This is a genomic window from Sulfitobacter sediminilitoris (assembly GCF_010667575.1).
In the GTDB taxonomy this organism is placed as follows: Bacteria; Pseudomonadota; Alphaproteobacteria; order Rhodobacterales; family Rhodobacteraceae; genus Sulfitobacter; species Sulfitobacter sediminilitoris.
In genome coordinates, this window is sequence record NZ_JAABNT010000001.1 from 112,360 (window position 1) to 226,219 (window position 113,860).

109 protein-coding genes, 2 tRNA genes and 1 pseudogene (2 of these 112 running past the window's edge) are annotated in these 113,860 nt (G+C 59.5%); 60 read left to right on the forward strand and 52 right to left on the reverse strand.

Going from position 1 to position 113,860, the window contains the following annotated elements; genetic code table 11:
- The 6 genes from plsX to GV827_RS00610 all read left to right on the forward strand — a co-directional run.
- Positions 1-280 carry the 3' end of a phosphate acyltransferase PlsX gene (plsX, locus tag GV827_RS00585; protein ID WP_164351754.1) on the forward strand. Its footprint begins 812 nt before the window's first position, so 280 of the gene's 1,092 nt are visible here — the last part of the coding sequence; the start codon falls outside the window, past its left edge; it ends in the stop codon at positions 278-280.
- Positions 277-1,248, forward strand: coding sequence for a beta-ketoacyl-ACP synthase III (locus GV827_RS00590; RefSeq protein ID WP_164351755.1), 972 nt, complete (start codon positions 277-279; stop codon positions 1,246-1,248). Before plsX ends, GV827_RS00590 begins: the two co-directional genes overlap by 4 nt.
- Positions 1,249-1,348: 100 nt before the next feature.
- Positions 1,349-1,651, forward strand: coding sequence for an integration host factor subunit alpha (gene ihfA / locus GV827_RS00595; protein ID WP_164351756.1), 303 nt, complete (start codon positions 1,349-1,351; stop codon positions 1,649-1,651).
- A gap of 4 nt (positions 1,652-1,655) precedes the next feature.
- Entirely contained in the window at positions 1,656-2,696 is a 1,041-nt protein-coding gene (locus GV827_RS00600) for a MerR family transcriptional regulator (protein ID WP_164351757.1), read from the forward strand.
- Between the two features lie 66 nt (positions 2,697-2,762).
- Positions 2,763-2,839: transfer RNA gene (locus GV827_RS00605), tRNA-Pro, on the forward strand.
- Positions 2,840-2,909: 70 nt separating this feature from the next.
- Positions 2,910-3,983: a 2'-deoxycytidine 5'-triphosphate deaminase gene (locus GV827_RS00610; protein WP_164351758.1), complete on the forward strand. Its 1,074-nt coding sequence runs from the start codon at positions 2,910-2,912 to the stop codon at positions 3,981-3,983.
- Positions 3,984-3,989: 6 nt separating this feature from the next.
- On the opposite strand, the gene GV827_RS00615 is transcribed toward GV827_RS00610, so the two are convergent.
- The 7 genes from GV827_RS00615 to GV827_RS00645 form a co-directional block, all read right to left on the reverse strand.
- Positions 3,990-4,253 (reverse strand): hypothetical protein, encoded by a 264-nt coding sequence (locus GV827_RS00615; RefSeq protein ID WP_164351759.1) that lies wholly within the window; start codon positions 4,251-4,253, stop codon positions 3,990-3,992.
- Between the two features lie 79 nt (positions 4,254-4,332).
- A complete protein-coding gene (gene scpB / locus GV827_RS00620) occupies positions 4,333-4,989 on the reverse strand; it encodes an SMC-Scp complex subunit ScpB (RefSeq protein ID WP_164351760.1) in 657 nt (218 codons plus the stop codon).
- Positions 4,982-5,776 (reverse strand): segregation and condensation protein A, encoded by a 795-nt coding sequence (locus tag GV827_RS00625; RefSeq protein WP_164351761.1) that lies wholly within the window; start codon positions 5,774-5,776, stop codon positions 4,982-4,984. Before GV827_RS00625 ends, scpB begins: the two co-directional genes overlap by 8 nt.
- On the reverse strand, positions 5,769-6,773 hold the full coding sequence (gene nagZ / locus GV827_RS00630) for a beta-N-acetylhexosaminidase (RefSeq protein WP_164351762.1): 1,005 nt from the start codon (positions 6,771-6,773) through the stop codon (positions 5,769-5,771). The genes GV827_RS00625 and nagZ overlap by 8 nt, the downstream gene beginning before the upstream one ends.
- Positions 6,773-7,840 carry an SPOR domain-containing protein gene (locus tag GV827_RS00635; protein WP_235929995.1) on the reverse strand — a complete coding sequence of 356 codons (1,068 nt, stop codon included), beginning with the start codon at positions 7,838-7,840 and terminating at the stop codon, positions 6,773-6,775. The genes nagZ and GV827_RS00635 overlap by 1 nt, the downstream gene beginning before the upstream one ends.
- Before the next feature lie 14 nt (positions 7,841-7,854).
- On the reverse strand, positions 7,855-9,600 hold the full coding sequence (gene argS / locus GV827_RS00640; RefSeq protein WP_164351764.1) for an arginine--tRNA ligase: 1,746 nt from the start codon (positions 9,598-9,600) through the stop codon (positions 7,855-7,857).
- Positions 9,601-9,703: 103 nt separating this feature from the next.
- Positions 9,704-10,843 carry a deoxyguanosinetriphosphate triphosphohydrolase gene (locus tag GV827_RS00645; RefSeq protein ID WP_164351765.1) on the reverse strand — a complete coding sequence of 380 codons (1,140 nt, stop codon included), beginning with the start codon at positions 10,841-10,843 and terminating at the stop codon, positions 9,704-9,706.
- An 83-nt stretch (positions 10,844-10,926) separates the two neighbouring features.
- Between GV827_RS00645 and GV827_RS00650 the strand changes: the two genes are divergently transcribed.
- Positions 10,927-11,250, forward strand: a complete 324-nt coding sequence (locus tag GV827_RS00650; protein WP_164351766.1) for a HesB/IscA family protein — start codon at positions 10,927-10,929, stop codon at positions 11,248-11,250.
- A gap of 30 nt (positions 11,251-11,280) precedes the next feature.
- Here GV827_RS00650 and GV827_RS00655 read toward each other — a convergent pair whose 3' ends face one another.
- Positions 11,281-12,345, reverse strand: coding sequence for a DUF6902 family protein (locus GV827_RS00655; protein ID WP_164351767.1), 1,065 nt, complete (start codon positions 12,343-12,345; stop codon positions 11,281-11,283).
- Between the two features lie 75 nt (positions 12,346-12,420).
- Complete coding sequence (locus GV827_RS00660; protein ID WP_164351768.1) at positions 12,421-12,708, reverse strand: DUF6749 family protein; 288 nt, start codon at positions 12,706-12,708, stop codon at positions 12,421-12,423.
- A gap of 352 nt (positions 12,709-13,060) precedes the next feature.
- Here GV827_RS00660 and xth point away from each other — a divergent pair, with 352 nt between their 5' ends.
- Positions 13,061-13,843, forward strand: coding sequence for an exodeoxyribonuclease III (gene xth / locus GV827_RS00665; protein ID WP_164351769.1), 783 nt, complete (start codon positions 13,061-13,063; stop codon positions 13,841-13,843).
- Positions 13,844-13,965: 122 nt separating this feature from the next.
- Here the strand turns inward: xth and GV827_RS00670 are convergent, their stop codons facing one another.
- From GV827_RS00670 to GV827_RS00685, 4 genes are all read right to left on the reverse strand, one after another.
- The gene (locus GV827_RS00670; RefSeq protein WP_164351770.1) at positions 13,966-14,550 is read right to left on the reverse strand and encodes an HNH endonuclease; all 585 of its coding nucleotides are present in this window, start codon (positions 14,548-14,550) and stop codon (positions 13,966-13,968) included.
- Positions 14,551-14,675: 125 nt separating this feature from the next.
- Positions 14,676-15,341, reverse strand: coding sequence for an alpha/beta hydrolase (locus GV827_RS00675; RefSeq protein ID WP_164351771.1), 666 nt, complete (start codon positions 15,339-15,341; stop codon positions 14,676-14,678).
- On the reverse strand, positions 15,338-15,973 hold the full coding sequence (locus GV827_RS00680) for a DNA-3-methyladenine glycosylase family protein (RefSeq protein WP_164352170.1): 636 nt from the start codon (positions 15,971-15,973) through the stop codon (positions 15,338-15,340). Before GV827_RS00680 ends, GV827_RS00675 begins: the two co-directional genes overlap by 4 nt.
- On the reverse strand, positions 15,970-16,707 hold the full coding sequence (locus tag GV827_RS00685; RefSeq protein WP_164351772.1) for a precorrin-6A/cobalt-precorrin-6A reductase: 738 nt from the start codon (positions 16,705-16,707) through the stop codon (positions 15,970-15,972). The genes GV827_RS00680 and GV827_RS00685 overlap by 4 nt, the downstream gene beginning before the upstream one ends.
- A gap of 102 nt (positions 16,708-16,809) precedes the next feature.
- Between GV827_RS00685 and GV827_RS00690 the strand changes: the two genes are divergently transcribed.
- Entirely contained in the window at positions 16,810-18,024 is a 1,215-nt protein-coding gene (locus tag GV827_RS00690) for an MFS transporter (RefSeq protein WP_164352171.1), read from the forward strand.
- Between the two features lie 7 nt (positions 18,025-18,031).
- Here the strand turns inward: GV827_RS00690 and GV827_RS00695 are convergent, their stop codons facing one another.
- The 4 genes from GV827_RS00695 to cysS form a co-directional block, all read right to left on the reverse strand.
- Positions 18,032-18,808 carry a squalene/phytoene synthase family protein gene (locus GV827_RS00695; RefSeq protein WP_164351773.1) on the reverse strand — a complete coding sequence of 259 codons (777 nt, stop codon included), beginning with the start codon at positions 18,806-18,808 and terminating at the stop codon, positions 18,032-18,034.
- Positions 18,805-19,539 carry a class I SAM-dependent methyltransferase gene (locus GV827_RS00700; RefSeq protein WP_235929996.1) on the reverse strand — a complete coding sequence of 245 codons (735 nt, stop codon included), beginning with the start codon at positions 19,537-19,539 and terminating at the stop codon, positions 18,805-18,807. Before GV827_RS00700 ends, GV827_RS00695 begins: the two co-directional genes overlap by 4 nt.
- Positions 19,536-21,161: a citramalate synthase gene (gene cimA / locus GV827_RS00705; RefSeq protein WP_164351774.1), complete on the reverse strand. Its 1,626-nt coding sequence runs from the start codon at positions 21,159-21,161 to the stop codon at positions 19,536-19,538. The genes GV827_RS00700 and cimA overlap by 4 nt, the downstream gene beginning before the upstream one ends.
- A 100-nt stretch (positions 21,162-21,261) precedes the next feature.
- Positions 21,262-22,647, reverse strand: a complete 1,386-nt coding sequence (gene cysS, locus GV827_RS00710; RefSeq protein ID WP_164351775.1) for a cysteine--tRNA ligase — start codon at positions 22,645-22,647, stop codon at positions 21,262-21,264.
- Between the two features lie 230 nt (positions 22,648-22,877).
- On the opposite strand from cysS, the gene GV827_RS00715 reads away from it, so the two are divergent.
- Positions 22,878-24,047, forward strand: a complete 1,170-nt coding sequence (locus GV827_RS00715) for a pyridoxal phosphate-dependent aminotransferase (protein ID WP_164351776.1) — start codon at positions 22,878-22,880, stop codon at positions 24,045-24,047.
- A gap of 74 nt (positions 24,048-24,121) precedes the next feature.
- Here the strand turns inward: GV827_RS00715 and GV827_RS00720 are convergent, their stop codons facing one another.
- Positions 24,122-24,715, reverse strand: a complete 594-nt coding sequence (locus tag GV827_RS00720) for an outer membrane protein (RefSeq protein WP_164351777.1) — start codon at positions 24,713-24,715, stop codon at positions 24,122-24,124.
- Between the two features lie 443 nt (positions 24,716-25,158).
- On the opposite strand from GV827_RS00720, the gene GV827_RS00725 reads away from it, so the two are divergent.
- A complete protein-coding gene (locus GV827_RS00725) occupies positions 25,159-26,697 on the forward strand; it encodes a trimethylamine methyltransferase family protein (RefSeq protein ID WP_164351778.1) in 1,539 nt (512 codons plus the stop codon).
- A gap of 105 nt (positions 26,698-26,802) precedes the next feature.
- Here the strand turns inward: GV827_RS00725 and GV827_RS00730 are convergent, their stop codons facing one another.
- Complete coding sequence (locus GV827_RS00730) at positions 26,803-27,060, reverse strand: EF-hand domain-containing protein (RefSeq protein ID WP_235929997.1); 258 nt, start codon at positions 27,058-27,060, stop codon at positions 26,803-26,805.
- A gap of 245 nt (positions 27,061-27,305) precedes the next feature.
- On the opposite strand from GV827_RS00730, the gene GV827_RS00735 reads away from it, so the two are divergent.
- Positions 27,306-27,797: an RNA polymerase sigma factor gene (locus GV827_RS00735; protein ID WP_164351779.1), complete on the forward strand. Its 492-nt coding sequence runs from the start codon at positions 27,306-27,308 to the stop codon at positions 27,795-27,797.
- A 300-nt stretch (positions 27,798-28,097) separates the two neighbouring features.
- Here GV827_RS00735 and GV827_RS00740 read toward each other — a convergent pair whose 3' ends face one another.
- From GV827_RS00740 to pdxH, 6 genes are all read right to left on the reverse strand, one after another.
- On the reverse strand, positions 28,098-29,048 hold the full coding sequence (locus tag GV827_RS00740) for a hypothetical protein (protein WP_164351780.1): 951 nt from the start codon (positions 29,046-29,048) through the stop codon (positions 28,098-28,100).
- Positions 29,049-29,063: 15 nt separating this feature from the next.
- Positions 29,064-32,705 carry a vitamin B12-dependent ribonucleotide reductase gene (locus GV827_RS00745; protein ID WP_164351781.1) on the reverse strand — a complete coding sequence of 1,214 codons (3,642 nt, stop codon included), beginning with the start codon at positions 32,703-32,705 and terminating at the stop codon, positions 29,064-29,066.
- A gap of 723 nt (positions 32,706-33,428) precedes the next feature.
- Positions 33,429-33,505, reverse strand: a tRNA-Pro gene (locus GV827_RS00750).
- Between the two features lie 57 nt (positions 33,506-33,562).
- Positions 33,563-34,066 carry a DUF192 domain-containing protein gene (locus tag GV827_RS00755; protein ID WP_164351782.1) on the reverse strand — a complete coding sequence of 168 codons (504 nt, stop codon included), beginning with the start codon at positions 34,064-34,066 and terminating at the stop codon, positions 33,563-33,565.
- The gene (locus tag GV827_RS00760; RefSeq protein WP_386332853.1) at positions 34,024-34,599 is read right to left on the reverse strand and encodes a cold-shock protein; all 576 of its coding nucleotides are present in this window, start codon (positions 34,597-34,599) and stop codon (positions 34,024-34,026) included. The genes GV827_RS00755 and GV827_RS00760 overlap by 43 nt, the downstream gene beginning before the upstream one ends.
- A 92-nt stretch (positions 34,600-34,691) precedes the next feature.
- Entirely contained in the window at positions 34,692-35,297 is a 606-nt protein-coding gene (pdxH, locus tag GV827_RS00765; protein WP_164351783.1) for a pyridoxamine 5'-phosphate oxidase, read from the reverse strand.
- Positions 35,298-35,530: 233 nt separating this feature from the next.
- Here pdxH and fabI point away from each other — a divergent pair, with 233 nt between their 5' ends.
- From fabI to GV827_RS00805, 8 genes are all read left to right on the forward strand, one after another.
- Positions 35,531-36,337 carry an enoyl-ACP reductase FabI gene (gene fabI, locus GV827_RS00770; protein ID WP_164351784.1) on the forward strand — a complete coding sequence of 269 codons (807 nt, stop codon included), beginning with the start codon at positions 35,531-35,533 and terminating at the stop codon, positions 36,335-36,337.
- Between the two features lie 10 nt (positions 36,338-36,347).
- Positions 36,348-36,950, forward strand: coding sequence for a LysE family translocator (locus tag GV827_RS00775; protein WP_164351785.1), 603 nt, complete (start codon positions 36,348-36,350; stop codon positions 36,948-36,950).
- 2 nt (positions 36,951-36,952) lie between these two features.
- Positions 36,953-37,471 carry a xanthine phosphoribosyltransferase gene (gene gpt / locus GV827_RS00780; RefSeq protein WP_164351786.1) on the forward strand — a complete coding sequence of 173 codons (519 nt, stop codon included), beginning with the start codon at positions 36,953-36,955 and terminating at the stop codon, positions 37,469-37,471.
- Positions 37,472-37,556: 85 nt separating this feature from the next.
- On the forward strand, positions 37,557-38,735 hold the full coding sequence (locus GV827_RS00785; RefSeq protein WP_164351787.1) for an aminotransferase: 1,179 nt from the start codon (positions 37,557-37,559) through the stop codon (positions 38,733-38,735).
- Between the two features lie 64 nt (positions 38,736-38,799).
- Complete coding sequence (locus GV827_RS00790) at positions 38,800-40,641, forward strand: peptidyl-prolyl cis-trans isomerase (protein WP_164351788.1); 1,842 nt, start codon at positions 38,800-38,802, stop codon at positions 40,639-40,641.
- Between the two features lie 9 nt (positions 40,642-40,650).
- Positions 40,651-42,162 (forward strand): anthranilate synthase component I, encoded by a 1,512-nt coding sequence (trpE, locus tag GV827_RS00795; protein WP_164351789.1) that lies wholly within the window; start codon positions 40,651-40,653, stop codon positions 42,160-42,162.
- A gap of 3 nt (positions 42,163-42,165) precedes the next feature.
- Positions 42,166-43,209, forward strand: coding sequence for a succinylglutamate desuccinylase/aspartoacylase family protein (locus GV827_RS00800; protein WP_164351790.1), 1,044 nt, complete (start codon positions 42,166-42,168; stop codon positions 43,207-43,209).
- 63 nt (positions 43,210-43,272) lie between these two features.
- Positions 43,273-43,773 (forward strand): aggregation factor core, encoded by a 501-nt coding sequence (locus tag GV827_RS00805; protein WP_164351791.1) that lies wholly within the window; start codon positions 43,273-43,275, stop codon positions 43,771-43,773.
- Positions 43,774-43,807: 34 nt separating this feature from the next.
- On the opposite strand, the gene GV827_RS00810 is transcribed toward GV827_RS00805, so the two are convergent.
- Positions 43,808-45,481, reverse strand: coding sequence for a divergent polysaccharide deacetylase family protein (locus tag GV827_RS00810; RefSeq protein ID WP_164351792.1), 1,674 nt, complete (start codon positions 45,479-45,481; stop codon positions 43,808-43,810).
- Positions 45,482-45,650: 169 nt separating this feature from the next.
- Here GV827_RS00810 and GV827_RS00815 point away from each other — a divergent pair, with 169 nt between their 5' ends.
- The 7 genes from GV827_RS00815 (at position 45,651) to lexA (ending at position 51,128) form a co-directional block, all read left to right on the forward strand.
- Positions 45,651-46,232, forward strand: a complete 582-nt coding sequence (locus GV827_RS00815) for an anthranilate synthase component II (RefSeq protein WP_164351793.1) — start codon at positions 45,651-45,653, stop codon at positions 46,230-46,232.
- On the forward strand, positions 46,229-47,245 hold the full coding sequence (gene trpD / locus GV827_RS00820; protein WP_164351794.1) for an anthranilate phosphoribosyltransferase: 1,017 nt from the start codon (positions 46,229-46,231) through the stop codon (positions 47,243-47,245). The genes GV827_RS00815 and trpD overlap by 4 nt, the downstream gene beginning before the upstream one ends.
- Complete coding sequence (locus GV827_RS00825; RefSeq protein WP_164351795.1) at positions 47,242-47,910, forward strand: uracil-DNA glycosylase; 669 nt, start codon at positions 47,242-47,244, stop codon at positions 47,908-47,910. The genes trpD and GV827_RS00825 overlap by 4 nt, the downstream gene beginning before the upstream one ends.
- Positions 47,907-48,719, forward strand: coding sequence for an indole-3-glycerol phosphate synthase TrpC (gene trpC / locus GV827_RS00830; RefSeq protein ID WP_164351796.1), 813 nt, complete (start codon positions 47,907-47,909; stop codon positions 48,717-48,719). Before GV827_RS00825 ends, trpC begins: the two co-directional genes overlap by 4 nt.
- The gene (gene moaC / locus GV827_RS00835) at positions 48,719-49,192 is read left to right on the forward strand and encodes a cyclic pyranopterin monophosphate synthase MoaC (RefSeq protein ID WP_164351797.1); all 474 of its coding nucleotides are present in this window, start codon (positions 48,719-48,721) and stop codon (positions 49,190-49,192) included. Before trpC ends, moaC begins: the two co-directional genes overlap by 1 nt.
- Positions 49,189-50,361 (forward strand): molybdopterin molybdotransferase MoeA, encoded by a 1,173-nt coding sequence (locus GV827_RS00840; RefSeq protein WP_164351798.1) that lies wholly within the window; start codon positions 49,189-49,191, stop codon positions 50,359-50,361. The genes moaC and GV827_RS00840 overlap by 4 nt, the downstream gene beginning before the upstream one ends.
- Before the next feature lie 65 nt (positions 50,362-50,426).
- The gene (lexA, locus tag GV827_RS00845; protein ID WP_164351799.1) at positions 50,427-51,128 is read left to right on the forward strand and encodes a transcriptional repressor LexA; all 702 of its coding nucleotides are present in this window, start codon (positions 50,427-50,429) and stop codon (positions 51,126-51,128) included.
- Here lexA and GV827_RS00850 read toward each other — a convergent pair.
- Entirely contained in the window at positions 51,092-53,182 is a 2,091-nt protein-coding gene (locus GV827_RS00850; RefSeq protein ID WP_164351800.1) for a ComEC/Rec2 family competence protein, read from the reverse strand. The genes lexA and GV827_RS00850 overlap by 37 nt on opposite strands.
- A 115-nt stretch (positions 53,183-53,297) precedes the next feature.
- On the opposite strand from GV827_RS00850, the gene gltX reads away from it, so the two are divergent.
- From gltX to GV827_RS00870, 4 genes are all read left to right on the forward strand, one after another.
- Complete coding sequence (gltX, locus tag GV827_RS00855) at positions 53,298-54,698, forward strand: glutamate--tRNA ligase (RefSeq protein WP_164351801.1); 1,401 nt, start codon at positions 53,298-53,300, stop codon at positions 54,696-54,698.
- Positions 54,699-54,818: 120 nt separating this feature from the next.
- On the forward strand, positions 54,819-56,114 hold the full coding sequence (gltA, locus tag GV827_RS00860) for a citrate synthase (protein ID WP_164351802.1): 1,296 nt from the start codon (positions 54,819-54,821) through the stop codon (positions 56,112-56,114).
- Positions 56,115-56,461: 347 nt separating this feature from the next.
- Positions 56,462-56,599, forward strand: a complete 138-nt coding sequence (locus tag GV827_RS00865; protein ID WP_164351803.1) for a hypothetical protein — start codon at positions 56,462-56,464, stop codon at positions 56,597-56,599.
- Entirely contained in the window at positions 56,596-56,895 is a 300-nt protein-coding gene (locus GV827_RS00870) for a hypothetical protein (RefSeq protein WP_164351804.1), read from the forward strand. The genes GV827_RS00865 and GV827_RS00870 overlap by 4 nt, the downstream gene beginning before the upstream one ends.
- A gap of 15 nt (positions 56,896-56,910) precedes the next feature.
- Here GV827_RS00870 and GV827_RS00875 read toward each other — a convergent pair whose 3' ends face one another.
- A complete protein-coding gene (locus GV827_RS00875; RefSeq protein WP_164351805.1) occupies positions 56,911-57,933 on the reverse strand; it encodes a hypothetical protein in 1,023 nt (340 codons plus the stop codon).
- A 73-nt stretch (positions 57,934-58,006) separates the two neighbouring features.
- Between GV827_RS00875 and GV827_RS00880 the strand changes: the two are divergent.
- Positions 58,007-58,764 (forward strand): annotated as a pseudogene (locus tag GV827_RS00880) (IS5 family transposase).
- 236 nt (positions 58,765-59,000) lie between these two features.
- On the opposite strand, the gene GV827_RS00885 reads toward GV827_RS00880, so the two are convergent.
- The 10 genes from GV827_RS00885 to GV827_RS00930 all read right to left on the reverse strand — a co-directional run bounded on the left by GV827_RS00885 (position 59,001) and on the right by GV827_RS00930 (position 70,285).
- Positions 59,001-59,777 (reverse strand): enoyl-CoA hydratase-related protein, encoded by a 777-nt coding sequence (locus GV827_RS00885; protein ID WP_164351807.1) that lies wholly within the window; start codon positions 59,775-59,777, stop codon positions 59,001-59,003.
- 75 nt (positions 59,778-59,852) lie between these two features.
- Positions 59,853-60,305, reverse strand: a complete 453-nt coding sequence (locus GV827_RS00890) for a cytochrome c-type biogenesis protein (protein ID WP_164351808.1) — start codon at positions 60,303-60,305, stop codon at positions 59,853-59,855.
- Complete coding sequence (locus GV827_RS00895) at positions 60,302-62,269, reverse strand: heme lyase CcmF/NrfE family subunit (RefSeq protein WP_164351809.1); 1,968 nt, start codon at positions 62,267-62,269, stop codon at positions 60,302-60,304. The genes GV827_RS00890 and GV827_RS00895 overlap by 4 nt, the downstream gene beginning before the upstream one ends.
- Before the next feature lie 73 nt (positions 62,270-62,342).
- Positions 62,343-62,918 (reverse strand): holin family protein, encoded by a 576-nt coding sequence (locus tag GV827_RS00900; RefSeq protein WP_164351810.1) that lies wholly within the window; start codon positions 62,916-62,918, stop codon positions 62,343-62,345.
- A complete protein-coding gene (locus GV827_RS00905) occupies positions 62,909-63,520 on the reverse strand; it encodes a holin-associated N-acetylmuramidase (protein ID WP_164351811.1) in 612 nt (203 codons plus the stop codon). Before GV827_RS00905 ends, GV827_RS00900 begins: the two co-directional genes overlap by 10 nt.
- A gap of 74 nt (positions 63,521-63,594) precedes the next feature.
- Positions 63,595-64,038 carry a cytochrome c maturation protein CcmE gene (gene ccmE / locus GV827_RS00910; protein ID WP_164351812.1) on the reverse strand — a complete coding sequence of 148 codons (444 nt, stop codon included), beginning with the start codon at positions 64,036-64,038 and terminating at the stop codon, positions 63,595-63,597.
- 16 nt (positions 64,039-64,054) lie between these two features.
- Positions 64,055-65,080 (reverse strand): N-acetyl-gamma-glutamyl-phosphate reductase, encoded by a 1,026-nt coding sequence (argC, locus tag GV827_RS00915; protein WP_164351813.1) that lies wholly within the window; start codon positions 65,078-65,080, stop codon positions 64,055-64,057.
- Positions 65,081-65,119: 39 nt separating this feature from the next.
- Positions 65,120-65,929 (reverse strand): glutamate racemase, encoded by an 810-nt coding sequence (murI, locus tag GV827_RS00920; protein ID WP_164351814.1) that lies wholly within the window; start codon positions 65,927-65,929, stop codon positions 65,120-65,122.
- A gap of 14 nt (positions 65,930-65,943) precedes the next feature.
- On the reverse strand, positions 65,944-66,822 hold the full coding sequence (locus tag GV827_RS00925) for a lysophospholipid acyltransferase family protein (protein WP_164351815.1): 879 nt from the start codon (positions 66,820-66,822) through the stop codon (positions 65,944-65,946).
- A 64-nt stretch (positions 66,823-66,886) separates the two neighbouring features.
- Positions 66,887-70,285, reverse strand: a complete 3,399-nt coding sequence (locus GV827_RS00930) for an indolepyruvate ferredoxin oxidoreductase family protein (RefSeq protein ID WP_164351816.1) — start codon at positions 70,283-70,285, stop codon at positions 66,887-66,889.
- Positions 70,286-70,455: 170 nt separating this feature from the next.
- Here GV827_RS00930 and GV827_RS00935 point away from each other — a divergent pair, with 170 nt between their 5' ends.
- Positions 70,456-71,355: a LysR family transcriptional regulator gene (locus GV827_RS00935; RefSeq protein WP_164352175.1), complete on the forward strand. Its 900-nt coding sequence runs from the start codon at positions 70,456-70,458 to the stop codon at positions 71,353-71,355.
- Positions 71,356-71,707: 352 nt separating this feature from the next.
- The gene (gene purL / locus GV827_RS00940) at positions 71,708-73,867 is read left to right on the forward strand and encodes a phosphoribosylformylglycinamidine synthase subunit PurL (RefSeq protein ID WP_164351817.1); all 2,160 of its coding nucleotides are present in this window, start codon (positions 71,708-71,710) and stop codon (positions 73,865-73,867) included.
- Between the two features lie 211 nt (positions 73,868-74,078).
- Here the strand turns inward: purL and GV827_RS00945 are convergent, their stop codons facing one another.
- Both GV827_RS00945 and GV827_RS00950 read right to left on the reverse strand, forming a co-directional pair.
- Positions 74,079-75,347, reverse strand: coding sequence for a vWA domain-containing protein (locus tag GV827_RS00945; protein WP_164351818.1), 1,269 nt, complete (start codon positions 75,345-75,347; stop codon positions 74,079-74,081).
- 60 nt (positions 75,348-75,407) lie between these two features.
- The gene (locus GV827_RS00950; protein ID WP_164351819.1) at positions 75,408-76,316 is read right to left on the reverse strand and encodes an AAA family ATPase; all 909 of its coding nucleotides are present in this window, start codon (positions 76,314-76,316) and stop codon (positions 75,408-75,410) included.
- 230 nt (positions 76,317-76,546) lie between these two features.
- On the opposite strand from GV827_RS00950, the gene GV827_RS00955 reads away from it, so the two are divergent.
- The 9 genes from GV827_RS00955 to GV827_RS00995 all read left to right on the forward strand — a co-directional run bounded on the left by GV827_RS00955 (position 76,547) and on the right by GV827_RS00995 (position 86,788).
- The gene (locus tag GV827_RS00955; protein ID WP_164351820.1) at positions 76,547-77,581 is read left to right on the forward strand and encodes a glycosyltransferase family 2 protein; all 1,035 of its coding nucleotides are present in this window, start codon (positions 76,547-76,549) and stop codon (positions 77,579-77,581) included.
- Positions 77,578-78,213, forward strand: coding sequence for a sulfotransferase (locus GV827_RS00960; protein WP_164351821.1), 636 nt, complete (start codon positions 77,578-77,580; stop codon positions 78,211-78,213). The genes GV827_RS00955 and GV827_RS00960 overlap by 4 nt, the downstream gene beginning before the upstream one ends.
- Positions 78,210-80,567 carry a glycosyltransferase family 2 protein gene (locus tag GV827_RS00965; RefSeq protein WP_164351822.1) on the forward strand — a complete coding sequence of 786 codons (2,358 nt, stop codon included), beginning with the start codon at positions 78,210-78,212 and terminating at the stop codon, positions 80,565-80,567. The genes GV827_RS00960 and GV827_RS00965 overlap by 4 nt, the downstream gene beginning before the upstream one ends.
- A 3-nt stretch (positions 80,568-80,570) precedes the next feature.
- Positions 80,571-81,266, forward strand: coding sequence for an FkbM family methyltransferase (locus tag GV827_RS00970; protein ID WP_235929999.1), 696 nt, complete (start codon positions 80,571-80,573; stop codon positions 81,264-81,266).
- Complete coding sequence (locus GV827_RS00975; RefSeq protein WP_164351823.1) at positions 81,267-82,316, forward strand: glycosyltransferase family 2 protein; 1,050 nt, start codon at positions 81,267-81,269, stop codon at positions 82,314-82,316.
- Positions 82,317-82,421: 105 nt separating this feature from the next.
- Positions 82,422-83,366 (forward strand): phosphoadenosine phosphosulfate reductase, encoded by a 945-nt coding sequence (locus GV827_RS00980; protein WP_164351824.1) that lies wholly within the window; start codon positions 82,422-82,424, stop codon positions 83,364-83,366.
- A gap of 32 nt (positions 83,367-83,398) precedes the next feature.
- Entirely contained in the window at positions 83,399-84,433 is a 1,035-nt protein-coding gene (gene pyrC, locus GV827_RS00985) for a dihydroorotase (RefSeq protein WP_164351825.1), read from the forward strand.
- 28 nt (positions 84,434-84,461) lie between these two features.
- Entirely contained in the window at positions 84,462-85,139 is a 678-nt protein-coding gene (locus GV827_RS00990; protein WP_164351826.1) for an orotate phosphoribosyltransferase, read from the forward strand.
- A 152-nt stretch (positions 85,140-85,291) separates the two neighbouring features.
- Positions 85,292-86,788, forward strand: coding sequence for a replicative DNA helicase (locus GV827_RS00995; RefSeq protein ID WP_164351827.1), 1,497 nt, complete (start codon positions 85,292-85,294; stop codon positions 86,786-86,788).
- Positions 86,789-86,944: 156 nt separating this feature from the next.
- On the opposite strand, the gene GV827_RS01000 is transcribed toward GV827_RS00995, so the two are convergent.
- Together GV827_RS01000 and GV827_RS01005 are read right to left on the reverse strand one after the other, a co-directional pair.
- Positions 86,945-88,240, reverse strand: coding sequence for an alpha/beta hydrolase family protein (locus GV827_RS01000; protein WP_164352177.1), 1,296 nt, complete (start codon positions 88,238-88,240; stop codon positions 86,945-86,947).
- 123 nt (positions 88,241-88,363) lie between these two features.
- Positions 88,364-89,080, reverse strand: coding sequence for a sterol desaturase family protein (locus tag GV827_RS01005; RefSeq protein ID WP_235930000.1), 717 nt, complete (start codon positions 89,078-89,080; stop codon positions 88,364-88,366).
- Positions 89,081-89,240: 160 nt separating this feature from the next.
- Here GV827_RS01005 and alr point away from each other — a divergent pair, with 160 nt between their 5' ends.
- From alr to GV827_RS01065, 12 genes are all read left to right on the forward strand, one after another.
- Positions 89,241-90,275, forward strand: a complete 1,035-nt coding sequence (gene alr, locus GV827_RS01010; RefSeq protein WP_164351829.1) for an alanine racemase — start codon at positions 89,241-89,243, stop codon at positions 90,273-90,275.
- Entirely contained in the window at positions 90,272-90,733 is a 462-nt protein-coding gene (locus tag GV827_RS01015) for a paraquat-inducible protein A (protein WP_164351830.1), read from the forward strand. Before alr ends, GV827_RS01015 begins: the two co-directional genes overlap by 4 nt.
- A gap of 154 nt (positions 90,734-90,887) precedes the next feature.
- Positions 90,888-92,255, forward strand: coding sequence for a DNA repair protein RadA (radA, locus tag GV827_RS01020; RefSeq protein ID WP_164351831.1), 1,368 nt, complete (start codon positions 90,888-90,890; stop codon positions 92,253-92,255).
- Between the two features lie 29 nt (positions 92,256-92,284).
- On the forward strand, positions 92,285-92,839 hold the full coding sequence (locus GV827_RS01025; protein ID WP_164351832.1) for a CvpA family protein: 555 nt from the start codon (positions 92,285-92,287) through the stop codon (positions 92,837-92,839).
- 85 nt (positions 92,840-92,924) lie between these two features.
- A complete protein-coding gene (locus tag GV827_RS01030; RefSeq protein ID WP_164351833.1) occupies positions 92,925-94,055 on the forward strand; it encodes a sensor histidine kinase in 1,131 nt (376 codons plus the stop codon).
- Between the two features lie 131 nt (positions 94,056-94,186).
- Complete coding sequence (gene purF, locus GV827_RS01035; protein WP_164352178.1) at positions 94,187-95,671, forward strand: amidophosphoribosyltransferase; 1,485 nt, start codon at positions 94,187-94,189, stop codon at positions 95,669-95,671.
- Between the two features lie 42 nt (positions 95,672-95,713).
- On the forward strand, positions 95,714-96,136 hold the full coding sequence (locus GV827_RS01040; protein ID WP_164351834.1) for a DUF1801 domain-containing protein: 423 nt from the start codon (positions 95,714-95,716) through the stop codon (positions 96,134-96,136).
- Between the two features lie 95 nt (positions 96,137-96,231).
- Positions 96,232-96,498, forward strand: coding sequence for a type II secretion system protein N (locus tag GV827_RS01045; protein WP_164351835.1), 267 nt, complete (start codon positions 96,232-96,234; stop codon positions 96,496-96,498).
- A 41-nt stretch (positions 96,499-96,539) separates the two neighbouring features.
- Positions 96,540-97,175 (forward strand): SDR family NAD(P)-dependent oxidoreductase, encoded by a 636-nt coding sequence (locus tag GV827_RS01050; RefSeq protein WP_164351836.1) that lies wholly within the window; start codon positions 96,540-96,542, stop codon positions 97,173-97,175.
- Positions 97,176-97,257: 82 nt separating this feature from the next.
- Positions 97,258-98,043: a 5'/3'-nucleotidase SurE gene (gene surE, locus GV827_RS01055; protein ID WP_164351837.1), complete on the forward strand. Its 786-nt coding sequence runs from the start codon at positions 97,258-97,260 to the stop codon at positions 98,041-98,043.
- A complete protein-coding gene (locus GV827_RS01060) occupies positions 98,040-98,696 on the forward strand; it encodes a protein-L-isoaspartate(D-aspartate) O-methyltransferase (RefSeq protein WP_164351838.1) in 657 nt (218 codons plus the stop codon). The genes surE and GV827_RS01060 overlap by 4 nt, the downstream gene beginning before the upstream one ends.
- A 61-nt stretch (positions 98,697-98,757) precedes the next feature.
- Positions 98,758-99,978 carry a LysM peptidoglycan-binding domain-containing M23 family metallopeptidase gene (locus tag GV827_RS01065; protein ID WP_164351839.1) on the forward strand — a complete coding sequence of 407 codons (1,221 nt, stop codon included), beginning with the start codon at positions 98,758-98,760 and terminating at the stop codon, positions 99,976-99,978.
- A gap of 342 nt (positions 99,979-100,320) precedes the next feature.
- Here GV827_RS01065 and GV827_RS01070 read toward each other — a convergent pair whose 3' ends face one another.
- The 4 genes from GV827_RS01070 to GV827_RS01085 are packed head-to-tail and all read right to left on the reverse strand — an operon-like array spanning position 100,321 to position 102,779.
- The gene (locus GV827_RS01070) at positions 100,321-101,163 is read right to left on the reverse strand and encodes an ATP-binding protein (RefSeq protein ID WP_164351840.1); all 843 of its coding nucleotides are present in this window, start codon (positions 101,161-101,163) and stop codon (positions 100,321-100,323) included.
- Positions 101,160-102,056, reverse strand: a complete 897-nt coding sequence (gene tatC / locus GV827_RS01075) for a twin-arginine translocase subunit TatC (protein WP_164351841.1) — start codon at positions 102,054-102,056, stop codon at positions 101,160-101,162. The genes GV827_RS01070 and tatC overlap by 4 nt, the downstream gene beginning before the upstream one ends.
- A 3-nt stretch (positions 102,057-102,059) precedes the next feature.
- The gene (gene tatB / locus GV827_RS01080) at positions 102,060-102,521 is read right to left on the reverse strand and encodes a Sec-independent protein translocase protein TatB (protein ID WP_164351842.1); all 462 of its coding nucleotides are present in this window, start codon (positions 102,519-102,521) and stop codon (positions 102,060-102,062) included.
- Positions 102,522-102,527: 6 nt separating this feature from the next.
- Positions 102,528-102,779, reverse strand: a complete 252-nt coding sequence (locus tag GV827_RS01085; RefSeq protein WP_164351843.1) for a twin-arginine translocase TatA/TatE family subunit — start codon at positions 102,777-102,779, stop codon at positions 102,528-102,530.
- A 188-nt stretch (positions 102,780-102,967) separates the two neighbouring features.
- On the opposite strand from GV827_RS01085, the gene GV827_RS01090 reads away from it, so the two are divergent.
- On the forward strand, positions 102,968-103,633 hold the full coding sequence (locus tag GV827_RS01090) for a helix-turn-helix transcriptional regulator (RefSeq protein WP_164351844.1): 666 nt from the start codon (positions 102,968-102,970) through the stop codon (positions 103,631-103,633).
- Between the two features lie 85 nt (positions 103,634-103,718).
- Here the strand turns inward: GV827_RS01090 and GV827_RS01095 are convergent, their stop codons facing one another.
- The 5 genes from GV827_RS01095 to GV827_RS01115 form a co-directional block, all read right to left on the reverse strand.
- The gene (locus GV827_RS01095) at positions 103,719-104,087 is read right to left on the reverse strand and encodes a Lin0512 family protein (protein WP_235930001.1); all 369 of its coding nucleotides are present in this window, start codon (positions 104,085-104,087) and stop codon (positions 103,719-103,721) included.
- On the reverse strand, positions 104,080-104,442 hold the full coding sequence (locus tag GV827_RS01100) for a Lin0512 family protein (RefSeq protein WP_164351845.1): 363 nt from the start codon (positions 104,440-104,442) through the stop codon (positions 104,080-104,082). The genes GV827_RS01095 and GV827_RS01100 overlap by 8 nt, the downstream gene beginning before the upstream one ends.
- 39 nt (positions 104,443-104,481) lie before the next feature.
- Positions 104,482-105,564 (reverse strand): ABC transporter ATP-binding protein, encoded by a 1,083-nt coding sequence (locus tag GV827_RS01105; protein ID WP_164351846.1) that lies wholly within the window; start codon positions 105,562-105,564, stop codon positions 104,482-104,484.
- 32 nt (positions 105,565-105,596) lie between these two features.
- On the reverse strand, positions 105,597-106,955 hold the full coding sequence (locus tag GV827_RS01110) for an SLC5/6 family protein (protein ID WP_164351847.1): 1,359 nt from the start codon (positions 106,953-106,955) through the stop codon (positions 105,597-105,599).
- Between the two features lie 175 nt (positions 106,956-107,130).
- Positions 107,131-107,910 carry an SDR family oxidoreductase gene (locus GV827_RS01115; protein WP_164351848.1) on the reverse strand — a complete coding sequence of 260 codons (780 nt, stop codon included), beginning with the start codon at positions 107,908-107,910 and terminating at the stop codon, positions 107,131-107,133.
- 141 nt (positions 107,911-108,051) lie between these two features.
- Between GV827_RS01115 and GV827_RS01120 the strand changes: the two genes are divergently transcribed.
- The gene (locus GV827_RS01120; RefSeq protein WP_164352180.1) at positions 108,052-109,065 is read left to right on the forward strand and encodes a Hint domain-containing protein; all 1,014 of its coding nucleotides are present in this window, start codon (positions 108,052-108,054) and stop codon (positions 109,063-109,065) included.
- Between the two features lie 107 nt (positions 109,066-109,172).
- Here the strand turns inward: GV827_RS01120 and GV827_RS01125 are convergent, their stop codons facing one another.
- Positions 109,173-109,670, reverse strand: coding sequence for a DinB family protein (locus GV827_RS01125; RefSeq protein WP_164351849.1), 498 nt, complete (start codon positions 109,668-109,670; stop codon positions 109,173-109,175).
- A 377-nt stretch (positions 109,671-110,047) separates the two neighbouring features.
- On the opposite strand from GV827_RS01125, the gene GV827_RS01130 reads away from it, so the two are divergent.
- From GV827_RS01130 to GV827_RS01140, 3 genes are all read left to right on the forward strand, one after another.
- A complete protein-coding gene (locus GV827_RS01130) occupies positions 110,048-111,667 on the forward strand; it encodes a peptide chain release factor 3 (protein ID WP_164351850.1) in 1,620 nt (539 codons plus the stop codon).
- On the forward strand, positions 111,667-112,593 hold the full coding sequence (locus GV827_RS01135) for a glycosyltransferase family 2 protein (protein ID WP_164351851.1): 927 nt from the start codon (positions 111,667-111,669) through the stop codon (positions 112,591-112,593). Before GV827_RS01130 ends, GV827_RS01135 begins: the two co-directional genes overlap by 1 nt.
- A 138-nt stretch (positions 112,594-112,731) precedes the next feature.
- Positions 112,732-113,860: the 5' portion of a DEAD/DEAH box helicase gene (locus tag GV827_RS01140; RefSeq protein ID WP_164351852.1), read on the forward strand. It continues 380 nt past the right edge of the window; 1,129 of the gene's 1,509 nt are visible here — the first part of the coding sequence; its start codon is at positions 112,732-112,734; its stop codon lies beyond the right edge, outside the window.

The following is a 113,860-nucleotide window of genomic DNA, read 5'->3' on the forward strand; positions in this document are numbered from 1 at the left end:
CCTGCGAGAGGCATTTGGCTATTCGCTCTGGTCGCGGATCGCATCCGCACTGGCCTACACGTCGCTGCAGCGGCTCAAGATGAAGATCGACCCGCGGCGCGTGAATGGCGGCGTTTTTCTGGGCCTGAACGGGACAGTCGTAAAGTCGCACGGCTCGGCCGATGCCACTGGCGTGTCCGCCGCCATCAAACTGGCCGCACAACTGTCGCAAAGCCAATTCAATGACAAACTGGCCGCCCGTGTCGCTGCCACACTGCCGGTAGAGGATAAATCAGAATGAGCACGCGCGCCGTTATCATAGGCTGCGGCCATTACTTGCCATCCCGCGTGGTGGAGAATGCTGAATTCGAGCGCACGCTTGATACGAACGACGAATGGATTCGCTCTCGATCCGGGATCGAACGCCGCCATTTCGCCAGCGAGGGAGAGACGACATCTTCGATGGCGACGGCCGCCGCCAATGCGGCCTTGAAGGATGCCGGGCTCACAGCCGATGATGTAGACGCGATCATACTCGCAACTTCGACGGCGGATTTCACCTTCCCCTCAGCGGCGACCATGGTGCAGGCCCAACTGGGCATGACACGTGGCTATGCCTTTGATGTACAAGCGGTTTGTGCAGGATTCATCTTTGCACTGAGCAACGCGAACGCCTTGATCGTGTCCGGTCAGGCCAAGCGCGTGCTGGTCATTGGCGCAGAGACCTTCAGCCGGATTATGGATTGGACTGACCGTTCGACCTGCGTGCTGTTTGGGGACGGTGCCGGCGCTGTGCTTCTTGAAGCGCAGGACGGCAAGGGCGGCTCGACGGATCGCGGCATCCTGTCCACTGACCTGAACTCGGACGGACGCTACCGCGATCTGCTGTATGTCGATGGCGGGGTCAGCACAGGCACAACCGGATATTTGCGGATGCAGGGCAATCAGGTCTTCCGGCATGCGGTTGGCAAATTGGCCGCAACGGCCACCACGGCGATGGAACGCGCCGGTGTCAGCCCTGCGGACGTGGATTGGATCGTGCCGCACCAGGCCAACATCCGCATCATTCAAGGCACGGCAAAGAAGCTTGATCTGCCGATGGAGAACGTGGTGGTCACCGTGCAGGATCACGGCAATACCTCAGCCGCGTCGATACCGCTGGCACTGTCGGTGGGACGCGAGCGTGGACAGATCAAGAAGGGCGATCTGATCGTGACCGAAGCCATCGGTGGTGGCCTTGCCTGGGGTGCTGTGGTCCTGCGTTGGTAGGCACTTTGCCCTTTGCATAAAGACGCCGGCCCAAGTCATTGATATTGACTCTGAAAATCCCCCGCGTCTAAGGTAGCTGAAAGAAAATCGGGGGACGGGGATGGCTGACAAAACACTTACGCGTATGGACCTGAGTGAAGCGGTGTTCCGCGAGGTCGGTCTGTCGCGCAACGAAAGCGCACAACTGGTCGAATCCGTTCTGGACCATATGTCCGACGCGCTGGTCGCCGGTGAGCAGGTCAAAATCTCGTCCTTCGGCACCTTCTCGGTCCGGGACAAGACAGCCCGTGTTGGCCGCAATCCCAAGACTGGCGAAGAGGTCCCGATCAACCCGCGCCGGGTGCTGACCTTCCGTCCGTCGCACCTGATGAAAGACCGGGTCGCCGACGGCAACAAGTCCTGAGCATATGGCCAAGTCGCCAGACGCTTTTCGCACCATATCCGAAGTCGCAGACTGGCTGGGCATTCAGGCCCACGTGCTGCGCTTCTGGGAAAGCAAATTCAGTCAGGTCAAACCAGTAAAGCGCGCTGGCGGACGTCGGTACTACCGGCCCAACGACATGTTGCTGCTCGGTGGCATCAAGCAATTGCTGCACGAGGACGGCCTGACGATCAAAGGCGTTCAGAAAATCCTGCGGGAAGAAGGGATTAGCCATGTGGCGTCCCTTTCCCCGCCGCTGGATGAGCTTACCCAGTCACAGATGGAAGACGCCGAGGAAACACCTTTTATCGAGGCTGTGCCAGACCCGTCAGAAGAAACCGGCGTCGTCCTGAGCTTTGACAGCGGCGCTGCACAGGCGGCCGAGCCGGAACAATCGGTGACTGCAGCCAAGGCGGCGACAAAAGTCGAAGCGCAGGATGAAGCGCCTGCCCCCGCAGAGCCGGAAACAAGCGACGCGTTGCCTGAAACCGCAGAAGAGGGAGTCCTTGCAGCCGAAGCGCAAGCAGACGCCAGCCCTGCCCCGCCACCGAAATCAGAAACGGAAACCCAAGTCGCGCCTGAACCGGCACCCGAACCGGAAAAGACCGCTTCTGGGACCGAGGAGCCTGCGGCACCGGGGCCCGAAGCAACACCAGCGCAAGAACCCGCCCAACAGCCAGCTGCTGCACTGCCTGCCTTTCTGCGCCGTCCAATGGCAGAACCGGCTGAACCCGCCAGCGATAATATCCCTGCTGAGGACACCGCGCCAGTTGAGGCGGCACCTTCTGAACCAGCCGCGCAAGAGGCCCCTCCTGCCCCGAAACCCCGCGTCATTGAGATGCCCGAGATCACCGCGATCAGTGACATCCCCGCAGCCCCTGCCGTGCTGTCTCACGCCTATCGCACGCGCCGCCTGAGCAAAGAACAGGCGCGACAGATCGCGCCGTTGCTGGAGCGGTTGACTGTGCTGCGCGATTCCATGGCCGCGCGCCGCCGTCCCGGCGCACATCCGGGACCAAACGACTAAACCCGTGCGCGCACTGGCACTTCCCTCTTGCACGCCTGCAAAGATCAGGTATGAACGCCCCCATGTCGGGCTATGGCGCAGCCTGGTAGCGCGTCCGTCTGGGGGACGGAAGGTCGCAGGTTCGAGTCCTGCTAGCCCGACCAACCGACATTTGACCAACGCCCGCCGCCCTTTGGGCCAGCGGGCGTTTGGCTTTTACGAAGGGCGCGATGCATGCAGGGCGTGATCCCCAATCAGTTGATCTCTCAGATGATCGAGACGGGCGAGATCACCGCATCGCCTGCGGTCATTCCTGAACAAATACAGCCCGCCAGCCTTGATCTGCGCCTCGGGACGGTTGCTTACCGTGTGCGGGCGTCCTTTCTGGCCGGTCATGGGGCAAAGGTGGCCGATCGGCTGGCCGAGTTTGAGATGCACCGCGTTGACCTCACCAATGGTGCAGTGCTGGAAAAGGGCTGCGTTTACGTCGTGCCCCTGATGGAAAGCCTCGCCCTGCCGGATGATATCTCTGCCGTGGCCAACGCCAAAAGCTCGACCGGGCGGCTGGACCTTTTGACCCGCGCCATCACGGACGGGGGCACCGAATTTGACCGCATTGCGCCCGGCTATGTCGGTCCCCTTTATGCTGAGATTTGCCCCCGCTCATTCTCCGTTCTGGTCCGGCCCGGCATGCGGCTTAATCAGATCCGTTTTGGCCGGGGTGACGCAGTTTTGGACGATGATGCTTTGCGTCAGTTGCACGAACACACCCCACTGGTCGATGGCCCCGCTGTAATCGACGAAGGGTTGGGCTTCTCTGTCGATCTCAAGCTGCCCAACACAACCTTAGTGGGATACCGCGCCAAGCCCCATACCGGTGTGATCGACCTTGATAATATCGGGTATTACGATCCGGCTGAATACTGGGAAGAAGTCCACAGCGCCAACGGCCAGATCATCCTTGACCCCGGCGCCTTCTACATTCTCGTCAGCCGCGAAGCAGTGACCATCCCGCCAAACTATGCTGCTGAAATGGCGCCCTACCTTGCCATGGTCGGCGAGTTCCGGGTGCATTACGCTGGTTTCTTCGATCCCGGCTTCGGCCATGCGTCTGCCGGGGGGGCAGGCTCTCGCGGTGTTCTTGAGGTGCGCTGTCACGAAGCGCCCTTCGTATTGGAGCATGGACAGGTGGTTGGACGGCTGGTGTATGAGCGCATGTGCGAAGCGCCAACGCAGCTTTACGGGGCCGATCTGGCATCAAACTATCAGGGCCAGGGCCTGAAACTGTCCAAGCATTTCAAAAGCTGAAGCCGATCAGAAACGGTTCATCTTGCGCAATGCCTTCATCTGCTGGCGTTGCTGGCGCGCCTGTTGACGTGCGTGGCGCTGCTGCCTGCGTTCCTCAGGCGTCAGCTGTGGCTGAACCGGATTGCCGTAATCGTCCAACGCATCGGGTGGCAGGTTCTGCTGCTGGCGGCGCTGGCCCATCTGTCCGGCCTTGTCAAAGCCTGCGTTGACGCCCCGGCGGATAAGCTGGTTCATCACCTGCCGGATAATCATGTTGATGATCTGGTTCATTGAACGATCCTTGTCTGCCTCACTTCGCACTATAGCATGGATTGAGGCGATTTTCAGGCTGATGCGGGTATTCTCCGCGTCAATCCTCGAAAAGCTCGGACTGGCCTTCGGTGCTCTCTTCCTCGTCTTCGCCGTCCCCCAGCAAAGGCATGGTCCCCGGTGGAGGCCGGTTTTCCAGCAGACCGGCAGCGCGCAATTCCTTCAACCCAGGCAAATCGCGGGCGTTCTCAAGTCCGAAGTGATCGAGGAACCCCTGCGTCACCACAAAGGTCACCGGCCGGCCCGGTGTCATCTTGCGGCGACCGAAACGTATCCATTCCAGCTCAAGCAGCTGGTCTACGGTCCCGCGCGACACAGAGACACCGCGAATTTCCTCGATCTCTGCACGGGTCACGGGCTGGTGATATGCGATGATCGCCAGTGTCTCGATCGCCGCCCGGCTCAGCTTGCGGACCTCGACGGTCTCTTTCTGCATCAAAAAACCCAGATCCGCAGCCGTCCGCATCGCATAGCCATCGCCAACGCGAACAACCTGCACGCCGCGCCCTTCATAGCGTTTGCGCAGATGCACCATCGCCTCACCTGCATCGCAGCCGTGCGGCATACGGGATTCCAGTTCCTTCAACGTGATCGGCTCAGACGTGGCAAACAAAACCGCCTCGATCATGCGTTCCTGCTCGGCCATGGGCGGTGCCTCGAACAGGCTCTCTTCTTGTTCTTCGATGTCTTCAGCCACGCGGCACATCCCTTTTTCGCAACTGGATCGGGGCGAACGTATCGCTTTGCCTGATCTCCAGATGGCCCTCTTTAACCAGTTCAAGCGAGGCCGCAAAGGTGGAGGCCGTGGCCGAGCGCCGCTTGGCCGGATCGGTCTCCCAGCCTTCCGGCAGAAAGCTCATCAGATCGCCCCAGTCGCCTGCGTATCCGATCAGGCCCCGCATCCGCTCCAGCGCCTGCTCCATCGTGAACACCGCATCGCGGTCCATCACGAAGGGACGGAATTCATCCCGCGTACGGATACGGGCATAGCCCTGCATCAGGTCCAGAAGCGTCGCGGTATAGGTCACCCGGCGGACCCGCTCGACCTCATTCGTTTGTCCACGGGCAAAGAAATCACGCCCAAGCTGATCCCGCGCCATCAGCCGTGCCGCAACATCGCGCATGGCCTGCAACCGCTCCAGCTGAAACGCCAGATGGGCAGCCAATTCCTCGCCGGATGGGCCTTCCTCTTCGGGGTCCGGCGGCAAAAGGAGACGCGATTTCAGAAACGCAAGCCACGCTGCCATCACCAGATAATCGGCGGCCAGTTCCAGACGCAACGCCTTGGCCTTCTCCACGAAGGTCAGATACTGCCGCGCCAGTTGCAAAACCGAGATCTTGCGCAGATCTACCTTTTGTGTCCGGCTGAGTGTCAGCAGAAGGTCCAGCGGGCCCTCAAACCCGTCCACATCGACAATCAGCGCCTCAGCCGCCAACCTTTCGGCGACAGAAACCGTGTCTTCCTCAAATGTGGTGTCAGCCATGCCCCGCCCCGCCCAAAAGCGCTTCAAGTTCGCGCTCAAGGGCCGGAATGTCAACGTCATCGGGGATGTTGCGCATGGCCAGCGCACGTTCCGCGCGGGTCTGCGCTGCCGGTGTCATGCGACCTGCGGCATCAGCCACCGCACGCCGGTCTTCCAGCGGAGCATTGCAGTAAAGGACAACATCACAGCCAGCAGCGATTGCCGCGCTGGCATTCTCGGCAGGTGTGCCCGACAGGGCCTTCATCGAAATGTCATCCGTCATGATCAGGTTATCAAATCCGATGTCCTTGCGGATAAGCTGCATCATGATCGAAGAAAGCGTCGCGGGGGCTTCATCAATCTGCGCATAAACCAGATGCGCAGTCATCCCCATGGGCAGATCGGTCAGCGCCCGGAACGGCAGAAAATCCGAAGCTTCAAGTTCAGCGCGGCTTGCATCGACGCGGGGCAGATCAAAGTGGCTGTCCATCGTGGCGCGGCCATGGCCGGGCATGTGTTTGACGACAGGCAACACACCACCCGCCAGCATCCCATCCGCCGCGGACCGGCCAAGGATCGCAACCCGCTCAGGATCACTGCTGTAGCATCTGTTGCGCAGAAACTGATGCGTTGCGGCCCCTGCCACATCAACCATCGGCGCGCAGTTGCTGTCTATCCCAACGCTGTGCAGCTCGTGCGCGATGATGCGGTACATCAGATACATCGCCCGCAGTGCATTTGGTCCTGCCAAAGCCACGAAATCAAGCGGTGGCAGCCATTCGCGCCATTGTGGGCTGCGCATGCGCTGCACGCGACCGCCTTCCTGATCTATCGTGATGACCGCCTCGCGCCCGACAGCCTCGCGCATCTCGGCACACAGCGCGCGGACCTGATCAGGGCTTTCGATGTTGCGCGCAAAGAGGATGAAACCAAAGGGATCAGCCTCGCGAAACAGCGCCTTTTCCTCTGCTGTCAGCCTCAGACCATCGGCATCGATGATCGTCGCCCCATAGGCCATCAGCGGGTGACCACCGGAATGCAATCCTGGTTCTCTGCCACCAGAGCCGAGCAAAAGCGACGGGCATCTGCGATATCTTCGAATCCCATCGCCCGCAGACGGTAGAATACCCGCCCACCGCTGCGCGCTTTTTGGACAATACGTTTCTTGTCAGCCAGATAGGCGTCAAATCGAGTCATCAATTGGTCCCACTGCTGACGCGCGACTTCAGGGCTGTCAAAGGCCCCCAGCTGGGCAAGACGTGTGCCGGCAGGCAGGCTTTCGGGATCGATATCTTCAATCACCGGGGCGTCAGTGGTCAGCGCGGCTGGCGTGACGACAGCACGCACTGCCGGGCGAATTTTGGGACGGGCGGATTGACGCACACCCGGCGCGTCCCGCAGGGCCGCGACCTGTCGTCCGGCGGCGGTGACTTCGGCCACAACGGTTTCGGTCACGGTTGCAACAACCTTGTCGACGTCTTCGCTCAGGTCACTGATTGGCGCGACCCCCGCCGTCAACTGCGCGACCAGATCGTCCATATTCCCGCTTTCAAGTGCGGCAGTAACATCATCCGGGTTCAGAACCGGCGCGTCCGGCAAGAGCGTCGCAGCAGCGTCCTGTGTCCCTGCCGCAACCATCGCAGCGGGAACCACATGATCTTCGGCCTCTAGGTCAATGGGTTTCGGCGCCAAAATCAAACGATCTGCGGGTTTGGCAGCCGTCCCTTCGGCGGCCACCGCATTGACAGACAGCCCCTGATGGCGGGCCAATTGGCCGCCCGGTTCTTCTGGCCGCACGCGCATTTCACCACTGGCGGCACGGACCACGGGGATGCCGCTGACATCGCGAACCAGCAGCTTGTATCCCCAGACACCTATGCCCACAACCAAGGCAAGTGAGACCACGGCCCCAGCCACATTCGTCAGCGTTACCAATTGGTTAGAACCCGCAGGGGTCTGTTGTTGATATGCGGATGCATGTGCGTGGTTCCCCGCCATCGGGGAAGACGTGAAATCTGCCATCTCTGCCTCTTTGCCCGCCGGATACGTTGCCCGCCGGGTCTGGTCTTGGGGTTGCCTGTGCATGGCGCGGGCGTGCGTTATCGCATCTCTTGCGCCGGAGTGACCCCAAGAATACCAAGCCCCGCCGCAATTACAATCGCCGTGGCCCGCGCAAGGGCAATTTTTGCCTGAGAGGTGGCCGCATCGTCTTCTTGAATGAAGCGCAAAGAGGTGACCTCGTTGCCCTTGTTCCAAAGACCGTGGAAATCCCCGGCAAGCTCATAAAGATAGAAGGCCACGCGGTGCGGTTCATTGGTGCGCGCAGCGGTCTCAACCAGCCGTGGCCATTCGGCCAGCTTGCGCAGCACACCCAATTCGCTTTCGTGATCCAGCAGGCTCAGATCAGCCTTTGCCAGGGTCGCATCATCAACAGCGATCCCCGCTTCCACCGCCTTGCGCAGCACAGAGGACACGCGCGCATGGGCATATTGCACGTAGAACACCGGGTTCTCGCGGCTTTGCTCCAACACCTTGTCGAAATCGAAATCCAGCATGGCGTCATTCTTGCGGGTCAGCATGACAAAGCGGGTCACATCCGGCCCGACCTGATCAACAACGTCGCGCAGGGTGACGAATGTCCCGGCCCGCTTGGACATTTTGAACGGCTCGCCATTCTTGAACAGCTTCACCAACTGCGTCAGCTTGATATCCAGCGGCACCTTGCCGTCCGACAGCGCCGACACCGCCGCCTTCATCCGCTTGACGTAGCCGCCGTGATCCGCACCGAAAACGTCGATCAGCGCATCAAAGCCACGCTGCACCTTGTCATAATGATAGGCGATATCGGGGGCGAAATAGGTCCAGCTGCCGTCCGATTTCATCACCGGGCGATCCACGTCATCGCCATGTTCGGTCGATTTGAACAGCGTCTGCTCGCGCGGCTCCCAGTCTTCGGGTTTCTTGCCCTTTGGGGGCTCCAGTACGCCCTCGTAGATCAGCCCTTTGCCCCGCAAATCATCCAGCGCGGCCTCAATCCGGCCAGTGCCGTAGAGCGATTTTTCCGAATAGAACACGTCCATTTCGACACCCAAAGCCTTCAGGTCATCGCGGATCAAATCCATCATTTTCTCAGTGGCAAATTCGCGGATCTCTTCCAGCCAGAACTGCTCACCCTTATCAAGGTACGCCTCGCCCACCTTGTCCTTCAGCGCCTCGCCCACCGCGATCAGGTAATCGCCGGGATAGGTCCCTTCCGGGAAGGCCACCTCCTGTCCATGCGCCTCGCAATACCGCAGGTAAACGGAGCGGGCCAGCACATCGACCTGTGCGCCACCGTCGTTGATATAGTATTCCCGGGTTACATCGTATCCGGCGAAATCCAACAGGCTGGCCAGCGCATCGCCAAACACAGCGCCACGTGTATGGCCCACATGCAGCGGGCCAGTGGGGTTGGCGGATACGTATTCAACGTTGACCTTTTTCCCCTGCCCCAACGTCCCCCGGCCAAAACCGGTCCCTTCGGTCAGGATCGTCTTGGCCATGCCCTGCCAGACAACCGGCGCCAGACGCAGGTTCAGAAAGCCAGGCCCCGCCACTTCGGCAGAGGTGATGCGCGGATCGTCTGCCAGCTTGCCTGCCAGCGCGTCAGCAATATCGCGTGGCTTCATCTTGGCGGGTTTCGCCAACACCATCGCCGCATTGGTTGCCATATCCCCATGCGCGGGATCGCGCGGTGGCTCTGTCGTGATGGGATCAAAGTTCAGACCCTCGGGCAGATCGCCCCCACGGACCATTTCGTCCAGCGTTGCAATGATATGGTCGCGGATTTCGGCAAAGATGTTCATGGGTTCATTCCTTCGTTCCCGCCCATGTATCACTTGAGTGGGGGCAGTCAATTGGATCACGGCCGCGCAGCTTGACGGAACGGACACCGATCAACGCAAGGCCCTATCCGATCAAACGCGCGTGCTCTGAATAGGCGTAGCGGTCCGTCATCCCGGCAATGTAGTCGCACACCATCCGCGCCAGCGTCGTCCGGTCCTGCGCCGCTTGCTCGATCTGTCGTGCCCAGTGACGGGGCAACATGTCGGGATTCTCCAGAAACAGCGGGAACAGGTCCTCGACAATCTTCGTCACCTCGGCGCGCTTCTCCATCACCGACGGCGCGCGGTACATCCGCTTGAACAGAAACGCGCGTATGGCACGAATGTCCTGCCACATCTGGTCCGAGAACCGGATCACCGGCCGCCCCAGATGCCGGATATCTGCGGCTGATGCCGCACCGCAGTTGTCCAGCAATCCTCGCGAAGTCTCGATCACGTCGCTTACCATCATTCCGAACACCCGCCGCAAAGCCTCGTGCCTGCGGCGGTAGCTATCGGTGTCGGGATACAGACGATCAACCTCGGCGTAGGCCGGTGCCACCAAGGGCAAGTCGGCAATCTCGTCTTCAGAAAACAATCCTGCCCGCAATCCGTCATGCAGATCGTGGTTGTTGTACGCAATATCATCAGACAGCGCCGCGACCTGCGCCTCGGCACTCGCATGCGTGTGCAGTTCCAGATCATGCAGCGCGTTATATTCGGCCAAAGCATAGGGCAAATCGCCGACAACGGGCCCATTATGCTTGGCAATACCTTCCAGCGTATCCCACGTCAGGTTCAATCCGTCAAATTCGGCATAGTGCCGCTCCAATGACGTCACGATCTTGATCGCCTGCGCGTTGTGATCAAAGCCGCCGTAGGGCGCCATCAGTGCATGCAGCGCATCCTCGCCCGTATGCCCGAACGGCGTGTGACCCAGATCATGGGCCAGCGCGACCGCCTCGGTCAGTTCCCCGTTCAGACCCAAAGCACCGGCAATCGTCCGCGCCACTTGGGCCACCTCAATCGAATGGGTCAAACGCGTGCGATAATAATCGCCCTCGTGCTCCACGAAAACTTGCGTCTTGTGCTTCAACCGCCGAAAGGCGCTGGCATGAATGATCCGGTCCCGATCCCGCTGATGGCAAGACCGGAACGTGCTTTCCTCTTCCCGGACCCGCCGTCCCCTGGCGGTAACCGGATCAGAGGCGAAAGGTGCGCGCATTGCCGCTGGTCCTTGTGGCCTGTCCCAACGCTTTCTATACTAGCAATGCAACGCGATGAAAACCGCAGCACCGGAGCCAAATGATGAACCTGCCCCCCAAAGTCACGCCCCGCGCCTTTGAACGCCTCGCAGAGATTGGCGCGTCCGATCAGGGCAAGGCCCTGCGCGTGGCCGTCGAAGGCGGTGGATGTTCGGGCTTTCAATATGAAATCGACCTTGATGAGCCCAAGGAAGACGACCTCGTCTTGGAAGGTGCCGGGCAAAAGGTCGTCGTCGACAGCATCTCCCTGCCCTTCCTGACGAATGCTGTGATCGACTTTTCCGAGGAACTGATCGGCGCACGGTTCGTCATCGACAATCCAAACGCCACATCCGCCTGCGGCTGCGGCACATCCTTTTCGATGTAAGTCGCCCCGCTTGTGGCTGCCCTTAGGGGATCAGCTGCCAGAGTTGCGTGCAAAACCCTCAAAAAAGTCGCCGAACCTTTCAGAGGACGCTTCGGCCCGCTGAACGATTGCGCGGCTATGTGCATCCAGAAACGGGATCACGCGCCCCCGCATTCCCGACCAATCCCCATGACGCGCAGCACCCAGATCAAACAGGAATTCCGACAAGCCGCGCAATGCGCTCTTGGCCTGTAATTGGTCAACAAACTGAACGCCCCCTTGCGGCACCTCCGCCTCAAAGCATGGCGCACCGGCGACGGCCTGCCCCCATCCGGTGACCAGATAGGCATGAAAGGCATCCATGACCGGCATTTCGGTTTCCGCCGGTACAGGCATGATACCTGCATGGGCTCTGGAGACGTCCTCGACCCAGATTTGGCTGGGTGTCCCGCCAGCAAACTGGATCGCTGTGCATACTTCTGCAAGAAGATCGTGGTTCTGATCCAGATACGCCACAAGACCTGTGTATTCGAGGCTCATCATCGCTTCAGGTCTCAGCTCAGGATCATATTTTCCGTACTCTGACAGATAATACACGATGTGGGTCAGCTCATAGGCCGCCTTTTTGTTGGGCAAGGCAAAGGTTTCCGGACGTTCGACAAACCGGCGCAGCCGCGCTACAAGATCACCGCTGGATACCACATCTGCCGCACCGCGCCGCGCAAGCAGTCTGCGGGCTTCCGCCCTCTGCAAGTCGGACAGCTCCGCCTCCGCCAGTCCGACCGAAGCCACCCAGTCGCACAGCCTCTCTCCCTTGCACCCATCCAACCCGAGGTCCTCCAGATCGAGACAGATCGACAGGAAAAACCGATAATACTGGGGGTAAAAACGCAACCGCTCTTCGATCTCATCGTAAAATGTCTCGAAAGGGGCCAGGGCGCCCGGCATCAGCGGCTCTGACGTTGCCACAAGAAGATTCAAAAGCTCGGCATTCTCCTTGAGCCAGAACACATCGTCTGGTCGCCGTCTGTGTTGGGAAACGCCTTCCAGCAAGGCCGCAAGGTTCTGGGCCCTATCAGGCCGAAGCTTTGGTTGAAACGCAACAACATTGGACATGTCTGTTCCTCCTGAGCTGGTGTTGGATCAGACCCGGCAAGGTTGTGCCGGGTCTGACCGCGCTGCGCTGGTTGCTCAGACGCTCTGCATGAAGAGCCCGGTCTTGTCGCCTTCTGACATACGACAGCCCGTTTCCAGAACGCTTTGCATAAACATTCCGGCACCCTGACCGGCCATCATGTCATTGCTGTGCGGAGCAGAGCCCGAGACGTAGAGGTCAACGCCGTCGCCCGCCATCATATCGCAGCATGTCGGCGCGGAGCCGGAGACGAACAGTTCAACTCCGGAACCTGCATCAATGCTGCTATGGTCCGCTGTTTCGGAAGCAATTGTGATGTCGGTGATACGTGCAAGTGCAGTCATGGATAGTCCTTTTCGGTTGGAATGGTTTACAATCTAAAGTTGAAACACCTCAACGATTGCTCGTTTTGCGTGCTATTCCAAGCAGGTTTTTCGACCTCACAGCTTATCACCAGATGCGCCCACAGCCGGGATGGGCGCCAGCAGGTTTACCATGCGTCAATATTCATCTTATCCACACTTGAATACATTTCTTCTCCACAACGTTCATTGAACTCTCTTTCGTGATGCCGGCACCTTAGATCAACCCAAAGTGGCATTAAGTCTGACCGAATCGCCTTAAGCGGTAGCACCCGTCTCTTGCCCTGCTTCGCTTTTTCCGCGATAGGAAACGCAACCTCGCGGGAGATCGAAAATGAAAATTGCGACCTTCAACATCAACGGGATCAAGGCACGCATCGAAAGCCTCCCGGCATGGCTGGACGACGCGCAGCCGGATGTTGTCCTGCTGCAGGAAATCAAGTCAATCGACGAGAATTTTCCCAAGGAGATATTCGAGGATCGCGGCTACAACGTGGAAACCCACGGCCAGAAGTCTTTCAACGGTGTGGCGATCCTGTCCAAGCACCCGCTGGAAGACGTCAGCCGTGGCTTGCCAGGCGACGACGATGACGCGCAGGCCCGGTGGATCGAAGCCACGGTGATAGGACAGCGCGAGGCCCTGCGCATTTGCGGCCTTTATCTGCCCAACGGCAATCCGGCCCCCGGACCCAAGTTCGACTACAAACTGGCGTGGATGGCCCGGCTTGAGGCCCGTGCGAGCGCGCTTCTGGCAGAAGAAACGCCATTCCTCATGGCCGGGGACTATAACATCATTCCGCAAGCCGAAGATGCGGCAAACCCGGACAGCTGGCGCGAGGATGCCCTTTTTCGCCTTGAATCGCGCACCGCATGGCGCCGTCTTCTCAACCTGGGCCTGACCGAAGCCTTCCGCGCCCGCACGCAGGGGCCGGGCCACTACAGCTTCTGGGACTATCAGGCTGGCGCATGGAACCGCAACAACGGCATCCGCATCGATCATTTCCTGCTCAGCCCGGCCTGCGCTGACATGCTGCGCGACTGCCAGATCGACCGCGACGTGCGCGGCCGCGACAAACCCTCTGATCATGTCCCGGTCTGGGTCGAACTGGATTTCTGACATCTCTGGTCTTGAATGGTGAGACCCGAAGCCAGCAACACCTCTGCAACAGGCAGCCGCCAGTGACCGCGCCGCGCCCAAGCGAAGAGGTGCATACGGATGAACGCCAGCAAGCGCCCAGATCACGCCTCCAGCTCAGCATCCCAATACAGAAAATCCATCCAGCTTTCGTGCAGATGGTTCGGGGGAAACTTTCGCCCCATGTTCCGCAACTCCTCCGCCGCTGGCTGGCGCGGTGGTTTACGCAGGTGCAGCCCGGTGCGGTGCAGCGGCTTCGATCCTTTCTTGAGGTTACAGGGGCTACAGGCCGCTACAACATTCTGCCACGACGTAACCCCTCCCGAAGCCCTTGGCACCACGTGGTCAAAGGTCAAATCACCCTTCCCGCCACAGTACTGACAGCGGAACTCGTCTCTCAGAAATAAATTAAAGCGCGTGAAGGCCACGCGCTTTTGAGGTTTTACATAATCTTTCAACACCACGACGGACGGTATTTTCAGCGTCATGGTCGGGCTTCGCACCACATCGTCGTATTCGGCAACGATGTCCACCCGGTCCAGCCACTTGGCCTTGATCGCGTCCTGCCATGGCCATAGCGAAAGTGGATAATAACTGAGCGGTCTGTAGTCCGCGTTCAGCACCAGCGCGGGCCTGTGTTTCAGCCCCGCTGGCTGCCTTGTAAACTCGGTTCTGAAATCGCCGTCCATCGCTTGCGTCCTTCACCTATTCCTTCAAACTATATCTCGTGGTTTTCGGCTGGCAAGCCAAAGGTTTGCACAAGATGTCGCGGGGACGATTGCAGCAGTTCTGTAACGGTTTCGTGACGAAGTGCCTATAAACCAAGCTTATCGCGCATAAAGGCCAAGGCCACGCTTAACCCATCGGGCGCAATGCCGTGGCCCGTGCCCTTCATGACATGGGCATAGACGTCCTGCCACCCGGCTTCCTGCAGCGCCTCTGCTGCCTGCGGCAGCGACTGCGGCGGCACCACATCATCAGCATCACCATGCACCAGCAGGATCGGCGGTTTCACCACCGCTTCGTCGGCCAGCGCTTCAGGCGATAGCAACCGACCGGAAAACGCGACAATACCGGCCACCTCGTCCTCGCGGCGCGGGGCCACATGCAGCGCCATCATCGTACCTTGGGAAAAACCGAACAACACAACCTGTTCCGGCAGCACGTCTTCGTCCACCATCAACGCGTCCAGAAAGGCATTCAGGTCGGTGACCGCCTGATCCATGCCGCGCATGGATTCCTCTTCCGAGGAGCCATCAATCCAGGGGATCGGAAACCACTGGTAGCCGCCCATCATCCCCGGCACGTTTTCAGGCGCGTCCGGTGCGACGAACATCGTGTCCGGCAGATGCTCTCCCAAAGGATCGGCAAGCCCCAGCAAATCGGCCCCATTGGCGCCGTAACCATGCAGAAACACAACGATAGAGCGTGTCTCGCCCGATTTTGCCGCGCGGCGCTCAGCGTTCAGTACCCGTGTCATCCCAACCCTTCCCTGTTCTTCAAGATACGGTAGTAGGCAAAGAGCGCGCGGGCTGCAACAGACCGCCAAGGCGTCCAGTCCTGCGCCATCTCCGCCAGCGCCTCCGGCTTTGGCCTTTCGGGCAAGCCGAACAACGATTGCGCCGCGACCTGCAAGGCCAGATCACCGGGCGGAAACATATCAGCCCGCCCCATGCAGAACATGCCGTAGATCTGCGCGGTCCACGGACCGACGCCCGTGATCTGGGTCAGACGGTCAAAGACGTCCGCATCGTCCAACCCATGCAGCCCCGCATAATCGATATCCTCATCCGCAAGGATCAGCGCGTAGCGGGCCTTGGGGCGGCTCAACCCTGCGGCGCGCAACCCCGCATCCCCTGCCCCGCGCACCGCGTCTTCGGACATCAACCCGGCCGCCTGCATCCGCTCCCTGATCGCATTGGCCGACGCGACACTGACCTGCTGACTGATGATGATATCAAGAAGCCCGGCAAAGCCATCGGGCCGCAGCCGCAAGGGCAACGGCCCTGTCTGGCGCAGCGCCGACGTAAACCGGGGCTCACGGGCGCACAGCCACGCCGCACCTTCGGCAACATCGGCATCGGTTTCGATCCTGCGGGGCGCGGACCTCATAAGCCTGCGACCCATGCCAACACGTCCTCGACAGAGGTGCACTCTGCCATGCCGCTTGGCTTGGCAGGCCTGTCGATGAGAATCACATCCAGATCCAGCGCCTTGGCCGCGTCCAGCTTGGGGCGGCTGGCCCGCCCGCCAAGGTTGCGACAGATCAGCGTGTCGACATTCAGATCCCTGAACAGCGCCGCCTCGCTTTCCGCAGTAAAGGGCGGATCACCGAAAACAAGCTCTACGAAATCATAGGGCGGTGGCCTGTCGTGCCGGACCGTCTGACGCAAGAGCAACCGGCTGCCCGGAAAGCGGGCGCAATCGGGCAGGCTGGCCCATCCGGTCGCCGCAAAAACCCGTGCGCCGGGGCGTACCAGCGCCATCGCTGAGGCGACATCCTGTGCCGATCGCCAGCGGGGATGCTCTGCCGTTGACCACGGCGGACGCGACAGGGTGACAATCGGCAGCCCCAGTGCAGACGCCGCTGCAAACCCGGCCTCGGTCATTACCCCGTCAAACCCGTGACTGGCGTCGATGACCGCATCAACCCCCTGCATCGCCTCACCCAGCTTTTCCTGCGAAATCTCCTTCCAGACCTCAAAAGGCATCGGCATCGGATCAGGCCCCCGCGGCGGCTCCGACTTGATCGCCTGCACGGAGGTCCCCTGCGCCTGCAAAGCCACGGCAATCTGGCGCGCCTCGGCGCTGCCTGCGAGCAGAAGTATGCGCTTTGCCTGTTCCATTACGGCGACATTATGCACGCCAGCCCCAAGCACAAGCCCAAGCTGTCAGGGGTTGCTCCTGTCCCGGCGGAACGGTACGGCTTGGCCAAGAAGGAATACACCATGATTGATGATACCCGCGCCAAGCGCAACGTAGCGGTTCTGGTTGCCGCGCAGGCTTTCCTAGGCAGCCAGATCACCATGATCTTCGTGATCGGTGGCTTGGCCGGGCAACAGCTTTCGCCGAACGTCTGTCTGGCGACGCTGCCCATTTCGATGATCGTTTTCGGCTCCATGACAACAGCGCCATGGCTTTCCACTGTGATGCAGAACTATGGGCGTCGCGCGGGTTTCGTCGTGGGCGCTTTCGGCGGCCTGATCGGGGCGGCCATCTGTGCCTACGCGCTGACCATCAATAACTTCTGGGTTTTCCTGCTGGGCAGCTACATGACCGGTATCTACATGTCCTCGCAAGGTTTTTTCCGCTTTGCCGCGGCTGATACCGCCTCCGAAACCTTCCGCCCCAAGGCGATTTCCTACGTGATGGCGGGCGGTCTGATCTCGGCCGTGATCGGCCCGCAACTCGTCTCGATCCTGTCCAGCGGCCCCGATGCCACCGTGATGCGGTTCTTCCCCGTCTATCTGGCCGCGATGACCCTCAACGTGCTGGGTATGGCGCTGTTCTTCCTGCTGGACATCCCCAAGCCTCCGGTCCCGTCGGTTGACAGCCCCAAGGGCCGCACCCGCTGGGAGCTTTTGACGACCCCGCGCATCGCAGTCGCGGTGATCTGCGGTATGGTGTCCTACGCGCTGATGAACCTGGTGATGACCTCAACGCCGCTGGCGGTGGTCGGCTGCGGCTATGCCGTCGCGGATGCCTCCAACATCGTGACCAGCCACGTGCTGGCGATGTTTGCACCTTCGTTCTTTACCGGACACCTGATCGCACGCTTCGGCGTTGAGAAGATAATGGGATTGGGTATCGCGATCCTGGGCTTCGCAGGCGTTGTGGCGCTTCAGGGCGTGGAACTGACCAATTTCTACATCGCGCTTGTGCTGCTGGGTCTGGGCTGGAACTTTGGCTTCATCGGAGCCACCACGATGCTGGCCAGCAGCCACGCCCCCCACGAACGTGGCCGCATGCAGGGCCTGAACGACCTGCTGGTCTTTGGCGGCGTTACCTTTGCCTCGCTGGCATCCGGCGGTCTGATGAACTGTTCGGGTGGCGATGCCGTCACCGGATGGGCCGCCGTCAACATGGCGATGATCCCGTTTCTTGTGCTGGCCGGCGGCTCGCTGATCTGGCTGGTCATGCGGCCCAAGACCAAGACCGCCTGAGCGATCCTTACCAGCGCCCGGTCGCGGCTCTGAACGCAAGCTTGAGCCGGTCCGCCTCGACCGGGTCGGGCAAGACGCCTTGGGCCACCTCAGCCGGGTTTTCAGCCGCCCGCCTCAATACGCCCTCGGCCGCGCCCACATGCAGCAAGGCCGCACGCGCCGGTTTCGACACCTTGGCCCGATTTCTGCGCGCTGATGTCAGACGACCCAAGGCTTCCTTGGCCAGCCGGGCAACCCCATCCCCGGTGCCGTCCAGCAACGGCACCCGCCCGCGTGCCTCCAGCTCGGGTATCGCGATCAACCATGCCGCGATGCCAGCCCCAAAGGCCGCGTCTCTTACCGTGGCCTCATCGGCCGAACCCAGCCTGCGCGCAGCCACCCATGCCAGATGCCCCGCCGTCTGATCCAAATAACGCTCAAAATGCGCCTCGTCCTCGAAGGCGTCTCGGTACACATCCCAGCGCCGCGCTGCGACAAGCTCATCCAAAAGCTGCGCATCCTCTGCCGTGATCGCAGCGGCCAATGGCGTAGCCACCTCATGCCGCCGGACCGGCTTGCCATCGCTGATCTCCTCGCAGACATCACGCCACCATTGCAGGCGCATCTCGGCAATCATCGGCTCCTGCGTCACCCAGGGGGCGCGGGCAACCTCGACGTTGAACGCATAAAGCGGAAACAACACCCGGCGTGCCGCGACAGGTGCGGCCATGGCAGCGCGAAAACGCCACGGATCTGCCCGTTCGACCAGCGCGGCACAGGCGTTCAGGTCGGCATCAAAGCTCATAGGGGTCGCGCAACCGTCAGCAAATACCCATATTCAGCGCGGTGCGCCCGCCAACATGCGGCCTCTTCTTCTGCCTCGTCCAAGATCTGCGCAAGCGCCGTATCCGCCTCTGGCCGCAGGGCCGCGATCCGCGCATCAATCGGTCCGAAATAGGCTTCCCATGCAGCATCAGACAGACGCCGTGTGCCCAACACCTCGTATCGGGCGTCAGCGACCTGCGCCAACACACCCGCCTCGTCTGTCATGTCGGGGTATTCCCGGTCCCAATACTCTTTGGACCGCGCCGATGGCGCATCGGTGAACCAGCACGCCTGAGAAAACGCCACGACCCCGCCCGGCTGCAAAGACTTGCGCCACCGTGTCAGCGCCTCGGTCACGCCAAGAAAATAGACCGCACCCGCACACCAGATCATATCATAGCTGTTCATGATCCGTGCCATGTCCGCCTGTAGTACTGTCACGCGCGCATCAGCGACGTACCGCTGCCGGGCGGCAGCCACAAATTGCCCCACCTTATCAAGCGCGGTGACATGACCTTTCGGGGCGACCTCAAGCAAACTGCCGATATCGGCCCCCGGACCACAGCCCACATCGGCCATTTCCGCATTGTCAGGCGTCGCGGCGATATGGGCGGCCCAGTGAATGTCCGCTGGCTCACCCGGTCCCTCACGGGGCAGATCGCGGTGAAGCTCGAAAAACGCTTTCATTGGATCCTCGGCTGAATCGTTCATACTGATGCCCCGTCAAGATCGCGCACCAGTTTCCAGCGGATGGCATCCAGCAAGGCCTCAAAACTCGCGTCGACTATGTTGGCTGACACACCAACGGTAGACCAACGCTGCCCCGCGCCGTCCTCGCTGTCGATGATGACACGGGTCACGGCCTCGGTTCCGCCCTGGGTGATGCGGACCTTGAAATCCACCAGCCGCATGTCCTCAAGCATCCCTGAATACTGCCCAAGATCCTTGGAAAGCGCTTTGGCCAAGGCGTTCACCGGCCCTCGGTCACCTCCGGCCTCGTCCATGGATTCGCTGACCGACAGGCGCTTCTCGCCGTCCACCTTCACCACGACCACAGCTTCGGAGACGCTGACCATCTTGTTGTACTTGTTCTTGCGCCGCTCCACCGTCACCCGGTAGCGCTTGACCTCGAAATACTCTGGCATCTGGCCCAGCGCGTCCCGCGCCAGCAACTCGAAACTGGCTTGCGCGGTGTCATAGGCATAGCCCTCAGCCTCGCGCGCCTTGACCTCTTCAAGGATGCGGCCCAGCGCCGGATCGCCCTTTTCCACCTTCAGCCCAGCCTCGGACAGGCGCTTGCGCAGGTTCGACTGTCCCGCCTGATTGGACATAGGGATGATGCGCGCATTGCCCACCAGCGCCGGATCGATATGTTCATAAGTGCTGGGGTCTTTCAGGATCGCACTGGCATGCAGCCCCGCCTTATGGGCAAAGGCCGAAGCGCCCACGAAAGCCGCCTGCTTGCGCGGCACCCGGTTGAGGATCTCATCCAGCATCCGGCTGGTCCGCACCAGCCCCTTCAGCGCCTTCAGACTGACACCTGTCTCGAAGCGACTGGCATAGGGTTCCTTCAGCATCAGGATCGGAATGAGCGCTGTCAGGTTGGCGTTGCCGCAGCGCTCGCCCAGCCCGTTCAGTGTGCCTTGTATCTGCCGCGCACCCGCGTCCACGGCGGCCAGTGAACAGGCCACTGCGTTCTCTGTGTCATCATGGGTGTGAATGCCCAGCTGGTCGCCGGGAATGCCTGCCGCGATCACCGCGCGGGTGATCTCATGGACCTCCGCTGGCAGCGTGCCGCCATTGGTGTCACACAGCACAATCCAGCGCGCCCCCGCCTCAAGCGCGGTTTTGAGACAATCAAGCGCATAGCCGGGGTTCGCCTTGTAGCCATCAAAGAAATGCTCCGCATCAAACAGCGCCTCACGGCCCGATGCCACGATATGCGCAATGCTTTCTTTCAACAGGACAAGGTTTTCCTCCAGCGTGATGCCCAGCGCGGTCTCAACATGAAAATCATGGGTCTTGCCCACGATACAGACCGATCCCGTGCCCGCGTTCAACACAGCCGCCAGCACATCGTCATTCTGCGCCGACATGCCGGGGCGCTTGGTCATACCAAAGGCGGTCATCTTTGCCGTGGTCTTTGGTGCGGCGTCAAAAAAGGCGTTGTCGGTGGGGTTCGCCCCCGGCCAGCCGCCCTCGATATAGTCGACCCCCAGCGCGTCAAGCGCACGGGCGATCTGCTGCTTTTCCTCAGTGGAGAACTGCACGTCCTGCGTCTGCTGCCCGTCCCGCAGGGTGGTGTCGTAGAGACAGAGGCGTTCCTTACTCATCGACACGCCCTCGCGTTAACCATTTGTTTACAAACAAAGTTTCGCCACGAAACCCGAAGGTGCGCAGAATGGGATTCACCCCACCATCCCCGGCCCATCATCACAAGACCCCCTCAAGGGCAGAGCGGTCAAATCCGGGCGGTGCCGTCAATTTGACCCCATCCTTGCTCATCTGCACCTCAATTCCCGCTGCAACAAGTGCAGCCTTGATCCGGTCGACTTCAGCAAAATCCTTTGTCTCCATCGCGGTCACACGGGCGTCACTCAGAAAGGCTTCGACATCGGTGAGATCATAGGCCCTTTCTACCGCCCATTCCGGGATCTTCTCATCCAGCAAACCGACCAGTGTCAGCGCCCCACGCAATCCAGCGATGTCATTCTCCACGCTCATCCGGTGGCATTCAGTCAATACACCGTGCGTGTTGAGATCATCCGCCAGCAGATCGATCACGGTCTGAGACGCTGCCGCTGTCTCTGCCCCGGCAACCTGCTCGTACCACTTGCGCAGCGTCTTCTCCGCCTCCGCCCGTTTCTTCTCGGTCCAGTCCATCGGCTTGCGGTAGTGCGTGCCGAGGAACACAAACCGGATCACCTCCCCCGGCACCCCCTGATCCAGCAGATCGCGCACGGTAAAGAAATTGCCCAGAGACTTGGACATCTTCTTGCCCTCGACCTGCAACATCTCGTTGTGCATCCAGACCTGAGCAAAGCCGTGCCCCACGCATCTGCTCTGCGCGATCTCGTTCTCGTGGTGCGGAAAGGTCAGATCGTTGCCGCCCCCGTGAATGTCGAAACTTTCGCCCAGCAGTTCATGCGCCATGGCCGAGCATTCGATGTGCCAGCCCGGACGGCCCCGGCCCCAGGGGCTGTCCCAGCCCGGCGTGTCGTCGTCCGAGGGCTTCCACAGCACGAAATCCATCGGGTCTTCCTTGAACGGTGCCACCTCGACCCGCGCACCCGCGATCATGTCATCGACCGACCGGCCCGACAGCGCGCCGTACTCCTTGTAGGACCGCACCCGGAACAGCACGTGCCCCTCGGCGGCATAGGCATGGTCCTTGGCGATCAGATCCTCAATCATCGCGATCATCTCATCGATATAGGCCGTTGCGCGCGGCATCGCCTCCTGATGCTTCTCGCCCTTGATTGACGGTTCAAGCGCCCCCACTGCCGCCATGTCCTCGAGAAACCACTGCGTCGTCTCGGCCGTAATCTCACCAATCGACCGACCGCTCTCGGCCGCGCGCGCGTTGATCTTGTCATCGACGTCGGTGAAGTTGCGCACGTAGGTCACGTGATCGGGCCCATAGACATGCCGCAACAGACGGTAGAGCACGTCAAACACGATTACGGGCCGCGCGTTGCCGATATGGGCGCGGTCATAGACGGTTGGCCCGCAGACATACATGCGCACGTCGTCTGCGCGGATGGGTTCGAACACCTCTTTCCGGCGCGTCGCAGTGTTATAGAGCTTGATCGTCGTCATGGGCCTTATCCTCCCGCAAAGGTATCGCGGGCTTGCCACATATCTCTCTGAATGAAAACGACATGGATGACGGCCCGCGAGAAAACTCTCAGCAGGTAATGGTACAAATAATTGTGCACATCATCTTTGTCATGCCGATGGGGTAGCCGATGGGCTGGCATCGGGTCAACAGTTGATTGACGAATCAAACATGCTCTGCGCCCCCTGCGCCCCAATTGAAGGAGAGCATCATGCAGGCATCGCGGCGCATTTCGACCATCCTTGGCGGCGGGTCAGACGGGTGGGACGTGTTCAACAAGGCGCGCCAGATGATCGCGGCAGGCATCCCTGTGACCGAACTGACCATCGGAGAGCACGACATCCGCACCGCAGCCCCGATCCTGCAGGACATGCACCGGTCCGCCCTTGACGGGCATACCGGCTATGCCGCCATTCCCGGTGTGACAGCCCTGCGCGAGGCCGTGGCCGCGCGTGTGCAGGAACGCACCGGTGTGCCGACACGTAAAGAAAACGTTATGATCACGCCAGGTGGGCAGTCCGCGCTTTTCGCAGCGCATGTCGCCGCCTGTGATCCGGGCGACCGGGCGCTTTATCTTGATCCTTTCTATGCGACCTACCCCGGCACCCTGCGGGGGGCCAGCGCGGAGCCTGTCTGTATCCAGACCCATGCCGAGGACGCTTTTCAGCCGCGTTCCGCGGACATTGCGGCGCAGGCGAAAGGTGCGAAATCGCTGCTGATCAACACGCCGAACAACCCCACCGGCGTCGTCTATTCCCGCGCCACGTTGGAAGGCATCGCAGAAGTCTGCCGCGACAACGATCTGTGGCTGATCTCGGACGAGGTATATGACACGCAGGTTTGGGAGGGCGAACACCTGTCGCCCCGCGCCTTGCCCGGCATGGCCGAGCGCACGCTGGTGGTGGGATCAATGTCCAAATCCCACGCCATGACAGGATCGCGCTGTGGGTGGCTGATCGGGCCAGAAGATGTGATCGGCCACGCGATCAATCTTGCCACGCACACCACTTACGGCGTGCCCGGCTTCATTCAGGACGCCGCTGTCTTTGCGCTGGATCAGGGCCCGGCGTTTGAAGAAGAAATCGCAGCACCCTTCCGTCGCCGCCGTGCCATTGCGCAGAATGTGCTGGCGGGACAGAACGCGGTGTCGCTGGTCCCTGCACAAGGTGCGATGTACCTGATGCTGGACGTGCGCAACACCGGGATGACCGGCGAAGACTTTGCCTATGCCCTGCTGGAGGAACACCACATCGCGATGATGCCCGGCGAGAGTTTCGGCAAAGCGGCGGCAGGGCATTTGCGGGTCGCTATGACCATCGCGGATGATGAATTTGAAAAGGCGCTCAGAACGCTTTGCGCCTTTGCGGAAAGCAAAACCTGACGATAAAAAAGGGTTGGCGCACGAGGGGAGCGCCAACCCTTTCTTTTGCTTTCCGACTGACGCCGGGGCAGCAATTAGAAGCGCAGTGAACCGCGCAGCGTGATTGTTGTGGCGTCCAAATCATTCCCCGCGATACCACCGACATCATCGAAACGGTGCTCAAGCACCTCGGCACCGATTGTATAGCGGTCCGTCACTTTGTAGCTGATGCCAAGGCCGGCAAAGGGTCCAGTCTCATCGCCCACGGATGTGTCCGCACGGGCGACACCTGCTGTCGCATAGATCAGTGTGTTACCCAGATCGTAACCGCCCTTCAGCTTGAGACGGGCAATGGAATCAATGCTGGCCGCACCGGCGTTCAGGTCGATGTCCGCCTGATCGTAGTCCAGCTCGCCGCCCAGCACGAAATCGCCAAAGTCATAGTCGTATCCGGCGTGAAAACCGTAGGTGTTGTCATCACCCTCAAGACCGCCATCACCGTCAATGTCGGCATAGCCAAGTTGAAGACCAGTATAGAACCCTGTCCACTCGCCTGAGACCGGTATTGGCGCAGGTGCTATCACAGGCGTTTCGATCACCGGATCTTGCAGGCTGCCAGCAAAGGCTGCGCCACCAAGAGCTGTGGTTGCCACAAGTGCCGCTGCGGTTGCTTTCATAAATCGTTTCATTTCTCTGCTCCTTCAGATTGTATTGAGCTTCTTATCGACTTGCCCCGCTTTTCGATGCGGGATCACCGGGGCAATGCCTCAATTAAGGATAGAGTTCCTCAATTACCCCTCACGAAGCTGCGATGGGCAGATTGTTGCAATCTCGGGACAACTGGGTCGGCCACTTTTGGCCCATCGGTGCGATTTTCCCGCAGCCCCCCTTGAAAGAAATGCTGCGGTTGCACGGGTCGCAAACGGGCTGGCATGGCGCAAACGGGATAGAAAACGCCGCTTTGACTGCTCAGGATTTGATAAAAAAGGAAAGCGCGATGAAGCCTGATATTTGCATCATCACAAGGGTGTGCCGCACCATCGGTGCTGATCGTGGTCGCGCGGCGCGTGGCGCGCCAAAGCGGGACTGACCCCGCCTCCCCTATTGCTTTTTCTTTTTCCGGACCAAGACCATGACAGATCAATCACCCATTCGCAGTGGCGGCCGTGCGGCAAGACGTGCTGCGCGCGCCAAGCCGCTTGCGGACCACCTTCGCCCTATTCGCCCCGGCATGGAGGGCGGACAGTACACACCATTGACGCAGGCAGGCATGGAAGCCATCCACCGCGCCGCACTGACCGCGCTGGAAGAGATCGGGCTGGCAGATGCGCCTGCCTCGGGCGTTGCCTATCTGACCAAGGCCGGTGCTATTCTGGGCGATGATGGCCGCTTGCGCTTTCCTCCTGCCCTTGTCGAAGACGCGCTGGCGCGGGCCAACCGGTCTGTCACCCTGTGCGCCCGCGACCCGGCGCATGATCTGGAGCTGTCGGGCACCCGCGTGCATTACGGCACCGCCGGGGCTGCCGTGCATCTGGTGGACGTCGAGGACAACAGCTATCGCGAATGTACGCTTCAGGACCTTCATGATGCGGCGCGGATCACGGACACGCTGGACAACATCCATTTCCTGCAACGCCCCATGGTCTGTCGGGACATCACCGACAACCGGGAGATGGATCTGAACACCGTCTACGGCTGCTGTTCCGGCACGATGAAGCATGTCGGCACGTCCTTTACCGACCCGGCCTATATCAAGGATGCGCTGGAGATGTTGCACATCATCGCCGGCGGCGAGGACAAGTGGCGCGAGCGGCCATTCATGTCGAACTCGAATTGCTTTGTTGTGCCGCCGATGAAATTTGCCACCGAATCCTGTCTGGTGATGGAAGAGGCGATCAAGGGCGGCATGCCCGTGCTGCTGCTGTCGGCCGGGATGGCCGGGGCGACCGCGCCCTCGACCGTCGCGGGTGCTATTGTACAGGCGGTTGCGGAATGTCTGGCGGGGCTTGTCTATGTCGATGCTGTCCAGCCGGGGCACCCGGTGATCTTTGGCACATGGCCCTTTGGGCTGGACCTGCGTTCGGGTGCCATGACTGGCGGATCGGGCGAACAGGCGCTTCTGACGTCAGGCTGTGCACAGATGCATCATTTCTACGGGCTTCCCGGTGGGGCGGCGGGTGGCATTGCCGATGCCAAGATGCCTGACATGCAGGCGGGATGGGAGCAGATGTGCTCGAACGTCATGGCGGGGCTGTCGGGCTGCAACATGATCTACGAGGCGGCGGGCATGCATGCGTCCCTGCTGGGATTTTGCCACGAGTCACTGATTTTGGGCGATGATCTGATTGGGCAGGCCCAGCGGTGCGTGCGCGGGATTGAGGTAAACGACGAAACCCTGGCGCTTGATCAGATACGCGAGGTCTGTCTGGGTGGCCCCGGTCACTACCTGGGCACGGAACAAACGCTGAGCCGGATGGAAACGGATCATGTGTATCCCAGCCTTGCCAATCGGTCGTCGCCCAAGGAGTGGGATGAATTGGGCAAACCGGATCTGATCAGGAATGCAACTGCCCGCAAGGAAGAGATCCTGAGCCAACGATCCCGCGCCCGGTTCGATCCGATCATAGACAAGGAAATACGAGCGCGTTTCAACATTCACTTACCCGCGTAAACAACTGATTTAATAAAAAAGAGGCCCGGCGCTGGGGCAGCCGGGCCTCGATCATGCAGGGCGGCGCAGCCAAGCTGCCATGCCGCGCCCACCCTGCATATCCCCTTACCCTTCGGAGGGTGCCGGCATCATGCCGGCTTCTTGGGCTGCCTGTACTTCACCATCATCAAGCGCCCCGTCTGCATTCAGATCCATGGCCGAGAACTGTTCGGTCGTCACATCTGGATAGACCGCCTGCACCTCTGCCACACTCAGAATGCCATCACCGTTGGCATCGACCTCGGCCGCGCCTGCGCCCATGGCAAAGGCAGGCATGCAGAGGGTCGCGATGGCAACCATGGTCATTTTGAAAGTCTTGGTCATTTGGATACTCCCTTTCAGGGTTTGCTTTGTTCGAAGGCTTTGTCGCCTTCCCCCTGTCAGATGCATCTGAAGGCCTGTGCATCCCTGCCCCAGGCAGTGCACGCGAGGGGTTGCCGATGACAAACGCGGCGATGGGCAAGGGCTTGCCCAAAAAGGGGGTAATGGCCGGATCGGCGGAATTTCCCTCAGAGATTGCAGGCGTTGTTTGCGCCATGTTGAGACAAAACAACATGAGGCAGCACACCATGACAAAGACAGATACCGATGCGATATCAGACATTCTGCCAAAGCTGTTGCGGCGCGCGCGCCGTCTGGCGCGCAACCGGGACGAGGCCGAAGACATGGCACAGGAGACAGCGCTGCGCCTGTGTCAGGCACTGGCGAGGCATGACAACATCGAGGCCCCCGAACGGTATGCGATGATCATGCTACACAACCTTGCGCGGCAGCGCTGGCGCAGCAGGCGGCCAACAGAAGAACTGACCGAGGATATGGCGCAGGCTGCCCCGCTGGCCCCCGCCCGCATCGCCTGCACGGAATTGCAGGCCGCGATAGAGCGATTGCCCGCAGATCAGGCAGCCCTCATGCGGCTGGTGATGCTGGGGGAAACCAGCCCGCAGGTGCTGGCGCAGCGTGTGGGAGTGCCAAAGGGGACCGTGATGTCGCGGCTGGGCCGTGCGCGGGCGCGGTTGCGCGAGGAGATCGGGCTGGAAGGGTCCGTGGTGGAGTTGCTTTAGGAAAAGATGGTGCGATGCAACGGTCGGCATTGGGCAATGACGGCACTCGGATGCTTAAATGGCGTTCATGGAAAAAGAAAAGGAGGGCCGAAGCCCTCCGTTTAGTTTCGCCGTTCAAGCTCAATTTGTTAACCGCTCGGTGTTTATTTGCCTGCGGCCTGAACGTCGTCCAGAGCGAACGCATCCGCTCCGTGTCCCGGTTGCAAACCGGAGGTTTGCAACCAGTGGGTGGCAGCGTATCGCAACGCGATGCGCGAGAACCCACCCGGTCTCAGTTGGAGCGCCTTTCGGCGCCCCAATTCAATTCACTTTCTCTGGCCCCTTCTCTTTGGTGACAGCTATGAGAATTCGCTCTACATAGCCGCGCCCCAGCGAGCGCTCGCTCACCTTTTTCGACAAATACCTCTTGAAGCGGCCTTCACCGATGTAGTCATGCCTGAACCAACGCCTGAACTCCCCCAACGCATCTTCTGGATAACAGTTTGCCAGTTGTGGATTGCTCATGGCTTGAGCGAAGTAGCTGGGATAGTTGTGATTGTACGTCCGCCGCTCACCAAACCTTAAGTGTAGTGCGGCAGCCTGCCAGTGTTTTGCCCATGCCTGCCCAACACTGATGTCTGGGACGAAATTCTCATCTATGTGAAGGCCCGCTTCACCCAAGGTGAATATGAGAGTGGCGATCTCTTTGAAAATGCCAAAGTAGCCTTCGGGCACAGCATCATATGTGAGGCTTGCTCGATCCTTGAATACTCGCCAAACGTCTTCCTCGGGCTTAGCTTCGTAACCAGTGGCATCATAGATGTACCGGTTGAGACCGTGCCTTGAAATCTGCCTGAAGTTCTTGAGGGCGATTTCAGCTCCCTGACGGCCCGCTTCAAATGCGAAGTATTCCAATATCGCGGTACATACAGCAGCTGGGTAGGCAAAGTACTTACGCTTGCCCTCAAACACTTCGACGTGAGGCAGAGAGGGGATACCATCACCCTGCTCGTAGAGGATTTCTTTGACTCTCACCACTTCTTTAGGTGGTTGAGCTGAACTCCATTCCGAAGACAGAATGCCGATATACTTGTTCCTTAAACCGCAGAGGTCTGCGATTGCCCTTTGGGTCAAGAAAGCGGTGCCGTCACTTAGTACGCCCATCCCGATGCCATCTGGCTCAGCTTGCTTCTCGACGCGGAGGTTCAGTTCGGGTTGATCCGGGTCAACCGAACGCGGTCGAGTTGGTAGTTTTGAAATTGTTGGTCGCATTAGCCCGATCCCTCCTCAGCTACACCCGGACGTGCCGCCGCAGGTGTTGCACTTCATGCAGGTGCCGTTGCGCACCAGGGTGAAGTTGCCGCATTCGCCGCAAGCCTCGCCCTCGTAGCCCTGCATCTTGGCCTTGGTGCGGGCGTCCAGAGTGATAGCCCCGGTTGCAACCGCAGTGGTTGCCGTCATCTCGGCGACGATGCCGCCCTGCGACAGTTCGGGGGCCAGACCGGAAGAGATATTCGCACCACCCTGCACCACCAGCAATTCCTGTGGCAGGCGGTTGCGCAGGTAGCCGGTCGAGCTGATCTGGCGCAGCACTTCGAGAGAGTTCGCCGCCGCCGCTTCGGAGAGTTCCGAGACGTTGCCGACGCTTTCCTCTTCCTCGCCGCGTCCCAGATCGTCGAAGGTGGCGCCTTCGGGCTTCACATGGGCAAGGTCTGTGCGGTCGAGGTAGCTGACCGCCAGTTCGCGGAAGATGTAGTCAAGGATTGAGGTTGCGTTCTTGATGCTGTCGTTGCCCTGCACCATGCCCGCTGGCTCAAACTTGGTGAAGGTGAAGGCATCGACGAATTCCTCAAGCGGCACGCCGTACTGGAGGCCGACGGAAACCGCGATTGCGAAGTTGTTCATCATCGCCCGGAACCCTGCACCTTCCTTGTGCATGTCGATGAAGATCTCACCGAGCTTGCCGTCCTCGTACTCACCGGTGCGCAGGTAGACCTTGTGCCCGCCGACCATCGCCTTCTGGGTATATCCCTTGCGGCGCTGGGGCATCTTTTCGCGGTGCGACTTGACGATTTCCTTGACGATCACCTTCTCGACGATCTTTTCGGCAAGCACGGTGGCTTTCTCCTGAATAGAGCCGGTTTCGAGGATTTCTGCGGCCTCGTCGTCGTCCTCGACCAGTGCAGCCGCGAGGGGCTGCGAAAGCTTGGAGCCGTCGCGGTAGAGCGCGTTTGCCTTGATGCCCAAGGACCAGCTGAGTTCATAGGCCTTCTGGCAGTCCTCGATTGTCGCATCGTTTGGCATGTTGATCGTCTTGGAGATCGCGCCAGAGATAAAGGACTGCGCCGCCGCCATCATGTAGATGTGGCTGTTGACGGAAAGGTAACGCTTGCCCTTCTTGCCGCAGGGGTTGGCGCAGTCGAAGATGCTGTAGTGCTCTTCCTTCAGATGTGGCGCACCTTCGAGGGTCATCGTACCGCAAACGTGGTCGTTGGCCGCGTCGATGTCCGCACGAGAGAACCCGAGCGACTTGAGCAGATCGAACGTGGGATCGTTCAGCTTTTCAGCTGGGATGCCAAGGACTTGCGTGCAGAACTCCTCGCCGAGGGTCCACTGGTTGAAGACAAAGCGGATGTCGAAGGCCTGCGCCAGTGCGGCGTCGACCTTGGCCAGCTCATTGGGGCCAAAACCGTGGCCCATCAGCGTGGTGTGGTTGATGCCCGGCGCGTTGCCGATGGTGCCGTGGCCGACGGCGTAGCCTACGATTTCCTCGATCTGGGCAGAACCGTAGCCGAGCTTTTCAAGTGCTGCTGGCACCGACTGGTTGATGATCTTGAAATAACCGCCGCCAGCGAGCTTCTTGAACTTTACCAGTGCGAAGTCTGGCTCGATCCCGGTGGTGTCGCAGTCCATGACCAGACCGATGGTGCCGGTGGGCGCGATGACGGAAACCTGCGCGTTTCGATAGCCGTTCTCTTCGCCCAGTGTCAGCGCCTCGTCCCAGCAGGACATCGCCACATCGACCAGACCCGGCTGTGGGCAGTTGCCGTGATCCAGCGGCACGGGCTTCACGCTCAGCTTTTCATAGCCGGTGTCATTGCCATAAGCCGCGTTGCGGTGGTTGCGGATAACGCGCAGCATGTGCTCGGCGTTCTTGGCGTAGCCGGGGAATGCGCCCAATTCGCCCGCCATCTCGGCGGAGGTGGCATAGGACACGCCTGTCAGGATCGCGGTCAGCGCACCGCAAAGCGCGCGGCCCTCGTCGCTGTCATAGCTGTAGCCCATGTTCATCAGCAAACCGCCAATGTTGGCGTAGCCCAGACCCAGTGTGCGGAAGTCGTAAGACCTCTGTGCGATTTCCTTGGAGGGGAATTGCGCCATCATGACCGAGATTTCCAGCGTTACGGTCCAGAGGCGCGAGGCGTGCATGTAGTCTTCGACGTTGAACACACCGTCCTCAAGGAAGGTCAGCAGGTTCATGGACGCCAGGTTACAGGCGGTGTCATCGAGGAACATGTATTCCGAGCATGGGTTCGAGCCGCGGATCGCGCCGTCTTCGGGGCAGGTGTGCCAGTCGTTGACGGTGTCGTGGTACTGGATGCCGGGATCGGCGCAGGCCCATGCGGCGTGGCCCACCTGCTCCCACAGATCGCGGGCGCGGATTGTCTTGGAGGGCTTGCCGGTGACGCGGTCGATCAGCTCCCAATCGGCGTCTTTTTCGACTGCCGTCAGGAAGGCGTTGGTCACGCGGATCGAGTTGTTGGAGTTCTGGCCAGAGACGGAGTTATAGGCCTCGGAATCCCAGTCTGTGTCATAGGTGGGGAATTCGATGCTGGTGTGGCCCTGCTTGGCGTAATCCAGCACGCGCTTGACATAAGTCTCGGGGATCGCGACCTTTTTGGCTGCGCGGATTGCCGCTTTCAGTTGCTCGTTCTTGGCAGGATCATAGGCGTCAGCCTCGGCACCGTCCCATGCTTTGATCGCGGCGAACAACTCGTTCAACTGGCGCTCGTGCATCTTGGAGCCAGCGACGATGCTGGCCACTTTCTGCTCTTCAAGCACCTTCCAGTTGATGAAGTCTTCGATATCGGGGTGATCGGCGTCCACGATCACCATCTTGGCCGCACGGCGTGTGGTGCCGCCGGACTTGATCGCGCCCGCAGCACGGTCACCGATCTTCAGAAAGCCCATCAGGCCGGAGGATTTGCCGCCACCCGACAGCTTTTCACCCTCACCACGCAGCGAGGAGAAGTTCGTGCCGGTGCCGGAGCCGTATTTGAACAGGCGCGCTTCGCGCACCCAAAGGTCCATGATGCCGCCATCGCCAACCAGATCGTCCTTAACGGACTGAATAAAACAGGCATGCGGCTGCGGATGTTCGTAGGAAGATTTGGAGCGGGTCAGCTTGCCGGTTTTGTAATCGACATAGTAGTGGCCCTGGGCCGGACCGTCGATGCCGTAGGCCCAGTGCAGGCCAGTGTTGAACCACTGGGGCGAATTCGGAGCAGCACGCTGCGAGGCAAGCATGTGGCGCATCTCGTCGTAATAGGCTTGTGCGTCTTCTTCTGTGGAGAAGTAGCCGCCCTTCCAGCCCCAATAGGCCCAGGCACCGGCAAGCCGGTCAAAGACCTGCTTGGAGGATGTCTCGCCACCCATCTCTGCGCCCTCGTCTGCAACGGAACGCCACAGGAATTCGGGAACGCCCTTTTCCTTCACCTTCTTCAGCTTGGACGGCACGCCAGCCTTGCGAAAATACTTCTGCGCGATCACGTCGCTGGCGACCTGGCTCCAGCTGGAGGGGACTTCGACGTCATCCAGCTTGAAGACAACAGAACCGTCCGGGTTGCGGATTTCGGATACGGTGCTGATGAAATCCAGATCCGCGTATGCGTCCTGACCTGCCTTGGTGAATTTGCGTTCGATTTTCATTGGTCGCTGCCTCTAAACTAACTGTCCTAATACCGAGCGCCGCACTTTTCACACACGCGAACACCCACCCTTTTCCATGCTGTTTCAGACATGGGATTCCTGTTCGCCGCCCTCACAAAAGAGGGTTGCGTTCTCGCAGCTACTGACTGAACTATTGCCGTCTTGTCCTGCCCCATGCCCGGATGCGCCTTTTGAGCGTTAACCACTACATGTTGTGGCGTCATCCTCAGCCCGCACAACCTGACGTATCTTCCCCTATTGGGTCAACGGAATTTTTTCGAATTTTTGGAATTCTTGCGGTTGACGCAGGAGCAGTTTTTTGGGCCGACCAGAGCTTTGTGATTCAAAGGGTTAATATCCCCAATTTCATCCGCAAGCGCCGCGCGCCTCTGGAATGAAATAAGTCATTTGCTTTGGCATATTTAGGCAACCGCGCTCACCTATTACCTGAGGTTATCCACAGGACATTTCATGCAACCCACTGTCATTTAAAGCCAGATTAACACATGACAAAAACTCTGCCGGGGTCCGGGAATTTCGCATTTCTGCAACACCACACGGGTCATTGAACGGAGAATCAGCGCGGACCCGAACTCGTAAGAATACCAGCTGAAGTGGCTTGAGCTTTAAGTTTCACTATATGTAGATCCCAGACCGCATCCCAAATGGCCATTCAATCGGGCATGCACCAGAAGTGCCAAAACCGTTCTACATATTTGAAAGTGGTCGGAGCGAGAGGATTCGAACCTCCGACCCCCTGTACCCAAAACAGGTGCGCTACCAGGCTGCGCCACGCTCCGACTGCCGCTTCTTTAGACAGACTTCACACGAAAGAAAAGCCCTGATTCATCCAAATCTCAGCATGGCCAGACCGGCGACCATTCTGCATGTGCCGGATGGCGCACAAAGCTGCCTTCGGTGATCCCCAAACGCGCAGCCAGACCGCCGTTGATCTCAAGAACTGTCAAAACACTCCGGCCTCCCGGAATGGGCGTCTCGTCCAAAGGAATCGCATTGTGGTGGATGCGTTGAACCACCCCACTTGCATCAATGAACAACATATCAAGCGGTATCAGCGTGTTACGCATCCAGAAACTGGTCCGGCGCGGGCGTTCGTTGACGAAATACATACCTGCTGAAAGCGGCAGGCTCTCGCGGTGCATCAGACCGCGCGCCTGTTCTTCGGGATCATCTGCCAGTTCTACGTTGAACTGTGCCGTGCCCCAACTTCCTTTGAGATAGACGATGTTTTCGTCACAAACTGAATTCGCCAAAACCGAAACGGGCCCAAGACCCAGTCCCGCCACAATAAGCCCAATCAGCTGTCTTCTGAACCATCTGAATTCAGTACGTGTTCCCATGCCTGCACCTCAACGGCCATGTTGCCGCGTTTGCCTTCGATTACGCGCACTGCCAACGCTTCTCCGGGCTGTAGATCGGACAGGCCCGACTGATGCACAATCTCGATGTGCACAAATACATCTTCGGGTTTGCCAAAGACATTTGCAAACCCAAACCCTTTCGCCTTATCGAACCATTTGACGCGGGCAGGCTCCAACGGCACCGCGCGAATCTCTTCCGGGGCCAGCCCTGCGATATCAACCAAGGCTGTGCTGTGCCCAGTCTCTGGCGGATGGATCGCAGTGATCTCTATTGCTTGAACCCCGCGATTGGTGTTTTGCACCAGCAGATCAACGCGCGCGCCATCCGCGACAGAGTTTTGACCAAAGTTGCGCAAAACATTGACGTGCAACAGTATGTCGGGTCCTCCCCCGTCAGCAATGACGAACCCGAACCCTTTCGAGGGGTCAAACCATTTAACCACACCGCTAACGGGGCTGCGGTCCAGATCAGCCATGATCCCGCCCGCGCTATTGCTCATGTCTTCTGCCATTTTCGTTCTTTGGACCGTCCAGTTCCCTACCTTCTTAGCGGGCTGATTTTCAAATGACCCGGTCCTCGTCCTTATAAAATATACTACTAAATTTAGGGGCTTAGCCTTGTGATGTCCCATTCGTCATTGGCTGTGGCACGCGTCCAGCGAAAACGGTCGTGCAACCGGTGGTCCCCGTCAGCCCAGAATTCAATTTCAACCGGGGCAATCCGGTAGCCACCCCAGAACGGCGGTCGGGGCGGATTTGGGCCTTTGGTCGCTGTCACCTTGGCAACCTCCGCTATCAAGGCCGCGCGACTGCTGAGCGGTTGGGACTGGTGCGAGGCCCATGCCCCCAGACGGCTTTTGAGCGAGCGTGACTTGAAATATGCGTCCGCCTGCGGTCCGTTTTCCTTGGTGATCGTGCCCCGCACACGGATTTGCCGGCGCAGCGACTTCCAGTGCATCACGAAAGCGGCTTTGCCTGCCTGATCCAGTTCCTGGGCCTTCTTGCTTTCGTAGTTTGTATAGAACACGAAAGCGTCTGCCTCGATCTCCTTCAGCAGCACCATCCGGGCATTCGGCAAGCCGTCGGCGTCTACCGTTGAAAGGGCAATCGCATTTGGATCGTTGATCTCGGCCTCTTCGGCCTCTGCCAACCACGACTGCGCGATTTCAAAGGGATCATCCCCTGCAAACTTGCCTGATCGTCCCGACATAATACTCTCTAAAAAATGACCCCGCAACCGATGCGAGAGGCCGTTGCACCCGGCACATGAGCTACAGGAAATGACAGCCAGCAACAACTAAAAGCTGATCTACCAACGAGAATTTTCAATCATGCGGCCTTGCATGCCTGTTGATTGTGCAGCCGGAGGACCGACCAGTCTTGATGGCTTGCACGCAATGGCATAAACGAGTTTGACTTAACACAATTAGAATTGGGCATGGCATGGCGAACGATCTGATGCAGGGCAAAAGAGGTCTGATCATGGGCCTTGCCAATGACAAATCCATTGCTTGGGGCGTGGCAAAGGCGCTGGCAGATGCCGGAGCTGAGCTTGCGTTTTCCTATCAGGGCGACGCGTTGAGGAAACGTGTAGACCCGCTGGCGGGTCAGCTTGGCAGCGACATCGTCCTGCCCTGCGATGTGGGTGATGAGGCGTCCATAGACGGCCTGTTTTCAGAACTGAAGGAACGCTGGGACGGTCTGGATTTCATCGTCCACGCGATCGGCTTTTCTGACAAGAACGAACTGCGCGGCCGCTATGTCGACACAACGCGCGGCAACTTTGCCATGTCGATGGACATCTCTGTTTATTCCTTCACCGCCGTGATGCAACGCGCTGAAAAGATGATGAAGGACGGCGGCAGCGCCCTCACCCTGACCTACTACGGGGCAGAAAAAGTCATGCCGCATTACAATGTCATGGGCGTGGCCAAGGCCGCACTTGAGGCATCGGTGCAGTACCTTGCCGAGGATCTGGGCAAGGACGGTATCCGCGTCAACGCGATTTCCGCCGGACCGATCAAGACGCTGGCGGCGTCAGGCATTGGCGATTTCCGCTACATCATGAAATGGAACGAATACAACTCGCCCCTGCGCCGCAACGTGACAATCGAGGATGTGGGCAAAGCCGCGCTGTTCCTGCTGTCTGATCTGGGCAGTGGCACCACGGGCGAGAACCTGCACGTCGATGCAGGCTATCACGTTGTTGGGATGAAAGCGGTGGATGCGCCAGACATGGCCAAGGAATGAGCACCCGACCATGACATGGGAAAGCATGATCGCCTTTAACCTCGTGCTTCTGGCGGCGCTGGCCAGTCCGGGGGCGGCAATGCTGTACGTGATCAAGACGACCGTCGCATCCGGCCGCACGGCAGGCATCCTGACAGGCATGGGCCTTGGCACAGCCGCGGCGTGTTGGACGGCATCTGCCTTTCTGGGGCTCGAAGCGTTGTTTCAGCTTTTCCCCTGGACCTATGCGGCGCTCAAGATTGGCGGTGCGGTGTACCTGATTTGGATCGCTGTGCAGACATGGCGTCATGCCAGACAGCCTATCTTTGAGGCGGCGACACCACACGGACGCAGCTTCCTTTCGGGTATGGTGGTGAACTTCGGTAATCCGAAATCAATGCTTTTCGCCGCTGCCGTGATTGTTGTCGTTTTTCCAAAAGGGTTGGCCGCCCTACAGATCGGCCTCGTCGTGCTGAACCACCTCGCACTCGAACTGATCTTCTATGGCTGCTTTGCCATCTTGCTCAGCGCCCCCTCTGCCAGACGGGGGTATGCCGCGCTGAAACCCGTCTTCGACCGCATCGCCGCAACACTGCTGGGCGCCCTTGGCCTGCGCCTGATCCTGGAGAAATAGACATGACAGACCGCCTCCCCCACGAAAAAGGCTTTCACATCTCGTGGGACCAGATCCACCGCGACAGCCGCGCGCTGGCCTGGCGGCTTGATGGCAAGGGGCCCGACGATGGCGCGTGGCGTGCCGTGGTCGCAATCACGCGCGGTGGCATGGCACCGGCAATGATCGTCGCGCGAGAGCTGGACATCCGCACGGTCGATACGATTTCGATAGTGTCCTATCATTCAGGCGGCGGCAAGGCCGACCAGCGGCGCGATGCGAAGGTACTGAAATCACCAGATGCCGAGATCATGGGGGATGGCACCGGTATCCTGATTGTCGATGACCTTGTGGACAGTGGCAAGACGCTTGAACTGGTTCGTCAGCTTTATCCCAAGGCGCATTTTGCAACCGTCTATGCCAAACCAGAGGGCGAGCCACAGGTGGATACCTTCATCACCGGGGTCAGTCAGGACACATGGATCTTCTTCCCCTGGGATATGGCGCTACAATACGTCGAACCCTACCGGGGCAAGGACTGATCTTGCCGCTTCATCTTTCCCCTACAATTCCGGGGAGCGCGAGGGGCTGGCCCCTCGCTCCCGCACCCAAGGCCAGAACCGCCCGATGACGATGACACGCACCAATGCCACCTTCCCGCCCCCCGTGATGGAAGCCCGCCGCTGGCTCGAGGGTGTCAACCACCCTGCCGACCGCCCCCTGATGAACGTGAGCCAGGCCGCCCCGGTCGATCCACCCCCACGCGCGCTGCGTGAACACATTGCCGAAATCGCGCTCACGCGGGACGACGCGCATTTGTACGGACCGGTGTTGGGCCTGCCTGCACTGCGCGCCGAACTGGCGGAGCAGACCACAGCGCATTACGGCGGCGAAGTCGCACCCGCGCAGGTCTGCATCACGTCGGGCTGCAATCAGGCGTTTGCCGCCACCATCGCCACGTTGTGTGGTGAAGGGGATGAAGTTATCCTGCCAACTCCTTGGTATTTCAATCATAAGATGTGGCTTGATATGTCGGGCGTGGCCACCATCGCGCTGGAAACCGGCCCTGATCTTTTGCCTGATCCTGACCGCGCGGCGGCGCTGATCACCGACAGAACACGTGCCATCGCACTGGTCACGCCAAACAATCCCGCAGGCGCAGAATACCCATCTGAACTGGGACAGGCGTTCTTTGATCTTGCGCGCAGCCACGGCATCGCCCTGATCACCGATGAAACCTACCGCGACTTTGACAGCCGCAGCGGCCCGCCGCATGCGCTGTTTCAGGACCCGGACTGGCATGACACCCTGATCCATCTCTATTCGTTCTCCAAGGCCTACCGGCTGACGGGCCACCGGGTCGGCGCGATGATCGCCAGCCAAGAGCGTCTGGCCGAGGCGGAAAAATTCCTCGATACGGTCGCGATTTGCCCCAGCCAACTGGGCCAGCATGCGGCACTTTGGGGGATGCAGAACCTCAAGCAGTGGCTGGCGGGAGAGCGCGACGAAATCCTGTCGCGCCGGGCCGCCATCTCGGCCAATATGCCCAAGCTTAAGGCATTGGGCTGGCAGCTGCGCGGTCTGGGTGGCTACTTCGCCTATATGCAGCACCCTTTTTCGCAAAGTTCAGCGGACCTGGGTCCGCAACTTGTCCGCGATGCCGGTATCCTCTGCCTGCCCGGAACGATGTTCCACCCAGAGGGCAATGCGCAAGGCGCCCGGGAGCTGCGGATCGCCTTTGCAAACCTTGACGCATCCGGGATTTCACAGCTCTTTGACAGGCTGGCCGCCCTGCCCGCGGCCTGAGGCCTTGCCCCGCCCCTCAGCAGCGCATAGACACTGCATTTGAGGCGCACAGAGGGAAGCTCAAATGGCAAAAAGCTCCGGTATCGGCAAATACGCAATGTGGATCCTGATGGGTTTCCTGATCCTTGGATTGGGCGGCTTTGGTGCGGTAAACCTCAGTGGCAACATCCGTTCCATCGGGACGGTGGGCAGCAAGTCCATTCCGGTGGACGCATATGCGCGGCAGCTTCAGAACGAGATACGCGCGATCGAGCAACAGACAGGACAGCAACTGCCCTTTGCCGAGGCGCAGCAGATCGGCCTGGACCGGGCGGTCCTGCAGCGGGTCGTGCGCAACCGCGCGCTGGACCACGAGACCGGCGAATTGGGCCTGTCGATCGGGGATGAGGCCCTGCGCGAGGAAATCCTTGCCATCAGTGCGTTTCAGGGGGTGAACGGCGAATTTGACCGCGAAGGCTACCGCTTTGCGCTGCAACAGGGTGGTGTAACCGAGGCCGAGTTTGAAACCTCTCTGCGGGAAGAAGCGTCACGCACCTTGCTGCAAGGCGCCATCGTCGGCGGCGTACGCATGCCTGACGCCTTTGCCGAAACGCTGGTCAATTATGTAGGTGAACAGCGCAGCTTTACCTGGAGCCTGTTGGACGCGGATAGCCTGACAACGCCCCTGTCCGAGCCGTCGCAATCAGACCTGCGCGGCTACTACGACGCCAACCCCGATCTGTTCATCCTGCCCGAAACCAAGCGCATCACCTATGTTCTGCTGACCCCGGATGCGTTGGTGGATGAGATCGACGTGCCCGAAGAAGAACTGCGCGCCGAGTACGAGGCGCGCCTGAACCAATACAACCAGCCAGAACGGCGATTGGTCGAACGTCTGGTCTTTCCTGATCAGGAAACCGCGGATCAGGCAGCAGCCTCTCTTGAGGTGGGTGGCACGACCTTCCGTGCGCTGGTCGAGGAACGTGGACTGGACCTGACAGACATCGACCTTGGTGATGTGGGCCGGCTTGAGCTTGACGCGGCCGGTCAGGACGTCTTTGCCGCAAAAGTTGGCGACGTCGTCGGACCGCTACCCAGCTCGCTTGGCCCGGCCCTGTTTCGCGTGAACGGCGTCCTGCCCGCGCAGAACACCACCTTCGAGGAGGCTCGCCCCGCATTGCAGCAAGAGCTTGCGATGACCCGTGCTGTGCGCGCTGTGGAAGCACGTGCTCAGGATATTGACGATCAGCTTGCAGGCGGTGCCACGCTGGAGCAGCTGGCCCTTGAGACCGAGATGGAACTGGGCACCATCAACTGGACCCCAGAGACAGACGAGGCGATTGCCGCCTACAGCGATTTCCGCGAGGCCGCGAGCGCGCTTGAGACCGGCGATTTCCCCAAGATCGAACAGCTTGATGACGGCAGCATTTATGCCATGCGGCTGGACGAGGAACTGCCCGAACGGCCAAACCCGTTCGAGGAAGCTCTGGACGATATCCGCGCCGCGTGGGATACCGAGCAGACTGTGAATGCGCTGACAGCGCAGGCCAGCACGCTTGTGACCCAGCTTGCGACTGAAGGATCATTCGAGGCCGCGGGCCTTGATGCCATCATCGAGACAGACCAGACCCGCAACGCCTTTATCAACGGAACGCCTCCGGGCTTCATGACCGAGGTGTTCGGGATGGAGCCGGGCAACGTTATGGTCCTGCCGGGCGAAGACAGCATCGTTATCGTCCGTCTGGATGAAATCACACCCGCGTCCCAAGATGCCGACAGTGCCGCCCTGCTGGCACAATTGGGCGAACAGCTGAACCAGACGCTGGCGCAGGACCTGTTCAACATTTACGCCGATGACGTGGTGCGCCGCGCCGGGCCGCAAGTAGACCAGCGCGCCCTGCAGGCCGTTCATGTCAATTTCCCCTAAAGGCATACCATGGCGCTGACACCGGATTTCGACAACTTTGCCCAAGGCTATGCCGAGGGGCGCAACCAGATTGTCTATACCCGGCTGGCCGCCGATCTGGACACGCCGGTGTCGCTGATGCTGAAACTCACCGGGGCGGCAGAGAACGCCTTTGTGCTTGAATCGGTCACGGGTGGTGAGGTGCGTGGCCGCTATTCCATCATCGGCATGAAGCCCGACCTGATCTGGCGTTGCCGGGGCGAAACATCGGCCATCAACCGCGCAGCGCGCTACGACGCGGAAGCCTTTGAGGAGGCGGACGGCAATCCACTTGACGTGTTGCGCAGCCTCATCGCGGAAAGCCGTATTGATCTGCCCGAAGACCTGCCACAGGCTGCTGCGGGGCTCTTTGGTTACCTTGGCTACGATATGATCCGGTTGGTGGAACACCTGCCAAACGTGAACCCGGACCCTTTGGGCCTGCCCGATGCCTTGATGCTGCGCCCGTCAGTTATTGCGGTTCTGGACGGGGTCAAGGGCGAGGTCACCATCGTCTCTCCGGCCTGGGTGTCGGATGGCCAGACCGCACGGGCCGCCTATGCCCAGGCGGCTGAGCGGGTGATGGATGCGGTGCGCGATCTGGAGCGCGCCATGCCCGGCACCAGCCGCGATCTGGGTGACGCGACAGAGGCACCGCCGCCCGTGAGCAACTTCACCCGCGAAGGTTACAAGGCCGCTGTGGAAAAGGCACGTGAGTACATCGTGGCGGGCGATATCTTTCAGGTTGTCCCCTCGCAACGCTGGGCGCAGGGGTTCACCCAACCGCCCTTTGCACTCTACCGCAGCCTGCGGCGCACGAACCCGTCGCCCTTCATGTTCTATTTCAACTTTGGCGGCTTCCACGTGGTCGGCGCGTCGCCCGAGATCCTTGTCCGGGTCTTCGGGAACGAGGTCACCATCCGCCCCATCGCGGGGACACGGCCACGCGGGGCGACACCGGAAGAAGACCGCGCCTTGGAAGCCGATCTGCTGCTGGATGAAAAGGAACTGGCTGAACACCTCATGCTGTTGGACCTAGGCCGTAACGACGTGGGCCGGGTCGCCAAGATCGGCACCGTCCGCCCGACCGAGGAATTCATCGTGGAACGGTACAGCCACGTCATGCACATCGTCTCGAACGTCGTGGGGGAGCTGAACGAGGGCTGCGACGCGCTTGATGCCTTCTTTGCAGGCATGCCTGCAGGCACTGTTTCGGGCGCGCCCAAGGTGCGGGCGATGGAGATCATAGACGAATTGGAGCCGGAAAAACGCGGTGTCTATGGCGGGGGTGTCGGCTATTTCAGCGCGGGCGGCGATATGGACATGTGCATCGCGCTGCGGACAGCAGTGATCAAGGATGACACGCTTTATATCCAGGCAGGCGGCGGCGTGGTCTATGATAGTGACGCCGAGGCCGAGTATATGGAAACGGTCCATAAATCCGGCGCCATTCGCCGCGCGGCAGCGGATGCGGCGCGGTTTGACGGGTCAGGGCGTAACTGATCCATGTCCGCCGCGCGCCCCGCTTTCACAATCGCAGGCAAGACCATCGCGCCCGGCACGGTCAAAGACATCACCCTTCCCGTATCCACCCTGCCCGACCACACGCCCGTCGGCCTGCAAATTCAGGTGCATCATGGCAAGCGCCCCGGTCCGACGATGTTCGTCAGCGCTGCCGTGCATGGCGATGAGGTCATCGGGGTCGAGATCGTCCGCCGCCTGCTGCGCGCGCCACAGCTTAAATCCCTGCGCGGGACGCTGTTGGTCATCCCGGTGGTCAACTCCTACGGTTTTCTGTCCCGCTCGCGCTATCTGCCGGATCGGCGCGATTTGAACCGCTGCTTTCCGGGCCATCCCTCCGGCTCTCTGGGATCGCGCCTTGCTTATATCTTTTTGCAGGATGTGGTGCGCCGCTGCGACTTCGGCATCGACCTGCATTCAGCGGCCATTCACCGCACGAACCTGCCGCAGGTACGCGTGTCACCGGGCGACCGCGTCACGCAGAAGATGGCATTGGATTTCGGTGCGCCCGTGGTGCTGACCTCGCCCCTGCGCGATGGATCGTTGCGCGGGGTTGCCGCGAAAAACGGCGTGCCCATCGTTCTCTACGAGGCGGGCGAAGGGCTGCGTTTTGATGAAATGGCCGTGCGCGCTGGTCTGGCAGGCATCCTGCGGGTGATGCGCGGGCAGGACATGCTGCCGGCCAAGGGCATCGCCAAGGCCAAAGTAACCCCCCACGTCTGCTCAAGCTCCACATGGCTGCGTGCTCCGGCTGGGGGACTGCTGCGCACTTTCCGGGCCGAGGGAGAAACCGTGGCCAAGGGCGATGTCCTGGCCACCGTGTCGGACCCATTTGGTGCCGTTGAGACAGACCTCATCGCACCCAGCCCCGGTATCCTGATTGGCCGCGCGATCCTGCCCGTCGTGAACGAAGGGGATGCGGTTTTTCATCTGGCCCAGCTAAGCCCCAAGGCTGCCGAAGACACTGTGGACGATCTGGCAACACAGCTTGAGACCGACCCTCTGTTCGATGAGGACGAGATCATCTGAGGCGTGCGACATTGCCGGTCACGGACGCGGCGCTACCTTCACGCCAGTCACTAGAGGTTCGCCATGCTGAGAGTATCCGCCCTTGCCCTGATTCTGAACGCCAGCGGCGCGTTGGCTGATATGGACCTGCGCTTTGATGAAGGTGCGCCCAAGGACCGCTTCACCTTGACCAACAGTGACACCTGTCCCTTGCCGGCGATGGAGCTGACAATTGATCTGTCGACGGCACCCGCAGGGTTGATCTTTGACGTCACAGGCAGTGGCGCGGGTGTGCAGGTCTATCAGCCTTTTGAACTGGTTGCAGGTGCTGAGCACCTCAGCCGCACCCCCGTCGTGCTTGATGGCGACACAGCCATTGTGCTGAGCCTTACAGGGCTGGGCCCCGGCCAAAGCGTAGCATTCACGATTGACGTGGATGACACCGGGGGTGAGAGCGAAACCATCGTGAGCGGCTCAGAGATTGCCGGAGCCACGCTGCGCGCTGCTCTTTCGGATCAGACACTTGAAGCGCGGATGGGAACAGACGCAAACGCCACGATACCGCTGGCCGCCTGCACGTCCTGAGGGCTGACAGGCGCGGATGCGAGACCTGTCAGGCTCAACCCGCGTCTTCACGCATCACAACGGCTGAAATGGGCGCCAGCGCTACCTGTCCGGCCCGGTCCTGCAATCCCCACAACAACAGCGCCGAAATCGTATCGGGCCGCAACCGGCCCAGCATGATAACAGACCCCTCCTGCCCGGCCTTGAACGCCGCCTGATCAAGGAAACGCCGGATGACGGTAGCGGTCTGACCCTTGCTGTCAAAATCGCGGAAGATTGGCATGGCGGGGACGCCTTCCTTGCGGGCAAGCTTGGGCATGGTGTTAAGCCCCTTGTCTTGCGTCACCAGCCCATGCCCTGATTGCGAAAGAAACGCGGTAACCTGATCGGCCACGACCCGCGATCCCTGCAGCCCTGCGCCCGGCCCCTCCAGGACACCCATGACTTCGGGCAGCTGGGCCAATGTCGCGTCCAGCGTCGTTTCCACATCCCGGGGCTGTGCGCCTTCGGGCAGATCGACCATGGCCAGCACTTCAAACCCTTCTTCACGGTAAAGCGCCATGCGCGCGGCGGCATCCGGTAGGCTGCTGTCCACCGCAAAGCTGAGGGCGTAGGGAAAGCTGCGCAAGGCAGCTATGCCGGCGGCACCGGAGGTCGGGCTGGTACCGTCGTCGATCAGCACGATGCTCATCAATGGTTTGTCTTCAGGGTTGTCAAAGGGCTGGGCGAATTGCGCAACCGGTCGCGTATCGCGGCCGGGGTCAGCCACGCCCGCGTCCGGAGACACCGTGACAGGTTGTGTTCCAGGTTCTGTCACTCCGGTACCCAATCGGTTCACGGTCACGCCTGTGTTCCGCTCTGTCAGGGAGATGGCAGGCGTGCCGATTTGTGGCCGTGATGAAGGGGCGATCATTGCAACTTGCGGTGTATCCTCATCCTGTGGCCCAACCTGCGGCGGGGAAGATGTTTCCGGATCTGCCGGTGCAGCGCTGACAGGCGGTGCCAACGGGGCATCACCAGCCTGTGCCTGCTCCATTGAGGAACCTTCTGGTTGTTCCTCAGCCGTTTGTGGATTTTCCGTCTGATCCTGCGGCAAAATCGGTTCCGGGGTCGTTGGCGCAACTTCGATCGTTTCGGTGGGGGTCTGTGCAACGACGGGTGCTTCAGGCTCAGCCCTCGCGGCCGGGGGCGTGTCGGTTTGGTCAGAGGACAACTCCGGCGGTACAGCTTCTGCGGCGCGTTCAGCGATTTCCGGCTCGGCCTGTGGTCGCAAGGTTGGTGAAGTGGTGATCGACACCTCGTCCGCTGGCTGCGGTTCCATTGGCGCCAGCGCCTGCGGGTTCGGCAGCACCGGTTGCTCGCGATCCAGGCTCACGCTTCCCGCGACAGGTGCCTCAGATGGGGCAATCAAATCCGACGCCGGACCCGTTTGCGGCGCTGTGGAAGGGGCAACAGTCTCTTCAGTCAGGCTGGTGAGCGTATCGGGGTCCGGCACGACAGTCTGTGGTACGCGCCGATCAGGCGAAACCGTCGCATCATCCGTCAGGCTTTGAGGCTCGGGGGCCTGCGGGGCAATCGCCTGCGGCGCTACTGCCACACCCGGTGCGGTATCACTGATCTGTGGCGAAATGGGCGGCTGCGGTGACGGTGCGATGAGGGACGCAACAACGGCTACACCGATACTTAGCACACCGCCTAAAAGCGCTCCGCCCAAAAATCCGCGTGCCATTTCGCTCACTCCTGCTCATTTGGACCGCCTGTGCTATGCGATCCGGGTCGATTTGGCCTGCTCGTGCTCTTGACGGCGCGCGGCAAGCCTGAACATCTATGCGTGTTATATACCCCGGCGGCGGGCCAAATCTCCAGCCCAAAGCCCAACTGAGGCAAAGAATCGACCATTGTTGCTGCTTATCGATAACTACGACAGCTTTACGTACAACCTAGTTCACTATCTGGGCACCCTTGGCGCGGATGTGGCTGTGCACCGCAACGACAAGCTGAGCGTTGCCGATGCGCTGGCGATGAAGCCCGCCGGTATCCTGCTGTCGCCCGGTCCCTGCGACCCGGATCAGGCCGGCATTTGCCTTGACCTGACGCTGGCGGCTGCCGAGGCGCGGATCCCGCTGCTGGGCGTTTGCCTTGGTCATCAGACACTGGGTCAGGCCTTTGGCGGCAAGGTGGTGCGTGCGGGCGATATCGTGCACGGCAAGATGGGTCAGATGCACCACGATGGCACCGGTGTCTTTGCCGGCCTGCCCTCCCCCTTTGCCGCGACACGCTATCATTCGCTGATTGTTGAGCGCGAGAGCCTGCCCGACGCCTTGCGCGTGACCGCACATCTGGAGGACGGGACGATCATGGGGCTGCAGCACCGTGAATTGCCGCTGCATGGCGTGCAGTTCCACCCGGAATCGATCCGGTCCGAGCATGGGCACGCTCTGCTTCAAAACTTCCTGAACGAAATGAAAGTCCCGGCATGAGCGAGGCGCTGAAACCCCTGATCGACGCCGCTGCAAACGGGCCGCTTACCCGCGCACAGGCGGCGGAGGCTTTCGAAATCCTTTTTGAGGGTGAGGCGACGCCGAGCCAGATCGGCGGCTTCCTGATGGCGCTCAGAACGCGGGGGGAAACGGTAGACGAATACGCCGCCGCCGCCAGCGTGATGCGGGCCAAATGCCATGCGGTGACCGCCCCCGAAGGCGCAATGGATATCGTGGGCACCGGGGGCGATGGCAAGGGGACCCTGAACATCTCGACGGCGACGGCATTCGTTGTGGCGGGTGCGGGGGTTTGCGTGGCCAAGCACGGCAACCGCAACCTGAGCTCAAAATCCGGTGCTGCGGATGCGCTGACGCAGATGGGCCTTAACGTGATGGTCGGCCCGAAAGTGGTGGAGCGGGAACTGGCAGAGGCCGGGATCGGCTTTATGATGGCACCGATGCACCATCCAGCGATTGCCCATGTGATGCCGACGCGCGCGGAACTGGGAACGCGGACCATCTTCAACATTCTGGGACCGCTGACCAACCCCGCTGGCGTGAAACGCCAGCTTACGGGCACGTACCGGCGCGACCTGACACGCCCCATGGCCGAAACGCTTCTGGCACTGGGCTCCGAGAAGGCCTGGCTGGTACACGGCTCGGACGGGACGGACGAGCTGACGATCACCGGGACAAGCTGGGTGTCCGCCGTTGAAGGCGGCACCGTCAGCGATTTCGAAGTGCACCCGGAGGATGCGGGCCTGCCCGTGCATCCGTTCGAGGCCATCGTGGGCGGCACGCCCGAAGAAAACGCGCGTGATTTCAAGGCGCTGCTGGAAGGCGCGCCCTCGGCCTACCGCGACGCGGTGCTGTTGAATTCGGCGGCGGCGCTGCTGATTGCCGATGCGGCACAGGACCTGAAAGCCGGTGTCGCCATGGCCGCACAGAGCATCGATTCCGGGGCGGCCAAGGAGAAGATCGCCCGCGTCGCGGAAGTCTCTCACCAGAAATGACTGCGCTTGACCTGTCGCGTCTCGGCGGCTGGGCCGATCTGCCGTTCTTTCGCGACGAGCTGCCAGAGATCGAGGCCGCGCTGGCACAAGAAGTTCGGCTCGTCTTTCCGCCGACTGACGCCATCTTTCATGCGCTGGAGCGGACCCAACCGGACGATACCCGCGTCGTGATCCTGGGCCAGGACCCTTATCACACGCCTGGCAAGGCGGATGGGCTGGCCTTCTCCATCCCGCAGGATTTCGGCGGTAGGCTGGACAGTCTTGGCAACATCTTCAAAGAAATTGAGGCTGATCTGGGTGTCACACGCAGCCGCACCGACCTGTCAGACTGGGCCGATCAGGGCGTGCTTCTGCTTAACACTGCGCTGACGGTGCCGCAGGGCGCACCCAAGGCCCATGCGCGGCTGGGATGGTCCGATCTGGTCGATCAGGTGCTGGACCGCCTCAGCGACCGTCCGCGCGCCTATCTGCTTTGGGGCGGACCTGCGCAAAAGGCGGCGAAGGCGGTTGCGACCGCGCCCAACCTCAAGATTGAGAGCGCCCATCCCTCACCGCTGTCCGTGCATCGCGGCTTTTTCGGCTCCCGCCCCTTTTCTCGCGCCAATGCGTGGTTGCAGGCCCAGAACTTGCCCGCCATAAACTGGGGCGACCCGGAGGGACCATGACCGAAACGATCCTTGATAAAATCAAAGCTTACAAGCTTGAGGAAGTTGCCGCTGACAAGGCTGCAAAACCGTTGGCTGATGTAGAGGCAGAGGCCGAGGCCGCACCTGTCGTGCGCCCGTTTGCAGATGCGCTGCACGACGCCGCGCGTGAGGGCTACGCTCTTATCGCCGAGATAAAGAAGGCCAGTCCGTCAAAAGGTCTGATCCGCGCAGATTTCGAGCCTGCCACTTTGGCCAAAGCCTACGCGGAGGGTGGTGCGACCTGTCTTTCCGTTCTCACAGACACCCCCAGCTTTCAGGGGGATAAACAATATCTGGTGCAGGCGCGTGCCGCCTGTGATTTGCCGGTGCTGCGCAAGGATTTCATGTACGACACTTATCAGGTGGCTGAAGCGCGGGCGCTGGGGGCAGATTGTATCCTGATCATCATGGCCTCTGTTTCCGATGCGCAGGCGGCCGAGCTTGAGGATGCGGCGGCGCACTGGGGCATGGACGCCCTGATCGAAGTGCATGACGCGGATGAGCTTGAGCGGGCAACTCTTTTGAAAAGCCGCCTCTTGGGCATAAACAACCGCAATCTCAAGACCTTTGAGACCTCTCTTGATGTGACACGTCAACTATCCAAACAGGTGCCTGCAGATCGGATCATCGTCTCGGAATCCGGACTGAACACCCCCGAAGACCTTGCAGACATGGCGCGGTATGGCGCACGCACCTTCCTGATCGGAGAAAGCCTGATGCGGCAGGACGACGTGGCGCAGGCCACCCGGTTGCTTCTTGCCAATCCCCTGACACCGGGAGGCATGTGATGGCCCTTACCCATTTTGACGCCAAGGGTGACGCCCATATGGTCGATGTCTCGGACAAGGATGTCACCTCGCGCATCGCCGTGGCCGAAAATTACATCAAGATGCAGCGCGAAACCTATGATATAATTTGCGAAGGCCGAGCCAAGAAAGGCGATGTTCTTGGTGTGGCCCGGCTTGCCGGTATCATGGGAGCAAAGCGGACCTCGGACCTTATTCCACTGTGCCACCCGCTGCCGATCACCAAGGTCAGTGTCGATCTGGAACCGGACGCCGACCTGCCGGGCATCCGCATCACGGCAACCGTCAAGACCACAGGCCAGACCGGTGTCGAGATGGAGGCGCTTACGGCGGCTTCGGTCGCGGCGCTTACCGTCTATGACATGGCCAAGGCGGTCGATAAGGGCATGGAAATCGGAGGTTTGCGTGTCGTTCTGAAAGATGGTGGAAAATCCGGGCGGTACGAGGCCACATGATTTCCGTCGACGAGGCGTTGAGCGCGCTTTTCGCGCTGGTCGAGCCGCTGGACATCGAACATGTCCCCCTGCGCGAGGCCAACGGCCGGATATTGGCCCAAGACGTTACCGCCACGCGCACACAGCCCCCCTTCGCGGCCTCTTCCATGGATGGCTACGCGGTGCGCCGCGCAGAGGTTGAGCCTGATGCAATGTTCAAGGTTGTGGGCGAGTCTGCTGCTGGCCACCGGTATAACGGGAGCTTGCGGGCCGGTCAGGCGGTCCGGATCTTTACCGGCGCACCAATTCCGGACGGTGCTGATTTCGTGGTCATTCAGGAAGACACGACACGGCGTGGTGACCTGATCACCCTTGGCCGTAACATCGGGAACAAGGATAACATCCGACCGGCAGGGACCGACTTTGAGATTGGTCAGGCTGTCAAAGCACCCCTTCGATTGCGCCCTGCTGACATTGCCCTGCTGGCAGCGATGAATATCGCAACCGTGCCTGTAACGCGCAAACCCACGGTCGCGGTTCTTGCCACCGGAGATGAACTGGTGCAGCCCGGCGAAGCACCCGGACCAGACCAGATCGTCGCGTCAAACAGTTTTGGCCTGGCGGCGATGCTGGACGAGCTGGGGGCCGAAACGCGGATGCTGCCCATTGCGCGGGACAATTCCGGATCGCTCAAACAGGCGCTTACCCTTGCCCAAGGTGCGGACCTGATCCTGACTATCGGCGGCGCGTCCGTGGGCGACCATGATCTTGTGGCCCCTGTCGCGGCGGAGATGGGGATGGAGCAGAGCTTTTACAAAGTGGCAATGCGTCCGGGCAAACCCCTGATGGCCGGTCACATGAACGGGATTGCAATGATCGGACTGCCCGGCAACCCGGTGTCAGCCATGGTTTGCGGCACGGTTTTTGTAGCCCCGGTTCTGCGCAAGATGCTGGGCCTTGGCACCGCCCCGCAACCGCTGCTGACCGCCCCGCTTGGCGTGGATGTGCCGCCCAACGGGCCCCGCACCCATTACATGCGCGCCCGGCTTCGGAACGGAAAGATCCATCCAGACGCCCGGCAGGACAGCTCACTCCTGTCAGTTCTGGCAACGGCAGACGCGCTTATGGTGCGCCCGGTGGACGATCCCGCGCGGGCCGCAGGAGACATGGTCAACTATCTCGAAATTTGAGATCTGTTGACACAAAACAAGAACATCCCTAGAACAAATGAAAACCATTTGCGAAGGATGCGGCCGTGCTGACCAAGAAACAACTCGACCTTCTGGCATTTATCCACAAGCGCGTGCAGCGTGACGGCGTGCCGCCCAGCTTTGATGAAATGAAACTGGCGCTGGACCTGCGGTCGAAATCCGGCATCCACCGATTGATCACCGCTTTGGAAGAACGCGGGTTTATCCGGCGACTGGCCCATCGGGCCCGTGCGATTGAAGTGGTCAAACTGCCGGAAAGCCTTGGCGGTGCGCCCAATCCCGGCTTTACCCCCCGCGTGATCGAAGGCGACAAGCCTGATGCACCGCCCCCACGTGCGGCGATGGACGTAAGCACGGCACAGGCGATGGATGTGCCAGTGATGGGGCAAATCGCTGCCGGTGTGCCCATTGAGGCAATCAATCACGTTACCCATTCCGTGACCGTACCTGCCGGGATGATCGCCGGATCGGGAGACCACTACGCGCTTGAGGTCAAAGGGGATTCGATGATCGAGGCCGGCATCAACGATGGTGACGTCGTGGTGATCCGCGAAACCTCTGTCGCGGATGATGGTGATATTGTTGTGGCATTGGTCGAAGACAGTGAGGCCACGTTGAAGACCTTTCGGCGCAAAGGCGCGTCCATTGCCCTTGAAGCGGCAAATCCGGCCTATGAAACCCGCGTGCTGCCCTCAGATAGTGTCAAGGTTCAGGGCCGCTTGGTCGGGTTGATCCGCACGTATTGATCCGGAAGATCTTTCGGCTCTGGCCACGCGGTCCAAAGCCGCTCTCCTGCTGTGTCCCGTGAGGTGGTCATCACCCATCCCTCGACAGTTTGGTTCAGGGCGACGGCCCCTGTGTGTTTGAGCCGCACAGGGTCGAACACAGTGCAGACCGGATCGGAAAGTGCCGGCACCTCAACAGACGCCACAATGATCTGCCCTTCGCGGCATCCGGCAAAACTTGCCACGGCCCGTTTGCCCGACAGGTGCACAATCGGTCCTGCCCGCCAATGCCGGGCCGCGCGCTCTTGACTGGTGCCATCGCCATCATTCTCAAGCCAGTTGCGCGCAACAAAGCCGGCACCCTTGGCCTTGCTCAATGCCCGACCATCTTTGGTCAAGACGCCGACCAGCGTTCCATTGTCAGCGATTAGCACCTCCGGGCGCTCCGCCCCTTGCCAGAGCACAAAACTGGCCAAGATCGCGGCCACACCTGCCCACCGCAGCCGTCCCTGCCAGAGCACCAGCAACAGGAAACCCAGTGTTAGCAATGGGATAACCCATGGTCCCGGTGCGATGACATAACCACGCGCGCCGTCAATCCCAGCAATCCAATGCGCGACCCCCAATATCCAATCAAGACCGAGCCCCATCAGCCAAAGGGCAACCCAGTCCAGCCCCACCGGCGCCAAGACAAGGGCCAGCACAGCCGCAGGAATCACCAAAACGCCCATCAGCGGTACCGACAACAGGTTCGCAATCAGACCATAGTGGGCGATCGTGTTGAAATGCGCCGCCGCAATCGGTGCCGTGGCCAGCCCTGCCACCAGCGATGAGATGAACACGCCAAAGACCGGTTTGGCCCAGCGGGGAACCAGATCCTGTTCCAGATCACGCAGCCAGCCAAAGACAGCAACCAGCGCGGTCGTTGCCGCAAAAGACATCTGGAACCCCGGCCCCGTCAGCGCCTCTGGCCACCAGATCAGCACTATTGTAGCGGCGACAGCCACAGCGCGTATTGAAATCGCCCGCCGCCCGATGATCAGTGCGGCAAGTGCCACCGCCACCATGATAAAGGCGCGCTGGGTCGCCACGTTTCCGCCCGACAGCGCGAGATAGCCGCTGGCCGCGATCAGCGCGCCCACAGCCGCAATGCCCTTGGTCGGCCAAACCAGCGCCACGCGCGGATGTGCGGCCAACAGCAACCGCAGCGCGCCGAAAACCACCGCCGTCAGCAGCCCCATGTGCAACCCGGAAATCGCCAGCAAATGCGCCAGATTGCTGGCCCTGAGCGCATCCAAATCATCGCGGCTCATCGCGCTGCGGTCGCCGGTTGTAATTGCCGCGGCGAAGCCTCCGGTGTCCCCCGGCAGACGTTGCTGAATATGCGCCGAAGCTGCCATGCGTATGCGAAACACCAAAAGCCCGGCCTGCCCGTCCTGAGCGGGCGCCGCACCCATAAGCGGCACGCGGGCATAACCGACAGCGCCCAGCCGTGCGAACCATGCATGGCGTTGAAAATCGAACCCGCCCGGTTCTACCGGGCCAGAGGGCGGGGACAGATGCGCCGTGGTCATCACGCGCAGACCCGGCTCCGGCGTGATACCAGCCGGTCCCTTGCTGTGCATCGACAGGCGCACGCGCGCAGGCGTGCGTGCAGGCGGCACCCGATCCAGCCGTACCTGATCCAATGTCAGGCGCAGGGCGTCGGATTGGCTGCGGTCCATTGCGATGATCCGCCCTTCCACGGGTCCGTAGTATCGCCAGCCCAGCACCGGCTCCGCGACAGTATGGGCGCGGACCCCGGCCAGAACGAAGCCGATCATGCACAAGGCGACGCCTACAGGCAGCGGCGAAATCGCCTCTGTCAGATGGCGCGCAAGGAACAACAGCACCGCGCTGGACAGAAGGAGGTATATGAAGTGAGGCGTTTTCGGCTCGACTTTGATCGAGAAATAGCAGCCGATCCCGATGGCCAGACAGACCGGCACCCAGCCCAGCATGTGCCCCCGCTGCGCGATCAGGACAGCGCCAATTTGCGCCCGGATGGTGTTTGATATGCGGCCCACGCGGCCCATGCTTGCCCCCGTTCACCGCACTGGATAGACAGGCAACAAATCTTACGGGGACGATGGTTAGCAAAAGGTAAATGCTGACCTGCCCCGGTCACATTCAGTTTAGAAAGAGCCTTGCATGTCCGCGCCCGTCGTCACCCGTTTCGCCCCGTCGCCCACAGGTTTTCTGCATATCGGAGGCGCGCGTACAGCGCTTTTCAACTGGCTTTATGCCCGCGGCCGTGGCGGAAAGTTCTTGCTGCGGATCGAGGACACGGACCGCGCCCGGTCGACGCCCGAAGCCACCGAGGCCATTCTGAAAGGGCTGAACTGGCTGGGCCTCGACCACGATGGCGAGATTGTGAGCCAGTTCGAGAATGCACCCCGCCATGCCGAGGTGGCGCGCGACCTGCTGGCTCAGGGCAAGGCCTATAAGTGTTTTGCCACGCAGGAAGAGATCACCGCCTTCCGCGAAGCTGCCCGCGCGGAAGGGAAAAGCACACTCTACCGCTCCCCCTGGCGCGATGCTGCCCCGGCCACGCATCCCGACGCCGCTTATGCGATCCGCATCAAGGCACCGCTTGATGGAGAAACCGTGATCCAGGACCGCGTGCAAGGCGATGTGACCATCCGCAACGACCAGTTGGATGACATGATCCTGTTACGGTCAGACGGCACACCGGTCTACATGCTGGCCGTTGTCGTCGATGACCATGACATGGGCGTGACCCATGTGATCCGGGGGGATGACCACCTTAACAACGCCGCGCGGCAGATGATGATCTACACCGCGATGGGCTGGGATGTTCCTGTCTGGGCGCATATCCCGCTGATCCACGGATCCGACGGCAAGAAACTGTCAAAACGCCACGGGGCGCTGGGGGCGGAAGAGTACCAGAAGATGGGATATCCTGCGGCTGGCATGCGCAACTACCTTGCCCGGCTGGGCTGGAGCCATGGGGACGACGAATTCTTTACCGACGCACAGGCGAAAGAGTGGTTTGATCTGGATGGCATCCGCAAAAGCCCTGCGCAGTTCGATCTGAAAAAGCTCGAAAACATCTGCGGTCAGCATATTGCTGTGGCGGATGATGCTGCATTGCGGCAGGAATGCGAAGCGTATCTGGTAGCAGCCGGGCAAACTGCCCTTACGTCCGCACAAAGTGACGGATTGGAACGGGCTATGTACTGCCTGAAAGAGCGGGCCAAGACCTTGCCAGAACTCCTTGAAAAAGCACACTTTGTCTTTTCTTCCCGTCCTGTTGAGCCGGATGAGAAGGCCGCAAAAAACCTTGATCCGGTATCCCGTGGTATACTGAAGGAATTGACGCCGCATCTGCAGAATGCTAGCTGGGACCGAGAAACGCTGGAGGAGGTGATGAACGGCTTTGCGGCCGAGAAAGACACCAAGTTCGGCAAACTCGCGGGGCCCCTTCGGGCGGCACTTGCAGGGCGCGCAGTGACCCCATCTGTTTTTGACATGATGCTTGTGTTGGGACGCGATGAAACCCTCGCCCGCCTGACGGATGCAGCGGACTGAGTTAAGGTTAACACCTTCTCAATATCCGCTGATATAACACCATGGAACGGCCCCCAAACGGGCCGCGCCCAAGACGGCTCGGGCATCATTCCGCGCCGCCAAACGGACGAAAGGGACCGCATGACAGAGAGCACGAAATCCGCAAAACTAAGTATTGATGGCAAGGAATATGACCTGCCGATCTTTTCGCCCACCGCAGGCCCGGATGTGATCGACATCCGCAAACTGTATGGTCAGGCAGGTGTCTTTACCTATGACCCCGGATTTACCTCGACTGCGTCCTGCGACAGCACGATCACCTACATCGACGGCGGCGAAGGCGTGCTTTTGCACCGCGGCTATCCGATTGATCAGCTGGCGGGCAAGTCTCACTACCTCGAAGTTTGCTACCTGCTGCTTTACGGTGAACTGCCCTCACCTGCGGAACTGGAAGATTTTGAAAGCCGTGTGACAAACCACACCATGCTGCATGAGCAGATGATGAACTTCTTCCGTGGCTTCCGCCGGGATGCGCACCCGATGGCCGTCATGGTTGGCGTGGTTGGCGCGATGTCAGCATTCTATCACGACTCGACCGACATCAACGATCCATGGCAGCGCGAGGTTGCCTCGATCCGCCTGATCGCCAAGATGCCGACGATCGCCGCGATGGCGTACAAATACACAATAGGCCAGCCTTTCATCTATCCACGCAACGATCTGGATTACGCATCCAACTTCCTGCGCATGTGCTTTGCCGTTCCGGCCGAAGACTACGTGGTGGACCCGATCCTGAGCCGCGCGATGGACCGCATCTTTACCCTGCACGCCGATCACGAGCAGAACGCCTCAACATCGACCGTGCGTCTGGCATCTTCGTCAGGTGCCAATCCGTTTGCCTGTATCGCCGCTGGTATCGCCTGCCTTTGGGGTCCGGCGCATGGTGGTGCAAACCAGGCCTGCCTTGAAATGCTCAAAGAGATCGGCACACCAGACCGTATCCCTGAATTCATCGCGCGTGCGAAAGACAAGAATGATCCCTTCCGCCTCATGGGCTTTGGTCACCGCGTCTACAAGAACTTCGATCCTCGCGCGACAGTGATGAAAGAAAGCGCGGATGAGGTGCTGGAACTCTTGGGTGTCGACAACAACCCGATCTTGCAAGTCGCCAAGGAGCTTGAGAAAGCCGCCCTCGAAGATCCGTACTTCTCCGAAAAGAAGCTGTTCCCGAATGTCGACTTCTATTCCGGCATTATCCTTGAGGCGATGGGCTTTCCCACATCCATGTTCACACCGATCTTCGCTATGAGCCGGACAGTGGGATGGATTTCCCAGTGGAAAGAAATGATCGCCGATCCACAGAACAAGATTGGCCGCCCCCGTCAGCTTTATCTTGGTGAGACGTCGCGCGACTACGTGGATATCGAAAACCGCTAATCCGCATATGTTTAAACATCAACGCCCCGGCCCCCGCGCCGGGGCGTTTTTCGTTGTGCCGTTTGTTCACGATTAGGCAACATAATATACGCGCCATGCGCCTAAATGGCATGTCACATCCCGCGCAATGACCGAATCGCGGGTGGCCACGTGGCGCCAAAGACAAGAAAATCACCGCAAATTCACGGAAATTGTTTCATCTGCCATTGCGCGTTTCGAAACAGGATGGCGCGAAACAAGGCACAATTAAGGCATTGTTTCGGTGCCGCATACAATAGACAGGCCTTCCTTGACCCTGCCAGACCCTAGTCGATAGCGTGTTTCTAACGCAGCCAAAGGGGGTGTCCATGTTTTCCGAGTTTGCCACAGTTATCGGCTGTTTGTCTCTGGTCTTGCTGACCTTGATGGCCCTGTCCGCCCGCGATGCGCGTGTCATGCGCATCAAGGCGAAGGTCCGCCATCCCCAAAAGCTGCCGCGCAAATGAGCACCTACCGTAAAGAAAGCAGCCTGCGTTGGGACCGCGCTACCGGCCTGATGGCCAGGCCGACCCAGTCAGAACCATCGCCGATGGGTATGCTTGTCCCTGACAGCCGTACCAATTGTGATCAGGTTGCCGTCGTCTATGACAAAGGCAACCCGCCGCCGGAAATTACCGTCCAGGCGATATCAGGCACAGTGACATCGGTTCATGCCAACGGTGTGCCCGTAGCCATCGTGGCGCGCGCCACCGGTCCCGGCCTGTCGGCCGAAGACGTGTTGTTGGTGGAGCGCAGCCTGTAGGGAATTGAACCGCGCCTATCCGATGTCAGTTTCGGTCGATGTAATCCCGATGATGCCAACACCACCGCCTCCGCCAAATTCGTCACCGAAGACTTCGACCGTCAGGATCGCTTCATCCCCGCCTTCGATGGCATATACAAACTGTGTGAACGCGGATTCGCCGACGGCCAGGGCATCGAATTCACCATTGGCCGAGAAATCGATGGTACCATCAGCGTTGACCATCAAAAGCCCCCCGCCAGAACCCGTCACGATCATCCCGTCCGTAAAGGTCTGACCGGCGACCGCCGTGATGGTTCCGGTATAAAGCGCACCATCGGCCGTGTCATTGTCCAGCAGCCCGAACGCGAAGTTGTCCAGCGGGTCGGCAAGCCCGAAGTCGCTGAAGCCCTCGTTCTTGCTGACAGTCATGGAATCGTCGTTGGCAATGTTCACCGTATCGGGATCACCGGTGCCGCCGCCGTCTCCAGGACCACCGGTGCCTCCACCGTCTCCAGGACCACCGGTGCCTCCACCGTCGCCGGGATCACCAGTGCCGCCGCCATCGTCAGGCTCGGTCGGGGCCTGACCGCCGATCTTGGAAGAGCCGTCGCGCGCGCCACCCTCGGGTCCGACCGACGTCAGGCGTGCCGCGAAATCCATACCAAGGAACAGATCGACCGTCAGATCGACACTGTCATGGTCCAGGATAAAGCTGGTTTCGCGGATGTCATCCTCAGCAATGCCGGCAGTGCCGAACTGAACGCCACCATCGAACTTGCCGAGGTCTTGCAACAGCTCCCCGCGGATGTTGTTGTAGTTGTCGACCTTGGTGACGTCATTGGCCTTGAAGATCATTCCAGTGACATCCGCACCCGTCGCGGTCATGCCATCAAGCAGGCTCTCGTCTGCCACGTCGAAGAAGAGGCCATTCAGGTCGCCAATGGACCCGGTTTCGCTTGTCACCACCAGGTCAAACTGGAGCGCGTTGTTCAGCATTTCCGTGATCGTCACCTGGATCACGACATCGCCGGACAGTGAGAAATTCAGTACAGTCATTATAGGGCCCGTGGACATTCAGGATTCCCATTGTGCGTAATTTCTGATTCAAACTCCCAAAATGGAGGTTTGTATGAACGATCAGCGGTTTGTAGTGTCGGACGCCTTGTGGCAGCGGCTTGAGCCGCATCTTCCAGGTAAGATCAGCGATGCCGGAGCAACGGCAAAAGACAATCGGCTGTTTCTGGAAGCGGTCTTATGGCGGGTGCGCACCGGCTCGCCTTGGCGCGATCTGCCCCCTGCCTTTGGCAATTGGAACAGCCAGTTCCGGCGGTTTCGCCGGTGGGCCAAGTCCGGTGTATTCGAGAGTCTTTTCAAAGCGATGAGTGAAGACCCGGACCTGGAATATGCTCTCATTGATGGCACTATCGTCCAGGTCCACCAGCAGGCGACCGGCTCAAAAGGGGGACTCAGCATCAGGCCATTGGGCGCTCGCTCGGTGGGCTGACGACAAAGATCGTCGCGTTGGTGGATGGGCTCGGCAATCTGGTTCGGTTCCTGCTGCTGCCTGGGCAAGCGCATGATATGAAAGGTGTCGCGCCGTTGATCAGGGGCGTTTCTTTTGACGCGCTGCTCGCGGACAAGGCGTTTGACGCGGACTGGCTATTACAAGACCTTGATGAGCGCGGTGCAACCGCTGTGATCCCACCCAAAGCAAACCGCAAGATCCAGCGCGATTATGATGCGGAGGTCTACAAGTGGCGGCATCTGGTGGAGAATTACTTCGCAAAGATCAAAGAGTTCAGAGGGATAGCCACAAGATACGACAAAACGGACTGTAGCTATGCAGCGTGTTGGAACCTCGTAGCAGCACTCATAGCTTCAAGATGATTGTCCACAGGCCCTAGTATCCTTTTGCAGCTTTCCGCTTGGATCGGCCCCCGACCGGTCCGTTGGAACGTGCCAAAGCTGATGACGCCCAAATCGGATAGGATTGTGGCGCTGCAAACAATTACTGGGGCAAAATACCTCGAATTTGGCGCAAAATATGCCGTTTCCCGCAGGTTAACTGCGGGTTGATCAGGGGCAAACCAGTCCCCAATGCACTGAAAGAACTCGGTTTCGCTTCAGCGACCTTCGAAAGTTGCGGCCCGTTTCTCAACAAACGCCAATACGCCTTCTTTGAAATCACGTGACTTGCCGCAAGTACCCTGGGTCTGCGCTTCAAGTGTCAGCTGTTCTTCGAAATCGTTGTTCCAGGAACCTCTGATGACTTCCTTGATACCGGCATATGCAACTGTAGGCCCTGTCGCCAGTTGCGCCGCCTTGGCGCGCCAGTGGGCGTCAAACTGCGCATCTGGCACTGCTTCCCAGATCATGCCCCAGTCATCGGCCTGCCGGGCGCTGATCTTGTCGGCGAAAAGCGCCGCACCCATCGCCTTGGCCGTCCCCATAGAACGTGGGAGCACGTAGGTGCCGCCCGCATCCGGGATCAGCCCGATGCGTGAGAAGGCCTGCATGAAATAGGCGCTTTCAGCCGCAAAGACCACGTCGGCAGCCAGTGCCAGATTGGCCCCGGCCCCGGCAGCGGGGCCATTCACCGCAGAAATCGTCGGGATCGGACAGTTTACGATGGCGCGCAGCATCGGCGCATATTCATCGCGCAAGGTCCGTTCCAGATCGATAGAGGCGCCATCGGCGCGGTCGCCAAGGTCCTGACCCGAACAGAACGCACGGCCCTCTCCGGTCACCACCAGAACCCGCGCGTCCTTGCCCGCCTGCGTTGCGGCATGCGCGATTTCGGCCCGCATTTGTGTGGTCAGCGCGTTCATCTTGTCCGCGCGGGCCAGCGTGATGATGGCGACCCCGTCTTCGACTGCATAGGTGATGGTTTGGTAGTCCATGATCAGGGGTCCTTTGTCGGCAAAATTTGCCTCAGTGATAGCAAAGTCAGGCCGAACCACCAGCAAAACCGGACGTCATTGCTGCAAAATATCGTCCAGACGGGCCTGTTCATCCGCGCTAAGCGGGGCCTCCGTCGGGGCTTTCGCCGTTGAACGCCCCCTGAGGTAGATAAACCCTACCCCCCCAGCAAGCAGAAGCATCAAGGGTCCTGCCCCCCAGAGCAGCCAGTTGGCCCCGGTCGCAGTCGGGTTCAGCAGCACGTATTCCCCGTAACGATCGACGATGTACTCTACTGCCTCCTCATCGCTATCACCTGCCACCAGCCGCTCTCGCACCAGCAGGCGAAGGTCACGCGCAAGGCTTGCGTTGCTTTCGTCAATGCTCTCGTTTCGACAGACAAGGCAGCGCAGGCCCTTGGACAGTTCGCGCGCCCGATCTTCCAGAACCGGATCGTCAAGCATCTCATCCGGCTGTACGGCCCAGACAGGCGCCGCAAACAGCAACAGGATCAAAACCAGCCGCTTCATTCCGCTGGCACCGCGGCGGCGCGGCGGCGTGTGGCCCCCGCCGCTACCCGGAAACGGCGGTCGCTCAGGCTGAGCAGACCGCCCAATGCCATCAGCGCCGAGCCGATCCAGATCCAGTTGGTCAGCGGCTTGATGTAGGTGCGGATTGTCCAGCCCCCTCCCGTCTGCTGATCCCCGATCACGACATAGACGTCGCGCTTCAGGTCATAGTCGATGGCGGCCTCGGTCGTGGGCATCTGCGCCACAGGATAAAACCGCTTCTCTGGCTTAAGCTGTGCGATCTCCTGTCCGTCTTGGGACAAGGTCAGCACGCCCATAGTCGACAGGTAATTCGGCCCCCGGATTTCCTGTACATCGGTTAGCATCAATTCATAGCTCCCAACCGTCCAAGGCTGGTCGATCTGCGCCACGCGAATGTCATCCACGGTCCAGGCCGTCAGCCCGGCGACTCCAGCCATGGTCACGCCCAAACCGGAATGCGCCACCGCCTTGCCCCAATCCGCCCTTGGAAGGCGCATCAGACGACCAAGTCGGTCCGCGCCACGCCCCGTCCGCTGGGCAAGCTCAACAATCACGCCCATCACAAGCCATGCGCCAAGGAACATGCCAATCGGTCCGATCATGCTGCGCCCGGATTGCATCGCATAGGCCAGACCGCCCACCGCAATTGCCAGAACGAAGACATAGCGCAAAGGCTTGATCGCGCGCATGAGACGCGCGCGTTTCCATGGCAGGACAGAGCCCACCGGAAGGATCAGCCCCAAAGCAACCATGAAGGGCGTGAATGCTGCGTTGAAAAACGGCGGACCGACGCTCAGCTTGCGGTCAAAAAACATCTCGGCCACCAGTGGCCACATGGTGCCAACGAAAACGACAAAGCACGATACCGCCAGCAACAGATTATTCACAACCAGCGCGGATTCACGGCTGACAAGGCCAAAGACGCCCTTTGCCTCCATCGCACCCGCACGCAGCGTAAACAGCACCAAAGCGCCGCCCATAAAGAACGCCATGATCATCAAGATCCAAATGCCACGCTCAGGATCGTTCGCGAACGCATGAACCGAGGTCAGCAGGCCGGAGCGTACGATGAATGTCCCGATCAGGGAAAACCCGAAGGCAAGGATGGCCAGCAGGATCGTCCAGCTTTTCAACGCTTCGCGCTTCTCAACCACAATGGCCGAATGCAGCAGCGCGGCAGCCAAAAGCCACGGCATGAAGCTTGCGTTCTCAACCGGGTCCCAGAACCAGAAACCGCCCCAGCCAAGTTCGTAATAGGCCCACCATGATCCCAGCGCGATGCCGATGGTCAGAAAGACCCATGCAGCCAAGGTCCATGGCCGCACCCAGCGACCCCATGCAGCATCCACACGGCCTTCGATCAGTGCAGCCACGGCAAAGCTGAACGCCATGCTGAGACCAACGTAACCGAGATACAGGAACGGCGGATGGAAGGCCAAACCGGGGTCCTGCAACAGAGGGTTCAGATCCTGGCCATCAAACGGCGGCGTTTCCAGCCGCAGAAACGGGTTGGATGTGAAAATGATGAAGGCAAAGAAAGCCACAGCGATGGCCGACTGTACTGCAAGTACCCGCGCGCGCAGCGTTGGTGGCAGGTTGCCCCCAAACCACGCGGCCATCGCACCGAACAAAGTGACGATGAGCACCCAAAGCAACATGGATCCTTCGTGGTTTCCCCACGTCCCGCTGATTTTGTAGAGCATCGGTTTCGCAGAATGGCTGTTCAGCCACACGAGCCGCAGCGAGAAGTCCGAGACGATGAACGCCCACATCAGCGCGCCAAAGGCCAGTGCGGTCAGGGCAAACTGCGCCCCTGCCGCGGGCTCTGCCACGGCCATCCAACTATGCCAGCGTTTCTGCGCCCCAATAAGCGGTACAACCATCTGAACAATCGCCACGAGAAAGGCGAGGATCAGCGCGAAATGTCCAAGTTCTGTAATCATGCTGAGAATATACGCGGCAATTGAAAGGGTTGCCACGTCAATTCATCGCGAGGACCGGCACAAAGCGTCGCAGTTAAACTTGCTGGCGCTTCCACGCCTCAAGTGCTGCGTTTTCATTCGGACGCACAGTGTGAATCGAGAGCGTCGCATCCGGCCCCGTATCAGCCACGGCGACGCTGTCTGCGCGTAGTTTACCAATCGTCTCTATGTTGCTTAGCACCTGTGGAACCCGTGCCACTGTGCCGACGATTTCACGCTGAAATTCCTGCGCTTTGACCTGATGACGCGCCCCGAAATAGAATGAAACGATCACGCCCAAAAGCCACCAAAGCGGTTCAGGCACCAGCGCAATCCCTTGCATTCTTTCAGAAAACCACAAGGGGCTGACCATCGCTGAGACAAACAGCCCCAATGTGCCCAAGGCCAGCGCCGGGCGTGGCAACCGGTTGAGCCCATCCATGAAGCGGTCAAATGCGCCTTTGCGCGGGACGACGAACTCGGCTCCAAACTGTGCCATCGCCTGCCCCTGCACGCCTGCGCTTCGTTCAGCGCCCGCTTCGGCATTTTCGCGGAACACCTCCACGGTTTCCCGAACTACATTGGTTGGCCCGCCAAAAACCACCGTCAACAAGCGTTCCATCAACCCCATGCCGCCACCCGTTCCTGAAATGCTGCGTCTGACAGATGATAGGCAGGAGAAATGAAGGCTTCGGCCCGCGTGATCCAGCCGCCTTTGCCGCCTGCCCTTGTCCTTGCGTATTTGCGGCTGGCCACGCGTTTGTCCGCCAGCCTGAAGTAGTAATTCCGCCGCGCAATGCCGTAGGCGTCGACCAAATGGTCCGGGGCCGCCGCCATCGCCTGACCGGCAGCGCCCAGCGTTTGCGGCCCTAGCACACCATCCACACTGACACTGATCCCCATATCACCCAGCAATCGCTGGAGTATCTTGACCGCATTGGCCCCGGCGTTGACGTACATGTCGAAGACACTTGGCTGGAGCGGTGCTGGCAATCTGCCAATGAGAGGACGTTCGAAATAGTGCTGAATGAAAATATCCACCGCTTGCACCCGGCTCAGCTTGCGCACATCAGCCACGCTGACCCGGCCATCTCCGGTCAAGTCCAGCCCAAGCCTGCGCATCGTGTGGATCGTCACACCGAAATTCGTGGCACCACCCGGATCGTCGGGATCCTTCACGAACCCGCCTTCACGCGCCACGATCTCTTCCGCGATGTCCCTGACTGAAACCATGCCAATCCTCTCCGCTTAATCGGCGGTCAGGAGGCATCAGATTGGTTAATGAGTGGTTGGCGTACCGTCCGCTTTCAGCTTTCCGGCTCGACGTAGACGCCCTGTTCCTTCAGCGCGTCAACGACCTCTTTGGGCATGTAGGTTTCATCATGCTTTGCAAGGATTTCAGTGGCTTGAAACACGCCGTTCACGTATGAACCAGTGCCCACCATGCCCTGATTTTCCTCAAACAGATCGGGCAATACCCCGGTGAAAGTTACAGGAACCGATGCACCGCCATCAGTCACGCTAAAGCGCACGGTCTCGCTTTCGCCGCGCACCAGTGTGCCTTCCTCAACCAGCCCGCCAATGCGGAACACCTCACTTGGGCCAGGTGGCTCCGCAATGACCTGAGACGGGGCGCGAAAAAAGTTGATGCCATCGCGCATCGCATAGCCGATCAAGGCAGTGGACGCGATCAAAGCGACTACTGCCACAGCGATCACTTGGACACGTCTTTGTTTTTTCAGGCTTTTCATGCGCGCACCGACACCTTTAGGGGAACAGAGGGGCCATCATCAGCCCCTCTGTCTCATCAATATTTAACATCAGGTTGGCATTCTGCAACGCCTGCCCGCTGCTACCTTTTGTCAGATTGTCCAGTGCCGCCGTGACAATGGCCCGTCCTTCGATGCGATCAGCGGAAACGCCGATGTGACAAAAGTTCGAACCGCGGATGTGCCGCGTGCTTGGCATTTGTCCGAACGGGATCACCTCAATAAAGGGTTCGTCCCGGTAGGTTGCGGCAAGCGCCTCAAACACCTCCTCGGGGTCCCCTTTCACATAACACGTTGCTAATATCCCCCGGTTGGCGGGGATCAGATGCGGCGTGAACTGCACCTTCACGGGCCGCCCGGCAATTGCCGAAAACTCCTGATCGAACTCACCCAAGTGTCGGTGCGTGCCGCCAATGGCATAGGCATGGTAGCCTTCGGACAGTTCCGCATGCAGCAGGTTTTCCTTCAGCGACCGCCCCGCCCCGGACACGGCGCATTTCATATCCAGGATGATGTCATCAAAATCGATCACCTTGCGTTCGATCAGGGGGCGGATGGCAAACTGCCCCGTCGCTGCGTTGCACCCGGTGCCTGCGACAAGCCGCGCCGCCTTGATCTCGTCACGGTAAAACTCTGTCAGCCCATAGACCGCTTCTTTCTGCTGTTCGAGCGCGGCATGCGGATTGCCGTACCATTTCTCATAGTCCACCGGATCACGCAGCCGGAAATCCGCCGACAGGTCGACGATTTTCAGATCCTTCGGCAACGCGGCAATCACCTCTTGCGAGGTCTTGTGCGGCAGCGCGCAAAAGCACAGGTCGATATGCGAAAAATCAATGTCCTCGATGGTGACAAGGTCAGGCAGGTGAAGGTGGCGCAGGTGCGGAAACACCTCGGCCATGGATTGACCTGCTTTAGAGTTGGCCCCCAATGCTTTGATATTCATATAGGAGTGGCCGGCGATCAGCCTGATCAACTCGGCCCCGGTGTAACCGGAGGCACCAAGGATGGCGATATTGTACATCTGATAGAATCCCTTGTTCGGGTATCGTTTAAGCGAAATTCAGGCGGCAGTGAACTGAATTGATCGTCGCAAAAACTGCGTAGCCCGGCTGCTGACCCGTGCGGGTTCACCGGTTGTCAGAAACGCGGCCTCGCCCGTGCCCAGCTTGTCGGGATGCCGCTCAAGATAGTCGGCAAGGCTTTCCGCGACGAGGTTGGCCTGAGAATAGACCGCTACATCCTCACCCAGCGCCTTTTGAAACGCCTCCTGCATCAACGGGTAATGCGTACAGCCAAGGATCGCGGCCTCCGGATCCGGCATTTTGCGCTTCAGGGCATCCACATGGCTTTGCACCAGCGCCTCGGCCAGAATGAAATCTCCATCCTCGATGGCGTCTACGACACCACCACAGGCTTGTGCTTCGACATCCACGCCGATCGCCCGGAAGGCCAGCTCGCGCTGAAATGCGCGACTTGCCACTGTCGCGGGCGTCGCAAAAAGCGCCACATGCTTGACCGCCACCTCGCGCGGCGGGGAATTGTCCCCCCACCGGCGTTCCGTAAGCGCCTCAATCAACGGCACAAAGACTCCAAGCACACGTTTGTCGGCTGGCACCCAGGATTCCTGCATCCGCCGCAGCGCCGCCGCAGAGGCCGTGTTGCACGCCAGAATCACCAGATCACAGCCCGCATCGAACAGGCGTTGTACCGCAGCTGTTGTCAGATCATAGATGTCGTCGGACGTCCGAACGCCGTAGGGCGCATGTGCGCTGTCAGCGAGGTAGACGAACTCCACCTCCGGTAGCCGTTCCTGCACCGCCTGCAGGACCGTCAAGCCACCCAAGCCACTGTCAAATATGCCTACTGCCATGCCGCATTCGCCTTTCAGGCGCGATAGTGTTCTTCGAATTCAAAGCCAAGCTCGGTTGTCACCAGCGGCTCTGGCGACAACTCATACGTGGCTTTGCGCAGGAAATCCATCATGCCTTTGGCGTCATGTGACAGTGGGTCCAGAACGTCACGGTTCAGGGGTTTGCCGATGGCCACCCGCACGGATGTGTCGATCCGTTTGCGGAACTCCTTAATGAGCAAACCCAAGCGTAAAGTCTGATGCAAATGGCTCGCGATCTGGAACATCCGGCTGGTGTGGCCGTCGAAATAGATCGGCACCACCTTGGCCCGTGATTTGGCGATCATCCGGGCGGTGAAACTGCGCCAAACGGGGTCCATCGGCCGGGAAAATGGCCGGGCCGCCGTGCTGACTGTGCCACCAGGAAAAATACCGACCGCGCCACCCTGCGCCAAAAAGTCGAGCGCTTTGCGGCGTGTGGCCAGATTCAGCGCCAGCGCGGCTTTATCGTTGTCGAAACTCACGGGGAGCAAATGCTCTTGCAACTCCGGTGCGCAGTCAAAGACCGAATGCGCCATGATCCGAAAATCTTTTCGCGTTCTGGACATCATCTGCCCCAGCATCAGGCCATCAAGGATCCCGTAGGGGTGATTGGCGATGAATATCACCGGCCCTTCGCGCGGGATCAGGTCCAGACTACCAGAAACGACATCTAGGCTGAGCCCATATCGGTCAGCCATCACGTCGAAAAAGCCTGAACCGGCGCTCAGATCATCCTCATACCCAATGGCCCGCTTGATCAGGCGCAGACGTCCCGTTGAATTCTCCATCAAACGGATCATGGCCCGGCCCGTTCTGCTTTGCGCGGAGTGCGCATAGCTGATCTCGCGGGTCGAGGGCGGCCGGCGTCGCATAGGCACATCGTCCAGTTCCGTTTGCACCTTTGCTAGGCAAGCAGTGTGACACCCGCGTGACAGTTCACTCCGCCGCTTTGCGTGTCTCGGTGCCACCCGCACGGATCACGCTCAGCAACTCTTCGCGACGTTTTGCTGCCTTGGCCTCATTGGCCTGCTTCACCGGACCAAAGCCCCTGATCTGCTTGGGCAGTTCGGCCAGCGCCACGATCGCTTCGCGGGTCTGATCGGTCAGCTTTGGCAGCACTTCGGCCATGTCGGCTTCGTATTGCTTGATCAATGCACGCTCCATCTTGCGCTCGGCGGTATATCCAAAGGGATCGAAGGGCGTTCCGCGCAGCCCCTTGAGCTTTGTAAGCAGGCGCAGAGGCCGCTCAAGCCAAGCTCCGAATTGGCGCTTCACCGGACGGCCATCCGGGCCGGTCTTGGACAGCATCGGCGGGGCGAGGTTGAAGGTCATTTTGAAATCGCCCTCAAATTCTGCTGCTGCCTTTTCCCTGCTGCTGAGCAAAAGCCGCGCGACTTCGTATTCGTCCTTGTAAGACAAAAGCTTGTGATAGCCTTCGGCCAAGGCCGCCTTCACATCCCGGTCCTCTACCGAATTCACCAGCTTTGCATAGCGTTTTGCCAGCCGTTTGCCCTGATAGGCGGTGAGGTGATCCATTCGGAAAGCCGTTTTTTCATCCAGCGTTTTTGGCAGCGAGACTACATTGGGGGCCAGCACCGACGCTGCATCGGCCGGATAGAGCGCCGCCCAGCGCCCCAGTTCGAAGGCGCGCAAATTGCCCTCAACGGCAGCGCCGTTCAGACGGATCGCCTCTTGAATGCTTTCCAGCGACAGGGGCAGCAGCCCCTTTTGCCAAGCACCGCCAAAGACCATCATGTTGGAATAGATCGAATCGCCCAGCGCCGCCTTGGCCAGATCGGAGGCATCAAACAACGTCACGTCGTCCTTAAGCCGCGCTTCAAGCGACAGGGTCAGCCGGTCGTAGGGCAGTTTGAATTCCGTATCGCGGGTAAAATCGCCTGTCACGATCTCGTGGCTGTTGACCACCGCCCCGGTGCGCCCTGCCTGCGTCAGTCCCAGCGTCTTGGAGCCAGCAGAGACCACCAGATCGCCCCCGATCAGCGCGTCCGCCTCACCGGTTGCCACGCGGATGGCCGAGATGTCTTCGGGCCGGTTGGCCAGACGGCAGTGGATGTGCACCGCGCCGCCCTTCTGGGCCAGTCCCGCCATCTCCATCATGCCCGCACCCTTGCCATCAAGCTGCGCGGCCTGCGCAAGCACCGCGCCGATGGTCACAACCCCGGTGCCGCCGACGCCGGTGATCACCACGTTGTGGGTGCCGCTGATTTCGGGGATCGCGGGCATCGGCAAATCGGGTATCTTGATCTCGGTCGTCGCCTCCTTGCGCACCTTTGCGCCTTCCAGCGTCACGAAGGACGGGCAGAACCCCTTGAGGCAGGAAAAGTCCTTGTTGCAGGAGGATTGGTCGATCGCCCGCTGGCGGCCAAGCTCGGTCTCTTTCGGTACGATGGAGACGCAATTGGACTGCACCCCGCAATCGCCACAGCCCTCGCAGACGTCGGTATTGATAAACACGCGCTTGTCGGGGTCCGGGAACAGCCCTCGCTTGCGGCGGCGGCGTTTTTCAGCGGCGCAGGTCTGGATATAGACGATGGCGCTGACCCCTTCCTTGGTCGAGAAATCCTTTTGCACCGTATCCAGCTGCGCACGTTCGTGCATCGGCACACCCTTGAAGTCCGCGGCCTCGACATCTTCCTTTTCGTCATAGACGACGGCGAGGTTCTTTATCCCCATCGCGCGCAGTTCGTCGACAATGCGCGGGGCGTCCAGATCACCTTCGTTGTGCTGGCCTCCGGTCATGGCAACAGCGTCGTTATAAAGGATCTTGTAGGTGATGTTGGTTTCTGCCGCGACAGCAGCACGGATCGCCTGAATGCCTGAGTGGTTATAGGTCCCGTCTCCGATGTTCTGGAACACATGCGCACGTGTCGAGAACGGGGCCTCTCCGATCCAATTCGCGCCCTCGCCCCCCATGTGGGTGAACCCCAGCGTGTCGCGGTCCATCCATTGCGCCATGAAATGGCAGCCGATGCCAGCATAGGCGCGGCTGCCTTCGGGAACCTTGGTCGAGGTATTATGCGGACAGCCCGAACAGAAATACGGCAGCCGTGCCGCGATTTCCTCGGCGTTGTCGGCGCGCCGCGCTTCGTCCAGCTTGGCCAGTCCTGCCTTGATGCCATCGGTTTCGCGCCCTTCTTCACACAGGACGCGGCCCAGTTTCTCAGCGATATCTACCGGATCAAGCGCCCAGCGCGCCGTGAAAAACTCTTCGCCGTTCTTGCGCCCACCGTAGACCCGGTGGCGCATGTCATCGTCAAACAACGCCTCCTTGATCTGAACCTCGATCAGTTTGCGCTTTTCCTCGACCACCACGATCAGGTCCAGGTCTTCCGCCCAGTCGTGGAAACCCTTCATGTTCAGCGGCCATGTCTGACCCACCTTATAGGTCGTTATGCCAAGCCTCTCGGCCTCGTTCTCATCAATGTTCAAAAGGCTCAGCGCATGCACCAGATCAAGCCAGTTCTTGCCTGCGGCGACAAAGCCAATCTTGGCCCCCGGCTTGCCCCAGACACGCTTGTCGATCCCATTGGCATGGGCAAAAGCCTCGGCCGCGTAACGCTTGTAATCGATCAGCCGCGCTTCCTGATCGATCCGGTCGTCAACCAACCGGATGTTCAGACCGCCCTCCGGCATCTCGAACTCTGGCGTAACAAAGGAAAGACGGTGTGGATCACCATCCACCACCGAGGTCACTTCAACAGTGTCCTTCATGGTCTTGAGACCTACCCAGACCCCCGCATACCGAGACAGTGCCCAGCCATAGATGCCGTAATCCAGAATCTCCTGAACGCCAGCGGGGCTGACCACCGGCATATAGGCATCCACCATGGCGAATTCCGACTGGTGCAGCACGGTCGAGGATTCGCCCGTGTGGTCGTCTCCCATCGCCATCAGTACGCCGCCGTTTTTCGAGGTGCCCGCCATATTGGCGTGCCGCATCACGTCGCCCGAGCGGTCCACCCCCGGCCCCTTGCCGTACCAAAGACCGAAAACGCCATCGTACTTCCCCTCACCGCGCAGTTCCGCCTGCTGTGCGCCCCAGAGCGCGGTGGCGGCCAGATCCTCGTTCAGCCCGGCCTGGAAAGTGATGTTTTTCTCGGCCAGAAACTTTTCGGCCTTCATCATCTGCATGTCGACGGCACCCAATGGCGATCCGCGATACCCGGTCACAAGCCCCGCAGTATTCAGCCCCGCCGCCCGGTCACGTTCGGAGTGCATCAGCATCATCCGCACCAATGCCTGCGTGCCATTCAGCAGCACCGGGCTCTTTTCCGTGTCGAAACGATCATTGAGTGAAATCTTTGGCGTCGTCATGGCGGCCTCCCTACGTTCCGTCAGTCTTGCACAAATCTAAAAAGATTATAGGTCACATATGCTGACCTGTATAGCTGATTTTTCCGGCACAGTCCGGTACAAGTGTCACAAGCCTGTGTTCTTTTGACAGTTATGCTTTAGGACATAGGCAGAAGATGAAAGAGAAGACCATGGACTGGGACAAACTGCGCATTTTTCACGCCGTCGCCGACGCGGGGTCGCTGACCCACGCGGGCGACAAGCTCAACCTGTCGCAATCCGCTGTCTCGCGCCAGATTCGCGGATTGGAAGAACAACTCAACACGAACCTCTTCCATCGCCATGCCCGCGGACTGATCCTGACGGAACAGGGCGAATTGCTGTTCGATGCCACCGCTGCGATGACAAAACGGCTTGACGCCGCAGCCGCGCGCATCCGTGACAGCGAAGAAGAGGTATTCGGTGAATTGCGCGTGACCACCACCACGGGCTTCGGTACTCTCTGGCTCGCCCCGCGCCTGCCCAAACTCTACGAAAAGTACCCTGATCTCAAAGTCGATCTCATGCTTGAAGAACGCGTGCTCGACCTGCCGATGCGCGAAGCGGATGTGGCCATCCGGATGAAAGAACCCTCTCAGGCCGACCTCATCCGCAAGAAACTGATGATGATCAAGATGTGCCTTTATGCGTCTCCTGCATATCTAGAAGCCAATGGCACACCTGAAACGATCGAAGACATGGCGGACCACCGGCTGATTTGCCAGAATACCGACAGCGATCAGGTCGGCGCAGGCCTCAACCTGGTCCAGCAGCTGATGCTGCATGACGTGCGCTCTTTGCTGACGGTCAACAATTATTTCGGCGTGCTTCAAGGCGTTCTGCATGATCTGGGGATAGGTGTTCTGCCCGATTACCTGATTCAGGATTTTCCGGATCTGGTACAGGTTTTGCCCGAAATCGAGTCTGCAGACGTGCCGGTCTTTCTGGCTTATCCGGAAGAATTGCGGCAGTCCAAGCGCGTTGCAGCGTTCAAGGACTTTGTTCAGGACGAAATTATTACTTACCGCAAGCAATTGAAAGAAAAGCAATAACAGACAGGTATGCGATCTATGCATAGCAGATATGTTACAAAAAGTTCGAACTCTGACTTGATTGCAAGCATTCCGCCACCTAGTTCAGCGTTATGAAGAGGACAGCCTTCGGGCGTGTCGCTTCATACCTCCCTGTTGGACTTGGCCGAGCCCTGTGCTCGGCCTTTTTTTTGCGCCACTGCCAACCCGGTTCGTGCCCATGACAGAGCATCTTCGTGACGGCATCTAGACCACTTCATTCCTGACCAACCGCCGCTTGAGGTTTCACGGCGGAAAACCCACTGCCCCCTTCCTTCCCCAGCGACCTTGCACTAAGAGACGGGGCAACCACTGCCACGGGGGAATGGGGCATATGCAAGAGCCTGCCATCACGGATGAAATCGTCGCCGCACACGGGTTCACGCCCGAAGAATTCGCCGAGGTAAAAAACATCCTCGGACGGGAGCCGAACTACACCGAAATGGGGATCTTTTCGGCGATGTGGAACGAGCATTGCTCGTATAAATCATCCAAGAAATGGCTGCGCACCCTGCCCACCACCGGCCCACAGGTCATCTGCGGCCCCGGTGAGAACGCGGGCGTGGTGGACATCGGCGACGGTCAGGCGCTGGTCTTCAAGATGGAAAGCCACAACCACCCCTCCTACATCGAACCCTACCAGGGCGCGGCCACCGGCGTGGGCGGTATCCTGCGCGACGTCTTCACCATGGGCGCGCGCCCGATCGCTGCGATGAACTCTCTCAGCTTTGGCCGGCCGGACCACCCCAAAACCCGGCAGCTGGTTCACGGCGTCGTGGCAGGCGTCGGCGGATACGGCAATTGCTTTGGCGTGCCCACCGTGGGCGGGGAGGTGCGCTTTGACACCGCTTACGACGGCAACTGCCTGGTGAACGCCTTTGCCGCGGGCCTCGCCGATGCCGACAAGATCTTTTATTCGGCCGCATCGGGCATCGGCATGCCCGTCGTCTATCTCGGCGCGAAAACCGGCCGCGACGGTGTCGGCGGCGCCACCATGGCCTCGGCCGAATTCGACGACACGATCGAGGAAAAGCGCCCCACCGTTCAGGTGGGCGACCCCTTCACCGAAAAACGCCTGATGGAAGCCACGCTGGAACTGATGGCAACGGGCGCGGTGATCTCCATTCAGGACATGGGTGCCGCAGGCCTCACCTGCTCTGCGGTCGAAATGGGTGACAAAGGCGGCCTCGGGGTGCGCCTTGACCTGGAAAAGGTCCCGGTCCGCGAAGAAAACATGACCGCCTATGAGATGATGCTGTCCGAGAGCCAGGAGCGCATGCTCATGGTCCTGCGCCCCGAACTGGAGGCAGAGGCCAAGGCCGTTTTTGACAAATGGGACCTTGATTTCGCCATCGTGGGCGAGACGATCGAAGAAGACCGCTTTCTCATCATGATGAACAACACGGTCAAAGCGGACCTTCCCTTGAGCAAACTCGCCTCCACCGCACCGGAATATGACCGCCCATGGCAGGAAACGCCTGCGGCCACACCACTGGCTGATGTTCCCGGCATTGATCCCATCGACGGGCTGAAGGCGTTGATCTCTGATCCAAACTATGCCGCCAAGAACTGGGTGTTCGAACAATACGACACCATGGTCATGGCCGACAGCGCACGAACACCAGGCATCGGTGCAGGCATCATCCGCGTCCACGGCACCGACAAAAGCATTGCCTTCACCTCTGACGTCACGCCCAGATACGTCAAGGCCAATCCCGTCGAAGGCGGCAAGCAGGCGGTCGCAGAGGCCTACCGCAACCTCACGGCGGTCGGCGCAAAGCCACTTGCGACCACTGATAACATGAACTTTGGCAACCCTGAAAAACCCGCCATCATGGGCCAGTTCGTCGGCGCCATAAAAGGCATCGGTGAAGCCGTCTCTGCCCTAGATATGCCCATCGTCTCCGGCAACGTCTCGCTCTACAACGAGACCGACGGCGCCGCGATACTGCCCACGCCCACCATCGGTGCCGTGGGCCTTATCGACCATCCCGATCACATCATCGGCTGCGATGTCCGCGACGGCCATGTGGCGCTGGTGCTTGGGGAAACCCATGGCCATCTTGGCCAATCCGCCCTTCTTGCCACCGTCTTCAACCGTGCCGAAGGCGATGCACCTGCGGTCGATCTGGCAGCAGAAAAGGCGCATGGTGACTTCATCCGCGCCAACCGCGATCTGATCCGGGCCTGCACGGACCTCAGCGATGGCGGCCTCGCCCTCGCCGCCTTTGAGCTTGCCGAAGCCTCGGGCGTCGGTATGACCCTTGATGCCTCCGACACGCCGACCCTGTTCGGCGAAGATCAGGCGCGCTATCTCATCGCCTGCAACTTTGATCAGGCCGAGGCACTCATGACCGCTGCGACTGCGGCAGGCCTCACGCTGACATCCGTTGGCAAGTTTGGCGGCAGCGATATTGCATTCGGGGGTGCCTCGGCCTCCCTCGAAGACCTGTCCCTGATCTTCCGTACGACCTTCGGGGCCACTTTCGCCTAAGCCACTTGGTTTCGGAGCCGCCGTTGCGTGAGATCAGGCGGACAGGGCGATGGCCGTTTGCCAAGAGGAATCGCGGAGGGTCCCGCTTGCGGGATACCGCTATTCCTCTTGGGAAGCGGACAGCGGTCTGTCAGACAGGGCTCATGCAAGGGCGGCTCCGAAACCATTTGGTTTTGGTGGGCCAGCAGCGCCTTTTCAGCCCGCGAAGAGGCTAGAGCCGATGAGCTGCAAGTTCCGCAACCAACCGCGCCTTTTCTCCGACATCTTCAGGCCGAGAGATCACCTCGGCCAATGCCTCCAGCGACGCAATCGAATGCCCGGCCCGAAAGCTATCGACATGCGGCAACATTGCGCGGATTCCGGCGGCCTTGGGCGCAAAGCCATCCCAGCGCAGCAACGGGTTCAGCCAGATCAACCGACGTGCGGTCAGATGCAGACGTTGCATCTGACGCGCCAGATCTTCCGGCGCGTCCCGGTCCAGCCCGTCCGTGATCAGCAGAACGACAGCCCCGTGCCCCATCACGCGCCGTGACCAATCGCGGTTGAAGGTCTCCAGACAGGCCCCGATGCGCGTACCGCCTTCCCAATCCTGCGCCTCCGCCCCGGCAGCGGCAAGTGCCGCATCCACGTCCCGTGTCGCCAAATGCCGCGTGATGTTGGTCAGCCGCGTCCCGAAGGTAAACGCATGCACCTTGGCCCAGCCCGCCCCCTTGGCGTTGCTGACGGCATGCAAAAAATGCAGAATGACCCGCGAATACTGGCTCATGGAGCCAGAGATATCGCAAAGCACCACGAGATTGGGATAACGAGGGCGCGGTTTCTTGAAGGCCAGACGGTCCATTTCGCCCCCGCGTCGCAAGGCCTGCCTCAGCGAACGTGCGGCATCGATCCGACCCTGCGGGGCCGCCATCCCCCGTCGCGAGGGCAAGGGTTTGACCGGCAGCGCCAGTCGCGCCAGCATCCGTTTTGCCTCTGCCATCTCGGCAATGCTCATCTGCTCGAAATCCAGCGTGCGTAGTCGTTCGGCACTCGACATGGTCAGGCTTGCGTCGACCTCAATGACCGCGTCCTCTTCGGCGCTGTCCGCCTCATCTTCCCGTTGCGGTGCCTCGGCCCCGTCCAGCAGCGCCTCTGCTGCGCGCTTCTCTGCCGCTTGCGCTGACCGCTCCTCCTGCACCCCGCGGATCGCGGGCAACATCGCGGCCATCATATGTTCCATGTACCGCGGGTCGCGCCAATAAAGGCGAAAGAGCTGGGCAAAGACGGTGCGGTGTTCGGGCCGGTTCACGAAACACGCATGCAGCGTCCAATAAAAGTCCCGCTTGTCGGTAAAACCCGCCGCCTCGACAGCACGGATTGCATCAATCACGCGGCCCGGCCCGATAGGCAATCCCGCACGCCGCAGGGCGCGGGCGAAATGGGTGATGTTGCCGGCAAGCTTCGGGTCGTCCGGCAGGTCTAACGGTGGCAATTCAGCCATGACGCGGGGATCGGAGGCCCAGCCCCCGAATTTCCAAGGCGTTTGAGGTCCACAACACACTCATGCAGGATCCAATGACGCTTTGGCCTGATCAAGGATGCGCTTGGCCTCGGATCCATGCAGCTTGGCGATATCATCCTGATACTTCAGGATGGCACCCAGCGTATCGGCGATCACTTCCGGGCTCAGGGTGATCACATCAAGGGCAAGCAAACATTTCGCCCAGTCGATGGTCTCAGCCACGCCGGGCTTTTTGAACAGGTCTTCGGTGCGCAGCTGCTGGACAAAGGCGACAACCTCGCGGCTGAGGCTTTCCGCTGCTTCAGGGGCACGGGCATGCAGAATGTCCATCTCGCGATCGAAATCCGGGTAGTCAACCCAGTGATACAGGCAACGGCGCTTGAGCGCGTCATGCACCTCGCGTGTGCGGTTCGAGGTAATGATGACAATGGGCGGCTCGGGTGCCTTGATCGTCCCCATCTCCGGGATCGTGACCTGAAAATCGCTGAGCGCTTCGAGCAAGAAGGCTTCAAACGGCGCATCAGTGCGGTCCAGCTCATCAATCAGCAAGATCGGCGCGCCCCGCTCATCGGGGCGCATGGCCTCCAACAACGGGCGTTCGATCAGGAACTCATCGCTGAAAAGCTGGGTGGTCAGCGCGTCGCGGTCCGCATCCCCGGCAGCTTCTGCCGCCCGGATGGCGACCATCTGGGCCGGGAAGTTCCACTCGTAAACGGCAGAATTGGCATCCAGCCCCTCGTAACACTGCAACCGGATCAGCTTTCGGTCCAAACCGGCCGCCAATGCCTTGGCGATCTCGGTTTTACCCACGCCTGCCTCGCCTTCCAGAAACAGGGGCCGGCCCAGCTTCAGGCTTAGGAAAACCACCGTTCCCAGTGCCCGCCCGCAGATATAGCCCTGTCCGCTCAGCATCTCCTGCACCGCATCGATGCTCGTCATGTCGCTCATATGCCTCTCCCCGATGCCCCAAAGGTGCATGGGCGCGGCGCAGGGTCAAGGCCCGCACATGCCAAATTGCCACGCCTTGGACAGCTGGTGCGTGCCAGATTGACGCGATTCGGCCGGACTGACATAATCTTTGCAAAGAATGAGAGGTTCCGGGGCATGATGCACCCGACCCCAAGAGGCGGATATGAGACAGAGCTTACGCAAATCCCTTTTGCGGGGTGAGGCCTGAAATGCGCATCACCGCTGTGACCTGCGTCAAGAACGAAGGCCCGTTCCTGCTGGAATGGATTGCCTTTCACCGCGTGATCGGGGTGACGGATTTTCTATTCTATTCAAACGATTGCACCGATGCCACGGACGAGATGCTGGACCGGCTTCAAGATCACGGCATCGTCGCGCACCTGCCCAACCCGGCCACCAACCGCAACTATCAGATGCAGGCGCTGAAAGCCGCAAAACAACATCCGCTGGTGAAACAATCTGACTGGGTCTGGATTGCCGATGTGGATGAATTCCCCAATATCCATGTCGGGGATCACAGCTTTCCCGCCCTCATTGAGGCCTGCGGCAATCCACAGGCGATCTCACTGACCTTTCAGTTCATGGCCAATGACGGGATTGAGGACTACGTCGACCAGCCTGTCATCACGCAGTTCCTGCGCGGCCATAACCCCGACATCTGGGGGGCAGACACCGCGATTGAGGTCAAGAGTCTGGTGCGCAGGGATTTCCCGGTGGAATACTATGGCGCGCATCGCCCTTTCCATGATGAGGCGAAGGCCAAGCCCAATTGGACCGACGGATCAGGCCGCCCGGTGCCGGCACCCTTTCGCAAGCGTGCGGGCAAGCGGCGCATACGGGCTTTCCCGGCGCGTGGTGCCCGCGAGTTGGCAACCTTGAACCACTACGCTCTGCGCTCGCTTGACAGTTATCTGGTCAAGAATGACCGGGGCGACGTGAACCGGGAACACCGGGCGTTTGACGACAGCTATTGGCGCGAACGCAATGACGGTGGTTATTTCGACGATAGCATTCTGCGCTATGAGGCAGATGTGCGTGCTGAAATGGACCGCCTCAAGGCGCTGGATGGAATCGGGGCGCTGCATGACAAGGCGGTACGCCTGCACATGGCCAAACGCGACGCATTGCTGGCGCAGGACAGCTATCAGGAGATGCGCAAGCAGTTGCTGTCGGCCTCCCCCTATTCCGCCGCTGAGACCGCGATCCGCGATGAAATCGGTTTTGAGATCGGACAGTTGCCATGAGCCGTTTGCGCGTCGTGAACCTTGCCCTGCCCAAGACGGGCACAACCACCCTGACTGACGCGTTGCGCCACGCGGGGCTCACGGTCGCCGACTGGCGCATTCGCGCTGGCCAGTCGACCCGCGATGACATCCCGCGCATGCATGTCGGCAAGATCATCTATGAAGATTACTTCGCCACCGGTGACCCGTTGGCCCGGCTGGATGAGTTCGATGTGATCAATGAAATGTCCGCCGTGCGCGAGGACCGCTCGCTCTGGCCACAGACGGATTGGGGCGTGCTATCCGCCATCCAGAAATGCCATCCGGGGGTAAAGTTCATTCTGACCATGCGCGATCCGGAAAAAACCGCTGATTCCATGATGCGCTGGAACAACCTTGGCAAACGTCGCCTGCCCTCCGCCGATATCCCGGGCCTGCCCCGTGGCTTTGGCCGGACCGAGGACCAGTTGGCGCGCTGGCTGTCGGCGCATTATGCCTTTTGCCACCATGTCTTTGACGGCGCGAAAAACTTCATGTCTTACGACATCGAAGACCCCGACGCACAGGCCAAGATCAGCGCCTATCTGGGCGTCGATTTGCCGTGGTGGGGCCAAAGCAACGTGGGCAAGCCCGCTGCAAAGGCGACTTCATGAAACTCACGCTTCTGATCGGCCCCACGGAAAAAGCCGCCATGCGGTTTCGCAGCCTGTTCAAGCACAAGGCAGGTGCGCTTGAGAAAGCCGGGATCGCTGCGCCGGACTGGAATCATGTGCGCCTCTACGCCGCTTGTGCCGAGGCGGACGAGGTCGGCGTTCTGCGCTACAAGCGCGGGCTGGACAATCCGCTGGTGCAGCAAACCCTGACGTCCGAATTTCACAGCCTGTTCGCCAGGGAATTGCCCACCATCAAGGCCGATCATATCGTCCTGTCAGCGGCGCAACTGGGCAGCTTGCTTCATACCCCGGATGAACTGGCGCGCTTACACGCCCTTCTGACACCCTATTTCGACGACATTCAGATCGTCGCCCATATCGACGAACAGGCGCGCCTTCTGGTGCAGCACTACATCTATGCCGTGTTGGAAGGCAGGCGGTATCCTCTCAGCCAAGAGATTGAACTGGCGAAAGAAAAGGATTGGTGGACGGGCGCCTTGGCACAAAGGCAGGGGAACGATCCTCACTTTGGCATCTTCAATGACATCCACCATCCGCCGTTCTGGCTGGATTTCAAATCGCTCCTGGCGTTCTGGGAAAAGTCGTTTGGCAAGGGCAATGTCACCCTGCGCCCTCTCGACCTCAATGCGCTCTATGGCGACGCCGGGATAGAAGAGCTTTGCACCACCCTCGGCATCGAGAACAGCCTTGGCAAGGTCGAGCCGGATCGCCTCTATCATCCGGAGCCTGCCGCCTCGCTGACCCGGATGCGGCACATGAACGAGGTGTTGATCCGCTTTGCACAGGCACGCGACATGATCATCCCCCGCGAGATGTGGACACAGGTGTTGCGCAACGTGCGCATCGCAGGTGACCCGATCGAGCCGGGCAGCCTCGCAGCCGTCTCCAAGCATTTCAAGAAAGACAACGCAGGTCTGATCAAGCGCTTCCCTGACCTTTCAACCGCCCTTGCTCCCGATGATCCCTGCGCCCCTTGGGAAGAGGCCGATCCGCAGATGGGCTTCCGCGCGACGCAATACCTTGCCGCCTATGCCTTTGCGCTTCGCAAGAACGGCACGCCGGTGGCCGAAAAGCGCGCCGAGGCTGAAGCAGCAAAGCGCGCGTCCGAGAAATTTGAGGAACTATTGAATGAGGACGCATCGGGCGCGGAGGAGCAAGCCGCCAAGCAACGGCTGTTGAACCGGGTCAAGGTGAACCACCAGATGGTCCTCTCCACCCAGTTCAAACCCCATAACAATCTTGGTGCCGTGAACGAAGAAGAACTGGCCGCTGCCTATACGCCCATGCCACCGCGCATCCTGCCCAAAGGCTCAACCGGCAATGTGATCGTGGGCTGCATGAAGAACGAAGCGCCATATATCTTGGAATGGATCGCATACCACCGCGCCATCGGCATCGATGCCTTCCTGATCTACACCAACGACTGCACAGACGGGACCGATGAGGTTCTGGGCCGCCTGATGGAGATGGGCATCGTTGAGCACCGCAACAATGACAATTGGAAGGGCAACTCGCCCCAACAGCATGCTCTGAACAAGTCTTTGAAAGAACCCGTAATCCAGAACGCCGAGTGGATCGCCCATATCGACGTCGATGAATTCATGAACATTCGCACCGGTAACGGGACGCTGGATGATCTCTTTGCCGCCGTACCGGACGCCACCAACATTGCGATGACATGGCGGCTTTTTGGTCATAACGGCGTCACCAAACTCAAGGACGACTTTGTCATTGAGCAGTTCGACGCCTGTGCGCCGAAATACTGCCCCAAGCCCCACACGGTCTGGGGCTTCAAGACCATGTTCCGCAACATCGGGGCCTACGCAAAGATCTCTTGTCACCGCCCGAACAAGCTGGCCGAAGACTATGAAAACAAAGTGAAATGGGTCAACGGATCGGGCCATGACATGACCCGGGACGCTGCCCACAATGGCTGGCGGTCGTCCAAGACCAACATCGGCTACGATCTTTTGCAACTCAACCACTACGCTTTGCGCAGCGCCGAATCCTTCTTGATCAAGCGCCAGCGCGGGCGCGCGCTGCACGTGGACCGCTCGATCGGGATCAACTACTGGATCCGCATGGACTGGTCCGATTTCCGCGATATCACAATCAAGCGCAACCTGCCCCGCTTGCGGGCCGAATATGACCGGCTGATGGAAGATAAAAAGCTCAAGCAAGCCCATCAGGCCGGATTGAAGTGGCATCAGGCCAAGGCAAAGGAACTGCACGCCATGCCCGAATTCGCAGAATTGTACCAACAGGCGCTGGACGTGAAACTGAACGAGACAGAGCGCGTCGCCTACGCCTTGTCGCTGGATATGGAGAGCTGAGACATGGACGGCCAACCCACATCAGAACCTGCCGGATTTATCCGGTCTCGCGGGATGCGGTTTCCCAAACACCCCGACATCATGCAAGGAAAGATTCGCCGCCTTCTGCGCAACAATGACTACGAGGCAAAGGAAACCGAAGCGGCCCTGCGCGTCGTCAGGGAAGGCGATGTCGTGGTCGAGTTGGGCGGCGGTATCGGCTACATGTCAACACTGGTTTCCACCAAACGCGCGATCAAATCGGTGCATGTCTTCGAGGCGAACCCAAATCTGATCCCCTACATCCAGTCGGTGCACGCCGCAAACGACGTGACTAACGCTCATGTGACAAACGCCATTCTGGGAACCCGCAAGGGCAGCGTGGACTTCTATGTGCGCGAACCGATGCTGGGCTCATCCATGCAGAAGCTGGAGGGCGAAGTGGATCCGCCTTCGGTCAAGGTCGACGTGCTGAATGCTAAGACCACCTTCAAGGACATTGGCGCGAACGTGTTGATCTGCGACATCGAAGGCGCAGAGGTCGATCTGATCCCGTCCCTCGACCTGAGCGGCTTTCGCGCGGCAATCATCGAAACCCACCCCCAGTGGATTGGACCCGAGGGGATGAACAAGGTGATGCGTGCCTTCATGGATGCTGGCCTTGCCTACTACCATCGCGGCTCGCACGGCAAGGTGCTGGCCTTTCGAACCGACTGGTAGATGACACATCTCGCCATCCTCTGCGTCCGGAACGAAGCGGCCTTCCTGCTGGAATGGCTGGCCCACCACCGGGCCGTGGGCTTTGATGATTTCCTTGTTTTTTCAAATGATTGTGACGATGGTACGGTGGAAATGCTCGACCGGCTGGCCGAGATGGGGATGCTTGACCACGTGCCAAACAACGGCCCCTACGATCAGGGCGGCATCCAGTTCACGGCGCTCAAGGCGGCAGCCAAGTTAAAGCAGGTCAAACAGGCGGACTGGATCATGCCGCTCGACATCGATGAATTCGTCAACATCCACTGTGGCGATCACACGCTATCCGCACTGCATGATGCCTTGCCTGACGCCACGGCCATCCCGCTGACATGGCGGCTTTTTGGCACTTCGGGCCAGGTCCGATACGAAGACGTGCCGGTCCTTGATACCTTCACACGCTGCGCCCCCAAGGTCATTCACTGGCCTTGGCGTGCGGCGCTCTTCAAAACGCTCTACCGCAATGACGGGACATACCGGAAACCGGGTGTCCACCGCCCCCGCGACCCTGATAAAACCAAGCTGGACGCCGCCCGCTGGTTCGATGGATCGGGTCGCGCTTTGGGTGATGATTTCAAGACAAAGCGCATCTTTTCCAACTACGGCATAGACAATTACGCCTTGGCGCAACTCAACCACTATCCGCTGTGCGCCTTGGAATCATACGTTCTGAAGGCCGACCGGGGCCGCGCCGTGCATTCCGATCACCTGCTCGGTCTCGACTACTTTGTCGAGCGCAACTTCAACACTGATGAAGATACCAGCATCCAGTCGCTCGCCCCCGCCCGCCAGGCCGAAAACATGAGCCTTTTGGCCGATCCGACGCTCAGGCAACTACATGAAAATGCGGTTGCGTGGCGCAAATCCCGCTTCAATATCCTGCTAGAACAAGAGCCGTTTCGCGCGCTTTTCGGCCGCCTGCTGATGGCCCCGCCAAGTCAGCCGATCCCGCCCCAAGCGGCGCAATTCCTGATCCGGCATGCCAATCTGGCCCACCAATCCGGCCCCAAATAGGCATATTTGCGCACGCATTCTCCTAAATTCTGCCGTATTGCACTGGTAACTCAGACCCCAAATCGCACATCTAATAACGCGATGCAGGCATTTGAGGACGCAGTCATGACAGACGAGACGCCAACGCTCGATACCTCCTTGGTCGACCTGCCACGGCAGGAATGGCTGTCGCTGGTCGATCAAATCGCGGATGAAGACGGGTATGTCCAAAACCTTGGACGCCGCCATCATGCGATCTTTATCGAAGAAGGCTCTACCCTGCTGGTGACGTTCGAGACTCTGCAAGGCATTCAGGCGCTCTCGGATCTCGGACAGCCTTTGGGCTGGGAGATGATCAAGGATCATGGCTGGTCGCACCTGTGCCTTGCCAGCAATGGCGACACATGGTTTCGCGACCCTGCGGTCTACAGCTATTTCGACCGGCTGGTCGATGACGGGTTTTTTGATGAATTCGACAACGTAATCTTCTATGGCGCTGGCCCATGTGGCTACGCCGCGGCCGCCTATTCCGTTTCCGCCCCCGGCGCATATGTCGTGGCCATTCAGCCGCAGGCCACGCTTGATCCGCGTCTGACCGAATGGGATGACCGCTTTACTGACATGCGTATTCAGGATTTCACATCGCGCTATGGCTATGCCCCCGAAATGCTGGATGCGGCAGAGCATGCCTATGTGCTTTATGACCCCCGCGAACAGCTTGATGCGATGCATGCGGCCCTCTTCACGCGGCCCAATGTCACCAAGCTGCGGATGCGCTTCATGGGCAATGCGCTACAAACCGACCTGTTGGAGATGGATACGTGGGCGCCGCTGATCAAAGCCGCTGGCGAAGGTGCGTTGACCGAAGAAGCCTTTGCGCAACTCTACCGCGCCCGGCGCGATTATCGACCCTATCTGCGCAACCTGCTTGACGCACTGGAGGCAGACGAGCGCGAGCCGCTGATCGAGGCGCTGTGTGCGAATGTGACATCGCGCATGCGGGCGCGCCGCTTTGCCTTCCGCCTCAAAGAGTTGAGGCAGGCCAAACTCCACAACGCAGAAGAAGACTAGCCCCAGACGGAGTGCTGTGCTAGCGCAGCACCATGACAGATACCCTCACGATCCGCCGCCCCGATGACTGGCACCTGCACCTGCGCGACGGCGATATGCTGCGCGCCGTATTGCCCCAGACAACAGCGCATTTTGCCCGTGCAATCATCATGCCAAACCTTGTGCCACCGGTCGTAACTGGCGCTCAGGCCGCCGCCTACCGTGACAGGATCATGGCCGCGATGCCCAAGGGCGCAGATTTCACGCCGCTGATGACCCTCTACCTGACCGAGGACACGGACCCAGAGGATGTGGCCAAGGCCCACGCCGACGGTCTGATCACTGCCGTAAAGCTCTATCCGGCAGGGGCGACAACGAATTCAGCCAGCGGTGTTTCCGACTTCAAGAAGGTCGCGAAGGTTTTTGAAAAAATGGCTGAAATCGGCCTGCCGCTTTGCACTCATGGCGAAGTCACCGATCCCGAGATCGACATCTTTGACCGCGAGGCCGTCTTCATCGACAGGGTACTTGATCCGATCCGCAAAACTCACCCCGATCTGCGCGTGATCATGGAGCATATCACGACCTCGGATGCCGCAGATTATGTCAAGGCAGGCAACGACAACCTCGCTGCGACCATCACGACACATCACCTTGTGATCAATCGCAACCATATCCTCGCCGGGGGTATCAAGCCGCACTACTACTGCCTGCCCGTGGCAAAGCGTGAAATCCACCGTCTGGCCCTGCGAGCGGCGGCCACTTCGGGCCATTCGCGCTTTTTCCTTGGCACCGATTCCGCCCCACACACCGATGCCAACAAACTGCTGCCTTGCGGCTGTGCGGGCTGTTTCACCGCAACGAATACGATGTCGATCCTCGCCGAAGTCTTTGAACAAGAAGACGCGCTTGACCAGCTTGAGGGCTTCACGTCGCTGAACGGCCCTGCGTTCTATGGCTTGCCGGTCAACGATGACACCATCACCCTGTCCCGCACTCCGCCCAGCTACCCTGAGCATATCGAAACTGGTGACGGTCCTGTCACGGTCTTCGATCCGCAAATGCCGCTGAACTGGTCCGTCATTTGACGCGCCGTCCGCCCCACAGGAGCAAATAATGATCCCAACCAGCTATCCCAGCCCTGAAGAAATGGCGCGCCTCACCGCGCGCATGCTGCTTGAAATCAAGGCGGTCCACTTCAATGCCGAAACGCCCTTCACGCTCGCTTCCGGTCTGCCCAGCCCCACGTACATCGATTGTCGCAAGCTGATCTCTTATCCGCGCATCCGCGCCACGCTGATGGATTTCCTGACCGTCACGGTCATGCGCAACGCCGGATTCGAAGCCTTTGACAACATCGCCGGTGGCGAAACCGCGGGCATCCCCTTTGCCGCCATGGTCGCGGAGCGGATGGGCCTGCCGATGACCTACGTCAGGAAAAAACCCAAAGGCTATGGCCGGAACGCCCGGATCGAGGGCGAGATGACCGAAGGCCAGCGCGTCCTGCTGGTCGAAGACCTGACAACCGATGGCGGCTCAAAACTGAGCTTCGTGGATGCAATTCGGGACACGGGCGCGACCTGCGGTCATACCGCCGTGATCTTTTACTACGGCATCTTCCCGCAAACGGAAAAGACCTTGGGCGATCATGGCGTTACGCTTCATGCCCTGTGCACGTGGTGGGATGTTCTTGCCGAGGCGAAGGCGCACTGTGCCTTCAACGAAGCTACTTTGAAAGAGGTTGAAACATTTCTTGAAGCCCCGAAAAAATGGCAGGACGCTCACAAAAGCTGAGCGCTCACTCTACCCGATGTTGACGCATAACCCTACTCTGGGGCAAGATATAGTATGCGAAAAGCCTTCCACCGGTTATCCACAAAAACATACAATTTGCGCCAAATCGTCCCACACTCTAAGACAGGCAGCGGGACAAATCGGGTGAGACCATGAACGAGATCACATCGCTCAACGCGAATAATATTGCTGTGCAGGCACCGGAAACCATGCCGCACTCCATCGAGGCAGAGCAGCAACTTCTGGGCGCGATCCTCACCAACAACGACATCTTTGACCGTGTGGCCTCAATCATCGGGGCCAAGCACTTTTATGACCCTGTCCATGCGCGCATCTACGACATCGCGGCACAGCGTATCGCCAAAAACAACCTTGCCTCTCCCGTCACCCTCAAGGCTTTCATGGAGGATGACGAGGGGCTGAAGGAACTGGGCGGACCCGCTTACCTTGCCCGGCTTGCAGGGGCTGCGATCAGCGGTTTTGCCGCACGCGATTACGCAACCATGATTTATGATCTCGCGGTGCGCCGCGATCTGATCCAACTGGGTCGCGACATTTCAGCCAAGGCGGCACAGGTCGATGTTGCCTCGGAACCTCGCGAACAGATCGTCGAGGCAGAGCAACAGCTCTATAAACTGGCCGAACAAGGGCAAGTAGAAAGCGGATTTCAAAGCTTTCTCAAGGCGGTAACGGACGCTGTTAATGTTGCCAACGCCGCCTATCAGCGTGATGGTGGCCTGTCCGGGGTGTCCACCGGTCTGATCGACATGGATGGCAAACTGGGCGGCCTGCATCGCTCTGACCTGCTGATCCTTGCCGGGCGCCCGTCGATGGGCAAGACCTCTCTTGCCACCAACATCGCCTTCAACGTGGCCAAGGCCTACAAGCGCGGTCAATTGCCAGATGGGTCCGAAGGTGCGGTCGACGGCGGCGTGGTCGGCTTTTATTCGTTGGAGATGAGCGCCGAACAGCTTGCCGCACGTATCCTGTCGGAAGCCGCCGAAATCCCCAGCCAGCAGATCCGTTCTGGTGACATGACCGAGGCCGAATTCCGACGTTTCGTAGATGCCGCCAAGGCACTTGAGGCCTGCCCACTCTTTATTGATGACACACCTGCCCTGCCCATTAGCCAGCTTGCCGCCCGCGCAAGACGCCTCAAGCGGACCCATGGCCTTGATGTGCTGATCGTGGACTATCTGCAGTTGGTCCGTGGCACGGGCAAGAACGAGAACCGGGTTAATGAAATCTCGGAAATTACCATGGGCCTTAAGGCGATTGCCAAGGAACTCGACATTCCGGTGATCGCCCTCTCGCAGCTCTCCCGTCAGGTCGAGAACCGCGAAGACAAGCGCCCACAGCTTTCAGACTTGCGTGAATCAGGCTCTATCGAGCAAGACGCCGACGTCGTGATGTTCGTGTTCCGCGAGGAATACTACAAAGAACGGGAGAAACCCGGCGATCACGATCTGGAGGCCATGGCCCGCTGGCAAGAAGAGATGGAACGGCTGCACGGACGCGCCGAAGTCATCATCGGAAAGCAGCGCCATGGCCCCATCGGCACCGTCGACCTCAGCTTTGAGGGGCGTTTCACACGTTTTGGCAATCTGGTGAAGCCTTGGCAGCAAGGCAGTAACGATCAGGAATTCTGATCTGACCTGACGGATCATCACGTATTCCATCCATAGGGCATAAGAAAGGCCTGTCCCCGCGGGGACAGGCTTTAACCAATAATTAATCGCTCGATTCCAGAGGCTTTCGGCGAAAAGTTCACCTTAACAAAAGATGAGCGTTTCCACGCGCGACAATTACTCCACGGACTTAACCTCATATTGCAGGCCCTTTGCCGTGCCTTTTGCAAAGCCTTTCCAATGGCTGTGATCGTCCTTTTCGGTACCATCGTCATTAACGGACCAAACACCCTCGTTGGAGTTTTCGACCAGATCCAGATAAGTCCCTTTGTCCTCATCGCCTTTCAGATGCTGATCCATCCATGCGGTCACGAAATGCTGCGCGATGTTGTTCATGCGCGCTGTGTTCCAGACCGGATCCGTATAGTGTTCCGAAATGTTGAAGCCCTTTTCCTCGGAGAAGTAGAAGCTCTCTTTGGGGGCAGGCATCGGCGCGCCTGAGTTATGCCCGCCGTTCACATAGGTCAGCAACGCGTGTGGCAGGTTCGAGGCGTTTTCCCAGATTGCGCGCACCCCGCTTTCATAAAGAGACACGTCATCCTGAGAGCCTGCGATAAAGAACATTGGAATACGGATGCCAGACAGCCCGGCAGCATCCCAGAAGCCGGTGTTCATGCCCCATGGTCCAAACGCCACCGCGGTCTTGATCCGCGCATCGGGCAGGTTTTCGTGTGTATCACTGCCCGCCTGATGAATGCCCAAGGTTCCGTGCGGTCCGCCCCATGGGTAGCCAACCGAAGCTTCGGTTACGCCGCCGCCAGCGGTGATGATCGCGCCATAGCCGCCCATGGAATACCCGATGAGACCGGTATTGTTTGCGTCATAGAGGCCTGCAAAATTACCCCCGTCAGCTGCCATTTTGGCCATCTCTTCCAGCACAAAAAGCTGATCCAGCGAACGGTTCACCAATGTTGATCCGAATGCCGCCTGTGTGCGGTAGGTGCTGTCCGTATGATCGATGGAGGCCACGACATAGCCCTTGGAAGCGATGTTTTCGGCAAGATGCGACAGCAGGAACCTGTTGCCCGGATAACCGTGGCTGATCAACACCAGCGGATAGGCGTTATCAGGTGCGGCGGGGGCCGCATCACGCACGGCTGTGCCCTGCAAGGTCACTTCTGTTGTGCCGTCACGCAGGAAAGCCTTGAGCGTCGTGTCCCCCGACGCGCCGTCTGCAGCGGGATACCACATTTCGACGGTCAGCGGGCGGTCGTAGGTGGGCATCGGATCGGGCTTTGGGGCCGCCGGATCAATCGCCAGAATGTCGATCTGTCCGGGGTTGACCATATCAAGCTGGCGGACGCCGACGGGCAGATCGCCGTAGGCGGCAAGTTCCGGTGCGCTTGGCAGTTGGGTGTCGATACGGTTTTCTGCCATCAGGGTCGTCCCGGCGATGCCGACGGCCAAAGCCATGGGCGCGGTTTTCAGTATCTTGTTCACGGTGTCATCCTCCTCTGTCAGCCGTCAGAGTAGGGACTGCACTCTTGAGAGCAAGCGTGCATTTCGTGACGTTACGAAAGCTTCTCGATGTGGAGTCTAGGCCGCTGGGACGATGCCCGCCCGTGCCACCTCTTTGTCGCTCAACCCGTATTTTGGTGCGAACCGCGTACGGGCCGCCAGCAGGCGGGGATCGTCCGGCGTCATCCCAAGGGTGCGAATAAACTCGATCCGCTGCTGCTGTTTCAGCGCGGCGGCGTCGATGTCCGTGCCCATGACCCGATCAATGATTTCGCCGCCGGGGCTGACATGGAACCATTTGGAAAAATCCCGGAAATGATGCTGATTGTGCAGCCGCGTCACACGCCGCGCGATGGCGGATTTGGGCAGGTTCAGGTGTGCGGTCATATGAAACCACTCATAGACCATGAACATCGCCACGCCGCCTGCGGGCACAATGGCAATCGCCACCCAATGCGCCTGCGCCACCCCCAGCAGCGCCGCGATGGCCCAGACCAGCAGCGTATTCGCCGCCAGCATCGGCAGGGCGATCCAGATCGGCACAAAGAACAGCTTGGTATTCGTCGGAAAATCATGGTGCCCGTAATGCGCCTGATAGAGCAGATCAAAGGCCCATTGCCGCCGGGGCGGCTTTAGATGAAAGATATAGCGGTGCAGGTTGTATTCATTCAGCATTTGCGCGCCGATCCCCAGCGGCACCAGCAGCCATCCCCACCACGGCCCGGCGAGCGCCAAGGCCACGAAAGCACCAACACAGACCACGCCCATGATGACCACGGACGGATGGCGCGCCATGATCCTTGCCCGCGTCATCCTTGCACCACGTATTGAAGACCGGTCTGCATGCTTGTCCCTTTTCGTCAACTTGGATAGACCGCTGCAGCATGGGCCAAGCGCCCTTGCGATGTAAACACCCGCCCCTGCGTCACAATTCTCTTCACTGGACCCAAATCCGATGACTGCTGCCACCCTGACCATTGATCTGAGCGCCATCGCCGCAAACTGGCGCGCATTGGACAAGCTCACGGAATGCGAGACCGCCGCGACGATCAAGGCTGATGCCTATGGGTTGGGCGTTGAAAAAGTGGGTCCTGCCTTGGCCGAGGCCGGTGCACGGCTGTTCTTTGTCGCTTTGGCCGAGGAAGGGGTCCGTCTGCGCCGCGTGCTGGGGCCGGGTCCGGGTATTTGCGTCTTCTCGGGCCACATGCCGGGCGATGCGGATATGATCCGGCAAGCGGATTTGGCCCCCATGATCAACTCCGTCGATCAGCTGCTGACCCATGTGGAGGCCCTGCCCGGCCATCCTTTTGGCATCCAGCTTGACAGCGGCATGAACCGTCTGGGGATGGAGCCTGCCGAATGGTCCGCGCTCAGGGACATTGCATTGGCGCAACAGCCTGTCATGGTGATGTCACACCTTGCCTGCGCAGATGAACCGGATCACGCGATGAACCGGCTTCAGCTGGACACGTTCGAGGAGATGACCCGAGGCGTCGAGGCCCCGCGTTCATTGGCGGCCACGGGCGGGATCTTGTTAGGTGAAAAGTACCATTTCGACCTGACCCGTCCCGGTGTGGGCCTCTATGGCGGCTTGCCATTTATTGATGCGACACCTGTTGTCACTCTGGATGTACCGGTCATCCAAGTCCGCGACGTGGCAGCAGGCGAGAGCGTGGGCTACGCCAATGCCTTTGTTGCGCGCAAGCTGACGCGGGTCGCAACGGTTGCAGCGGGATATGCAGACGGGCTGATCCGGGCGATGGGTGGCGAGGCGACGTTCACGTATGAAGGACACAGATTGCCGGTGATCGGGCGGGTCTCGATGGATTTGATTACCCTTGACGTCAGCGGCATTGCCCAGACGCCTGAGCATGTGCAGCTGATGGGACAGCATCAGTCTGTCGATACCGTCGCCGAGTTTGCTGGCACGATCGGCTATGAAATCCTGACGTCATTGGGTGCGCGCTATGATCGGGTCTATGTGACGTGACCCAGACGGGCTGGACGCTGAAGGTACTGAACCTTGCTTTGCTGTTCCTTTATCCCGTTGCCTGGGCGGCCCCGCTTTTGCGCGCGGGACTATTGCCGCTTTTCTCGCTGAACGAAATCTCTGTGCTCAGCGGTCTGCAGTCGCTTTGGGCATCGGATGTTTTTCTGGCGCTCGTCGTCACGGTCTTTGCGCTCTTTGCGCCCTACGTGAAAACCATTGGGCTGGCGCTGGTGCATTTCGATCTGCTGAAGCCCGCAGTCCTGCCGGTGCTTCACTTTCTGGGCAAACTCGCGATGGCAGATATTTTTCTGATTGCGCTCTATATCACGCTTGCCAAGGGCATCGGTGTTGGCCGGATTGAGGTCGCATGGGGCTTGTATCTGTTCACGGCCTGTATTCTCGCCTCGCTCTGGATCAGCTGGCGTACGGAAAAGGCCACAGGGTCGTCACTGGATTGAACACAAAAAAAGAACCCTGCCCAAGCGCCGGTTTCGGCTGAGAGAGCTTCTTGCGGACAGAAATCTTTTCGACCTCCTGTTGAAAAGACTGGCTCGACGCCGCTGAACTCCATTTCCCTTTGACGCCCCCTGCCTACTGCGCCAAAACGCCCCCATGGCAAAACCCGTCAAAACCTTCTCCTGCGCCGCTTGTGGTGCCAGCTTTAACAAATGGTCCGGTCGTTGCGACGGATGCGGGGAATGGAACACCATTCAGGAAGACAAGGGCATCTCGTCCGGCCCACCCAGCAAATCGCTCGGCGCCAAGCGGGGCTCCTCTCTGGTCCTGTCGGATCTGTCGACCGAAGAAGCCCCGCCACCACGCAGCCAGTCCGGCATCGCGGAACTAGACCGCGTGCTTGGCGGCGGGCTGGTCCCCGCCTCAGCGATCCTTGTGGGCGGCGATCCCGGCATCGGCAAATCGACACTGCTGCTGCAAGCAGCCGCACATTTTGCACAAAAGGGCCTCAAGACGATCTACGTCAGCGGCGAGGAAGCCTCGGCTCAGGTCCGCATGCGCGCACAGCGCCTTGGCTTGACGAACGCTCCCGTGCAGCTGGCCGCCGAAACCAACCTGCGCGACATTCTCACCACGCTTGAGGCGGAGAAACCCCAGCTTGCCATCATTGATTCCATTCAGACGATGTGGGCCGACAACGTTGAGTCTGCCCCCGGCTCAGTTTCTCAGGTCCGTGCGGCGGCGCATGAGCTGACCAGCTTTGCCAAGCGCCGGGGAGTAAGTGTGATTCTTGTCGGTCACGTCACCAAGGACGGCCAGATCGCAGGCCCCCGTGTGGTCGAACACATGGTCGATACCGTGCTTTACTTCGAAGGCGAGCGCGGCCACCAGTTCCGTATCCTGCGCAGCGTCAAGAACCGTTTTGGTCCCGCCGACGAGATCGGCGTCTTCGAGATGACGGGCCGTGGGCTGGCCGAAGTGACAAACCCATCTGCCTTGTTCCTGTCCGAGCGTGGTGAGCCTGCTGCAGGCTCTGTAGTTTTTGCGGGCATCGAGGGCACCCGGCCCGTTCTGGTTGAGTTGCAGGCGCTTGTTGCCCCGTCACCCCATTCGCAGGCCCGACGCACGGTGGTGGGCTGGGATGGCGGACGGCTTGCCATGATTTTGGCGGTGCTGGAGGCGCGCTGTGGGATCCCCTTTGCGGGGCTGGATGTCTACCTGAATGTCGCGGGCGGCATGAAAGTCTCGGAACCCGCCGCTGATCTGGCCGTCGCAGCAGCATTGCTCAGCGCACGCGAAGACGTGGCGCTGCCAGCAGAAACCGTTGTTTTCGGCGAGATCAGCCTGTCAGGTGCGCTGCGCCCTGCCTCTCAAACCGAAAATAGGTTGAAAGAAGCGCAAAAACTTGGTTTTACCTCGGCAATCGCTCCAAAAGGCGGCAAGGCCTCAGCGGCCGCTGGCATAACGCTCAATACCATGAGCGATCTGACCGGATTTGTTGGTGAAATATTCGGCGCAGGGTAACGCGTCAGCAGGCAAAAGGCGAAAAGCGGATGGAAGGCTTTACGATCATCGACGGGGTGGTGGCGCTTGTCATCGTGCTCTCCGCGCTTCTGGCCTATGGCCGTGGCCTTGTGCGCGAGGGCATGGCAATCGTGGGCTGGATCGCAGCGGCCGTGCTGGCATTCCTATTTGCCCCTCAGGTTGAACCGCTGGTACGTGAGATCCCTGTCGTGGGTGATTTTCTCGCAGACAGCTGCGAGCTGTCGATCATCGGTGCATTCGCATTGGTCTTTGCCATCGCGCTGATCGTGGTGTCGCTTTTTACGCCGCTGTTTTCATCGCTGGTGCAACGTTCGGTGTTGGGCGGACTGGATCAGGGTCTGGGTTTCATCTTTGGTGTCGCGCGTGGCATCCTGTTGGTTGCCATCGCGTTTTTTGTCTATCAAACGGTCATGACAGGCCAGCAATTCACCATCGTGGACGAAAGCCGTTCTGCTGTTGTCTTCTCTCGCTTCACCGGTCAGATCGAAGAACAAAATCCCGAAGCGGCGTTGGGATGGATCACAACCCGCTACGAGGCGCTGGTCAGCGCCTGCGCGGAATAGCTCTGAGCGGCGCAGCAAATCAAACACTGTTAAGCGGTCGTTAAGAGACCGCGCTTAAGGTCGACCTTGGAAAGAGGGGCCTTTCGTGAAAGATTCCATCGCCTACGCAGATTTCGATATGATAGCAGCGCCGATTTTCGTGCTTGAAGTAAGCGCGGAGGGCCAGCCGGTCTACGCCGCCATGAACTCTTACGCGCGCAATCAGGCCGGGCGACCCTTGTCCGACTACCTGGGTCGCACCGCGCTGGAGGTTTATCCAATGTCGTATGGGCGCAGCGCCTATGACCATCACTGCCAGGTGATGAGGTCGGGTGAAGATCGGACCTACGAACTGGACCTTCCGATCAACGGCAAGGTCGCTGCCGTCCGCACGACATTGCGCGCGCAAAAGGATGACAATGGTCGGATCCTACGCCTGTTTGGCAGTTCGGTTGACATGACATCGGAAAAACACGCACGCGACGCCAAGCTTGAATTTGACACACTGTCATCCGAGATGGAGCAGTTCGTGGCCTTCGCGGCACATGACTTGCGCGCACCCATGCGCAATATCTCTGTCCTGACTGCCATGATGCGCGAAGATTGCGGCACACCGGACAAAGACCAGTTGGAAATCATTGACCTGATTGAGAATATCGCCGTTCAGTCCATGGATCTGATCAGCGATGTGCTGTCCCATGCTGAAACCGTTTCGACCAAAATGAACGAAACAGTGTTCAGCTTTCCCGCCCTTTGCCACAACATTTGCGAAACGCTCGACCCGCAGGGAAGACACAGGTTTTCAACCTCTATCTGCACACTCAAGGCAGACAGGACCGCCATTCAGATCGCCCTGCGCAACATTGCCGAAAACGCAATCAAACATGGCAACCGCGACACGCTTGAGATTGACATCAGCGTCCAGCAAGGCATGCCCGGCATGATTGAGATCACCCTGAGCGATAACGGCAAGGGTTTCTCTGACGCGGCGCTCAAGATCATGAATGGTGGCCGTTTTCGAGCCGACAGCGGATATGGCCTGTTTGGGATCAAGCGTCTGATTTCATCAAGGGGCGGTACTTTGATTGCGCGCAATTTGCCTGACGAAGAAGGGGCCATCGTGCGTTTTTCAATCCCCGGAACGCTTGTCGGAAACGAAAGCACGCTGAGCGGCACCATGCAGGAATTGCGCATGCCACCACGATCGCCTTTGATTACAGACAGGTTTTTCGCCTGAAAAAGATCATTTCTTGTGCTTGGGCAACAAACCCGTACGCGAAGGTCGCCTGCGGGGTGACAGCGCAGGTCATTAGGCCTACATAAAGGGCGTCCCATACCGGATTCGGAGCTGCCCCGTTGTCCAAGATCATGCCCCCCGCTCATCCTTTTGACCATTCCTACCTGCGCGATGCAGATGATGGCGATAAACTGAAAGAAGAATGCGGCGTGTTTGGCGTGATCGGCGTGGCCGATGCGTCGAATTTCGTAGCACTCGGCCTGCACGCTTTGCAGCACCGCGGACAAGAAGCGGGCGGCATCGTCAGCTATGATCCTGAGGCGAACTTTCAATCCGCGCGTCGCTTTGGCTACGTTCGCGATAATTTCACCTCTGAGGGGGTGATGAAGCACCTGCCTGGCGAACTGGCCATTGGCCACGTCCGCTATTCCACTACCGGCTCCAAGGGCCAGACGGCGATCCGCGACGTCCAGCCGTTCTTTGGCGAATTCGCCATGGGCGGTGCCGCCATCGCCCATAACGGCAACATCACAAATGCCAACTCGCTGCGCCGCGAATTGATTGAACGGGGCAGCATTTTCCAGTCCTCATCTGACAGCGAATGCATCATCCACCTGATGGCACGCTCGTTGCAGCGCACAATCCCTGAACGGATGGAAGACGCCCTGCGCCGGGTCGAAGGCGCGTTTTCGGTCGTCGCGATGACGCGGACGAAATTGATTGGTGTGCGCGACCCACTGGGTGTGCGCCCCCTTGTGTTGGGCAAAGTTGGTGATGGCTGGGCGCTTAGTTCAGAGACCTGTGCGCTTGACATCATTGGCTCGGAATTCGTGCGCGAAATCGAACCCGGCGAGATGGTTGTTATCACCCCCAAAGGCGTGGAAAGCCACTTTCCCTTCCGACGTCAGGCGTCGCGGTTCTGCATCTTTGAGCACGTGTATTTTTCACGTCCTGACAGCATCCTTGGCGGCCGTTCTGTGTACGAGACCCGCGAAAGCATCGGTCGGGAACTGGCCAAGGAAAGCCCGGTCGAGGCGGATCTGGTCTGCCCCGTCCCGGATAGCGGGACACCGGCAGCAATCGGATACAGCCTTGAAAGCGGCATCCCCTATGCCATGGGCATCATCCGCAACCAGTACATGGGTCGAACGTTTATTGAGCCGACAGAGCAGATCCGCAACATGGGTGTGCGTCTGAAGCTCAACGTGAACCGCGCGCTGATCAAGGGTAAACGCGTGATCCTTGTGGACGACAGCGTGGTGCGCGGCACCACCAGCCGCAAGATCAAGGAAATGATCCTTGATGCGGGCGCCAAGGAAGTACACTTCCGCATTGCCTCGCCCCCCACCGCCTGGCCCTGTTTTTATGGTGTTGATACGCCTCAACGCGAAAAGCTACTGGCCGCGACCATGTCAGAGGATGAGATGCGCGACCATCTGGCTGTGGACAGCCTGAAGTTCATCTCGCTTGATGGTCTCTACCGCGCTGTCGGCGAAGCAGAGGGGCGCAAAAAAGACTGCCCGCAATATTGCGACGCCTGTTTCTCGGGAGAGTATCCGGTCACACCGGCAGATCAGATGGAACAGGGTTTTCAGATGAAACCAGCTGCGGAATAGCTGCCGCCAGTATCTGTCAGGAGCATTTGATAGGCTGCAGATATGCAAACCGCTCCTGCTCCACTCCTTGACCTTATCGCGACCTGGCCCGGCCTCGCGCAACATGCGACGTGGACTTGCCGCACGCTTTTTCATGACATCGCAGACGAAAATGATCTGGGCGGGCTTGATGAAAGCCTGAAATGGGGGCAGCCCGCATGGCGCCCGGTCAAGCCAAGAACCGGCTCAACCCTGCGGATGAACTGGTCACCTGCCACACCAGATCATCTGGCCTTCTTTGTGGATTGCAAAACCGATTTGGCCGCACGGATGCAGGACCTATACCCTGAGTTACCGCTCAATGACGGGCGGCGTCATCTGGGCGTTTTCCTTGACGCCCCGCTGCCAGAACAGGCAATCGCGCATCTGGCTAATATGACATTCACCTATCACCTCAAGCGACGTGCCGCCGGGTCAATGGGCTGATCACCGCCGACCGTTCTTAATGCTCTTTCAGGCCATCAGCCCTCTTGTTAGCAGAGCGCGAGATCACCGAATCCAAGAATTGATGAGCCCATTTCATGAGCACAACTATAATCCAAGAACCTACGCCATCTCACGTGGCCGACCTTGCAAATGAGACCGCCCGCCTGCCCGCTTTGGCCCTTATTGGGATTTTCGGCAGCGCTGCCGCGCCGACGGCATTGATCCGGGAACGCAATGGTTCAATCCAGCGCGTAACCGTCGGCGACGCTGTGGCAGGCCAAACCGTTGCCGCAATAGACGCGGACCGCGTGATCCTTTCCAACGGCGGGCAGACCAAAACCCTGAGCCTACCCAAATCCTGACCCCTCTTGACCCTGCGCCTGCATCCGTGCACATCGCACATATGACAAAAACTGCACTGATCACCGGTGCCTCGCGTGGCCTTGGCGCAGCCTTGGCAGAAGCACTGGCACCGACGCACCATATCATTGCCGTGGCACGCACCACTGGCGGGCTGGAAGAACTGGACGACCGCATTCAGGCAAAGGGCGGCAGCGCCACCCTGGCCCCCATGGATGTGACCAATCCAGAGGCGATGGCAACGCTGTGCCGTGGTATCTTTGATCGTTGGGGCGCCCTTGATCTATGGCTCCATACGGCGATACATGCGGCGCCGCTGGCCCCCGCTGACCACATAGACAGCAAGGACATGGCGAAATCCGTGGCAGGCAACGTCACGGCGACGGCCACACTGATCACCTACGTGGCACCGTTATTGGGTCAATCCGGAGAGGTCGTTTTCTTTGACGATCCGCACGTCGGTCAGAAGTTTTTCGGCTGCTACGCCTCGACCAAAAGTGCACAGATCGCACTGGCGCGCGCTTGGGCGGCAGAGGCTGAAAAAATCGGTCCGAAGGTGCACGTCCTGACTCCCAAGCCGATGCCAACAGCCACCCGCGCGCGATTCTTCCCCGGCGAGGACCGGTCAACTCTTGCCGATCCACATGATCAGGCGGCTGCGCTTTTGGCGCAACTCTGACCGGACGGACTGACGCGAATTACCCCTCCCCCGCTTGCCGCTTGCCCCCCCCTCACCTATCAAGATGAAAAAGGGGCAGAGCATGCGCATTCTGATCACGAACGACGATGGTATTACGGCACCCGGTCTTGAGGTGATGGAAGCCATCGCGACAGATCTGGCTGGCCCCGATGGCGAAGTGTGGGTGGTGGCCCCTGCGTTTGAGCAATCAGGCGTGGCGCATTGCATCAACTACGTTCACCCCACGATGATGAGCGAGATGGGACCACGCCGCTTTGCCGCTGAAGGGTCACCTGCGGATTGTGTGCTTATCGCCATTCATGACGCGATGAAGGACTGCCTACCGGATCTTGTCTTGTCAGGCGTGAACCGGGGCAACAATTCCGCCGAAAACACGCTTTATTCCGGCACCATTGGGGGTGCCATGGAAGCCGCATTGCAAGGTTATCCCGCCGTGGCCCTTTCGCAGTATTACGGTCCGGCCAACCGCGAGCTTGTCAATCCGTTCGAGGCCGCCGCGACCCATGGCGCCGACGTCATCCGCCGTATCCTTGATGCATCACCAACGGAAAACGCGGAATACAGCCTGTTTTACAACGTGAATTTCCCCCCGGTTTCCGCAGTCGATGTCAAAGGCATCCGCCTTGCCACTCAGGGTCGCCGCCCCGGTGTGGTTTTTGGGACAGAACCCCATATCGCCCCCTCGGGCCGCCGCTTTTCTTGGATCAAGGGCGGAGACCAGCAGGTCATGGCAGGAACGGGTTCTGACGCGGCCGTCAATCTTGAAGGATATATATCGGTGACACCGATGCGCGCGGATCTGACAGCACATGAGATGATGGACACCCTTTCAGGCATCAATTCATGAACGAAGAGGCGACCTCCGAGGCGACGCGCAAAATGCAGTTCCTATATGCGCTGCGCTCCAAGGGGGTTACCGATGCGCGCGTGCTGGGCGCAATGGAAGCGGTCGACAGAGGCCCGTTTATACGCGGCCTTTTTGCAGAGCGTGCCTATGAGGATATGCCCTTGCCCATCGCCTGCGGCCAGACCATCAGCCAGCCTTCGGTTGTGGGGCTGATGACACAAGCGCTTGAGGTCACACCCCGTGACAAGGTGTTGGAGATCGGGACCGGCTCTGGCTATCAGGCCGCCATCCTGAGCAAGCTGGCGCGCCGGGTCTATACGATCGACCGTCACCGCCGTCTGGTGCATGAAGCGCGCGAGATTTTCGCGGACCTTGATCTGGTGAATATCACTGCGATCACGGCTGACGGCAGCTTTGGCCTTGAGGATCAGGCCCCATTTGACCGCATCATTGTGACGGCCGCCGCCGAAGACCCGCCTGGCCCCCTTTTGGCACAGCTCAAGGAAGGCGGCATTATGGTCCTGCCCGTCGGTCAATCTGATGCCGTTCAGCACCTTATTCGCGTGCGCAAAACACCAGACGGGCTTGAATACGACGAATTGCGCTCAGTTCGCTTTGTTCCCCTGCTCGAGGGCTTGGGCAAGGACGCTTAATAGGATAAGGTACGGCAAAACCCCGGATCACATGGGGTGCCGTGACAATGAGGACAAGCAGATGCGACCTTCCCTTCTGAAAAGCCGGGTACGGCTGAGCCTGCTCGCTGGTACGAGCGCAATCGTGCTTGCCGCTTGCGGCGAACAACCGCTTGATTTTGATCTGCGGGGCCTGGGCGGTGGATTCAGCACGGCAGAGGCGGCAACGGGGCCGCTGGCAAGCAGACCGCGTCCAGATAATCGTGGTGTGATCTCTTATCCCAACTATCAGGTTGCAGTCGCCCGGCGCGGCGATACGCTGGCCGATGTGGCCAACCGGGTAGGCGCTGATGTCGGCGCACTGGCACGGTTCAATGGCATTGATCCTGATGTGCCGCTGCGCAAGGATGAAATCATTGCCCTGCCCAACCGCGTGGCAGAACCATCGCCCGCCACGGGAGCCAGCGGGACGGGCCCGATCCAACCTGTCGATATCACGTCATTGGCCGGAAATGCCATTGACCGCGCACCTGCTGCACCCGGCGTACAGACCACGGCTCTTCCACCCGCGACAGCTGCGGCACCAAAGGCCGCGCAGACCGGCAAAGAGCCAGTGCGTCATAAAGTGGAGCGCGGAGAGACAGCCTATACCATAGCCCGTCTTTACAATGTGCCCGTCAAGGCACTGGCGGAATGGAATGGTCTTGGCGCTGATTTTGCGATCCGTGAGGGGCAGTTCCTGCTGATCCCCGTGGCCAAGCAAAACCCGCCAGCGCGCAGCACCGCTGTTGCTGAAACGGCGCAGCCGTCGCCTCCCGGCGCTGGCTCTCCGACACCAACACCGCCTTCCGCTGCGAAACCACTGCCGCAGGACGACACGGCCAAGCCAGCCCCTATCGTCGAAGCCACCAAACCGGTAGCTGATGTAGGAAAAACCACGAAACCGGTTTCAGCGGCGAAAATGGTCACCCCGGTTCAGGGCACAATCATCCGTGGGTATGCAAAGGGCCGGAATGAAGGGATCAACATTAAGGCCGCCCCCGGCGCCCCAGTGAAATCCGCCGATGCCGGTACTGTCGCTGCAATCACCAAGAGCGCCGAAGGCGTGCCCATCGTCGTCGTGCGGCACGTCGACAATCTGCTGACTGTTTACGCGAACGTAACGGACGTCAGTGTATCCAAGGGCGACAGCGTGCGACGTGGTCAACAAATTGCCAAACTGCGCGGCGGTGATGACTCTTACGTCCACTTTGAAGTGCGGCAGGGGTTTGATTCAGTAGACCCAGCGCCATACCTGGATTGACGGAAGAGCACTTTCATACCGGACAAAGCTCCGTTCTTGGCATATCCATTCTCTTTTGACGCAATTTCGCGGTTATTCAACGACCGATGCCACAAAATCGCCATGTTTCAGAAATAGAAACAATGCAACGCAATTGGCGCGACTGGGTAAACAGTAACACACCGTTAACGATTGTGATGTTATCCAAGTGGCAATAGACAAACGCGTGGTATGTTTGCGGAAAGAGCGCTTACTCTCAGCAGCGTTCGGGTCCACCAAGGTGCAGTTTTGCCGGTGGTGGGCACACATGGTGAAAACACGCGGTGGGGCCCTCCAACCCATCGCGTGCATCGCCCGAATTTCCTAATTCAGCGTCACACCTTTGCGCCCGGCAAGATCAACAAAGTACTGCCATGCAACACGACCTGACCGTGAACCGCGTGTGGCCTGCCACTCCACAGCCTCCGCCCGCAAAGTGTCATCATCAATCTTGACATCATGGGCATCACAGTAGCCCCGGATCATCGCAAGATACTGGTCCTGATCGCAGGCATGAAAGCCCAGCCAGAGACCAAAACGATCTGACAATGATACCTTCTCTTCCACCGCTTCAGCCGGGTTGATTGCCGAACCCCGCTCGTTCTCTATCATGTCGCGGGGCATCAGGTGGCGGCGGTTTGACGTGGCGTACAGCACCACGTTGTCAGGCCGCCCTTCGATGCCCCCATCCAGCACTGCCTTAAGCGACTTATAATGCGCGTCGTCATGGCCAAAGCTGAGATCATCGCAAAACAGGATAAATCGCTGCGGCGCGCCGCGCAGGGCGTTCAACAATCGACCGACCGAAGGCAGATCCTCGCGCTGCAATTCCACGATCCGCAATGCGTCATGTGTTGCATGAACATCGGCGTGGATTGCCTTGACAAGGCTTGATTTTCCCATACCCCGCGCACCCCAGAGAAGCGCGTTGTTGGCCGGGAGCCCGGCCGCGAACTGCCGCGTGTTCTGAAGCAGCGTATCGCGGGAGCGATCGACCCCTACCAAAAGATCGAGGGCGATCCGGGATACGTTCTTTACCGGTTCAAGCCTGTCCGGCTCCGTATGCCAGACAAAGGCTGACGCGGCATCGAAATCGGGTGCGGCCAGCGGCGCGGGCGCCATCCGCTCAAGCGCGGCGGCGATCCGGTCCATTGGATCATCAATCACTTTTTGACATCCTCCGGGTCGTCATCATCCTGGTCAAATTCGGCCATCAGAGGATCTTCGTCTTCATCGTCGTAGTACCCTTCGGCCCGCAACTTTGCCTCGCGCTTGGTCTCTACCCGCTTCACCAACTGGATGGAGATCTCGTACAGCCCGTAGACCACAACAAAGAGGATCACTTGGGTAATCACATCCGGCGGCGTGACCAGAGCGGCGAGCACGAGGATCGCAACGACAGCGTATTTCCGGACGTTGCCCAAACCTTCAGCCGAGACGAGGCCGGCCTTGCCCATCAGCGTCAGCAGCACGGGCAGCTGGAAACACAGCCCGAACGCCACGATAAACTTGATTGTGAGGCTCAGGTACTCCTGTGCGGAGCCCTGAAATGCGATCCCGGCAATGGAATTCTCAAGTGCCTCTGCCCCGTCGCCAGTCAGCGGCCCCTGCTGGAAGCCAAGAAAGAAATCAAACGCCAACGGCGTGACCACATAGAATGCAAAGGACGCCCCCAGAAAGAACATGAGCGGAGACGCGATCAGGAACGGCAGAAACGCGTTCTTTTCGTTCTTGTAGAGACCCGGCGCCACGAAGCGCCAAAGCTGATAGCTGATATAGGGAAAGCCCAGAACCAATCCGCCCAGAAGTGAGATGGAGATGGCGACAAAAAAACCTTCCTGAAGCTTGATCAGGATCAGGCCGCAGTCGTTCTGCCCCCGTTCCGCCATGGCGGAACACAAGGGATGTGTCAGAAAGTTAAAAATCGGGTTCCAGACGGTGAAACAGATCACCATCCCGATGATGAACGCGATAACCGAGTGAATGAGCCGCGTACGCAGCTCTGCAAGATGTTCGATCAGCGGGGCGGCGCTGTCGTCGATGTCGTCCGTCGCACTCATCTTTTACTCTTTTTCTTCTGCCGCCGGTTTGCTCATCTTGGCCTCAAGCTCTTCGGCCTTGGCCATGGCGTCTGCTGCCTCGCGCTGTTTGCGCTCTGCGGCCGCACGGGCTGATGCGGCTTGGATTTTCTGGGCGTCCGCAGCGCGCTTTTCGGCCAGCTTGGCGGTCTCGCTGTCGGGGTCCAGATCGGTCAGCGATTTCGTCGCTGATTTCACGCCGTCCATCGCTGTGCCCACCGGGTTGGTGGCTGCTTTCAACGATTTGTTGATGCCAGCGGACATTTCGCGCATGCCGGACTGGTCGGCGGCGTCATTCATCGCGCTCGAAAATTCGCGCGCCATGCCTTTGGCCTTGCCCACGAACTGCCCTACCCTGCGAAACAGGATCGGCAGGTCCTTGGGGCCCACCACGATCAGGGCCACAATGCCGATGACCAGTAATTCTGTCCAACCCAGATCGAACATGGGTGCTTAGCTCGCGCTCTTGTCAGCAGCCTTGTCGGTCTCTGGGTGCGTGCCGATGTCAGTGTGCTTTGGCAGGTCGGCACCTTCAACGTTCTCGACGCTTTTGACCTCTTCTTCGCCTTCCGAGATGCCCTTCTTGAAACTCGTGATGCCCTTGCCGACTTCACCCATCAGGCTGGAAATCTTGCCACGGCCAAAAAGCACCAGCACCACAACCGCAATCAGCAGAAGGCCCGGCAAACCAATATTGTTCAACATATCTTATCTCCCATCTCCGCGCACAGCTTTCGCGCGCTTTGTCAGCCCCTGTCTACGCAACCGCCAAGCTGCCTCAAAGGGTCAAAGACCCGCAGCGGTATGATTCCGGCCAATGTCAGACACGATTTTCGACGCTTGCGACATTCAACTGACAGGTTTATGTCAGTTGGATCAATGAGGGGCCGACCGTGAGCCGCACCGACCGTCTTTTCGATATCATCCAAATCTTGCGCGACGGCAGGCTGCACAGGGCGCAGGATATCGCCGAAGGGCTGGGGGTCTCCAACCGCACGATCTACCGCGACATGGAGACACTTATGGCTTCCGGTGTGCCGGTGGAGGGTGAGCGCGGCGTGGGTTACCGGATCACGGAAGCGATCAGTTTGCCTCCACTGACGCTCACACCGGCTGAGCTTGAAGCTTTGAACCTTGGCCTCGCCATCGTGGGTCAGGCCGCCGATGATACGCTCAAAGCTGCAGCAGAGACGCTTGCAGACAAGATTGATGCCGTCCTGCCCGCCCAGACCATCGCTGAGGCTGAGGCATGGAAGATCGACGCCTATCCTTTTGCGGATCCAACGCGAAACCTGACGCATATGCCGCTGCTGCGCTCTGCCATCAAAGCGCGACAGAAGGTGCGGTTGACCTACACATCGCGGACAGGCGCGGTGACGGGCCGCGTCATCCGACCGTTGCACATGGAATACTGGGGGCGTGTCTGGACGCTGACCGCATGGTGTGAAATGCGCGAGGCTTTTCGCGTCTTTCGCCTTGATCAGATCGAGAGCGCAGAAGCTCTGCCCGATCTATTTGTCGATGAACCAGGTAAGAGGCTCGCGGACTATTCGGCTTGACCATCGTTTAGAATAGCTGCGGTCACACCCGGAGATTGCCATAAATCCCAAGAATCTGGGCTTAGGACATAAGTTTGGCAATGTTTCAGCTCTTGAGTGTCCAGCCGGATTGTGGCGGCAGGAACGCTTCGACGCTGGCCTGCGCGATCACGATTGTCTCATCTCCTGACGGCACGTTTAGGCCGCCTTGCACTGCCGTCACGGTTGCCTTGCCGCGCGGCAACTTTGCCGTAAGCGCCTCAAGATCAAGCTTGTCCGGCTCCTGTACGCCCACTGTCACCTGCACCAGCATCTCGTCATGCTTCAGCCCGGTGACCGCGAAGATCGGCAGGGATGAATGGCGAAACGCATCCTCGATCGCGCGTGCGGCGGCCTTGGTATAGTCCATGCCGTGCAGGTCGTTGCCCATACCCATTTCGATAATCACGCGGTGCATGTTCTCGATATCATCCATCGGTGCACTCCATATTGAACCCTACGCGCAGGGCGACGTTCGCCATGACGGTCGGGTATCCTGCGCCCTCCTGCCCTTTGGGGCGTGGCACATCGAGGCCGCCTTTGGTCACGTTTACCGTGACGTTGCCGTAGGGAAAGACGGCCTTCAGCACGTCGATATCCACCGCGTCGGGCTTTTGGACCCCGACATCCAATGTGATCTGCATGTCGGTCTTCTCGAACCCGAACAGCTCGGCAAGGTTGATGGAATTATGCCACAGCGCGTCGCGTACCGCCCTTTCGGCAGCTTGAGTATAATCACCACGCCTGAGGGATGATCCCATCCCAAACTCAACAAGTAGTGTTTCAACCATTTTTATCCCCTGCCCGACTTTGGCCTGCTTGGTTCAGACTTAAGTTACCGGAAAAACAAAACAACGATTACGTGGAATCGTCAGCCACATCACCGCCCCCGGCTGTGGCAAAAATACGTTCGGCACTGTTGCCCGAAGCTTTGATCCATCGTGGTCCATCACGAACTCAACAAGGCTCTCTGATCCCATGAACCGGGCGCGTTCGACCACGGCCCGGGCGGGCGTGCCGTCCTTTGCCGTTGGATTGGGTCCCTTGCCCGCACGGTCAAAGTCAATGCGTACATGCTGCGGGCGGAAGACGATCTGCACCCGCGTGCCGTCAGCGACGCCGGGGGCGAGGAACCGCCCGAAGGCGGTTTGCGCCAAAGCACCTTGCACCGTTGCCTCTACGACATTCGCATCCGAAAAGAACGCGACTGCCGCGCGGTCCAGGGGCCGTGTATAGACGTTATAGGGAGCGCCTTGCTGCACAATCTTGCCGTCACGCATCAGCGCGATCTCATCGGCCATCCGCATCGCCTCGTCCGGTTCGTGGGTAACCAGCAGAACGGCGGTATCTTCTTCCTTGAGGATGCCCAGCGTCTCATCCCGGATGCCGTCGCGCAGACGGTTGTCGAGGCCTGAAAAGGGTTCGTCCATCAGCATGATACGCGGTCGCGGCGCCAGAGCGCGGGCCAGCGCCACGCGCTGCTGCTCACCGCCCGAAAGCTGGTGCGGGTAGCCGTCGATAAAGCGGAGCAAATCCACCCGCTCCAGCAGTTCCTGCACACGCTTGCGTTTTTCTGCCTTGGGTCCGCGCAATCCGAAAGCCACGTTATCCGCCACGCTCAGATGTGGAAACAGCGCGAAGTCCTGAAACATCAACCCAATCTCGCGCCGCTCTGGCGGGACGCGGAACACCGTGTCGCAGATCAGATTGCCATCCACGTGGATCGTCCCGCTGTCCTGCATCTCGACCCCGGCAATCATGCGCAGGGTCGTGGATTTGCCGCACCCAGAAGGCCCCAGCAGGCATGTCACCTGCCCCGGCATGATCTTAAGCGAGACACCATCAACCACTGCGCGACCCTGATAGCTGCGGCGCAGGTTCTTGATCTCAAGCCTTGGAACGGGTGCAGACATGGATTTCCGATAAAATGACTCAGGTGCTGCTATCAGCCTCGCTTCGTGGCCGCAAGCACCCCGGCAAATCCAACAGCCAGAACAACGACACAAATCACCAGCAATTGCTCGTATTTATGCCCTTCCGGCAGCAGCGGCGCGACCATGTCCCACCCTCGCGCAAAATAGGCGAATGCGCCGAGCATCGCGGCAGCAAACGCCACAAGATAGCCCCACAAGGCCACCTCGCGGTGCAGGACCAACCCGACAAACAGCACCGGCGCGAGGAACATCGAGGCGGTGCCGGACACAGCGACTGCATCAAAAAGCGTGGCATTGCCCCAAAGCGTCAGCACCGTCCCCAACACCATGAACACCAACATCACGGCGCGCCCCGCATCAAGGGTACGCGGCAGCCAACCCGTTTCTTCCACCACCAGCCGCGATGCGGAGGCCAGTGCGGAATCTAGCGTACTGAGGGCCGACACCAGCAACGAAATCATCAGGGCGAGAAACACCCAGGAAGGGAACATCGTACGCCACGTGCCGATCAGTTCACCCTCATAGGACGCACCCACGAGGCTGGCCTGAATGCCAAAGAAACCAAAGCCTATGATGCACAGGGTGGATATCCAGAACGCGTGCAGAAAGGACATGCGCGTCGTCTCCTCGTCCGCGATGAAACCGCGATCCATCATCACCGGGTCATGCGCCGGGTATGAGAAAACCTGCAAGGCGGCGACCGCCAGCAACACCCAGCCATTATAAGATCCAGACGTGCCGGGAGCGGTCAGGACAGCTCCGACGTCAAATCCGGGCGATGCGATAAGCGCGGCAAAGGCAAGGCCAAAGACGACAAGAAAGACGACCATTTGGACCACATCGGTGCGTAGCGCGGCGCTGAGCCCACCCCAGGCCGAATAGGCCAGCCCCACGACGGCCACGATCAGGATCGCTGCCGTACCACTGCCCGCCAGCACGGCATTGAAGATGAGGCCGACCACAAGCAGGTTGGCAAAAACCTCAGACAGCAGACGCAGGGCGATCACAAAATTATAGCAGGCGTTCCCGGTCCCGCCGAACTCTGTCCCGAGCCAATCCTGCATGGACCCGGCACCTTGCGCCCGCAGCCGGCCCACGATGAAACCGCCGGTCAGGAAAGAGGCGTAATAGGCGGCATAGGCCAGTGTTCCCGCGATGCCGTAGTAATATCCAAGGATCGCCGCGTTCATCAGGGAACGGGCAAAGATCCAGGTCGTGACCTGCGACAAGACCAGCACCCAGAGCCCCGGTGCCGCCCCTTCGGCGCTGCGCCCGCCGAAAAATCCCTCGACGCTCGCCCGGCGCGGGGCCGCAAGCAGGCTCGCGATCAGGATCGCTCCGAAGAGGACAATCAGAACAGTGGTTTGCATGGGAATGGTCCTTGGTAAGTCGCCGCGGCACAGGCTTACCCGAAGGCCGGAAGTTCAGCCAGCGGTCAATTCTGCCAATCCCGCGATCGTGAACGCCCGCGCCGTGCCTGCAAAGAATTAGGGGCGACGGTCTTTGCGACCATCGCCCCTAATGCGCATGAGATGCGTCGCGACGTCACATCGTCAGATTGGTCGCGCCACCGTCCAGCAGGATGTTCTGGCCGACGATGAACCCCGCGTGCTGAGAGCACAGGAACGCACAAGCCGCTCCGAACTCCTGCCGCGTGCCGTACCGCCCGGCTGGAATGGTCGCCGCGCGCTGTGCGCGCGCCTCGTCCAGCGTGATGCCCTTTTGCTTGACCACACCACTGTCCAGCGCATCTGCGCGGTCGGTGGCGTGAATGCCCGGCAACAGGTTGTTGATATTCACCCCAGAACCCGCGACCTGACGCGAGGTGCCTGCCACATATCCTGTCAGACCTGTGCGGGCCGAATTTGACAGACCCAGAACGCCAATCGGCGCACGCACGGATTGAGACGTGATGTTGACCACCCGGCCCCAGCCGCGCTCCATCATGCCGGGCACCAGTGCCTTGATCAGAGCGATGGGCGCCAGCATGTTCGCATCCAGTGCCGCAATGAAATCATCGCGGCCCCAGTCCTGCCACATGCCCGGAGGGGGTCCGCCCGCGTTGTTGACAAGAATATCCACATCACCGGCAGCTTCGATCACAGCGGCCTGCCCTTCGGCGGTGGCCACATCAGCCGCGACCGTGGTGATTTCGACCCCGTATTCCTGACGCAACCGCTCTGCCGAGGCCTGCAATGCGTCGGCACCGCGTGCGTTCATGATCAGGTTCACGCCAGCCTCTGCCAGCGCCTCGGCACAGCCAAGACCCAAACCCTTTGAAGACGCGCAGACCAGCGCTGTTTTTCCTTTGATCCCAAGATCCATCAGTCGATTCCTTTCAATATTTCGTCCCAGAAGTAACACGCCAGCGGATGGGTGCCAGTAAAACACCCCATGCTTGACCCACCTCTGTCACAATCCGAGCCTATCGGTTTGCTGACCCGTATTCCGCCTTTGAGGTATCCGATGGCCCGCGTCCGCCCTGCCCCAGCGCAAAGTCTGCCTGTATTTCGTGCGGAAGATTTCTGTGCGACCGATGGCGCGAACATGGGTGATCCGTTGTCATTCGCCTCGGAACTGGTTTTGGACGACGTGTATGAGCTTCCTTACGGGACACTGGCGCAGCGCCTGTCAGTATTGCCGGGAAAAGATAACCTGTTTCGGATCGCGCCTGAGACCGAAGTAGGCACGCCCGGCGCGACGCTGCATCTGGATTGCGCACTGAGTTTTATGTCGCCCGACGGAGCGATGCACGATGCACTGTTGCTTGTCGAAGTGGATGAAGCTGGCGCGGTTGCGGATATCTACCTGCTGCCTTTGACGGCCCTCGGCACAAAGTTGGAGTACCGTCTGGTTGGCATCGACACGAAAAACGCACGGCAGAAATTCGCACAGGTTGCTTGCGTGTCTTTCACCCGCGGCACACACATCACCATGTCTTCGGGCGAACAGCGCCTGATTGAGGATTTGCGCATCGGTGACCGTATCCTGACGCGTGACGATGGTATTCAGGCGATACGCTGGATCAGTCAGACCACCGTCCGTGCAATGGGCGAATTTGCCCCGATCAGGATTCACGCCGGTACGCTGAACAACGAACATGACCTTATCGTCAGCCCCGATCACCGCCTGTTCATCTACCAGCGCAGCGACGAGGTTGGCGCAGGACGCTCTGAATTGCTGGTCAAGGCACGCCATCTGGTCAACGGCTTCACCGTGACGCTGATGGAGGGCGGCTTTGTCGATTACTTTCAGCTGCTCTTTGACAGCCACCAGATCATCTATGCCGAAGGCATTGCTGCCGAGACGATGCTGATCGACCCACGAACCAAGCCGGTGCTGCCCGAAGAACTGTCGCAGGCGTTAGGCGAGGTCATTCCCGGCCATTCCGACCTGCCCCATGCCGGACTTGACGTGAATGAGGCGCTGTTGAACAGGCCTGATGCCGCAGAGTTGCTGCGCAAAGCATCGACGCGCTGATGGCAGTCGCAGTTGGCATTGGGGCGACTTGTTAAGCTGCTTCTATGGCAGTTCAGAGCCCTGTTGGACCTTCATTCGGCTCACCGGTGATGGGCACTTTTGAATACCTATGGCAACGCTGAAAGGTTGGTTGGTTCAGGCTCGGCACCGGCAGCTGTCAACATTGCATGAATCTGACCCCGGTGGTGGGTTTGGTGATTGAAGAGCTCAGCAGCACAAAGAGCCTTTGGCTTCTCGATCCGGGTTGAGCCATCGCCTGGATACCAGGCAACCATCCCATCAAGGTCAGTATCGATCAACAGGTCCGCCCAATCTTGGATTTCCTCGTTGCGTTTCGAACGCAGAATTTTGAAGTCGTCCCAATCCGATGGGCTGGTAAGGGAGTGCTTGATGGTTTCCTCTGGTCGCTCGTTTCCCTTCAATCGTTGCAATATCAAGGCATCAGCCCAATAAAGGTGGTTCAGGGTGGCAGTCATTGATTGGAAGAAAACGCCTCGATCCTTCCGGCGAGCCACATCGGTGAGCCCGTCAGCGGCGGTCACCAAAGAGTTATTCTGCCAAGTATTGTAGCGGGCCATGAGACGGCAGTATTCGGCTGAGATCATCTTCTCAGACTCCTTTTATTTTCGTGTTGGGATGGTCAAGGGACGCTTACCAAAAAGCGTCTTTCCAGGTGCTAATCGAAACCCTGGCGGCGTGTCCTGCACGCGTCTACCTGATTGGGATGCTAATGCAGCCAGACAACGAATACAGGTTCAGTCATTTCAGGGGTTACGTCAAGCGTCAGGCATGTCTGCCTCGCCCCCGCATTACCGACCCTCAGTCAGTCGCCCCTCACCTTGATCCGCCCAAACCCTACCAAACCCTTGCCACCGCGCATATGTAGGGTATGTGTCAGCCCCGTTGAACTGGTGTGGGTTTTCACACTTTGTCTTCATTCGCCCTGAAATCGGGCTCACTGACGTTAGGAACGCCCGCCAAGATGCTGGATAGCAACACCAATCGCCCGCCTTTGCCGCCCGAGATCGCGCGCCGCCGGACCTTTGCGATCATCAGCCACCCGGATGCGGGCAAAACCACGCTGACCGAAAAATTCCTGCTGTTCGGTGGGGCAATCCAGATGGCAGGACAGGTCCGCGCCAAGGGCGAGGCAAGGCGTACCCGCTCCGACTTCATGGCGATGGAAAAAGATCGGGGTATTTCGGTCTCCGCCTCCGCCATGTCGTTTGATTTTGCCAGCAAAGACAAGAACTTCCGCTTCAATCTTGTGGATACGCCGGGCCACTCAGACTTTTCCGAAGACACCTACCGCACATTGACGGCCGTGGATGCGGCCGTGATGGTCATCGACGGTGCCAAGGGGGTCGAGAGCCAGACACAAAAGCTGTTTGAGGTCTGCCGCATGCGCGACCTGCCGATCCTGACATTCTGTAACAAGATGGACCGCGAAAGCCGCGACGTCTTTGAGATCATTGACGAAATTCAGGAAAACCTTGCCATCGACGTCACGCCGGCAAGCTGGCCCATCGGCATCGGGCGGGATTTCATCGGTTGTTACGACATTTTGCGCGACCGGCTGGAACTCATGGACCGGGCCGACCGCAATCGCGTTGCAGAAAGCATTGAAATCAACGGCTTGGATGACCCCAAACTCGCTGAACATGTCCCTGCCAATTTGCTGGAGAAGCTGCGCGAGGACCTTGAGATGGTTCGCGAATTGCTGCCACCCCTTGACCCGGAATTGATGGCCGAAGGGTCATTGACCCCGATCTGGTTTGGCTCTGCCATCAACTCCTTTGGCGTCAAAGAACTTATGGAAGGCATCGCCCAGTTTGGGCCCGAGCCGCAGATCCAATCCGCTGAGCCACGCCAGATATTGCCGGAAGAGGACAAGGTTTCCGGCTTTGTTTTCAAGGTTCAAGCCAACATGGACCCCAAGCACCGCGACCGCGTGGCTTTCGTCAGGCTTGCCTCCGGCCACTTCCACCGGGGAATGAAAATGACCCATGTGCGTACAAAAAAGCCAATGGCGATTTCGAACCCGGTGATGTTTCTTGCCTCTGACCGTGAGTTAGCCGAAGAGGCCTGGGCCGGGGACATCATCGGTATCCCGAACCATGGGCAGTTGCGCATCGGCGACACGTTGACCGAGGGGGAGGCACTGCGCGTGACGGGTATTCCTTCCTTTGCACCGGAACTGCTTCAGGTTGTGCGCGCAGGCGATCCTTTGAAAGCCAAGCACCTTGAAAAAGCGCTCATGCAATTTGCCGAGGAAGGTGCCGCAAAGGTATTCAAGCCCTCCATCGGTTCAGGCTTTGTTGTAGGCGTCGTCGGACAGCTGCAGTTCGAAGTACTGGCCAGTCGAATCGAGCTTGAGTACGGGCTTCCTGTGCGCTTTGAGGCGTCTCAGTTTACCTCTGCCCGCTGGGTGAACGGTGACAAACAAGCCGTTGATAAATTTACGGAAAACAACAAGCAGCATATCGCCCATGATCACGATGGTGACATCGTCTATCTGACCCGGCTCCAGTGGGACATTGACCGGGTGGAACGTGACTATCCAGACGTGCGGCTAACCGCGACGAAAGAGATGATGGTCTGATGACGACTTGGGGGTTGAGCGCGACAGTTCTTGCGCCAACCACCGAGATTTTGCAGTTTGCTGCCTACCATCTTGAGGCCGGGGCGCACCGGCTTTACCTCTACCTTGATGATCCGCAATGCGATGCGTTTGACCTGCTCAAGGCGCATCCCAAGATCCGGCCCACCCTGTGCAATGACGATTGGTGGCAAGGTAAACGGCCCAAAAAACATCAGGTGCGCCAGACCCAGAACGCGACCCATGCCTACAATCGCCGGGCAGAGGTAGACTGGCTTATCCACATGGATGTCGATGAATTTCTAGTTTCCGAAACGTCTGTAGCAGATGTACTGGACGCTTTGCCGGCAGAGAATAAAATCGCACGAATCCGCCCAATGGAGCAACTGGCCGGTGACGGTACCACCTTCAAAGCTTTTGTGCCAAATGGGCCAATCCGGGCAAAGACGGTCGCAGACTTATACCCAACGTTCGGCCTCTACATAAAAGGTGGGTTCCTAAGCCATCTTGCCGGAAAAGTGTTCGTGCGCAGCGGCTTAAAGGATATCCGCGTCCAAATTCATAACGTGTTTCAGAACGACGATATGCTGCAAGGCGCAGAAGATACCGACGGGATCGACCTTGCCCATTGCCATGCCAAGAGTTGGGACGACTGGTACGCCGCTTACCGGTTCCGGCTGGCAAAGGGATCGTACCGCGAAGAACTGGCCCCGAACCGGCCCCGTGACAAGGGTGGGGTGTCCATGCATGAGCTCTTTCAGATGATCGAAGCCGACGGCGGCACGACCGCCCTGCGTGCCTTTTTTGAGGAAGTCTGCACCGACACGCCTGCATTGCGGGCACGGTTGGGCAAGCATGGGCTATTGCGTCACGCAAAACTTGACCTAAATACCACATTGAACAAGCATTTCCCGCAAGCGTGTCTCTGAGAGCCGATCTGTTTGACGACGCCTGCATGAATTGTTAAGCGATCACCACGTATCGCGGCAGGTGCCGCCTCTTGGGCCATGCGGGCCGATATGACGTACGCAGCGGGCCAAATCAGTGTCCGCACAACCCGGACATTTATGACAAAATTCTCTGATCTGAAGCTCAGCCCAAAAGTTCTTAAAGCCATCGAAGAAGCTGGCTATGAATCCCCCACCCCCATTCAAGCGGGTGCCATCCCCCCTGCCCTAGAAGGCAAAGACGTTTTGGGCATCGCCCAGACCGGCACCGGCAAAACGGCAAGTTTCGTTCTGCCGATGATCACGATTCTGGCGCGTGGCCGCGCCCGTGCGCGGATGCCCCGGTCTTTGGTGCTCTGCCCGACGCGAGAGCTGGCCGCGCAGGTTGCCGAAAACTTTGACACGTATTCAAAGCATGTCAAACTGACCAAGGCGCTGCTGATTGGCGGTGTCTCCTTCAAGGAACAGGACACGCTGATCGACAAGGGCGTGGACGTTCTGATCGCGACTCCCGGACGCCTGCTCGATCATTTCGAACGTGGCAAGCTGATCCTGAACGACGTGAAGGTCATGGTTGTGGACGAGGCTGACCGGATGCTCGACATGGGCTTTATCCCGGACATCGAACGCATCTTCGGACTGACGCCCTTTACCCGTCAGACATTGTTCTTCTCGGCCACGATGGCGCCCGAGATTGAACGGATCACCAATACGTTCCTCAGCAACCCAGAGCGGATCGAAGTGGCCCGCCAGGCCACCACGGGTGAAAATATCACCCAAGGCGTGGTGATGTTCAAAGGTTCACGCAAGGATCGTGAAGGATCCGAAAAGCGTAAAGTGCTCCGGATGCTGATCGATGCCGAGGGTGATAAATGCACCAACGCTATCATCTTCTGCAACCGGAAGACGGACGTTGATATCGTCGCCAAGTCACTGAAGAAATACGGCTATGATGCCGCGCCAATCCACGGTGATCTGGATCAAAGCCAGCGGACCAAGACGCTTGACGGCTTCCGTGAGGGGTCGCTGCGGTTTCTTATCGCCTCTGATGTGGCGGCGCGGGGGCTAGACGTGCCTTCTGTTTCTCACGTGTTCAATTTCGACGTGCCAAGCCACGCCGAAGACTATGTGCACCGCATTGGCCGCACAGGGCGCGCCGGGCGGGATGGTACAGCGATCATGATCTGCGTCCCACGGGACGAGAAGAACCTCGCTGATGTTGAGCGTCTGGTGCAGCGGGAAATTCCCC

Bases quoted from the DNA above. Each gene is read 5' to 3' on its own strand.
- GV827_RS00590 (WP_164351755.1), top strand. From the start codon at position 277: ATGAGCACGCGCGCCGTTATCATAGGCTGCGGCCATTACTTGCCATCC.
- ihfA (WP_164351756.1), top strand. From the start codon at position 1,349: ATGGCTGACAAAACACTTACGCGTATGGACCTGAGTGAAGCGGTGTTC.
- GV827_RS00600 (WP_164351757.1), top strand. From the start codon at position 1,656: ATGGCCAAGTCGCCAGACGCTTTTCGCACCATATCCGAAGTCGCAGAC.
- GV827_RS00610 (WP_164351758.1), top strand. From the start codon at position 2,910: ATGCAGGGCGTGATCCCCAATCAGTTGATCTCTCAGATGATCGAGACG.
- GV827_RS00615 (WP_164351759.1), bottom strand. From the start codon at position 4,253: ATGAACCAGATCATCAACATGATTATCCGGCAGGTGATGAACCAGCTT.
- GV827_RS00625 (WP_164351761.1), bottom strand. From the start codon at position 5,776: ATGGCTGACACCACATTTGAGGAAGACACGGTTTCTGTCGCCGAAAGG.
- nagZ (WP_164351762.1), bottom strand. From the start codon at position 6,773: ATGGCCTATGGGGCGACGATCATCGATGCCGATGGTCTGAGGCTGACA.
- GV827_RS00635 (WP_235929995.1), bottom strand. From the start codon at position 7,840: ATGCACAGGCAACCCCAAGACCAGACCCGGCGGGCAACGTATCCGGCG.
- argS (WP_164351764.1), bottom strand. From the start codon at position 9,600: ATGAACATCTTTGCCGAAATCCGCGACCATATCATTGCAACGCTGGAC.
- GV827_RS00645 (WP_164351765.1), bottom strand. From the start codon at position 10,843: ATGCGCGCACCTTTCGCCTCTGATCCGGTTACCGCCAGGGGACGGCGG.
- GV827_RS00650 (WP_164351766.1), top strand. From the start codon at position 10,927: ATGAACCTGCCCCCCAAAGTCACGCCCCGCGCCTTTGAACGCCTCGCA.
- GV827_RS00655 (WP_164351767.1), bottom strand. From the start codon at position 12,345: ATGTCCAATGTTGTTGCGTTTCAACCAAAGCTTCGGCCTGATAGGGCC.
- GV827_RS00660 (WP_164351768.1), bottom strand. From the start codon at position 12,708: ATGACTGCACTTGCACGTATCACCGACATCACAATTGCTTCCGAAACA.
- xth (WP_164351769.1), top strand. From the start codon at position 13,061: ATGAAAATTGCGACCTTCAACATCAACGGGATCAAGGCACGCATCGAA.
- GV827_RS00670 (WP_164351770.1), bottom strand. From the start codon at position 14,550: ATGGACGGCGATTTCAGAACCGAGTTTACAAGGCAGCCAGCGGGGCTG.
- GV827_RS00675 (WP_164351771.1), bottom strand. From the start codon at position 15,341: ATGACACGGGTACTGAACGCTGAGCGCCGCGCGGCAAAATCGGGCGAG.
- GV827_RS00680 (WP_164352170.1), bottom strand. From the start codon at position 15,973: ATGAGGTCCGCGCCCCGCAGGATCGAAACCGATGCCGATGTTGCCGAA.
- GV827_RS00685 (WP_164351772.1), bottom strand. From the start codon at position 16,707: ATGGAACAGGCAAAGCGCATACTTCTGCTCGCAGGCAGCGCCGAGGCG.
- GV827_RS00690 (WP_164352171.1), top strand. From the start codon at position 16,810: ATGATTGATGATACCCGCGCCAAGCGCAACGTAGCGGTTCTGGTTGCC.
- GV827_RS00695 (WP_164351773.1), bottom strand. From the start codon at position 18,808: ATGAGCTTTGATGCCGACCTGAACGCCTGTGCCGCGCTGGTCGAACGG.
- GV827_RS00700 (WP_235929996.1), bottom strand. From the start codon at position 19,539: ATGAACGATTCAGCCGAGGATCCAATGAAAGCGTTTTTCGAGCTTCAC.
- cimA (WP_164351774.1), bottom strand. From the start codon at position 21,161: ATGAGTAAGGAACGCCTCTGTCTCTACGACACCACCCTGCGGGACGGG.
- cysS (WP_164351775.1), bottom strand. From the start codon at position 22,647: ATGACGACGATCAAGCTCTATAACACTGCGACGCGCCGGAAAGAGGTG.
- GV827_RS00715 (WP_164351776.1), top strand. From the start codon at position 22,878: ATGCAGGCATCGCGGCGCATTTCGACCATCCTTGGCGGCGGGTCAGAC.
- GV827_RS00720 (WP_164351777.1), bottom strand. From the start codon at position 24,715: ATGAAACGATTTATGAAAGCAACCGCAGCGGCACTTGTGGCAACCACA.
- GV827_RS00725 (WP_164351778.1), top strand. From the start codon at position 25,159: ATGACAGATCAATCACCCATTCGCAGTGGCGGCCGTGCGGCAAGACGT.
- GV827_RS00730 (WP_235929997.1), bottom strand. From the start codon at position 27,060: ATGACCAAGACTTTCAAAATGACCATGGTTGCCATCGCGACCCTCTGC.
- GV827_RS00735 (WP_164351779.1), top strand. From the start codon at position 27,306: ATGACAAAGACAGATACCGATGCGATATCAGACATTCTGCCAAAGCTG.
- GV827_RS00740 (WP_164351780.1), bottom strand. From the start codon at position 29,048: ATGCGACCAACAATTTCAAAACTACCAACTCGACCGCGTTCGGTTGAC.
- GV827_RS00745 (WP_164351781.1), bottom strand. From the start codon at position 32,705: ATGAAAATCGAACGCAAATTCACCAAGGCAGGTCAGGACGCATACGCG.
- GV827_RS00755 (WP_164351782.1), bottom strand. From the start codon at position 34,066: ATGGGAACACGTACTGAATTCAGATGGTTCAGAAGACAGCTGATTGGG.
- GV827_RS00760 (WP_386332853.1), bottom strand. From the start codon at position 34,599: ATGGCAGAAGACATGAGCAATAGCGCGGGCGGGATCATGGCTGATCTG.
- pdxH (WP_164351783.1), bottom strand. From the start codon at position 35,297: ATGTCGGGACGATCAGGCAAGTTTGCAGGGGATGATCCCTTTGAAATC.
- fabI (WP_164351784.1), top strand. From the start codon at position 35,531: ATGGCGAACGATCTGATGCAGGGCAAAAGAGGTCTGATCATGGGCCTT.
- GV827_RS00775 (WP_164351785.1), top strand. From the start codon at position 36,348: ATGACATGGGAAAGCATGATCGCCTTTAACCTCGTGCTTCTGGCGGCG.
- gpt (WP_164351786.1), top strand. From the start codon at position 36,953: ATGACAGACCGCCTCCCCCACGAAAAAGGCTTTCACATCTCGTGGGAC.
- GV827_RS00785 (WP_164351787.1), top strand. From the start codon at position 37,557: ATGACGATGACACGCACCAATGCCACCTTCCCGCCCCCCGTGATGGAA.
- GV827_RS00790 (WP_164351788.1), top strand. From the start codon at position 38,800: ATGGCAAAAAGCTCCGGTATCGGCAAATACGCAATGTGGATCCTGATG.
- trpE (WP_164351789.1), top strand. From the start codon at position 40,651: ATGGCGCTGACACCGGATTTCGACAACTTTGCCCAAGGCTATGCCGAG.
- GV827_RS00800 (WP_164351790.1), top strand. From the start codon at position 42,166: ATGTCCGCCGCGCGCCCCGCTTTCACAATCGCAGGCAAGACCATCGCG.
- GV827_RS00805 (WP_164351791.1), top strand. From the start codon at position 43,273: ATGCTGAGAGTATCCGCCCTTGCCCTGATTCTGAACGCCAGCGGCGCG.
- GV827_RS00810 (WP_164351792.1), bottom strand. From the start codon at position 45,481: ATGGCACGCGGATTTTTGGGCGGAGCGCTTTTAGGCGGTGTGCTAAGT.
- trpD (WP_164351794.1), top strand. From the start codon at position 46,229: ATGAGCGAGGCGCTGAAACCCCTGATCGACGCCGCTGCAAACGGGCCG.
- GV827_RS00825 (WP_164351795.1), top strand. From the start codon at position 47,242: ATGACTGCGCTTGACCTGTCGCGTCTCGGCGGCTGGGCCGATCTGCCG.
- trpC (WP_164351796.1), top strand. From the start codon at position 47,907: ATGACCGAAACGATCCTTGATAAAATCAAAGCTTACAAGCTTGAGGAA.
- moaC (WP_164351797.1), top strand. From the start codon at position 48,719: ATGGCCCTTACCCATTTTGACGCCAAGGGTGACGCCCATATGGTCGAT.
- GV827_RS00840 (WP_164351798.1), top strand. From the start codon at position 49,189: ATGATTTCCGTCGACGAGGCGTTGAGCGCGCTTTTCGCGCTGGTCGAG.
- GV827_RS00850 (WP_164351800.1), bottom strand. From the start codon at position 53,182: ATGGGCCGCGTGGGCCGCATATCAAACACCATCCGGGCGCAAATTGGC.
- gltX (WP_164351801.1), top strand. From the start codon at position 53,298: ATGTCCGCGCCCGTCGTCACCCGTTTCGCCCCGTCGCCCACAGGTTTT.
- gltA (WP_164351802.1), top strand. From the start codon at position 54,819: ATGACAGAGAGCACGAAATCCGCAAAACTAAGTATTGATGGCAAGGAA.
- GV827_RS00865 (WP_164351803.1), top strand. From the start codon at position 56,462: ATGTTTTCCGAGTTTGCCACAGTTATCGGCTGTTTGTCTCTGGTCTTG.
- GV827_RS00870 (WP_164351804.1), top strand. From the start codon at position 56,596: ATGAGCACCTACCGTAAAGAAAGCAGCCTGCGTTGGGACCGCGCTACC.
- GV827_RS00875 (WP_164351805.1), bottom strand. From the start codon at position 57,933: ATGACTGTACTGAATTTCTCACTGTCCGGCGATGTCGTGATCCAGGTG.
- GV827_RS00885 (WP_164351807.1), bottom strand. From the start codon at position 59,777: ATGGACTACCAAACCATCACCTATGCAGTCGAAGACGGGGTCGCCATC.
- GV827_RS00890 (WP_164351808.1), bottom strand. From the start codon at position 60,305: ATGAAGCGGCTGGTTTTGATCCTGTTGCTGTTTGCGGCGCCTGTCTGG.
- GV827_RS00895 (WP_164351809.1), bottom strand. From the start codon at position 62,269: ATGATTACAGAACTTGGACATTTCGCGCTGATCCTCGCCTTTCTCGTG.
- GV827_RS00900 (WP_164351810.1), bottom strand. From the start codon at position 62,918: ATGGGGTTGATGGAACGCTTGTTGACGGTGGTTTTTGGCGGGCCAACC.
- GV827_RS00905 (WP_164351811.1), bottom strand. From the start codon at position 63,520: ATGGTTTCAGTCAGGGACATCGCGGAAGAGATCGTGGCGCGTGAAGGC.
- ccmE (WP_164351812.1), bottom strand. From the start codon at position 64,038: ATGAAAAGCCTGAAAAAACAAAGACGTGTCCAAGTGATCGCTGTGGCA.
- argC (WP_164351813.1), bottom strand. From the start codon at position 65,080: ATGTACAATATCGCCATCCTTGGTGCCTCCGGTTACACCGGGGCCGAG.
- murI (WP_164351814.1), bottom strand. From the start codon at position 65,929: ATGGCAGTAGGCATATTTGACAGTGGCTTGGGTGGCTTGACGGTCCTG.
- GV827_RS00925 (WP_164351815.1), bottom strand. From the start codon at position 66,822: ATGCGACGCCGGCCGCCCTCGACCCGCGAGATCAGCTATGCGCACTCC.
- GV827_RS00930 (WP_164351816.1), bottom strand. From the start codon at position 70,285: ATGACGACGCCAAAGATTTCACTCAATGATCGTTTCGACACGGAAAAG.
- GV827_RS00935 (WP_164352175.1), top strand. From the start codon at position 70,456: ATGGACTGGGACAAACTGCGCATTTTTCACGCCGTCGCCGACGCGGGG.
- purL (WP_164351817.1), top strand. From the start codon at position 71,708: ATGCAAGAGCCTGCCATCACGGATGAAATCGTCGCCGCACACGGGTTC.
- GV827_RS00945 (WP_164351818.1), bottom strand. From the start codon at position 75,347: ATGGCTGAATTGCCACCGTTAGACCTGCCGGACGACCCGAAGCTTGCC.
- GV827_RS00950 (WP_164351819.1), bottom strand. From the start codon at position 76,316: ATGAGCGACATGACGAGCATCGATGCGGTGCAGGAGATGCTGAGCGGA.
- GV827_RS00955 (WP_164351820.1), top strand. From the start codon at position 76,547: ATGCGCATCACCGCTGTGACCTGCGTCAAGAACGAAGGCCCGTTCCTG.
- GV827_RS00960 (WP_164351821.1), top strand. From the start codon at position 77,578: ATGAGCCGTTTGCGCGTCGTGAACCTTGCCCTGCCCAAGACGGGCACA.
- GV827_RS00965 (WP_164351822.1), top strand. From the start codon at position 78,210: ATGAAACTCACGCTTCTGATCGGCCCCACGGAAAAAGCCGCCATGCGG.
- GV827_RS00970 (WP_235929999.1), top strand. From the start codon at position 80,571: ATGGACGGCCAACCCACATCAGAACCTGCCGGATTTATCCGGTCTCGC.
- GV827_RS00975 (WP_164351823.1), top strand. From the start codon at position 81,267: ATGACACATCTCGCCATCCTCTGCGTCCGGAACGAAGCGGCCTTCCTG.
- GV827_RS00980 (WP_164351824.1), top strand. From the start codon at position 82,422: ATGACAGACGAGACGCCAACGCTCGATACCTCCTTGGTCGACCTGCCA.
- pyrC (WP_164351825.1), top strand. From the start codon at position 83,399: ATGACAGATACCCTCACGATCCGCCGCCCCGATGACTGGCACCTGCAC.
- GV827_RS00990 (WP_164351826.1), top strand. From the start codon at position 84,462: ATGATCCCAACCAGCTATCCCAGCCCTGAAGAAATGGCGCGCCTCACC.
- GV827_RS00995 (WP_164351827.1), top strand. From the start codon at position 85,292: ATGAACGAGATCACATCGCTCAACGCGAATAATATTGCTGTGCAGGCA.
- GV827_RS01000 (WP_164352177.1), bottom strand. From the start codon at position 88,240: ATGGCTTTGGCCGTCGGCATCGCCGGGACGACCCTGATGGCAGAAAAC.
- GV827_RS01005 (WP_235930000.1), bottom strand. From the start codon at position 89,080: ATGGCGCGCCATCCGTCCGTGGTCATCATGGGCGTGGTCTGTGTTGGT.
- alr (WP_164351829.1), top strand. From the start codon at position 89,241: ATGACTGCTGCCACCCTGACCATTGATCTGAGCGCCATCGCCGCAAAC.
- radA (WP_164351831.1), top strand. From the start codon at position 90,888: ATGGCAAAACCCGTCAAAACCTTCTCCTGCGCCGCTTGTGGTGCCAGC.
- GV827_RS01025 (WP_164351832.1), top strand. From the start codon at position 92,285: ATGGAAGGCTTTACGATCATCGACGGGGTGGTGGCGCTTGTCATCGTG.
- purF (WP_164352178.1), top strand. From the start codon at position 94,187: ATGCCCCCCGCTCATCCTTTTGACCATTCCTACCTGCGCGATGCAGAT.
- GV827_RS01040 (WP_164351834.1), top strand. From the start codon at position 95,714: ATGCAAACCGCTCCTGCTCCACTCCTTGACCTTATCGCGACCTGGCCC.
- GV827_RS01045 (WP_164351835.1), top strand. From the start codon at position 96,232: ATGAGCACAACTATAATCCAAGAACCTACGCCATCTCACGTGGCCGAC.
- GV827_RS01050 (WP_164351836.1), top strand. From the start codon at position 96,540: ATGACAAAAACTGCACTGATCACCGGTGCCTCGCGTGGCCTTGGCGCA.
- surE (WP_164351837.1), top strand. From the start codon at position 97,258: ATGCGCATTCTGATCACGAACGACGATGGTATTACGGCACCCGGTCTT.
- GV827_RS01060 (WP_164351838.1), top strand. From the start codon at position 98,040: ATGAACGAAGAGGCGACCTCCGAGGCGACGCGCAAAATGCAGTTCCTA.
- GV827_RS01065 (WP_164351839.1), top strand. From the start codon at position 98,758: ATGCGACCTTCCCTTCTGAAAAGCCGGGTACGGCTGAGCCTGCTCGCT.
- tatC (WP_164351841.1), bottom strand. From the start codon at position 102,056: ATGAGTGCGACGGACGACATCGACGACAGCGCCGCCCCGCTGATCGAA.
- tatB (WP_164351842.1), bottom strand. From the start codon at position 102,521: ATGTTCGATCTGGGTTGGACAGAATTACTGGTCATCGGCATTGTGGCC.
- GV827_RS01085 (WP_164351843.1), bottom strand. From the start codon at position 102,779: ATGTTGAACAATATTGGTTTGCCGGGCCTTCTGCTGATTGCGGTTGTG.
- GV827_RS01095 (WP_235930001.1), bottom strand. From the start codon at position 104,087: ATGGATGATATCGAGAACATGCACCGCGTGATTATCGAAATGGGTATG.
- GV827_RS01100 (WP_164351845.1), bottom strand. From the start codon at position 104,442: ATGGTTGAAACACTACTTGTTGAGTTTGGGATGGGATCATCCCTCAGG.
- GV827_RS01105 (WP_164351846.1), bottom strand. From the start codon at position 105,564: ATGTCTGCACCCGTTCCAAGGCTTGAGATCAAGAACCTGCGCCGCAGC.
- GV827_RS01110 (WP_164351847.1), bottom strand. From the start codon at position 106,955: ATGCAAACCACTGTTCTGATTGTCCTCTTCGGAGCGATCCTGATCGCG.
- GV827_RS01115 (WP_164351848.1), bottom strand. From the start codon at position 107,910: ATGGATCTTGGGATCAAAGGAAAAACAGCGCTGGTCTGCGCGTCTTCA.
- GV827_RS01120 (WP_164352180.1), top strand. From the start codon at position 108,052: ATGGCCCGCGTCCGCCCTGCCCCAGCGCAAAGTCTGCCTGTATTTCGT.
- GV827_RS01125 (WP_164351849.1), bottom strand. From the start codon at position 109,670: ATGATCTCAGCCGAATACTGCCGTCTCATGGCCCGCTACAATACTTGG.
- GV827_RS01130 (WP_164351850.1), top strand. From the start codon at position 110,048: ATGCTGGATAGCAACACCAATCGCCCGCCTTTGCCGCCCGAGATCGCG.
- GV827_RS01135 (WP_164351851.1), top strand. From the start codon at position 111,667: ATGACGACTTGGGGGTTGAGCGCGACAGTTCTTGCGCCAACCACCGAG.